This window comes from Caulobacter sp. 602-2, from assembly GCF_011043625.1.
In the GTDB taxonomy this organism is placed as follows: domain Bacteria; phylum Pseudomonadota; class Alphaproteobacteria; order Caulobacterales; family Caulobacteraceae; genus Caulobacter.
Map to the genome: position 1 here is coordinate 165,359 of NZ_JAAKGT010000006.1, position 115,343 is coordinate 280,701.

A 115,343-nucleotide genomic window follows, 5' to 3' on the forward strand; every position below is an offset into this window, starting at 1 on the left:
TGCCGCGAAGTCTCGGACCGACCGGCCGTGCGCCTTGGGAGCAGCGGCGGGGTCTTCGAAATGGAACGTCGCGAAATGATTGACCCCGATGCCCCCCATGGCCGCTTACCCGCCCAGCTTCTCGGCCGCCCAGGGCGCGAAATAGGTGATGATCCCCGCCGCGCCGGCCCGCTTGAAAGCGGCCAGGCTTTCGAGGATGGCGCGCTCTTCGTCGATCCAGCCGTTGGCCCCGGCGGCCTTGATCATCGCGTACTCGCCCGACACCTGGAAGGCGTAGGTGGGCATGCGGAACTCGTCGACCAGCCGGCGCAGGATGTCGAGGTACGGCAGGCCCGGCTTGACCATGACCATGTCGGCGCCCTCGGCGATGTCGAGCGCGACCTCGCGGATGGCTTCCTCGGTGTTGGCCGGATCCATCTGGTAGGTCTTCTTGTCGCCCTGGCCTGCGGACAGCTTGGCCGAGCCGATGGCGTCGCGATACGGGCCGTAGAAGGCCGAGGCGTACTTGGCGGCGTAGGACATGATCATCGTGTCCTGGAAGCCGTCGCCTTCGAGCGCGCCACGCAGACGGCCGATGCGGCCGTCCATCATGTCGGAAGGGGCCAGGATGTCGGCGCCGGCGGCGGCCTGCATCAGGCCCTGCTCGATCAGGCGCTCGATGGTGGCGTCGTTGAGGATCCTGCCGCCCTCGACCACGCCGTCATGGCCATGGTCGGTGAAGGGGTCCAGCGCCACGTCGCACATGATGCCGACCTCGGGGGCGGCGTCCTTCATGGCCTTCACGGCGCGCGGGATCACCCCGTCGGGATCGGCGGCGATCGAGCCGGTCGCGTCCTTCCGCGACGGATCGATGTGCGGGAAGATGGCGATGGCGGGAATGCCCAGGTCGCGGGCGCGGACGGCGGCCTTGGCGGCTTCCTTGACACTGAGGCGTTCGACGCCGGGCATCGAGGCGACGGGCACGGTTCCTTCGCCTTCATGCACCACCATCGACCAGATCAGGTCGGACGGCATGACCTGCGTCTCGCGGACGAGACGGCGGGTCCAGTCGGCCTGGCGCAGGCGGCGCAGGCGCGTGGCGGGGTAGGGGGCGAGGGGCGGAACGGTCATGCGAAGGGTTTCGCGCGCGCCGCCGGTCGAGGCAAGGCGTTAAGGCCCTTAAGGGGCTATTCGCCGGCCTTGCTGACGCGAACCTGCTGGACGCCGTCGACGCGGGTCCAGACCTGCGACTTGCAGAACAGGCCGCCCAGCACGCAGCCCTTGGCGCGCATGGTGCGCGCGTCGACGAACTCGGCGGTGCCCGAGAGGGTGACCTTCAGGGTCGGAACGAAAACCTTGCCCTTCATGTTTCCATTGCCGGTGGGCGCGAAGTCGCGCAGCACCTGCTGGCCCACCAGGGTGTCGTAGCCGCTCTTCTTGGCGTCGGCCTCGGCCTTGCGGCTGGCATAGACGACCCAACCGCACATGCTCGGACCGCAGTCGGTGATGTGCAGGCGGATGTTGTCCTTCGGGTTGCGCCACACGCCGAGATTCTCGGCGTGAGCCGGCGCAGACACGAACGTGAACAGGGCCGCGACCGCGGCCAGAGCGGTAATGAACTTGGACATGGGAACCGAGACGACGCCTCCGATGGGCGTGATCTGATACCGACGAGGTGTCGGATCAAGGGAGGTGCGACCTTTCGCACCCGATTTCGCTGCGGCGCCGCATGCAAATTCGCCAACTGAGATATGATTGACACACTTGGCTGCTCAGGGCAGGTCAGCGGTCAAGAAGGTGAGGGCGTACATGCCCCGCATGGGAGGAAATGGCGCATGGATTTCGCGCTGAACGACGATCAACGCGCCATTCAGGATATGGCTTCGGGCTTCGCGGCAGAACGGCTTGCCCCGCATTCGGCCGAGTGGGACGAGCGCAAGCACTTTCCTGTCGAGGTGCTGCGCGAGGCTGCGGGCCTGGGTTTCGCGGGCATCTACGTCAATGACGACGTCGGCGGCAGCGGGCTGTCGCGCCTCGACGCCTCGATCATCTTCGAGGCCCTCAGCTACGGCGACGTGCCGGTCGCGGCCTATCTCACCATCCACAACATGGCCTCGTGGATGATCGACCGCTTCGGCTCGGAGGCCTTGCGCCAGCGCTTCCTGCCGCGCCTGACCACCATGGAGCTGATCGCCAGCTACTGCCTGACCGAACCGGGGTCGGGCTCCGACGCGGCCGGCATGCGCACGACCGCGCGGCTGGAAGGCGACCACTACGTTCTGAACGGCGGCAAGGCCTTCATCTCGGGCGGCGGCGTGTCGGACGTCTACGTGGTCATGGCCCGCACCGGCGGCGAAGGTCCCAAGGGCGTCTCGGCCTTCGTGGTCGAGAAGGGGGCGCCGGGCCTCACCTTCGGGGCCAACGAGCGCAAGATGGGCTGGAACGCCCAGCCCACGGCGCAGGTCAATTTCGACGACTGCCGCGTGCCGGTCGAGAACCGCATCGGCGGAGAGGGCGAGGGCTTCCGCTTCGCCATGATGGGCCTGGACGGCGGGCGGCTGAACATCGCCTCCTGCTCGCTGGGCGGCGCGCAGTTCGCCCTCGACACCGCCAAGGCCTATCTGGAGACCCGCAACCAGTTCGGCCGGCCGCTGAAGGACTTCCAGGCGCTGCAGTTCAAGCTGGCCGACATGGCCACCGAACTGGAAGCCGCCCGCCTGATGGTGCGCCGCGCCGCCCATGCGCTCGACAACCGGGATCCGCAGGCCACCAAGCTGTGCGCCATGGCCAAGCGCTTCGCCACCGACGCCGGCTTTCAGGTGGCCAACGACGCCCTGCAGCTGCACGGCGGCTATGGCTATCTGCAGGATTACCCGCTGGAGCGCATCGTCCGCGACCTGCGCGTCCACCAGATCCTGGAAGGCACCAATGAGATCATGCGGGTGATCATCGCCCGCGAGATGTTCCGGCAGTAGGATCGTGATAATCTGACCAGACTGGTCAGATTGGAGCCCGTCATGCGCGAAGTCGGCGTCCTGGAAGCCAAGACCCACCTGTCGGCGCTGCTCGACGCCGTCGAGAAGGGGGGCGAGGCGGTGCTCATCACCCGCAACGGTCGTCCGGTGGCTAAGCTGTCGCCGGCAGAGGAAGCGACGATCATGCCGCGTCGCGCTTCGGCCGCTGAACTGGCGGAGCGCTTCAAGGCGTTGCGTGAACGGATCGCGGCTGCAAACCCTGACGCCGAGAATTTGACTTGGGAGCAATTGAAAGAAGACGCTCGACGGTGAGGCAGGTCGTTCTGGATGCTTCGGCGGCCTTGGCTTGGCTGTTGCCGACACAGGCTACGCCTGCTGCGCGAACTCTGTTGGCGGAAAGTAACGCCCTGATCTTCGAAGCCCCCAGCATTTTCGAATGGGAGGTGCGTAACGTGCTTCTGACGTTGGCGCGTCGCGGGGTCTTGGTTGACGACGAGTATGAAAAGGCGGTCGCGACTTACGAGGATCTATCGGTGCGCTTCAGCGAACCGGCCTTCGGTGTCGAGGGGCTCGCCATCCTAGCGCGGCACGCCAAGCTCAGCCTTTTCGACGCCGCCTACCTCGCCTTGGCGGCGGAGCACGACTGGCCGCTGGCCTCGCGTGACGACGCCCTGCTAAAGGCGGCCGCCGACGTTGGCATCGAGTGCTTCGACCTTAGAGCGACGACCCCATGATCTATCTCTGCCGCCACGGCCAGACGCAGTTCAACCGCGAAGGACGCTTCCAGGGGCAGACGGAGTCGGACCTGACCGCTCTTGGTCGCGCCCAGGCGCGGGCCATGGGTGAGCTGCTGGCCGACCTGATCGCGCGTGACCCCTCAGACGCCTGGCGGATCGTCGCCAGCCCGCTGCGTCGCGCGCGCCATACGGCCGAGGCCATCGCCGAGCGAACGGGGCTGTTGCTCACCTTTGACGACCGCCTGCTGGAGATCAGCGTCGGCGAGTGGTCGGGCCGCCTGCGCGAGGACATCCGTCGCGAGAACCCCGAGCTGTTCGCCAGCTACGAATGGGCCTTCCGCGCACCCGGCGGCGAGACCTTCGAGGGCGTCACCGCCCGTGTCGCCGGCTGGCTGGCCGAGCAGGCCTCGGAGGGCGAGCGCCGCCTGATCGTCGTCAGTCACGGCGTCGCCGGTCGCCTGCTGCGCGGCGCCTATGCCGGCCTGTCGCGCGCCGACACCCTGGCCCAGGAGGTTCCGCAGGACGCGGTCTACCGCCTGATGGCCGGCCAGATCGACCGCTTCGACTGCGCGCCGGTCGAAGACCCCGAATTCGCCTGAGACCCCAGATGACCGAAGCTCCCCAAAAGCAGGCCCCCGAAGTCCTCGTCAGCGTGAAGAAGAACGTCGGCCGGATCACCCTGAACCGGCCCAAGGCCCTGCACGCCCTGACGCTGTCCATGTGCGAGATCATGATCAAGACCCTGCTGGAATGGCAGGCCGATCCCGAGATCGACATGGTGATGATCGACCACTCGGGCGAGCGCGGCTTCTGCGCCGGCGGCGACATCAGGATGCTCGCCGAGAGCGGGGCTGACGACGGCGTCGAGGCGCGCAAGTTCTTCCACACCGAGTACCGGCTGAACCACCTGCTGTTCCACTACGACCGGCCGATCGTGGCGATCATGGACGGGGTGGTCATGGGCGGCGGCGTCGGCATCTCGATGCCGGCCCACTACCGGATCGCCACCGAGCGCACGACCTTCGCCATGCCCGAGACCGGCATCGGCCTGTTTCCGGACGTCGGCGGCGGCTGGTACCTGCCGCGCCTGCCGGGCAAGGCGGGGCTGTGGCTGGCCCTGACCGGCGCGCGGATCAAGGGCGCGGACTGCATGCGCCTGGGCATCGCCACCCATTTCGTGGAGTTCGGCGCGGTCGAGGGGCTGAAGAAGGCCATCCTGGCCGACCATCGCCGCATCGACGAGACGCTGCGCATGTATCGCGCCGACGCCGGCAAGGCGCCCCTGGTCGGCTACGAACAGGACCTCAACCGCCTGTTCGTCGGCGACAGCGTCGAGCAGATCTTCGAGTTCCTGGAGGTCGACTCCAGCGACTGGGGCAAGGCCCAGCTGGCGGTGCTGAAGACCAAGTCGCCCCAGACCCTCAAGGTCGCCTTCGAGCAGCTGAAGCGCGGCGAGGCCATGACCGACTTCGCCGACAACATGGCCATGGAGTACCGGATCGGCTCGCGCGTCGTGCGTCGCCACGACTTCATCGAAGGCGTGCGGGCGGTGATCGTCGACAAGGACAACGCTCCCCGCTGGGACCCGCCGAGCATCGAGGCGGTGGATGACGCCGATATCCAGGCGATCTTCGCACCTCTTCCGCCCGAGGAGGAGTGGACGCCTCTCGCGGAAGCCTGACAGCGTTCTGCCGTAGCGGCATTGAAGCTGTCGCTTGGCCTCGCTAGCTTGCCGCCAGCCAAAGAAGAAAGTCCGCCGGAAGGAAGACCATGCGTAAGCCGCTTCTCAGCCTCGTCGCCGCGCTCGCCGTGACTGCGTGCGCCACGACCCCGATGGGACCGGCCGCGCCGCCGCCTCCGCCGCCCGCCGACGCCCCGGTTTCGATCCCGGCCAACATCATCGCCGCCGTCGACAATCCGCTGCGCCCCGAGGTCGACAGCCGGCGCGACGCCGATCGCCTTCCGGCCCAGGTGCTGGCCTTCGCTGGCGTGCGCAACGGCGCCAAGGTCGCCGACCTGATTCCCGGCACCGGCTATTTCACCCGCATCCTGTCGAAGGCCGTCGGGCCGCGCGGCCACGTCTACGCTTACGTGCCCGACGAGCTGACCAAGCTGGCCAACCGCGAGCCGGCCGTGAACGCCATCGCCGCCGATCCGGCCTACAAGAACGTCTCGGTGATCCTGAACCTGCTGCCCAACTTCGGCGCGCCGGAGAAGCTGGACCTGGTGTTCACCGCCCAGAACTATCACGACATGCACACCCCGCTGATGGGCAAGCCCGACATGGCGGTGGTCAACCGCAAGGTCTTCCAGTCGCTGAAGCCGGGCGGCGTCTATCTGGTGCTCGACCACTCGGCCCAGCCGGGCTCGGGCCTGCGCGACGCCGAGAAGCTGCACCGCATCGACCCCGAGACCGTGAAGGCCGAGATCACCGCCGCCGGCTTCGTGTTCGAGGGCGAAAGCCGCGTGCTGCGCGACGCCGCCGACAAGCGCAACGTCTCGGTCTTCGACCCGTCGATCCGCGGCAAGACCGACCAGTTCATCTACAAGTTCCGCAAGCCCGCCGGGGCGCGGTAGCGGCGTTGCGTCGTTCGAGGCTCGGCTGCGCCTCGCACCTTAGGATGAGGGTGTCATTGCTCTGATTTCCTCATCCTGAGGCGCCCGCGCAGCGGGCCTCGAAGGACGCACGGCCTCGAAAACACAAATCACAAGGACCGCGCCCACGTAGGCGCGGTTCGCATTTAGGGAGCGTATCAATGACCAGGATCGCCTTCATCGGCCTGGGCAACATGGGCGGCGGCATGGCCGCCAACCAGGCCAGGGCCGGTCACGCCGTGGCGGCGTTCGACCTTTCGGCCAAGGCGCTGGAGAAGGCCGTTGGCGCGGGCTGCGTGGCCGCGACCTCCGTGGCCGAGGCGGTGAAGGACGCAGAGATCGTCATCACCATGCTGCCCGCCGGCCCGCACGTGCGGGCGGTCTATGGCGAGCAGGTGCTGGAGAACGCCCCGAAGTCGGCCCTGCTGATCGACTGCTCCACCATCGACGTCGACAGCGCCCGCGCGGTGGCGCAGCAGGCGAGGGCGGCGGGCTTCCGCTTCGCCGATGCGCCGGTCTCCGGCGGGATCATGGCCGCCGAGGCGGGCAGCCTGGCCTTCATGGTCGGCTGCGACGACGCCGACTTTCCCGCCGTCGAGGCTGCGCTGAAGCCGATGGCCCGGGCGATCATCCACGCCGGCGGCCATGGTGCGGGGCAGGCGGCCAAGATCTGCAACAACATGCTGCTGGGCGTGTCGATGCTGGGAACCTGCGAGGCCTTCGCCCTGGCCGAGAAGCTGGGCCTGGCCGCAGACCGCTTCTTCGAGATCGCCAGCCAGTCGTCGGGCCAGTGCTGGTCGGTCTCGACCTATTGCCCCGTGCCGGGCGTGGGGCCCAGCACGCCGGCCGACCGCGGCTATGAGGGCGGATTCGCCACGGCCATGATGCTCAAGGACCTGAAGCTGGCCCAGGAGGCGGCGGCGCGGGCAGGGGCGAGCACGCCGATGGGCGCCCAGGCCGAGGCGCTGTACGCGCTGTTCGACGTCAACGGCTTTGGCGGCAAGGATTTTTCGGCAGTCCTGCAACTGCTGCGCGGGCGCATTGCTGAGCTGGTTTGAACAAGGCAGGGTTGCGATCGGCCGTTATAGAACCAATCGATGCGACACCACGCCCAATTCCAATTTGTAGGTAGAGGCCCTTAGGTGGACACTGTGCCTGCGTGGTGCGAAAAGCCGTGCCAGAAGAAAAGGACTGCCGAGCTTCGGTTCGACGGGTAGAGACCAGCATGGACTACAAAGCCGCGTTCACCGCCGCTGTCTCCCAGATCCGCGACGAGGGTCGCTATCGGGTCTTCGCCGACCTGAAGCGCCATCGCGGCGCCTTCCCGCGCGCGACCTGGACCCGCGCCGACGGCGGCGAGAGCGAAGTCGTGGTCTGGTGCTCGAACGACTATCTCGGCCAGGGCCAGAACCCCGTCGTGCTGGACGCCATGCACCAGGCGATCGACGACCACGGCTCGGGCTCGGGCGGCACCCGCAACATCTCGGGCACCAACCACCATCACGTGGAGCTGGAAGCCGAGCTGGCCGACCTGCACGGCAAGCAGGCGGCGCTGCTGTTCACCTCGGGCTACGTCTCCAACGAAGCCACGCTCAGCGTCCTGCAGAAGATCCTGCCGGGCCTGATCATCTTCTCCGACGCCCAGAACCACGCCTCGATGATCGCCGGCATCCGCAACGGCGGCGGTCCGCGTCACATCTTCCGCCACAACGACCTGGCCCACCTGGAAGAGCTGCTGGCGGCCGCGCCGGCCGACGCGCCCAAGCTGGTGGCCTTCGAGAGCGTCTACTCGATGGACGGCGACATCGCCGACATCGGCGCCACCGCGGCGCTCGCCAAGCAGTACGGCGCCATGACCTATCTGGACGAAGTCCACGCGGTCGGCATGTACGGTCCGCGCGGCGGCGGCGTCGCCGAGCGCGACGGCGTGATGGACCAGATCGACATCATCGAGGGCACGCTGGGCAAGGCCTTCGGCGTCATGGGCGGCTACATCACCGGCGACGCCGAGGTGATCGACGCGGTGCGCCTGATGGCCTCGGGCTTCATCTTCACCACCTCGCTGCCGCCGGCCCTGACCGCCGGGGCGCTGGCCAGCGTGAAGTGGCTGAAGCAGCATCCGGAAGTGCGCGACGCCCACCAGGAGCGCGCCGCCACCCTGAAGAAGATGTTCCAGGACGCCGGCCTGCCGGTGATGGAGAACGACAGCCACATCGTGCCGGTGCTGGTCGGCGATCCGATCCACACCAAGCTGATCAGCGACATGCTGCTGGCCGACCACGGCGTCTACGTGCAGCCGATCAACTATCCGACCGTGCCGCGCGGCACCGAGCGCCTGCGCTTCACGCCCACGCCGTTCCACACCGACGACATGATGCGCAAGCTGGTCGGGGCGATGGAAAAGCTGTGGGCGCACTGCAACGTCGCCCGCATGGGCGGCCACGCGGCCTAAGCACCCGTTTTGGGTTTCGATCTGGGCTACCTGCGCGAGCTGGCCGAGGATGCGTCCGAGCATCCCGGCTGGTGGGGCGTGGCCGACTACTTCCGCCTTCGCCATCAGGGCCTGCGTCGCGAGGCGCTCGACGCGCTTGATGCGTTTATTGCCGGGGCTGTGAGCTGGCCGCTAGCCGAGCGGTCGGCTTTCGCCGCCTGGATCGGCGAGAAGCGGCTGGCCTATCGCGGTCAGCCCGAGGCGGTGCTGCCGGTTCCGCTGTTCCGCCTGCTGGTCCGCCCGGCCCTGGAGGAGTGGGCCGCGAGCAAGCCGACCGATCCCTGGCCGCTCGTCTGGCTGGCCCGCCTGTCGAGCGGCGGCTCGACCTGGCACGCGCCGCCCGCGCCGTTCCTGCGCCAGGCCCTGGCTCGCGATCCGCTGTGCGTTCCGGCCCGGGTGGACCTGGTTCGGGCCATCCTCGCCGACATCGCCTTCCACCAGCACGAACTGCCCGGCGCCTATCTGGGCGAGGCCGCCCAGGATCTTGCGGCGCTCGACGAGGCCGAAGACCTGCTGTCGGCGGCCGACGACGATGCGCGGTTCGACATCGGGCCGGAGATCGTCTGGGCGCGGGCCGAGGCAAAGGGCTGGCTGGAGCGGGAAGGGGCCGACTGAGCCTCTCCGCGTGGCGGTTTCCCGCCACGAGACCGCTGCGCCCGCGCCCGGCTTCAGGCTGGATGCGGCGTCCTGCGCTAGAAGAGAGTCGCCCCGTGAAGACCATCGTGATCACCGGCAGCAGCCGCGGCATCGGCTTCGGCCTGGCTGAAGCCTTCCTCGAGCGTGGCTGCCAGGTGGTGATCTCCGGCCGCAACCCTGCCGTCCTGGCCGAGGCCCTGGGCAAGCTGGAAGCCACCGGCGGGGCCGTCGCCGCCCAGGCCTGCGACGTCAGCAAGGTGGCCGACCTGGAGGCCCTCTGGGACGCCGCCGTCGAGCGGTTCGGCTCCGTCGACATCTGGATCAACAACGCCGGCTCGGTGTCGCCCCGCGTGCGCCTGGACAAGGTCGAGGAGGCCGAGATCGATGCGGTGGTCGCCACCAACCTGCTGGGCGTGATCAAGGCCACCAAGCTGGCCATGATCCGCATGCTGGCCCAGCCCGGCGGCGGGGCGATCTACAATTTCGAGGGCTTCGGCAGCGACGGCATGACCGCCTCGGGCCTGACGCTCTACGGCACCACCAAGCGGGCGGTGACCTACTTCACCAAGTCGATGGGCAAGGAACTGGACGGCACCAGCGTGCGGATCGGCACCATCAGCCCCGGCATCGTGGCCACCGACCTGCTGCAGTCGGAGATGCGCGACGCCTCGGACGCCGACCGCGCCAAGTCGATGAAGCTCTACAACATCCTCGGCGACCGCGTGGAGACCGTGGCGCCCTACATCGCCGACGGCGTGCTGAAGGGCGAGGCCACGGCCGCGCCGGTGCGTTGGCTGACCATGCCCAAGGCCATGGGCCGGTTCATGACCGCCGGCTTCAAAAAGCGCGACATCTTCTCGGAAGCGGCGAACTGATCGCAACTGTGGCGTTGCGCACAAGCATGTTCGCGTAATGGGTGTACGCTCCGGGCCGGTAATCACCATGCCCAGGGGCGCCCCATGACCTACAAGCTCGAGATCAAGACCGCGGACAGCGCCGACGCCGGCACCAGCGCCAAGGCGACGATAACCGTCGTCTGGAGCAGCGGCGACCGCACCGTGCTCCATGCCGATGGCGCGGCCGGCTATCTCGACAGCGGCGCGCTGGACGTCCTGACCTTCGATGCCGGGCCCTTCCAGAATCCGGGCGCGCCCGTCGCGATCGAGCTGTCGCACGACGACGCCGGCGCGGCGTCCGGCTGGTTCGTCTGCTACGTCCGGGTCTTCGCCCCCGGCGGCAAGTGGTGGCGGGCCGATTTCCAGCGCTGGCTGGCCACCGACGAGCGCGACGGCTCGCTGCACGCGTCGGCGCGCCTGCGCAATCACAGCCGCTGGATGGGCGACCTGCACGACCACTTCGGCACGATCAGCAGCCGCAACGAATTCGGCGAGGTGCCGCTTCACCAGCTGCCGATGGCCGGCACGCACGACTCCGGCACCTACGGCATGGGCAAGGGGGCGATGGCCCAGGACGCGACGATCCTGGAGCAGTTGGGACTGGGGGTCCGCTTCTTCGACCTGCGCCCGCGCGCCTATGGCGGCAAGTTCTACGTTCAGCACACCCTCGGGTCGGACAACGTGCTGGTGAACTACGGCCAGACGACGAAGTTCGCGGTCAATCCGGGCGACGGGTCGATCTTCAACGACATCCGGGACTTCCTGGCGCACAACCCGAATGAAGTGATCATCCTCAAATTCCAGACCTTCTCGCTGTTCGACGCGGAGGAGCACGACGATTTCCGCCAGCTGATCGCGGCCTACTTCCCGCTGATCCCGCAGGGGCCGGTCGAGAACCTGACCCTCAACAACATCCGCAACGGCGCCGGGCGGGTGATCGTGTTCTACGGCGACGACCTCGGCGCCGCGGCGCCCTACGACGCCAGCTGGTATGGTCTGTGGCCCTACCGCGTGGCCCAGGAGCAGCGCTCGGTGGGGTATGTGAGCCTGCTCGATCCCTGGTGGGAGGACGATATCGGCGCGAGCGGCGGCGACGACGACCAGGCCTCGTTCGCCAGGACCTGGCAGCCTTATCACGAGGCCAATCTGGTCGACTGGGCGTCGCGCTCCCCGGCGTTCTTCGTCACCCAGGCCCAGATGCAGGTGCTGCACGGCGAACTCGACGACCGCGGGCGCGACAACGCCTATCGCAACAACGGCCGCAACATCGCGATGTTCATGAACTGGGTGAAGATGGGTGTGCCCAGGCAGGTCGATCCGTCGGTGCTGTCGGGCGCGCCGGCGCCGGTCCTGCGGCCCAACATCATGACCCTCGATTTCGTCGAGTACGGCCATGAGACGCTGGGTTCGCTGACGGACGCCATAGTCGACTACTTCCTGTCGATCTCGCCGCCGATGTTCAGCCGCACCTACGACTACGATCGGTTCAACACCCCGTTCATTCAGCTGCCGGGGCAGCAGGGCGTTCCGGTCCTCGCCTGAGGACGGCGCGGCGGGCGACTAGGCCCGCCGCCGCACGCCCTTGCCCAGGCCGATCTGCTTGGCGAAGTCCGAGCGGCGCGCGGCATAGGCCGGGGCGACCATCGGATAGTCCGACGGCAGGCCCCATTTGCGGCGATAGTCCTCGGGGCTCATGTCGTAGTGCGAGCGCAGGTAGCGCTTGAGCATCTTCAGCTTCTTGCCGTCTTCCAGACAGACGATGTAGTCGTGCTGCACCGAGCGGGAGACGGGGACGGCGGGCTTCTGCTTCTCGACCGCCTTGGCCGGGGCCGGTTCGCCGTTCAGGCCAAGCAGGGCGCCGTGCACGGTGCGGATCAGGTCGGGGACCGCGGTCTGGGAAATCTTGTTCTGTCCGACATAGGCCGCGACGATGCTCGCGCTCAGCGCCAGCAGGTCGGTGTCGTCCGAAGCGTCCGACCCCGTTTCGCCGTGTGAAACCGCCATACGCATCCCGCCCGTTCTGTTCGTTTGCACTCAAAAACGCTCGGCGCGGCGGCAACACCCCGCCGAGGTTCGTGACCAACGCATGGTTACCGTCGCGGTTCCGTCATTGATCGCGCCGCGAAGGACGCTAAAGAGAGCGCCGTCGACTCCCGCTGTCGGGAGCGCGCCGCCCAAAGCCCAGCCGCCCGCCCCAAGGAGCTGCCGATGACGACCTCCACCGACCTGACCAAGTTCTTCGGCGCCGATCTCGCGACCGCCGACCGCGACATCTTCGATCGCATTGGTCGGGAGCTGGGTCGTCAGCAGAACCAGATCGAGCTGATCGCCTCGGAGAACATCGTCTCGAAGGCGGTGCTGGAGGCTCAGGGCTCGATCCTGACCAACAAGTACGCCGAGGGCTATCCGGGCAAGCGCTACTACGGCGGCTGCGAATGGGTCGACGAGATCGAGACCATCGCCATCGACCGCGCCAAGCAGCTGTTCGGCGCTGCCTTCGCCAACGTCCAGCCGCACTCGGGCTCGCAAGCCAATCAGTCGGTGTTCATGTCGCTGCTGCAGCCGGGCGACACCTTCATGGGCATGGACCTGGCCGCCGGCGGCCACCTGACCCATGGCTCGCCCGCCAACCAGTCGGGCAAGTGGTTCAAGCCGGTGTCCTACACCGTGCGCCAGCAGGACCAGCTGATCGACTACGACAACGTCGCCGAGGTGGCCCAGCGCGAGAAGCCCAAGCTGATCATCGCCGGCGGTTCGGCTTACAGCCGCGAGATCGACTTCGCCCGCTTCCGCGAGATCGCCGACAGCGTCGGCGCCTATCTGATGGTCGACATGGCCCACTTCGCGGGCCTGGTGGCCGGCGGCGTGTTCCCGAACCCGGTCCCGCACGCCCACGTCGTCACCACCACCACCCACAAGACCCTGCGCGGTCCGCGCGGCGGCATGGTGCTGACCAACGACGAAGCCATCATCAAGAAGGTCAACTCGGCCGTGTTCCCCGGCCTGCAGGGCGGCCCGCTCGAGCACGTCATCGCCGCCAAGGCCGTGGCCTTCGGTGAAGCCCTGCAGCCGGCCTTCAAGGAATACGCCGCGCAGATCATCGCCAACGCCAAGGCTCTGGCCGAAGCGCTGCAGAAGTCGGGCGTCAACATCGTCTCGGGCGGCACCGACAGCCACCTGATGCTGGTCGACCTGCGTCCCAAGGGCGTGACCGGCCGTGACGCCGAGCACAGCCTCGAGCGCGCCCACATGACCTGCAACAAGAACGGCGTGCCTTTCGACACCGCGCCGTTCACGATCACCTCGGGCATTCGCCTGGGCACGCCGGCCGGCACCACCCGCGGCTTCAAGGCCGCCGAGTTCACCCGCGTGGGCGAGCTGATCGGCGAGGTCGTCAACGGCCTGGCCGCCAACGGTCCGGAAGGCAACGCCGCGGTCGAGGCCAAGGTGCGCGAGGAAGTCCTGGCCTTGACGGCCCGGTTCCCGATCTACAACTAATGGCCTAAGGCCGCAGGGGAGGGCCCAAGATCATGCGCTGCCCATTCTGCGGCCACGCCGAAAGTCAGGTTAAGGACAGCCGCCCGTCGGAAGACGGCGCGGCCATCCGCCGTCGTCGCCTCTGCCCGGAGTGCGGCGGCCGGTTCACGACCTTCGAGCGCGTCCAGCTGCGCGAATTGATCATCGTCAAGCGCTCGGGACGTCGCTCGCCGTTCGACCGCGACAAGCTGATGCGCTCGATCTCGCTGGCCACTCGCAAGCGCCCGATCGAGGGCGAGCGGGTCGAGCGGATGGTCAACGGCATCGTCCGCCAGCTGGAAAGCCAGGGCGAGACCGAGCTTCAGTCGTCGGTCGTGGGCGAAATGGTGATGAAGGCTCTCAAGTCGCTCGATGACGTGGCCTATGTCCGCTACGCCTCGGTTTATCGCGATTTCCGGGAGACCAGTGATTTCGCGAAGTTTTTGGGCGAAGAAGGCTTGAGCGACGTCGCCGAAGACGAGCTATAGGCGCATTCTACGATTCGATTTTTCGGGTCGGCGTGTGACGGCCCATCGAGGCCTCCCGTCCGCCCAGGAGTTCAGAGGCATATGGTGGAAGACAAGATTCGTCTGCTGATCGTCGAGGGGCGCCGTTATTCGGGCCTTTCCGACGCTCTGCTGGCCGGCGCCGTGCAGGCGATCGAGGCGCAGGGCGCCGAGTACGAGGTCGTCACCGTCTCCGACGCCCTGCAGATCCCGGCCGCCATCGCCATCGCCGAGGAGGCCGGCAAGGGCCCGTCGGGCGTCCGCTTCGACGGCTATATCGCGCTGGGCGCGGTGATCCGCGGCGAGACCTACCACTTCGAGATCGTCAGCAACGAGACCGCTCGCGGCCTTCAGGACCTCGCGGTCGGAAAAAGGTTGGCCATTGGTTACGGCGTGTTGACGGTTGATGACGAGGATCAGGCCTGGAATCGCGCGCGCCTCTCCCAGGGCGACCGCGGTGGCCAAGCCGCTCGGGAATGCCTGGAGATCGTTGGATTGAAGCGTCAGCTGTCGGGACAAGCGCGATGAGCAAGCGCATCCAGCCCCGTTCCGTTTCGCGTCTGGCGGCTGTTCAGGCCCTCTACCAGATGGAAGTCTCCGGCGCCGGCGTCGACGCCGTCGTGCGCGAGTTTTCCGAGCACCGCTTCGATCGCGCCGTCGAGGACACCGAAGGCGCCCAGCTGGCCCAGGCCGACGAGACCTTCTTCGCCGATCTGGTGAAGGGCGTCGTGTCCAAGCAGGCGATCATCGACCCGGCCATCGTGCGCCGCCTGGCCTCGGGCTGGAAGCTTGAGCGCCTGGACGCCACGGCCCGCGCCGTGCTGCGCGCCGGCGCCTACGAGCTGATGAACCGCCCGGACGTTCCGACCGAGGTGGTGATCGACGAGTATGTCGAGATCGCCAAGTCGTTCTTCGAGGGGCCGGAAGCCGGCTTCATCAACGGCGCCCTGGACGCCATCGCGCGTGACGCCCGAGTCTGACGACGACTGGTTCGACGATCCCGCCCCGGCCGCCGCGCCGGCGGCGGAGGACGACGAATCGTGGTTCGACGACGTCCCTCCGGCGGCCGCGCCGTCGGGGCCGGACGAGTTCGAGCTGATCGCGACGCACCTTCGTCCGCTGACCAACGGCGATCCGGCCGCGCTCGACCTGCTGGACGACGCGGCGGTGCTGCCTTCGCGTCCGGGCTACGACCTGGTGATCACCAAGGACGCCATGGTCGCGGGCGTGCATTTCCTGGCCGGCGAGGATCTCGACATCGTCGCCCGCCGGCTGCTGCGCACCAATCTTTCCGACCTTGCCGCCAAGGGCGCCGAGCCCTACGGCTACTTCCTGGCTGTCGGCTGGCCCTCGGGCACGACGGTCGAGGATCGCGAGACCTTCGCTCGCGGCCTGGCCGAGGACGGCCAGACCTTCGGCGTCAATCTGCTTGGCGGCGACACCGTCACCACCTCGGGCGCGATGGTCGTTTCGGCGACCCTGCTGGGCTGGGTTCCGCAAGGCGCGGCCGTCCTGCGTCGCGGCGCCAAGGCGGGCGACCGGCTGATGGTCTCCGGCAGCATCGGCGACGGGTGGCTTGGCCTGCTGGCTCACTGGGGCGAGGTCGAGGATCCCGACGGCGGCCTGGTTCGCCGCTACCGCACGCCCGCGCCGCGCCTGGCGCTGCGTGAGGCCCTGCGCCAGTTCGCCCACGCCGCGGCCGACGTCTCCGACGGCCTGCTGGCCGACGCCGGCCACATCGCCAAGGCCAGCGGCCTGCAGGTCAAGGTCGACCTCGACCGCCTGCCGCTGTCGACCGGCGCGCGCAAGTGGCTGGAGGCCCAGCCCGAGCGTGGCGAGGCGCGCATGTCGCTGGCTTCGGGCGGCGACGACTACGAGGTCGTCTGCGCCGTTCCGGCCGCCGACGTCGCCGCCTTCCAGGCCGCCGCCTTCGCCGCCGGCCTGCCGGTGCGCGACATCGGCGAGTTCGTCGAGGGCGAAGGCGTTGCGGCCCTCTTCAAGGGCAAGGACATCACGCCTCAGCGGCTAGGCTGGCTGCACGGCTAAGGCCGAGCACAAGACTGAAGCGCTTTTTCTCCGTGCATCCCCGCTTTCGCGGGGAATGACGGACTTGGGAGTGGCTGGAAGACGGGCCTGCTGCGTCAGCGGCCGCCCAGCGCCGCCATGACGCCCGTCGCGCCCTGACGCTCGGCCAGGCTCAGGGCGGTGTTTCCAGACGCGTCCTTGAGGCCCGTCGCGGCGCCCTTGGCCACCAGCATCCGAACCTGGGCCTCGCGGCCGAACAGGCTGGCCATCATCAGCGCCGTCTGGCCCTGGGCGTTGCCCTGGTCGACCGGGCAGGGGGCCTTGTCCAGCAGCAGGCGCGCCATGGCGTCGTCGCCCTTGAAGGCCGCGCCCATCAGGGCGGTGTTGCCACGCGGGTCCATGGCGCAGGCGTCGGCGCCGCGGGCGATCAGCAGAGCCACCAGATCGGTCTTGCCGTTGTAGGCGGCCAGCGTCAGGGCGGTGTAGCCGCGGTCGTCGCGGGCGTCGACCGGCGCGCCGGCGTCGAGCAGGGCGGCGACGAGGTCGGCCCGGCCCTCGCGGGCGGCGGCGAAGAAGCTGGCGCGGGGATCGGGCGCGGAGGCGGGCGCGGCGCTCTGCAGGGCCAGCGCGAACAGGGTGATCAGCATGGGGGCTTTCTGGAACAAGAAAAACGCGGGCCCGCTGGAGCAGGCCCGCGCGAGAGAGGCGAGGAGGGCTAGTTGGCGGCCAGCTTGACGGCTTCGAGGGCCTTGGCCGCGCGGGCCTTCACGGCCGTCAGATCGACCTTGGTCGCCGCCGCCAGCCGGGTCCCGTACTCGGGATCGGCCGCATAGAAGTGGCTGACCATGATCTCCTTGATCTCGGGCACGGTGACGCCGTTGAGGTCGCCCGACAGGTTGCGGATCAGGGCCGCCTTCTGGTCTTCCGGCAGGCGTTTCCAGAACAGGCCCGCCTGGATGAACGGCTCTTGCTTTGAGATCGCCTTCTGCTGGATCGTGGCCGAGACCTCGTAGGGGCTCAGCTTGTAGGCGGCCGTATCGGCGTAGACGCCCGCGTCGGTGCGGCGCGAGGGCTGGTAGTTGACGTCGCCGACGCGCGGCACGGTGTTCATCGCCCCGTCCTGGGCGCCGTTGGCGACCGCGACCTTGGGCGCGTTGATCGCCAGCTGCTGGTAGTTCGGACCCAGGCGGTGACGCTGGGTGTCGGCGTAGCTGAAGAGGCGGCCCTGCAGCAGGCGGTCGGGCGAGGGCTCGATGCCCGGAACCATGACGCCCGGCGAGAAGGCGCTCATCTCGGTCGACTGGAAGAAGTTCTCCGGCATCTTGTTCAAGGTCATCGTGCCGACCTTGATCTCCGGCATGTCGTACCAGTCCTTGGTGGCGTCGAAGGGGTTGTAGCCCAGCTTGGCGATGTCTTCGGGCCGCAGGATCTTGACGTAGAGGTCCCACTTGGCCGCCTGGCCCTTGCCGATCGTCGCGTAGAGGTCGTCGGTCAGGTAGTTGAAGCCGGCCTTCTGGGCCTCGTCCGGGGTGTAGTTCCTGATCCCCTGCAAGCTCTTCCAGTGGAACTTGGCGAACACCACCTTGCCGTCCTCGTCGACCAGCTTCAGCGCGTGCACGCCGTTGCCGTCCATGGTCCGATAGCTCTGCGGCGTGCCCAGGTCCGTGAAGAGCTGGGTGATCATGTGGGTGCTTTCGGGGTGGTGGCTGAAGAAGTCGAACAGCCGCGTCGGGTCTTGCTTGTTGGTCACCGGCGAGGGCTTCAGCGAGTGCACCATGTCGGGGAACTTCATCGCGTCGCGGATGAAGAACACCGGCAGGTTGTTGCCCACCAGGTCCCAGTTGCCTTCGGTCGAATAGAACTTGGTGGCGAAGCCGTGCGGGTCGCGCAGGTACTCGGGCGAGCCCAGCGGGTGGATCACGGTCGAGAAGCGCACGAACACGGGGGTCTTCACGCCGGCCTTGAACAGGGCGGCCTTGGTGAACTTGTCGAGCTCGCCGTTGGAGACGAACTCGCCCTCCGCGCCCGTGCCGCGGGCGTGCACCACGCGTTCGGGAATGCGCTCGCGGTCGAAGCGGGCCAGCTTCTCGATGAGGTGGAAGTCCTCCAGCATCACCCCGCCCCATTCGCCGGCGGTCTTGGAGTTCTGGTTGTCGCCGACGGGGGCGCCGCTGTCCTGCGTCTGCCTGGGGGTCTGGGCGGCGGCCTGGCCGGCGGCGGCCAGGGCCAGGGCGGCGAGGATGGCGGTGGAAGCGCGGGACGTCATCGGGTCTCCTGATCAGCTCGTCTCTTGCGATGCGTCCTCTTCAGTAGGGAGCCGGCCGAGCCGACAGAAACGAATAGAATTGCGCCGCCTGATCGACTGCGCCGATCAGGCCGAAACCCGCGCCGGCGCTTCCTGAGCAGCGCCGGCCAGGCTCTGGCGGATATGCTGGGCCAGCAGGGCGAACTCCTCGGCCCTGGGGGTGTTGCGACGCCACGCCAGGGCGACCGTGCGGTGGGCCTTGGGCGTGTCGAGCGAGCGGGTGACGATCGGCGTTCCGGCCGCGACGTCGGCTTCGACCGCCATGGCTGGGATCAGGCTGACGCCCATCCCCGCGCCGACCAGTTGCACCAGGGTATGGACCGCCGCGCCGCGCCCGGGGCCGCGCTCGAGGTCGCGGCGCTCGCAAGCGCCCAGGACGTGGTCGCGCAGGCAGTGGCCGTCGTCCAGCAGCAGCAGGCGATCGGCCGGCAGGTCGCCGGGGGCGATCGCCGGCTGCGCGGCCAGCGGATCGTCGGCGTGCAGCGCCACCAGGATCTCGTCTTCGAACAGCGCCACGTGGTCGAGCCCGTCGCACGGAAAGGGCAGGGCCAGGACCAGGCAGTCGCGGGCCCCGCGCGCCAGCCCCTCGCACGCCCAGTGGCTCATCTCCTCGTGCAGCACCACCCGCAGGTCGGGACAGGCCGCCTTCAGCGCCGGCAGCAGGCGCGGCAGCAGGAAGGGGGCGATGGTGGGAATGACCGACAGCCGCAGCGTCCCGCTCAGCGGCGCTGCGGCGACGCGGGCCAGGTCGGTGATGTCGCGCGCCTGGCGCAGCATGTCCTTGGCCCTGGCCGCGGCGCGCACGCCCAGGGGCGTGAAGATCGTCACGCGCCGGGTGCGCTCGACCAGCCGGGCGCCGAGGATGGCCTCCAGCTCCTTCAGTCCGGCCGAGAGCGTGGACTGGGTCACGTGGCAGGCTTCGGCCGCGCGGCTGAAGTGCATGTGCTCGTGAAGGCTGACCAGGTACTGCAACTGCCGCAGGGTTGGCAGGATCATGCGCCGGTCCCGGGCGCGCGGGCGCGCGCCATACGACGCAGACGCCGAACGAGCGGCGCGGGGAAACGGGCGGGCGGCGGTCCGCCTTTGGAACGGGGTGTCATGAAGGGCTCCGAAGGCGCCCAAACTCGGGCAGTCCCGTCGGCAAGGCGAATTGATAGTTTTCATTTCCCAGATCGAGAGGCTCGATAAGCCGAGCCTGGCCCTGGGGGCTTTGCCCGGTAGCGAAACCTCAAGGCTTCTCGGTTAATGGCTCGGGCATGACCCGTTCCGCCTTGTCCCGCCGCGCCGTCCTGGCGTTCGCCGCGCCGCTGGCGCTGTGCGCCGCGCCCGCCTTCGCCTCCGGCAAGGAGAAGAAGAAGGAAGGCGGAGAGGGCGAGAAGGAAAAGGAAGATCCGGTGATCAAGCTGGGCTCGATGGCCCTGCCGATCGTCGCCGAGGGTCGGCTGATCAACTACATCTTCGTCGAGCTTTCGCTGACCCTGCCGCCGGCCGGGGACGTGACCGCCTTCGCCGGCAAGGAGCCGCTGCTGCGCGACGCCCTGGTGCGTGCGGCCCATAAGCAGCCGCTCAACAAGCCCGGCAGCTACGTGCTGCTCGACGAGGGCAAGGTGAAGGCCATCGTCATGCGCGAGGCGATCGCCCTGGTCGGCAAGGGCAAGGTCGCCGCGGTGACCGTCGGCAAGCAGACGCCGCGCAACTTCGTGCCGCCGCCGAAGCCCGCGCCCAAGGTGGCCGCCAAGCCGCCGCCGCCGCCCGTCGATTCGGCGCCGATCATTCCCTGAGGCTTCGCGAACGCCGTTCTCGCAAGCGGTTGCGCGCTAGGCTTGTGGATGTCAGTGTTTCCCCCTGGCGCCGATGTCGGGGCCAGATCAGGGAGCTTCGAGGGGGAATGAGGCCCTAAGGCCCGCCCGCCGCTCCTGGCCTGGGGCGCTCGTCGATCCTCCATGGCTGGGAACCGCGACCCCTCGTGATTTGAAACACGAAGGGGCACAACACCCATGAGTTCTTGGCTTTACGTAGCCATCGGCGCCGGGCTTCTGGCGGTGCTGTATGGCGCGGTTCAGACCGCCAGGCTTTTGAAGGCCTCGCCGGGCGATGCGAAGATGCAGGAGATCGCCGCGGCCATCCAGGAAGGCGCCCAGGCCTATCTGAACCGTCAGTACACCACCATCGCCATCGTCGGCGTCGTGGTCGTCGCGGTCCTGGCGTTCTTCTTCAAGGGCTGGGAGCAGCCCGTCGGCTTCGCGCTGGGCGCGATCCTGTCTGGCCTGGCGGGCTTCGCCGGCATGCTGATCTCGGTCCGCGCCAACGTCCGCACCGCCCAGGCCTCGTCCGAAGGGCTGGGCAAGGGCCTGTCGATGGCCTTCACCTCGGGCGCGGTCACCGGCATGCTGGTGGCGGGCTTCGCCCTGCTGGGCGTGGCCGGCTATTACGCCCTGCTGCTCGGCGCGGGCCATGAGAGCACCGATCGGGTGGTCATCGACTCGCTGGTGGCCCTGGGCTTCGGCGCGTCCTTGATCTCGATCTTCGCCCGTCTGGGCGGCGGCATCTTCACCAAGGGCGCCGACGTGGGCGGCGATCTCGTCGGCAAGGTCGAGGCGGGCATCCCCGAGGACGACCCCCGCAACGCCGCGACCATCGCCGACAACGTGGGCGACAACGTCGGCGACTGCGCCGGCATGGCCGCCGACCTGTTCGAGACCTACGCGGTGACCACGGTGGCCACCATGGTGCTGGCGGCGATCTTCTTCACCGGCACCGACGTCGTCGGCTCGATGATGCTGCTGCCGCTGGCCATCTGCGCCGTCTGCATCGCCACCTCGATCATCGGCGCGTTCTTCGTCCGCCTGGGCAAGAACAACAACATCATGGGCGCGCTCTATCAGGGCCTGATCGTCACCGGCGTGCTGTCGGTGCCGGCCGTCTGGTGGGTGATTCACCAGCTGGTGCCGGACGCCATCGAGCTCGACGGCCGCCTGTTCACCGCCAACAACCTGTTCTACTGCGGCCTGGCGGGCCTGGTGGTCACGGCGCTGATCGTGGTGATCACCGAGTACTACACCGGCACGGGCTTCCGGCCGGTGAAGTCGGTGGCCCAGGCCAGCGTGTCCGGCCACGGCACCAATGTCATCCAGGGGCTGGCCATGTCGCTGGAGTCCACGGCTCTGCCGGCGTTGACGATCATCGTCGGCATCGTGGTGACCTATAACCTGGCGGGCCTGTTCGGCATCGCCATCGCCACCACCACCATGCTGTCGCTGGCCGGCTTCATCGTCGCCCTGGACGCCTTCGGCCCCGTCACCGACAACGCCGGCGGCATCGCCGAGATGGCCGGCCTGCCGCCGGAAGTCCGCGTCACCACCGACGCCCTGGACGCGGTCGGCAACACCACCAAGGCCGTCACCAAGGGCTACGCCATCGGTTCGGCGGGCCTGGGGGCCCTGGTGCTGTTCGCGGCCTATACCGAGGACCTGAAGTTCTTCTCCGAGAACGCCGCGCCCGGCAGCTTCTTCGACGGCATGGGGGCGGTCAGCTTCGACCTGTCCAACCCCTATGTCGTGGTCGGCCTGCTGTTTGGCGGCCTGCTGCCGTTCCTGTTCGGGGGTCTTTCCATGACCGCCGTCGGCCGCGCGGCCGAGTCGGTGGTGGCCGAGGTCCGTCGCCAGTTCCGCGACAACCCCGGCATCATGACCTACGAGACCAAGCCCGAATACGGCAAGGCGGTCGACATCCTGACCAAGGCGGCCATCCGCGAGATGATCGTGCCGTCCCTGCTGCCGGTGGTGTCGCCGGTGGTGCTGTTCTTCGTCATCAACGCCATCGCCGGCAAGGTCGACGCCTTCGCCTGCCTGGGCGCCATGCTGATGGGGGTGATCGTCACCGGCCTGTTCGTCGCCATCTCGATGACCAGCGGCGGCGGCGCCTGGGACAACGCCAAGAAGGTGATCGAGGAAGGCTTCACCGACAAGGACGGCGTCCTGCACAAGAAGGGCGGCGACACCCACAAGGCCGCCGTCACCGGCGACACCGTCGGCGATCCCTACAAGGACACCTCGGGTCCCGCCGTGAACCCGATGATCAAGATCACCAACATCGTGGCCCTGCTGCTTCTGGCGGTGCTGGCCCACGGCTGATCCGGCCGTCTCGGCCCTGATCTCAAGCGCCTCGGGGCTCCGGCTCCGGGGCGCTTTCCTTTTCCGCCGCGCCGTACGCGCGCGCCAGCTCCCTGGCCTTGGCCAGGACCCTGTCGCCCGGGTCCAGCTCGACCAGCTGGCAGAAGCGCGCCAGGAGCGTGGAGGCCTCGGCTTCGCGACCGAGCGCGTCGAGGCACAGCCCCCAGGCCAGGTCCCTCTGTGTGTAGCCCGAGCGCGGCGGCGACCCGATGGGCGGCCCGCGTGTCTCGAAGATCGCCACGATCGCCTCGATCGAGGTGACGGGCGCGAGTTCCTCGGCGGCCAGCTTGCGGACCTTGCGGGCGATCCTGGCCGCGCGGCCCGGCCCGTCCCAGTCCCGGAAGGCGCACCAGTCGGGCAGGGGCGTGCCCGTGCTGGGCCGCGGCCCGAGATGCAGGTCCAGCCTGGCCTTCTGGGCCGAGCGTTTCCAGGAGAGCTTGGCGTCGCCCATGACCGGTACGAAGTCGATCGCGACGCCCCAGGCGGCCGAGCGGGTCGCGCCCTTGAAGGCCTTGACCTCGACCATCGGCCGGATGCCGCCCACGGAGGGAGCGACCCATCGCCAGTCGCTCACCCGCTCGAAGCTCGGATCGGGCGCGATCGCGGCCAGCGCTTCGAGCACCTTGGGATCCACGGTTCCGCCCCTGTGCGACCAGCGCTGGAGACGGCGCATTTCCAGCCAGCTGATCGGGGGCAGGGCGGGCAGGATCAGCAAGCGGCTCGCTCTTTCAGTAGACCTCTTCCGGATCGAAGTCGTAGGCGGCTTCCGACTCGCCGCCAAGCGCCGTCGGGGCGGGCTGGGCGCCGCGTCGCTCGTCGCCGACGAAGTCGTGATCGATGCGCCGGCGGCGGCAGGGGCCGAAATAGGCCTGGGTGCGGACGAAGTCGCGCGGGTTGTTGATGACCTCGTTGATGCGGTGCATCACCCCGCGCGCCGTCAGCGGCTTGGCCAGGAACTCGGTCACCCCGGCCATTCGGGCCTCGTCGAGCGTGCGGCGGGTGGCGTGGCCGGTCATCATGATGATCGGCGCGTACGGGTTCGGGCTGGCCTGCGAGTTGCGGATCCAGTGCACGAACGACAGGCCGTCCACCGGCTGCATCATCAGGTCGGTGAACACGATGTCGATCTCGCGTTCGGAAAACAGCTTCAGCCCCTCGACGCCGTCGCCGGCCTCGAGGATGCGCCGCACCCCCGCTGACTTCAGGATCGCGGCCAGGATGCCGCGCATGTTGGCGTTGTCGTCGACGATGAGCATCGTCAACGCACGCAGATCTACCGCGCTCACGACCTTCTCCCCCAGAGCAATCGACGCCAGGGTTGGGGCCCGAGCGTCGACCAGACGGAAAGGTTGTGACGGACGTGCTTGAGGAAACGTTGATACGGCGACAAAAAGCCGCAGGAAATCACACGCTTATAGTCAAGCTTCGGTAAGGTTGAAGTGTCGGTTAACCGACTTAGCGCCCAGCCTAGCGACGGTCGCCGGGACGGGTGCCGGGCACGCCTTCGTCGTCCTGGGGCAGCATGCCGCCGCGACCGACGGTGCCGAGCAGTTGCTCCAGCACGGTCATTTCGCGACCGCGGGTCGGGGTCTCGCGGCCGTTGTAGGCGATGACCTTGCCGTCCTTCAGGGTGAAGGTGTCGACCGAGGCGACCTTTTCGTCGGCGGCGTCGAACTTGATGGCCACCACGTCGCGCTTGATCACGCGGGGCTTGTAGAAGGCCACGCGGTCGGTGGTCTGCGAGATGTAGTACCAGGCGTTGTTGTCGAAGGTGGACACCGCCGACGGCGAGCCCAGCTTTTCACGGACGGTGGACTTGCTGTCCTCGCCGACCTTCATGTCGACCGGCTTGGCCTCGATGGCCTGGAAGCCGGAATAGCTCGTCAGCGGCGTGCAGCCTCCGGCGACGGCGGCGAGGCCGATGACGGCGGCGGCGAAAACGGCGGGGCGAGACATTGAGGCTCCGGAACCGGAAGAAGGCTGGACTTTGACCTATCGCTCGCGCGGGCTTAGTTCAATGGCCCGCGTGGATGCTCAGGCCATCTAGAGGCGGCTCGCGGCGAAATAGAGGCGTGGAATGTTTCTGGAACGGCTACTTAAGCCCAGGCCCGCGAAGCTGGCGGGGGAAAAACTCTATGCCTCGGCGGTCGCCCAGGCCCGATCCGCGCGATTCTACGCCGAACTGGGCGTTCGCGACTCGATGGAGGGGCGGTTCGAGCTCTTCACCCTGCACGTGGTGCTGGTGATCGAGCGCCTGAAAGGGCAGGGCGACGCGGCGCAGGAGACCTCGCAGTCGGTCTTCGATTCCTACGTGCGGGGCCTCGATGACGCCTTCCGCCAGATCGGGGTGTCCGACACGGCCGTCGGCAAGAAGATGAAGAAGCTGGCGGGCGCCTTCTACGGCCGCCTGAAGACCTATGACGAGGCGTTCGCGGCCTTGCCCGATTCCTCCGAACTCGACGCTGCGCTCGCCCGGACCATCTTCGAAGAGCGCGGCGAGGGTGACGTAGCGGCCGTTAGCGCCTATGTGCGGTCCGCGCGTGAAGCTCTGGCGGGCCAGTCGCTGGACGCGCTGCTTAATGGAGAGGTGCAATGGCCGAACGTCTGAGCGATCCCTGGCCCAGCACCGTCACCCTGGCTCGCGTCGACCGCGGCGGGGTGGACCTGAAGCTGGCCCCCGACGAAACCGTGCTGAAGGCCATCGCCAAGCAGCTGGGTCTCGTTTCGCTGCATGATCTCAAGGCCGACGTCTATCTGCGCTCGTGGATGGACGGGGCGGAGGTCTCGGGCGTGCTGCGCGCCCGCGTCGTGCAGACCTGCGGCGTCACCAGCGACGATTTCGAGACGCCGATCGACGCCCGCTTCAGCCTGCGGGTCCTGCCGGCCGATAGCGAGCACGCCCCGCAGGACGAGGGCGGCGAGCTGGGCCTGGATCCCGACGGCGACGATCCGCCCGACGTGCTGGAAGGCGAGACGATCGACGTCTCCGGCTACGTCATCGAACACCTGGCGCTGGAGCTGGACCCGTTCCCCCGCAAGCCGGGCGCCGTTTTCGTGCAACCGCCCGAGCCTGTTGAGCTTTCTCCGTTCGCGGCCCTGAAGGGGCTGAAAACGAAGGGCGACGAGGGCTGAGTTGGCCCATACGCCTTCCGGCGTGATATCACGCCGGGGAATCATCGGCCGCGTCGCGACCGTCTAAGGAGTCGATAGCGCCTCGTGCCCAAGCCAGTAGTCATCTCGATCGACGCCATGGGCGGAGATCACGGTCCGTCCGTGGTCGTGCCGGCGCTGGAGATCGCGGCCAAGAGCCTGCCCGACGTGCGCTTCCTGGTGCATGGCGACGAGGTCGCGCTGAACGCCGAGCTGGCGCGCGCGCCGGCCGCGCGGGCGGTGTGCACCGTCGTTCACACCGACAAGTCCATCGCCATGGACGAAAAGCCCGCCCAGGCCATGCGCCGGGGCAAGGGCTCCAGCCTGTGGAACGCCGTCGAGGCCATCCGCGCGGGCGAGGCCGCCGCCTGCGTCTCGGCCGGCAACACCGGCGCGCTGATGGCGATCTCCAAGCTGATCCTGCGCATGAGCGCCGACTTGGAGCGCCCCGCCATCGTCGCCTCGTGGCCGACCATGAAGGGGATCTCGGCGGTGCTCGACGTCGGCGCCAATGTCGAGAGCGACGCCGACCAGCTGGTCGAGTTCGCGATCATGGGCGCGGCCTTCCACCACGCGGTGCACGGCTCGACCCGCCCGACCGTCGGCCTTCTGAACGTCGGCTCCGAAGAGCAGAAGGGCCATGAGGAAGTGCGCGAGGCGCACCGCATCCTGCAGGACAGCCCGCACTTCGACTTCGACTACCGCGGGTTCGTCGAGGGCACGGACATCGCCTACGGCACCGTGGACGTCGTGGTCACCGACGGCTTCACCGGCAATGTCGCGCTGAAGACGGCCGAGGGCCTGGCCCGGTTCTTCGGCAATGAGATCAAGCAGACCCTGACGGCCGGCCCGCTGGCCATGCTGGGCGCGCTGATCGCCTCGGGCTCGCTGAAGAAGATGAAGCAGCGCCTGGATCCGGGCCGGGTGAACGGCGGGCCGCTGCTCGGCCTCAACGGCATCGTGGTCAAGAGCCATGGCGGCGCTGACGCCAACGGCTTCGCCTCGGCCGTGCGCGTGGCGGTGGACCTGGCTCGCAGCGACTTCACCGCCGAGATCGATCGTAATCTGAAGCGTCTGACCGCGGAAAAAGACCAAGCGGCCAAGGACGACGGCGCCGAGGGCGCCGAAACCCAGGGAGCCGCCGAGTGAGCGTAGTCCGCAGCGTGGTGACCGGCGTCGGGGCCTACCTGCCGCCGCAGATCGTCACCAACGAAGACCTGTCGAAGATCGTCGACACGTCCGATGAGTGGATCATCGAGCGCACCGGCATCCGTCAGCGCCACAAGGCCGCCGACGACCAGGCCGTGTCCGATCTCGCCGTCGAGGCCGCCAAGCAGGCGCTGGAACGCGCCGGCAAGACCGCCGCCGACGTCGACCTGATCATCGTGGCCACCACTACGCCCGACCTGACCTTCCCGGCCACGGCCGCCATTGTGCAGCGCAAGCTGGGCGCGGGCGTGGGCATTGCGTTCGACGTCCAGGCCGTGTGCTCGGGCTTCGTCTACGCCCTATCGGTGGCCGACGGCTTCATCGCCCGCGGCAACGCCAAGTGCGCGCTGGTGATCGGCGCCGAGGCCATGACCCGGCTGATGGACTGGACCGACCGCGGCACCTGCGTGCTGTTCGGCGACGGCGCCGGCGCGGTCGTGCTGGAGCCGGGCGAAGGCGAGGGGACCACGGCTGATCGCGGCATGCTGGGCTTCGCCCTGCGCGCGGACGGGACCAAGCAGGACCTGCTCTATGTCGACGGCGGACCGTCGACCACCGGCACGGTCGGCAAGCTGCGGATGCTGGGCAACCAGGTCTTCAAGCATGCGGTGATCAACATTTCCGAGGCCATCCACGCCGCCGCCGAGAAGGCGGGCGTGACCGTGCCGGAAGTCGACTGGTTCATTCCGCACCAGGCCAACCAGCGCATCCTGCAGGGCGTGGCCAATCGCTGCGGCATCGACGAGGAAAAGGTGATCTCGACGGTGGCGCTGCACGCCAACACCTCGGCCGCCTCGATTCCCCTGGCCTTCGCCCACGGGGTCGCGGACGGCCGGATCAAGCCGGGCGACCTGCTGCTGCTGGAAGCCATGGGTGGCGGCCTGACCTGGGGCGCCTGCGTCCTGCGCCTTTGATGGTCACGGACCAAGCTTGACCTTGGGTTGGCGCACGGCCTGCTTCAGCATATGAAGTATCCGGCTTGACCCTTTGACTTCATGCGGTATTCGCGGCATGCAGTCTCAAGTTGACGAGGTCTTGTCGCGCGAGATCGGGGCTTCGTGCGCCCGTTTTCGCAAGGATCGGACCGATTGGCGCGGACTGTGCTGAGTCCGCGCGTGAAGCGTATAGGGGGCGTTATGAAGGGTTCGACTTTGACCCGGGCTGACCTCTGCGAGGCTGTCCACGAGGAAGTAGGCCTGACTCGTCAGGACTGCGCCGGTCTCGTCGAGCGCACCCTGGATCTCGTGGCCGAGGCGCTCGAGAAGGGTGAGACGGTCAAGCTTTCCGGGTTTGGCGTCTTCCAGGTCCGCGAGAAGCGGGCCCGCATGGGGCGCAATCCCAAGACGGGCGAGCCGGCCGAGATCGAGCCGCGCCGCGTCATCGGCTTTAGGGCTTCCCAGGTCATGAAGGCGCGCATCGACAGCGCCCTGGACGACTAAGGGGGCCGTGCGGTGGCGAAGGGGCCGAACGCCTTCCGCACGATATCAGAGGCCGCCGAGGAACTCGGCGTTCCCCAGCACGTCCTGCGTTTCTGGGAGACGAAGTTCTCGTTCATCCGCCCGATGAAACGGGCCGGCGGGCGGCGCTTCTATCGCCCGCAGGACATCGCCGTGCTGAACGGCGTGCGCGCGCTGCTGCACGCCGAGGGCTACACCATCAAGGGCGTCCAGAAGCTGCACCGCGAGCAGGGCGTGGCCCACGTCATAGCCGCGGGCCTTGGCCAGAACGGCGCCGCCTTCCTCGAATCGCCGATCGTCGACGCGTTCGGCGATTCGGCCGAGTTTGCCTCGCCCACGCCCGAGCAGCGTCGTCGCCTGACCGAGGCGCTGGATGACCTCACCAGCATCAAGGCCCGTCTGGACGGGCTTTTGACCCGTTCCTGAGGACTGTGGAAAACCACTAGATTTCCGATTGCCGAGGCGAAGAGCGGCGCCTATAAGGGCGCTCCTTCCGCGTCGGAGCGTGGCGCAGCCTGGTAGCGCACTTGACTGGGGGTCAAGGGGTCGCAGGTTCGAATCCTGTCGCTCCGACCATTCTCTCCCTGGAGAGAACATCGCGGAAGAAACGGAAAGGCCGCCCCTCGGGGCGGCCTTTTTCGTTTCCGGATCGGCGCTGGCCCCGAGCTAGCGTTGCCCGACGTCCAGCGGTTTGTCGGCCTTGCCCATCCAGGTGATCAGCGGGATGACCGGCAGGATCCAGCCCATGCCCAGCGCCACGAAATAGATCAGGTGCACGGCGCGGTTCAGGGGCAGGTGGTCGTACAGGCTGGTGAAGGCCCAGATCCAGCCGAGCAGAATCGCGATCACGCCGATCGAGCCGATCAGCTTGCGCAGGCGCGCCGGAATGAGGGGAGCGCTCACGCGGATCTCCGGAAGAGGCCGAGCACGGCCAGGAACAGGGTGGCGCCGACCGCCGAGACGGCCAGGCTGCCGAGGAAGCCGGGAATGGCCAGGTGCAGGCGCTGGGCGATGAAGGCTCCGATGAACGAGCCGATCACGCCGATCAGCAGCTTGATGAACAGGCTGTGGCGACGGGCCAGGGCCAGATCCGCGATCCAGCCGGCCAGGATGCCGATCACAACGGCGCTGAACACGCCCACGCCGCTCATTGCACTTCCCCCTGGAACACCGCGCCCCCGCAGCGGCGCACCATGCCATGACGAACCGCCCGCGTCATGGTTCCCTTAAGGCCTCGCTGGGCATGGACAGCGGCGCCTTGCCGGGAGTAGGGGGCGGGAGTAGGGGTCTAGCCGCCCCATTTAGGCCCAGAACAGGCGTTTTTTCGGCTTCATGACTTCCTTCCTGCGTTCCGACCGTTCCGGCCCCGTCGCCATCTGGCTGTTCGTCGTGGCGGTGCTGGTCTTCGCCATGGTCGTCGTCGGCGGCGCGACGCGCCTGACCGACTCGGGACTGTCGATCACCCAGTGGAAGCCGATCATGGGCGCGCTGCCGCCGATGTCGGAAGAAGCCTGGCGAGCCAATTTCGAGCTCTACAAGCAGATCCCCCAGTACCACCTGGTGAACCCCGACATGACGCTGGAGGCCTACAAGGGCATCTTCTGGTGGGAGTGGGCGCACCGGCTGCTGGGCCGGGTGGTCGGCATCGCCTTCGCCGTTCCCTTCGCTTTCTTCCTGGCGCGCCGAATGCTGCCGCGCCGCCTGATCTGGCGCTGCGGGGCGATGCTGGCGCTTGGCGGCCTGCAGGGTCTGGTCGGCTGGTGGATGGTGTCGAGCGGCCTGTCCGAGCGCGTCTCGGTCGCGCCCGAGCGGCTGATGGTCCACCTGGGCCTGGCGCTGGCGCTGTTCGTGCTGCTGATCTGGACGGCGCTGGACGCATGGAACGGCGCGCCGCGTGTCGAGGAGCGCAGCGACTGGCGCGGCTGGGCGCTGGCCTTCCTGGGCGCGGTGTTTTTCCAGAGCCTGCTGGGCGCGCTGGTGGCCGGCAACGACGCGGGCCTGGTCTACAACGACTGGCCGCTGATGAACGGCGCGCTGCTGCCCGACCAGTACGCCGGCCACGGCCTGTGGGGCACGCTGGCCCACAGCCAGGGCGCGGTGCAGTTGCATCACCGGCTTATGGCCTACGCCGTGTTCGCCGCCGCGATCGTCATCGCCGCCGGCGCGGCCCGCGCCCGCCGCCTGCCGCACGAGGCCAAGATCACCGCCTACGTGCTGCTGGGGGTGGTGACGGTGCAGGCCGGGCTCGGGGTCTGGACCCTGATGGCCGCCGTGCCGCTGAGCCTGGGCGTGCTGCACCAGGCCGGCGCGGCCGTGCTGCTGGCCGCCGCCACCGCCTTCGCCTGGCGCGTTCGCCGGCCGTAGCGGGCGGTTTCCGCGGCCCCGCCCGAAGAACTGTCACGAAACTCCAGCAGAGCACGCGCGACGTCCCTGCTGGAGACCCTGTCGTGATCCGTGCTTCCTCGTTCCTGGCCGGCGTCTGCGCCCTGGCCCTTCTGCCCGCCTTCGCCCACGCCGCCGATGCCTCGCCGGCCCAGGCGGCCGACCCCTACTACAAGGCCGGCCAGACGGCGCTGGCCAAGGCCATGGCCGTCAAGCCCAACACCGGGCGAGCCAAGAACGTCATCCTGTTCCTCGGCGACGGCATGGGCATCTCCACCGCCGTGGCCGGCCGCATCTGGCAGGGCCAGCAGAAGGGCGTGGATGGCGAATCCAACGCGCTGTCGTTCGAGAAGCTGCCGTTCACCGCGCTCTCCAAGACCTACAGCCACGACACCCAGGTCACCGACAGCGCCGCCGGCATCACCGCCATCACCACCGGCGTGAAGACGCGCAACAAGGTCATCGGCCTGACGGGCGAGGCCAAGCCCGAGAGCTGCGCCAGCGAGGCCTCGACGCGCGTGACGACCATCGCCGAGATCGCCAAGGCTCACGGCCTGTCGGCCGGCGCGGTCACCAACACCCGCATCACCCACGCCACGCCCGCCGGGACCTACGCCCACACCGCCTATCGCGACTGGGAAGGCGACGCCGACATGCCGGCCGGGGCTCTTTCCGGCGGCTGCAAGGACATCGCCCGCCAGCTGGTCGAGGCTCCTGCCGGCGTGCGCCTCGACGTCGCCCTGGGCGGAGGCCGCTCGCGCTTCCTGCCCGAGGCCAAGGGCGGCAAGCGCGCCGACGGCCGCGACCTGACCGCCGAGTGGGCCAAGGCTAAGGGCGCGGCCTACGTCTCGACCGCCGACCAGCTGAAGGCGGTCGACCCTGGCAAGACCGGTCCGCTGCTGGGCCTCTTCGCCGGCGAGCACCTGCCCTACGAGGTCGAGCGCGCGCAGAGCGGGCAGGGCGTGCCGACCCTGGCGCAGATGGCGACCAAGGCCGTCGACGTGCTGTCGCAGAACCCCAAGGGCTACTTCCTGCTGGTCGAGGGCGGCAAGATCGACATGGGCAGCCACCTCAACAACGCCAGGCGCACCCTGACCGAGACGGCGGCCTTCTCCGACGCCATCCAGGCCGTGCTCGACAAGGTCGACCTGAAGGACACCCTGGTCATCGTCACCGCCGACCACAGCCATGGCCTGGTGATCTCGGGCTACGCCGCCCGCAACGCCCCGATCCTGGGCCTGGCGGGCAACGAAGGCGAACCCGTCGTGGCCGGCGACGGCAAGGCCTACACCGTGCTGAGCTTCGCCACCGGCCCAGGCGGGGTCGAGGGAAACAACCTGCGCGCCGACCCGGCCAAGGAAGACCTCGACGAGGTCGACTACCACCAGCAGGCCGTCGCGCACCTTCCCAGCGCCGCCCACGCGGGCGAGGACGTCGGCGTCTATGCCGACGGTCCGGGCGCCTACCTCGTCAGGGGCGTCGTCGAGGAGAGCTATCTCTTCCAGGTGATGAACCACGCCTTCGGCTTCGAGGCCGGCAAGTAGCCGCGCATCCCAAGCCGGGAAAGGGGCGGGCGGTCTTCGGGCGTCCGCCCTTGTCCCTGATCGTGAAGGGTGGGGAGACTTGATGTGGTATTTAGATACCGCATCGTTCAAACCCTTGTCCTGCAAGGGTTTCCGAACTTTCCTGCGCGCGCATTGTTGACAGTCGGCGAACCCTTGGGTATCAGCCGCCCCTCACGCGGAAGGAACTGGTTCTCCGGCTCCCGACGCACAGGAATTACGGATCAATCCCATGCAAAAGACCACGGCTTCCCTGAAGCCCGCCGAGGTCGAGAAGAAGTGGATCGTGGTCGACGCCAAGGACGCCGTTGTCGGTCGTCTGGCGACGTTCATCGCCATGCGTCTTCGCGGCAAGCACCGTCCCGACTACACCCCGCACGTTGACTGCGGCGACTTCGTCGTCGTCATCAACGCCGACAAGGTGAAGTTCACCGGCAAGAAGCTGGACGACAAGGTTTACTACCGCCACACCGGTCACCCGGGCGGCATCAAGGAAACCACCCCGCGCAAGGTCCTGGGCGGTCAGTTCCCGGAACGCGTCCTGAACAAGGCCGTCGAGCGCATGCTGCCGAAGGAAAGCCCGCTGGCCCGCAAGCAGATGACGCACCTGCTGGTCTACGCCGGCGCCGAGCACCCGCACCAAGCGCAAAGCCCGGAAGTCATCGACTTCGCCGCGCGCAACGTCAAGAACACCCGGAGCCTCTAAGCCATGTCCGAAGCTCAAGGTTTTGACGCGCTGGCCAGCCTGTCCAGCAACCCGCAAGCGGCCGCTCCGGCCGAGCCGAAGATCGACGCCCAAGGCCGCGCCTACGCGACCGGCAAGCGCAAGAACGCCATCGCGCGCGTTTGGATCAAGCCGGGCACCGGCAAGGTCACCGTCAACGGCCGCGACCAGGAAGTCTACTTCGCTCGTCCGGTCCTGCGCATGATGATCGCTCAGCCGCTGCAAGTGACCGAGCGCCTCGGCCAGTTCGACGTCGACGTCACCGTCGAAGGTTCGGGCCTGTCGGGTCAAGCCGGCGCCATCCGTCACGGCCTGTCCAAGGCCCTGACCTACTACGAACCGGCCCTGCGCCCGGTCCTGAAGCCGCACGGCTTCCTGACCCGCGACAGCCGCGTCGTCGAGCGTAAGAAGTACGGCAAGGCCAAGGCCCGCCGCAGCTTCCAGTTCTCGAAGCGCTAAGCGCGTCGTCGCACGCGTTTTGGAAGAGGGCGCTTCGGTTATCCGAAGCGCCCTTTTTCTTGTGACTTCCGATCGGGCCGGACAGCGCCCGAACGCATGCGCCGGTCACATGGCGCTGCAAGACTGGGTCCCGGCCGAGCGCGGTTCGGGCCAGGAGTTGGCACTATGGCGAACACCCCCAAGGTCTTCATCGACGGCGAAGTCGGCACCACCGGCCTGCAGATCCGCGAGCGCCTGATCGGCCGCACCGATCTGCAGCTGATCTCGATCGATCCTGACAAGCGCAAGGACCCGGTCGCCCGCGCCGAGATGCTGAACGCCGCCGACGCGGTGATCCTGTGCCTGCCCGACGATGCGGCCAAGGAGGCTGTCGGGCTGATCGAGAACCCGCTGGTCAAGGTGATCGACGCCTCGACGGCCTATCGCACCAACGCCGACTGGACCTACGGCTTCCCCGAGCTCGACAAGGAACAGCGCAAGAAGATCGCGGCTTCGAAGCGGATTTCGAACCCGGGCTGCTACGCCACCGGCGCCATCGCCCTGACCCGTCCGCTGGTCTCGGCCGGCCTGCTGTCGTCCGACCTGCCGGTCTCGTTCAACGCCGTGTCGGGCTACACCGGCGGCGGCAAGGCGATGATCGCCGAGTTCGAAGACGAGAGCTCGCCGAACTACACCAAGGTCGCCTACCGCATCTACGGCCTGTCGCTGACCCACAAGCACGTGCCCGAGATCCAGAAGCACGGCGGCCTGCTGTCGCGTCCGATCTTCACGCCCGCCGTGGGTCGCTACGCGCAAGGCATGCTGGTCGAATTGCCGCTGCACCTTGGCCTGCTCGAAGGCTCGTGCTCGCTGGGCGACATCCACGCCGCGCTCGCCGCCCACTACAAGGGCGAGAGCTTCGTCGAGGTCGCCTCGCTGGACGAGGCCAAGAGCCTGACCACCCTCGATCCCGAGGGCCTGAACGGCACCAATCGCCTGAAGCTCTTCGTGTTCGGCTCCGACACCAGCGGCCAGGCGCGCCTGGTGGCCCTGCTCGACAACCTGGGCAAGGGCGCCTCGGGCGCGGCGGTGCAGAACCTCAATCTGGCGCTCGGCCTGGACGAGAAGGCGGGGCTGTAAAGAGTTTCCCTCTCCCTATGGGGGAGGGGACTGGAATACCCTCATGCCCGCCAGCGGTAGTGCCCGACCGGCTTGTGCAGCTTGAAGATCCACAGCGCTTCTTCGCGCGCGCCGGCGCCGATGTTGTGCACCACGCGCACCTTCTCGGGGCCCTGCACCACGACGCCGATGTGCGGGCGGCCGTTGCCGAACAGTCGCCAGCTCAGGACGTCGCCGGGCTGGGGATCGGAGAAGCCGTCGCCGGAACGGGCGTTCTGGCTGGCGCGCAGGCGCGCGCCCTGGCGCTCCAGATAGGTTTCCAGGTTCAGTACGCGCCGGTGGTCGATGTTGGCGTCGGCGCTCTTCTGGCCCCACGCCCGTTTGGCGGGATAGGCGGAAAAGGCGCGGACCATGTCGGCGTGCACGCGTTCCTGCAGGTCGACGTTCCAGGCGTCGCGGGCGGCCCGCACCAGCACGTCGGAGCATACCCCGGTGGTGCGCAGCACGTCGCCGCGGGGATAGCTGATCGCCCGATAGCTGGGATCATAGTCCAGGGTGACGCCGATCTGGGTTCGCGCCGCCTGGGCCAGTTTCAGGCCGTCGCCGCGCGCGGCCGCGCCCAGCCAGGGGGCGGCGGCCAGCAGGCTCAGCGCTGTGCGACGGGAGAAATCTTGCATGTCGCCAAGCTCCGCCGTGATCGGGGCGAGTTTTGGGCGAACATTGATCTTCGCGGTGTCAAATTTCGTCCAGAAGGCGAGCGCCCGGACCCTGGGCGGCCAGCGCGTCATCCGGATTGCGCAGCGGGCAGGCCGTCAACGACAGGCAGCCGCAGCCGATGCAGCCGTCGAGCTGGTCGCGCAGCTGGGTGAGGCGGCGGATGCGCGCGTCCAGATCGTCGCGCCAGGCCGCCGACAGGTCGCGCCAGTTCTCCTGGCTGGGCGCGCGGTCGTCGGGGAGGGCGGCCAGGGCCTGCTTGATCTCGTTCAGCGGCATGCCGGTGCGCTGGGCCACCTTGATCACCGCCACCCGGCGCAGCATGCCGCGCGGATAGCGCCGCTGGTTGCCCTCGGTGCGCAGGCTGCGGATCAGGCCCTTGGCCTCGTAGAAGTGCAGGGCCGACACCGCCACGCCGGCGCGCTTGGCCAGTTCGCCGACGCTGAGGGTCTGGAACGCGGACGGGCAGGTGTCGGGCATCGGCGCTTGACCTCAAGTTTGCTTGAGGTTTTACAGGAGGGGCTCCGCAACCGGCAACGCCCTTCTGAGGAGCGCCTCTCCATGACCTTCGCCGCCGCCACGACCGCCGTCGCAGCCGCCGCCATCGCCGCGCCGCTGGCGCTACGGCCCGCGCATCCCGAGCCGGTGGTCAACATCAGCGTCATCCGGCCCAAGGAGGGGCAGTACGAAGCCTTTCTTGAACTGCAGCTGGCCCAGCACCGGCGGTTGCGCGGCCAGGTGAAGGGGCTGCGCGGCGCGCGGCTGTTTCGGTCCGCCGAGGGACTGGTGCTGATCTCGGTGTTCGACACTCAGCAGGACGCCGATGCTTTCCGCGAGGACCCGCGCTTCACCGACCACATGGCGCAGGTGCGGCCCCTGATCGAAAAATCCGAGGCTGGCGTGTTCGCCGAGGCCTATGCGGTGGGCAGCATCTAATCCTTCTCCCCATGCGGGAGAAGGTGGCGGCGAAGCCGACGGATGAGGGGTTTCTCAGGCCTGAGACGCCTACCGCATCCACGCAGCTTTGAGGTCTGAGAGACCCCTCACCCGGCCTCCTTTGGAGGCCACCCTCTCCCGCAAGGGGAGAGGGATTTGACTCCCTAGGCCGCCGCCTCGGCGTTCGAGCGCACGCGCACGAAGCTGCCTGGGGCGTCTTCGAAGGCTTTCAGCGGGCCCTTGGCCGGATCGCGGGCTGGGACCAGCTTGCCGGACCTGGCCTTCAGCCACTCCGCCCAATGAGGCCACCACGAGCCGGGATGTTCGACGGCGCCCGACAGCCAGCCCTCGACCGAGCCGGGCAGGTGCTCGTTGGTCCAGTGCTGGTACTTCTTGGCGTCGGGATGGTTGATCACGCCGGCGATGTGGCCCGAGCCCGCCATGGTGAAGGTCACCGGTCCGCCGAACGCCCGCGCACCGCGATAGACGCTGCGATAGGGGGCGATGTGGTCGTCCTTGGACGACTGCACGTAGATCGGCGTCTTCACCTTCGACAGGTCCAGCTGCTCGCCGCCCAGGCTCAGGCGGCCATGGGTGAGGTTGTTGTCCTTGTAGAAGTTGCGCAGGTAGAACAGGTGCAGCGATTTGGGCATCCGCGTCTGGTCGGCGTTCCAGAACAGCAGATCGAACGGGCGCGGCTCCTTGCCCATCAGGTAGTTGTTGATGAAGAACGACCAGATCAGGTCGTTGCCGCGCAGCGCGTTGAAGGTGTCGGCCATCGACTGGCTGGGCAGGAAGCCGCCCTGCTGGTCCATCCGCGCCTCGATTTCCTTCAGCCAGGCCTCGTCGGTGAAGAGCAGCAGGTCGCCGGCCTCGGCGAAGTCCTGCTGGGCGGCGAAGAAGGTGGCCGAGTTGATCCGCTTGTCGCCCCTGGCGGCCATGTGGGCCAGGGCGCAGGACAGCAGCGTGCCGCCGATGCAGTAGCCGACGGTGTTGACCTTATCGACGCCGCACTGGGTCATCACCTGCTGGCTGGCGTCGTAGACGCCCTCCAGCATGTAGTCCTCGAAGGTCTTGGCCGCGAGCCGGGTGTCGGGATTGACCCACGAGGCGACGAACACCGTGAAGCCCTGGCCGGTCAGCCAGCGGATCATCGAGTTCTCGGGGCGCAGGTCCAGGATGTAGAACTTGTTGATCCAGGGCGGGAAGATCAGCAGCGGGATCTCGTGCTGCTGCTCCGTGGTCGGATCGAACTGCAGCAGCTGCAGGATGTCGTTCTGGTAGACCACCTTGCCCGGCGCGGTGGCGACGTTCTCGCCGACCTTGAACTTGGCCAGGTCGGTCTGGCTGATGGCCAACTGTCCGCCGCCGCGCTCCAGGTCGGCGGCGAAGTTCTCCATGCCGCGCTTGAGGCTCTCGCCGTTGGTCTGCATCACCTCGCGCAGGGCCGCAGGGTTGGAGATCAGGAAGTTCGACGGCGAGAAGGCGTCGGTCAGCATCTTGGTGAAGAACTCGACCCGGCGCTTGGACTGCGGGTCGACGTTCTCGGCCTGGGCGACCAGGCCGTTCAGCCAGTTGGACGTCAGCAGGTAGGACTGCTTCATCATGTCGAACACCGGATTGGTCACCCAGTCCGGATCGGAGAAGCGCTTGTCGCCATGGGCGGGGCTGACGACCGGTTTGGTCTCCTCGCCGACGGCGCGACGGGCGGCCGACTGCCAAAGCTCCATGTAGCCGTTGAAGAGGTCGGCCTGGGCGCGCAGCAGCCGGTCGGGTTGAGCCGCCAGGCTGCCGATCACCTCGTTGAGGGCCGGCGCGACGTGGAACGGGTCGGGCGACAGGGCCGCGGGCCGGTCGGCCTGGCGCAGGGCGGCCTCGGCGATCGCGCCCTGGGCGGTGACCGCCGCGCGGGCCAGGTTGGCCGACAAAGCCTCCATCATCCGCCGCTGCTCCTCGGTCAGCAACGAGGCGAAGTCGGGCCCGCCGGCGGCCTGGGGCGATTCGGGTTGGGGATCGGGTTGCGGGGGCGGAGGAGGGGGCTTTGGCGTCGCGGCGGCCGTCTTGCGCGGTGCGGAAGGCTTGCGGGGCTTCGCCGCCGTCTTGACGCCCTTGCCCGCGTCCTTGCCGTCGCCCTTGGCCATGCGCGTTCCTTCCGCCTGAATGTCGCTTATCGACCGCCGATTCTCGTTCGGCGCCTTCCGCTCGCCGCGATCATCGCATAAGACCTGAGACAAGATGAACGGCCAAACCGGTAAAATCGTACGTTTCGGCGCCTCGCTCTCGGTCCTCGCGGCCGTGCTGTCGGCCTGCGCCTCGTCGCCGTTCACGCCGCCGCCGGTCGACGCCACCTCGCCGGTGGCCGCCGCCGCCGAAGCGGCCGGCAAGGAGCGGGGCAAGATCCCGAGCCTGGCCGCCATTCCGACCGTTCCGACGGATATTCCCAAGCCGGGCGAGTACAAGGCCCAGGTCCAGGCCGAGCAGGCCGCGGCCGCTCAACTCCGTCGCGACACCGCGCCGGGGACCTTCGCCCTGTCGGACACCGAGGGTTTCGCCGCTCGCGCCCAGCGCGCCGGCCGCGTTCCGCCGTCGGAAATCCCGACCGTAGCCGATCGCGCCGAGACCGAAGCCTTCGCCAAGGCTGCTCGCGGCCGAGCTACCCCGCCTCCGTCCAAGCCCCAATAGGGCGACGGAGGCATAATTTTCCTTGAACTGGCTTGGCTAGGCCCCGCTTGGGGTCTATCCATGCCCGACTTTTCGCTCCTGCAGCGCCAGAGGGCGCACGAGCCATCATGACCGCCGACTTTCACCGTATCCGCCGCCTGCCGCCCTACGTCTTCGAAGAGGTCAACCGCATCAAGGCACGCCTGCGCGGCCAGGGCGTCGACATCATCGACTTCGGCATGGGCAACCCGGACATGCCGACGCCCAAGCACATCGTCGACAAGCTGATCGAGACCTCGCGCGATCCGCGCGCCGGCCGCTATTCGGCCTCGAAGGGCATCCCGGGCCTGCGCAAGGCCATGGCCGGCTACTACGAGCGCCGCTTCGGCGTGAAGCTGAACCCCGACACCGAGGTGATCTCGACCCTCGGCTCGAAGGAAGGCTTCGCCAACCTCGCCCAGGCCCTGACGGCTCCCGGCGACGTCATCATCTGTCCGAACCCGGCCTATCCGATCCACGCCTTCGGCTTCATCATGGCCGGCGGCGTCATCCGCCACGTGCCGGCGCTGAGCCCCGAGCAGTACCTCAGCAACATCAGCCGCGCGGTGAAGCACTCGGTGCCGCCGCCGTCCGTGCTGATCCTGTCCTATCCGTCGAACCCGACGGCCCAGACGGTCGATCTCGACTTCTACAAGGACGCCGTCGCGCTGGCCAAGAAGCACGATCTGCTGGTGATCAGCGACGTGGCCTACGGCGAAATCTACTTCGAGGATAACCCGCCGCCGTCGATCCTGCAGGTCGAAGGCGCCAAGGACATCGCCGTCGAGGTCAACTCGCTGTCGAAGACCTACGCCATGGCCGGCTGGCGCGTGGGCATGGTGGTCGGCAACGCCCGCATCTGCGCGGCGCTGGCCCGCGTGAAGTCGTATCTCGACTACGGCGCCTATACGCCGGTGCAGGTGGCCGCGGCCGCCGCGCTGAACGGTCCGCAGGACTGCGTCGAGGAGATCCGCGGCATCTACAAGGGCCGCCGCGACACCCTGGTCTCGTCGATGAAGCGCGCCGGCTGGGACATCCCCAACCCGCCCGCCTCGATGTTCGCCTGGGCGAAGATCCCGCCGCAGTTCGAGGCGGCCGGCTCGATGCTGTTCTCGCGCCTGCTGATCGAGGAGGCCGGCGTCGCCGTCGCTCCGGGCATCGGCTTTGGCGAGTACGGCGAGGGCTATGTCCGCATCGGCCTGGTCGAGAACGAGCACCGCATCAAGCAGGCCGCGCGCAACGTGAAGAAGTTCATCGCCAACGCCGACCAGATCCTGGCCAAGGCTCACAACAGCCTCGAGCAGGCCTGACCCGTTTGCGAAATCCTCGCCCCTGACAGGGTCGGGGTGAGAATTTCCACTTCATATGCCCGCAATAGCCCTCATCCTGAGCCTGTCGAAGGACGAGGGCGGCCCCGCCAAAGGGCCGCACCGACCACGAGGAACCGCACCATGACTCAGAAAACCTGGCGCGTCGGCGTCGCCGGCCTCGGCACCGTCGGTGGCGGCCTGCTGCAGTTCCTCAACGCTCGCCCCGATTTCGCCCCGGCCGGCGATCGCGCCGAGGTGGTCGCGGTGTCCGCTCGTTCGAAGTCGCGTCCGCGCACGGTCGACATCTCGGGCCTGGAATGGTTCGACGACCCGGTCGCCCTGGCCAGCTCGCCCAATGTCGACCTGTTCGTGGAGCTGGTCGGCGGCAGCGACGGTCCGGCCAAGGCCGCGGTCGAGGCGGCGCTGAAGCTGGGCAAGCCGGTGGTCACCGCCAACAAGGCCCTGATCGCCGAGCACGGCGCCGAACTGGCCGCCCTGGCCGAGGCCAACAACGTGCCGCTGCTGTTCGAAGCGGCGGTGATGGGCGGCACGCCGGCGGTGAAGATGCTGCGCGAGGCCATGGTCGGCGACGACGTCGTCTCGGTGGCCGGCATCCTCAACGGCACCTGCAACTACATCCTCTCGGAGATGGAAAAGACCGGCCGCGACTTCGCCGACGTGCTGCGCGAGGCCCAGGCCCTGGGCTATGCCGAGGCCGATCCGACCATGGACGTCGGCGGTTTCGACGCCGGCCACAAGATCACCATCCTGGCCGCCCTGGCGTTCGGTTGCGCCCCCAACTACGAGGCCGCCGAGATCGAGGGCATCAGCGAGGTCGAGCTGCTCGACATCAAGCTGGCCAAGGACCTCGGCTACCGCATCAAGCTGATCGCCGGCACCTCCAAGACCGACGACGGCGTGGCCGTGAAGGTCCATCCGACCCTGATCCCGCTGGCGCATCCGCTGGCCCAGGCCGGCGGCGCCCTGAACGCGCTCTTCATCGAGGGCACGCGTATCGGCCGCATCTTCATCCAGGGACCGGGCGCGGGCGCCGGGCCGACGGCCGCCGCCGTCGCCGCCGACATCGCCGACGTCATGACCAAGGCGGTGCGTCCGGTGTTCCAGGCTCCGGCCGGGGCGCTGGCGCCGTTCGTGGCGGTGGATCCGACCAAGTCGGTGGGCAAGGCCTATCTGCGGATCATGGTCCGCGACGTGCCCGGGGCCATCGCCGCGATCTCCGAAACCCTGGCCGAATGCGGCGTCTCGATCGACGCCTTCCTGCAGAAGCCCGTGGAAGGGGCGGGGGGCGTGCCGATCGTGCTCGTCACCCATGCGACTCCCGAATCCAAGCTGCTCGACGCGATTAGCCGCATCGAAAAGCTGCAGGCCGTGCTAGAGCGTCCCCGTCTTCTGCGCGTCGCGCGCAACTAGAGATCGCGAGCAACAAGCGGTCCAGGTGTGGAAGACATTGGGAAATTAGCCTCGCCACGGGCTGGGAGACACTGATGAGTTCTAACACCCTGGACCGTTCTCTGGTCCTGGATGCGGTCCGCGTGACCGAAGCGGCCGCCATCGCGTCATGGACCATGGTCGGCCGGGGTGACGAGATGGCCGCCGACCAGGCCGCCGTCGACGCCATGCGCAACGCGCTGAACGAGCTTTCCATCGACGGCGAGATCGTCATCGGCGAGGGCGAGCGCGACGAGGCGCCGATGCTCTACATCGGCGAGAAGGTGGGCCGTGGCGGCCCCACCGTCGACATCGCGCTCGATCCGCTGGAAGGCACGACCCTGACGGCCAAGGCCATGCCCAACGCGCTGGCCGTGATGGCCTGGGCGCCCAAGGGCACGCTGCTGAACGCGCCAGACACCTACATGGACAAGATCGCCTGTGGTCCGGGCTATCCGGCCGGCGTGATCGATCTGGACAAGTCGCCCGCCGACAACGTCAAGGCCCTGGCCGCGGCCAAGGGCGTCGAGCCCTCGCAGATCACCGTCTGCGTGCTGGACCGCCCGCGTCACGCCGAGATCATCGCCTCGGTCCGTTCGGTCGGCGCGCGCGTCAACCTGATCACCGACGGCGACGTGGCCGGCGTCATCAACACCGCCGATCCTGCCACCGGCATCGACCTTTATCTCGGCTCCGGCGGGGCGCCCGAGGGCGTCCTGGCCTGCGCGGCGCTGAAGTGCGTCGGCGGCCAGTTCCAGGGGCGGCTGATCTTCCGCAACGCCGACGAGCGCGCCCGCGCCGCGCGCTGGGGCGTCACCGAGTTCGACAAGAAGTACGACCTGCACGAGATCGTGCGGTCCGACGCCATCTTCGCCGCCACCGGCGTCACCTCCGGCGCGCTGCTGGACGGCGTGGGCTTCAAGGACGGCTTCGTCCACACCCACAGCCTGGTGATGAATTCCTCGACCGGCGCCGTGCGCGAAGTGCGCATGAAGCGTCGCGCCTAGGCTTTGTCGGGCCGGCGGTCCCCGTCGGCCCGTTCGCACTCGTAATATTGTCGTACTAGTCTGCGAGTCGCTCGCGCCGCGGCGACTGATCGCCGCCTCGTACAGTCTAAGGCTCTTCTCCATGACCGCCCTGATCGATCTCGCCAGCCACCTCGCCGGCGATCCCTCCAGCCCCGCGGTCAAGACCGTCGTCACCGAGATCGCCGCCGCCTGCGCTCGCATCAGCCGCGTGGTGGCCGGCGGGGCCATTCTGGGCAATCTCGGCGCGGCCGGGATCACCAACGTCCAGGACGAAGAGCAGAAGAAGCTCGACATCCTGACCAACGACCTGCTGAGCGACGCCTTGAAGGCCTGCGACCCGGTCGCCGGCATCGCCTCGGAAGAGCTCGAGCATGTCGAGACCACCGGCCGCCAGGGCGGCTACCTGGTCACCTTCGATCCGCTCGACGGCTCCAGCAACATCGACGTCAACGTCTCGGTGGGCACGATCTTCTCGATCCTGCCGGCGCCGGAAGGCCGCGAGCCCGAAGAGGTCGACTTCCTGCAGCCGGGCCGCCACCAGGTGGGCGCGGGCTATGCCGTCTATGGCCCCCAGACCATGCTGGTCCTGACCCTGACCTCGGGCGTGGTGGGCTTCACCCTGTCGGCCGACGACAAGTGGCTTCTGACCCACGCCTCGTCGACCATCCCCGCCGACACCGCCGAGTTCGCCATCAACATGTCGAACCAGCGCCACTGGGCGCCGCCGATCCGTCGCTATGTCGACGGCTGCCTGGCCGGCAAGGAAGGCCCGCGGGGCAAGAACTTCAACATGCGCTGGGTGGCCTCGATGGTCGCCGACGTGCATCGCATCCTGATGCGCGGCGGCGTCTTCATGTACCCCTGGGACGCTCGCGAGCCGGGCAAGCCGGGCAAGCTGCGCCTGATGTACGAGGCCAACCCGATGGCCCTGATCGTCGAGCGCGCGGGCGGCAAGGCCACCGATGGCGTCACGCCCATCCTCGATCTCGCGCCCAGCAAGCTGCACCAGCGCGTGCCGGTGGTGCTTGGCTCGGCCAACGAAGTGGAGCAGGTCGCCAGGGAAACGGCCGCCGGTTGACGGCTTGCGCGCCCTTCGAGGGAAGGGCGCGCCCGTCAGCGGGCGAGGGCCGCCTTCGAGCGCAGGGCGGCCGCGGTCGCCAGGATCGAACTGATCAGCACCAGCTCGCCGGCGTTGCCGAGCCAGAACACGCCGCTGGCGGCGCTGCCGAACATCGCCAGGGCGCCCAGGCACAGCCAGGGCACGCCGGCTCGCCGCCACAGCAGGCCGCCGACGCCGATCAGCACCAGCACCGTCACGATCGACGGGATGGGCGGGCTGGCGGCCGCGTGGGCGTAGCGCAGCGTGCCGCCGTACTCCTTGAGCACCAGGTCGAGGTTGAAGATCTCGGTATAGGCGCCGAGCGCCACGAGCAGCGCGGTCAGGACCCACACCCAGGCGCGCAGGCGCAGTCTGGCGATCCAGAAGACGATCGGGATCAGCAGCGGCGTCAGCAGGCCGTGGGCGACATAGCGCGGCACCGACAGGCCCACGAGCAGGTCGCCCGGCCCGACCAGGGCTCCGGCGGCGACAATGGCGTTGTCCCAGCACAGCGCCAGGATGATCACCGTCAGGGGCCACAGGCGCAGGAAGCCTGCATACACGCTGGCGGCCAGCATGCCCGCCGCCATCAGCCAGAACACGAGGGTGATCACGAGGGGGCTCCGTCCGATTCGCTGTCTCTATTCATGGGCGAGGTTAGAGCGGTCATGATCGCCGGCGTCTGCGGCGAGCGAAGTCGTCGCCACACGATCAGGCGCCTTTCAGGAGAGCTCGCCAGGCGCGCTTGACCTGGGTCATGTCCGCTTTCGCCGCAGCGGCCTGTCATGGATCGAATCCCGCAAAGGCGATAGGGTCGCCCCATGCCCCAAGACGCTGATTTCAGGCTGGTTTAGCCATGGCCGCCGACGGTCACGCCAATCCCGCCGCCACCGAGGCCTTTCTGGGCGTCGAGCGCTCCCTGTCCGGTCGCGCCTGGCGCGAGCGTCCCGCCGACGCCGCCGTGGCGCGCGACATCGCCCGCCTGCACGGCCTTTCCGAGCCCCTGGCCCGCGCCCTGGCCGCGCGGGGCGTCGGCCTCGACGGCGCGCGCGACTATCTGCAGCCGACCCTGAAGTCGCTGTTCCCTGACCCGTCCAGCTTCACCGACATGGACCGGGCCGCCGAGATCCTGATCGACGCCCTGGAGCAGGGGCGGCCGACCATGGTGTTCGCCGACTACGACGTCGACGGCGCCACCAGCGCGGCCCAGCTGGTGCGCTGGTTCCGGCACATGGGCGTCGAACTGCCGATCTACATCCCCGACCGGCTGAAAGAGGGCTACGGGCCCAGTCCCGCCGCCTTCAAGACCATCCGCGAGACGGGGGCGGAACTGGTCGTCACCCTCGACTGCGGGGCGGCGGCCTACGACGCCATCGCCAGCGCCGCCACGATCGGCCTGGAGGTCGTGGTCATCGACCATCACCTGATGCGCGAGGACCCGCCGGCCGCGGCCGCCGTCGTCAATCCCAACCGCCCCGGCTGCCAGAGCGGGCAGGGCGTGCTGGCCGCCGCCGGCGTGACCTTCATCCTCCTGGTGGCCCTCAACCGCGAGGCCCGCAGGCGCGGCCTATTCAGCGAGGCGCGGCCCGAACCTGATCTTCGCCAATGGCTGGACCTGACGGCGCTGGGCGAAGTCTGCGACGTCACCCAGCTGGTGGGCTTCAACCGCTCGCTGACGGCCACGGGCCTGCGGGTGATGTCCAACTGGGCCAATCCCGGCCTGAAGGCCCTGCTGGAGGTCGCCAAGGGGCAGGGGGCGGCCAGCGTGTTCCATGCCGGCTTCATCCTGGGCCCGCGAATCAACGCCGGCGGGCGCATCGGCCGCTCCGATCTCGGAGCCCGTCTCCTGTCGACGGACGACCCCATCGAGGCCAGGGCCCTGGCCGAGGAGCTCGACCTCCTCAACACCGAGCGCAAGGCCGTCGAGGCCGCCGTGGTCGACGAGGCCGTGGCGATTCTCGAGCGCAGCAGCAACTTCAATCCGGATGCGCCGGTCATCGTCGTCGCCGGCGACGACTGGCACCCGGGCGTCGTCGGCATCGTCGCCAGCCGCCTGCGCGAGCGCTATCGCAAGCCGACCCTGGTGATCGGCATCGATCGCGCGGCGGGGGTAGCCAAGGGGTCGGGTCGCTCCCAGCCGGGGGTGAATCTCGGTCGCGCCGTGCAGGCCGCGTTCGAGGCCGGCATCCTGATGGCGGGCGGCGGTCACGCCATGGCCGCGGGCCTGACCGTGCGCCCCGATTCGATTCCGGAGCTGCGCGCCTTCCTGGAGGAGGCCCTGGCCGGCGAGATGGAGGCCGTGGGAGCCGAGTCGGTCGAGATCGACGCCCTGGTGCAGCCGCGCGCGGCCAATCGAGGCCTCTGGAGCGAGTTCCAGCAGATGGCGCCGTTCGGTCCTGGCAATGTCGAGCCGACCTTCGCCCTGGCCGGCGTGCGGCCCGAGCGGGTGATGGCCCTGCGCGGCGGCCACGTGCGAGTCGACCTCGTCGGACCCAGCGGAGATCGCATCAAGGCCGTCTCCTGGCGCTCGGCCGAGACCGATCTTGGCCGCAGGCTGCTGGCGGGCGGCGGTGCGCTGCACGTCGTGGGCCGCCTGAAACCCGATGATTACATGGGCCGGGAAGGGGTCCAGCTTGAGATCGAAGACGCCGCCGACCCGCGCATGTGGACGGATTAAAAAAATCGCATCTGACCGCTTGCGCTCTCCGGGGAGCCTTTGTATATCCCCGGCTCCTCGCGGCGACGCGGTCCCTTCGTCTATCGGTTAGGACGCCAGATTTTCAATCTGGAGAGAGGGGTTCGACTCCCCTAGGGACTGCCAGTCGCGAGGCGTCTACTTTTGAACTACTGCGGATTACCTTGCTTCTTCGAAGCTTAGTGGTCCCTTCGTCTATCGGTTAGGACGCCAGATTTTCAATCTGGAGAGAGGGGTTCGACTCCCCTAGGGACTGCCAACCGCAGAGTTCAGAGTTTTCCATACGACATAGAAGGCGCGACTAAACGTCGCGCCTTTCGTATTGCGCGCTCACCGCATCATTTGGCCATTGACGGCCCTCCCTTACCGAGAACACTGTTATTCTTGTGGTGCTCGCTCCTTTGGGCTGTTTGGGCGAGCCAGAGGGGCGGAATGTCTGGTTACGACTTGGATGCATCGGGCGCGCACGAAGACCTCGTGCGCATCAGCGGCCGTGTGAAATGGTTCGACGTCGGAAAGGGCTACGGCTTCATCGTTCCCGACGACCCGGGCCAGACCGGCCTGAAGGACGTCCTGCTCCACGTCACCTCCCTGCGCAATTGCGGCCGCGAGTCGGCGCTCGAGGGCTCGGCGATCGTCTGCGACGTGGTCAAGCGGCCCAAGGGCTGGCAGGTCAGCGAGGTCGTCGACCTCGACGAGACCTCGGCCCCGTCGCCCCTGGAGCGCCCGCGTCGCACCTTCGACGAGTCGGCGCCCCGGCGTGACGGTCCGCGCGCTTTCGGCGGCGCGGCGCGCCAGTCCCTGACTCCTGCCGGTCCGCCCGAGCGGGCCAAGGTCAAGTGGTTCAACCGCACCAAGGGCTACGGCTTCGTCGTCCGCGACGAGGCGCCGGGCGACATCTTCGTGCACATCGAAACCCTGCGCCGCGGCGGGCTGGAGGATCTCCAGCCGGGCGACGACGTCATGGTCCGTTTCGCCCAGGGGCCCAAGGGGCTGGTCGTGGCCGAGATCACCGCCGCCTGAGGCGGCTTTTCCGGTCGGCGAGGGGCGGGTAGGGTCCTGGCCGGTTCTCCATGTCCTGGCGAGGCGTTCTTGGCCCTTCTCGACGATCCGCGGCGGCGCGACGCTCTGAGGCTGCTGGCAGGCGTGGTTCCGGTCCTGGCGGGCGCGGGCGAGGCCTTCGCCGCCGGCCCGCGTCTCGAGCCGCTGGAGATCGTCACCGGCCGAGGCGTGGCCCGTTTCCAGGTCGAGATCGCCGCCACCGAGGCCGAGCAGCGCAAGGGGCTGATGTTCCGCAAGTCGCTGGCCCCGGACCGCGGCATGCTGTTCGTCTACAAGAAGCCGCAGCGCGCGGCGTTCTGGATGAAGAACACGCTCATCGCGCTCGACATCCTCTATGTCGGGCCGGACGGGCGCATCCTGTCGATGGTCCGCAATGCTCGCCCGCTGGACGAGATGCCGCTGCCGTCGGGCGGCCCCGTGCTCGGCGTTCTCGAGATCGCCGGAGGCCGGGCGGGGCAGCTTGGCGTGCTTCCCGGCGATCGCGTGCGGCACCGGATCTTCCCCAAGGGCTGAGCCACGTCGAAAATCCCGCCCGCGCAGGCTTGCGTTTCGCCCCCAAAGCCGAGTAGGAGCAAGCCCTTGCTGGTGTCCGGAGCGTAGCGCAGCCTGGTAGCGCATCTGTTTTGGGAGCAGAGGGTCGCAGGTTCAAATCCTGCCGCTCCGACCACCGGCAGATCCGTTTGGAGAGGCTCATGCTCGCCCGCATCTATCGTCCCGCCAAGAACGCCATGCAGTCGGGCAAGGCCAAGACCAAGGATTGGGTGCTGGAGTTCGAACCGGCCTCGGCCCGCAAGCCTGACCCGCTGATGGGCTGGACTCAGTCCAGCGACATGAACGGCCAGGTCCGTCTCACCTTCGAAACCCGCGACGAGGCCATCGCCTACGCCCAGCGGCACGAGATCTCGTTCCAGCTGTTCGAGCCGAAGGTTCCCAAGCGCATCATCAAGGCCTACGCCGACAACTTCGCGACCAACCGCAAGCAGCCCTGGACCCACTGAGGGTCTCCCGGGCTAAGCGCGGCCAGCGCGCGCCCTTAGCTCAGTTGGATAGAGCATTCGCCTTCTAAGCGAACGGTCGCAGGTTCGAATCCTGCAGGGCGCGCCAAGGTCTTTCGAAGGATAAAACTCTTTCAAATTCAAATGCTTAATGGTTTTCGGGGGCGGCGCTTCGACCTGCATTTGCTCGAAAAATCTGGCTAAGTGGTTGTTCTGGAGGGACTAATTCGGGTTCGAATCCTGCAAGGTGAAATATCGTCTGAGTTGTATTTCTGGGCGTGCCGCCGCTTAGCGCCAGCCAGACGACTTGTCATTTTGAGACGCGGGCTTCGAGCCGTTGGATAGCGATCACGGGGCGTGGACGCCGTTGCCGGCCTAGCTTTCACTGCCGCGCCAGCCCCAAGTTATGTCTCTTGCTTGCGCCGTCGCTTCAAGGGTTCGAGCTTGATGACGAAGGCGTAGGCGTCGCCGTCAGTCCAATAGGTCTCATCAGGACCGAGTAACGCCTTGCGCCAAGCGTGATCCTCGTGGGTTCGTCGCCACCGGCACAGCGCGGAAAGGCTTTTGAAGCCCATGCTGGATGCGAGTGCGGTGAGTGTCATGCTTGGTGAGGAGTACCATTCGCACAGCATTCTTAGTCGAACGCAGATCAGGATCTCCGAATAGGTCGATCCTTCATTTGCAAGGTTCCGGTTCAGCGTGCGCCGATTCATTGAGAGCCGTTCGGCGACCTTGCTCTCGGTGCAGGCGCCTGAAGATAGGAGCTCGGTGATCAGCGCGTTTGCCTTGGCGCTGAGGTCGGCCTGAGTGTGGCCGAGCGGAATTTTTCGAGCCGAACGATCCATGGCGTTGGCCTGCCCGATGTCTCAAGAGATCAGGTTTAACGCCCCAAATCGTCAAGTGTGACGGCGGGGCAGTGCGGATCGCAGCCGTCGTCCTGTCCGAAGCGATTGTAGAGGGCAGTCGAGTCTACGAAGGTGCGCTGCTGAACGTCTGGAGCAAGTCGGCCCGCGACCCGTAGATCTTGATCTCGAGCGGAGAGATCACTTCTACCCGCTGGGTGACGGCCCGGATGAGGCTGCGACGGAAGGCGCTGTTGTCGCTCCGGAACATGGCCCTGGCTGCTTCTGAGAAGGTCCGGACAAGCTCTGGCGTCAGGTTGGGCGTGATTTGGTCGATCGCAGCGGCGGCGCGCTGCGCGTCGCCCTCGGCCCTGTCGCGGAGCGATCTCAGTTCGGCGATGCGTCGCGTAAGAGACTTGTCGGTCGGGTCGGCGACGCCTTGCTCGATGGAAAGGTAAAGACGTTGCAGGCGCTGGTTGACCTCGGTCACTCGCTTTCGCAGGTCGGCGAGTTGGCGATGACGACGCTTGTTCCAATCGGTCCGACGTTCGACGATCGTTTCCAGCATGGTCATCAACCTCGCCGGGTTGAGCAGGCGATTTTCCAGGTGGTCGATGACCGAGGCGTCCAGCAGGTCCATGCGCACGCTCATGCCGCCGCAACCAAGGGCGCCTTGCCGGGCCTTGGTGCTGCAAGCGTAGTAGCGATAGGCGCCGCCCTTGCCCGTGCGCAGGGTCATGGCGCGACCGCACGACCCGCAAACGCAGATCCCGCCCAGCAGCACGGGGCTATTCACGAAGCGTGGCGCCATGACCCGTGGATTGCGCCGGGACATGGCTTGCTGGACCGCATCGAACACGTCCCGATCGATGAGCGCCGGCACGGGCATGATCACCTGCTCGTCCTGGTTCTTTGGCTCCTGGCTGGCGTAGTGGCGCCGATTGAAGCGGTGTTCGCCGACATAGGTGGTCTGGGTCAGGACGTAGTGGACGGAGCCGTTTCCCCAGCGCCCGCCGCCCCGCGTGCCGATGCCCTGATCGTTGAGGTAGGTTGCGATGGCCTTGACCCCCATCGGTCCGCTACCGTCGGCGCCGTGGAGCGCAAGGCGGTACATCAGCCGCACCGTCTCCGCGCCGATGGGATCGATTTCCAGTTTGCGCTTGGTCTTCAGCCCGCGCTGCTCGGCGTCGACCACGCGATAACCGATCGGCGGCAGAGCGCCGTTCCAGAAGCCCTGGCGAGCGTTTTCCTTCATGGCCCGCAGGGTGTGCTTGGCGTTTTCCTTGGACTGGTACTCGTCGAAGAGGTTCATCATCTGGCGCGCCATGAGCCCCATGGGATCGTCGCCGACTTCCTGGGTGATCGAGATGATGCGCACGCCGTTCTTGGCCAGCTTCCGGGCGTAAAACTCGAACTGAAACTGGTCACGGAAGAAGCGTGAGAACGAGTGAACGAGGATGACCTGAAACGGCGGCGGCCTCGTCAACGCTGCGTCGATCATCTTCTGGAAGGCCGGACGACGGTCGTCTGTGGCCGTATTGCCAGGCTCAACGAACTCCTCGGCCACTGGCCAAGTCTTGGCCTCGCTATAGGCGCTGAGCTGACGACGCTGGTCGGGAATGGAGAGGTCGCTATCGGCCTGGCGGCCAGTGGAAACCCGCAGATAGAGCGCAGCGCTTGTCGGAGCGAGCGAGAAGGGGGTCTTGAGCTGAGCCATCTCTTGTTCCTCGAGTCAGGGGAGGGGAGAGGGGCGAACGGTTCCCGGCGCCTCGGCCAGATGGGCCTCCGCGATCGATTTCCTGCTCGTGTCACGTAGCCAACTGCGAAGCGCCCACTATGGACGCGCGCAATTGCACATCGATGCAAGACCGCCGATCATCCAGGCGTAGAAAGAGAAACAAGCGGCGGCAATCGGCGGGATTGAGGTTCGTGGTTTCCGCCAGCAGCGGCGGTGCGCCCGCCTAACGCCCGCACCTGACTCAACGCCGAAGTCGGGAAGGTCCGCTTCCTGGAGGTCGGGACGAGGCGAGCAACGCGTCCCCAGTTGCGGGCAATATTGCTCATCGCTGAACTTGGGAGGGTCTTCGCACTCTGCTTTGGCCTGCATCTCTTCAAGCTGGTGGACCTTAGCGAGCCTGCTCCCGCTTTTCTCTTCATCGCCTCCGAGGAAGAAGTGTCAGAGGGATTTCTCCTGGACGAGGCCGCGGCCTTTTACCGGCGCCTTCACGAAACCGGTGCCTTCTATCCCGCGCTCGAGACGACTCTGGCCAAGCGAATGACGGTCATGAACTGCCAAAAACTCTTTCTCGAAGCGCTGGCCCATTACGTGCGGACGCAATGCCAGGGCGAGGCGCGAAGGGCGCGTCTGGAGCGGATGGTGACCAGGCTCATTGCCGAATGGGGCTTCGAAAATCCGGCCGCGCACGATCTAGGCCGCGCGCGCCGTCAAGTGCGCGTCGCACTTGAGCCAGGGGACAAGCTGATAGCCCATTTCGCGCCGAGGTTTCTGGTCGGTCGCCCTGCATCCTTTTCCTACCGCGAAGTGCAGTTGCTGGTGCGAGAGCGATATCCGCGCCGTTAGGGCGCCTTGGCCTGTCTGGGCGGCCGTTAGCAAGCGCGCCGAGGGCCTGTACTTTGACGCACGACCACCGATAGCGGGATCTGCGTGGTGTCGGACGGCGCCGGTCGGCCGCCTTCGAGATGGAGAAGCAGCCGCTGGGCGGCCCGCTCGGCAATTGTCCGCATCGGGCGATTGATCGTCGTCAGCGGCGGGGTGACGACCTGGGCGATGCTGCTGTCGTCGAACCCGGCGACCGAAAGGTCGTCCGGCACCACGATCCCGAGGCCATGGGCCACACGAAGGACCCCCGCAGCCATGAAGTCGTTGGCCGCGAAAATCGCGGTGGGTCGGTTGGCGGTGTCCAATATCTCGGTGGCGCAGCGAAGTCCGGACTCGAAGCTGTAGTCGCCGGCCGTGATGCTGAACGGCTTCAGGCCCGCTTCGTCCAGGGCGTCGAGGAAGCCGAGGCGTCGCTGCTGAGCCGAGTTGAAAGCTGGCCGGCCAGAGACGAAGGCGATGTCTTCATGGCCCTGTTCGATCAGGCTGCGCGTCAGATCGCGTGCGGCTTCGCGCTCCATCGGAAGCAGCATGTCGGCACCGGCAATGGGGACGCTGGCGATCGCGATCAGAGGCGTCCCCGTCTGCGCGATCGCGTCATGAAGTTCGGCCAATTCCGAGACCGGCGGCAGGACAATCACGCCGTCGACACGCGAGCGCTGGACAAAGCCGCGAACGTCATCGAGCAGATCACTCGATCCATACCGGCAGGGGTGGACGACAAGCTCGATGCCTTGCGCGCCCAGCATGGCGGTCAGGCCACGCTGCACAGGGTCGAGAACGAGGGCGTTGGGGTCGTCGTGGATCAAGCCGACGAGATTGGAGCGGCCCGTGGCAAGCGCGCGGGCGCGAGCGCTTGGCTTATAGCCCAAGGCGTCGATCACCTCCTGGACCATGGCGCGGGTCCGGGCGTTCACCGCCGCCGATCCATTCAGGACACGCGAGACAGTCCGTTCCGAGACGCCACAGCGTTCGGCGACATCGGCGATGGAGGCGTCAGTGGGCAGAATTCTGGTCATCAAGCGTACATGGCAAACCTTCAAACGCTTTAGCCAATCGTGAGCGTGTGTCGAGTGCTTCAGCCCCTAGCCTATCTTCCGAAGGAGGCGCGCGTCCTCTCTCCAGGCAAGAGAGCCGCGCGGTGACGGCCCGCCTGCTACCGTCTGACTCACCTGCGCCTGGCAACCAGAAGGTCCAGCGGAATAGCGTCTGCGATCGCTCTATAGCCCGCGGGGGACGGGTGAAGATGGTCGCCGCTGTCGTACTCGGCCCGAAGCGTGGCGGGGCGATCTTGATCTCTCACAACGGCGTCCAGATCGATGACGGCGTCGAACACGCCGGACGTGCGGATCCAGTCATTGACGGCTTGGCGATCGGCGTCTGCGTCAGCGTCCGAGCGATAGGCCTTGGCGCCGCCGAAAGGCAGGATCGTCGCGCCGACGACCCGCACTCCGCGAGCGTGCGCCCGTTCGACCACTTGCCGATAGCCGCTCTTTAATCCCTCCACCACGACCTGGCGCGTATCGGGGGTTACAGGCCCCTCGCGGGACACGAACCCGATATCGTTGACCCCGATGAGGACGATAAGCGTCTGGACGCCGGGGAGGGAAAGGGCGTCGCGGTCCAGCCTGGCCAGACCGCTCGGACTCAGCCCGTCCTTCAACAGCCGGTTGCCGCCGATGCCGGCGTTGATGATCGCCCAGTGACGTCGCTTCGGGTCCGCCTGCAGCCGTTCCGCCAAAAGGTCAGGCCAACGCTGATAGCTGTTGTCGCGCGTTCCGCTCCCGTCGGTGATGGAGTCGCCGAACGCCGCGATGACGACGGCTTTCGGGTTTTCGACTTCTACGGCAGACAGCTGAAGCCATTGCAGAATCGTCGCCGCAGCGGGGAGGTCAGCGGCGCTCGGATCGGCCCCGGCGGCGAGGTAGGTCGTCGTGCGCGCGGCCCTATGGATCGTCGCACCGGGCGGTGCGACCGGAAACTGCAGGGTCACGGCCAAACGCGCCAAAGGCGCCACCGGCATGTCCACGGGGTCCGAAAGGTAGACCGCGCCCGGTGGGATGATGACCCAGTCGCGACCATCGAACGTAACCTTGCGGACGGAGCTCGGATCGATCGCGGCCGATTTCGGCTTGCTGGATAGCGCCAGGCGCGCGGCGTCGATCTGGAGCGGCCCTGACCCAAAGGCATTGGAAAGCCGCAGTCGGACGCGTTTGCCGCCGCCGGTCAATCGCACAACCTGGCGAACCGTCGTCGGTCCCTGGGCAAAGGGCGGCGGATGGGCTGCATCGGCGGTCATCAGCCCGGTCGACCAGGCGCTGACCCAGCCTGAACCAGCCTCGCTGGCCTCTGCCGGCGCGAGGGACGAGGCCAGCAGGCCCAATGCCGCCAGAAGCGCCGCCTGCAGCACGCGGGACCGACCGCGCGTGAACGAAAGTGCGAAGGTGTCCCGCATGGATCAGAGGCTCGCCACGATGTCGCCGTTGACCTTCACGTTGGCGAGCTTGAGCCCTTCGGTGAATGCGATCACGCTCGGCGCCGTGACGCCCTCGAAGCGACAGTCGCGAAGCTCGATGTCGGTCACTGGCGCGTCGGGCAGCCCCTGGCTGTCGATCACCCGAAAGGCGCGCTTGGCGGTCAGCCGTTCGATCCTGACATGGCGCAGGATGGGCTTGAACTTTCCGCGGGCGCCTTCCTCGTAATTGAAGTCGCAGGTGATGACCGCGTGACTCACCTGCCCGACCTTGATGTCTCGGTAGTAGAAGTGCTCGAGCAAGCCGCCACGCGCGGCGTTGTTCTTGAAGCGGATGGCGTACATCAGATCGGGACTGTCGAGCTCGCAGTTTTCGGCGAAGACGTGGTGGACCCCGCCGGCGATCACCGAGCCGATGACGAGGCCGCCGTGACCTCGCCTCATCGTGCAGTTTCGGATCAGGATATTCTGCGATGGCGTGGCCAGGCGTCTCCCGTCGGCGTCCCGCCCCGAGTCGATGGCGATGCAATCGTCGCCGGTGTCGAAGACGCAGTCTTCGATCACCATCAGGTCGCAGCTTTCAGGGTCACAGCCGTCGTTGTTGGGGCCGTGGCTCATGACGTCGACACCGCGGACGATGACGTTCCGACACAGGACAGGGTGGATGTTCCAGAATGGAGATCGGCGGATCTGGACGCCTTCGATCAGCACGTTCTCGCAGTCGTAGGGCTGAATGGTCGGCGGCCGTAGGTAGTGGCCCTCGCCCATCACCCGCTGTTCGACCGGGACACCGTCCTCGGCCATTTTGAACAGCGCCGCCCGAGAAGGCTTTTGATCAGGCATGCCCGGGCGCCAGCCGTAGTCTTCCTTGCCGCCCCAGCGTCCTTTCCACGACCACCAGTGCTCGGGACTGGCTTGGCCGTCGATCGTCCCTTCGCCGGTGATGGCGATGTTGCGTTCCTTGTAGGCGTAGATCAGCGGCGAATAGTTCATCGCCTCCGTCCCCTCCCACCGCGTGAAGACGATCGGATAGTCGGTCGGCTCCGTGCTGAAGAGCAGGGTGGCGCCTTCGGTAACATGCAGATTGACGTTGGACTTCAGCCGGATCGCACCGGTGAGATAGCGCCCCGCCGGCACGACCACGCGGCCGCCGCCTGCCTTCGCGCACGCCTCGATCGCCGCGGCGAAGGCGCTGGTGTTCAGGAACAGGCCATCGCCTTTGGCGCCGAACTGGGTGACGGGAAAATCGCGCTTGGGGAAGGCCGGCGCCCGAACCGTCTTGGCGATCCATCGCGCTCGCGCCCAGGGGTCCAGACGTTCCGCCGCGAGGACGGATGAGGGCAGCAGCCCTGTCAGGGCGGCCGCGGCGACCTGGGTTAGCAGGGCGCGTCGTGAGGTTTGACCGGTCATCATGATCATCCCTGACCTAAGCGCGCTTCAGTGCGCGCGCCTGAGCATCCCGGGGACGTCAAGCTTGTAGGCCTTCTTGGGCAGGTTAAAGGTGAGGTCGACGATCAGCTCCTGGGCCTCGACCAGGTCCATGCGATGCTCGACCACCATGCGGCCCAAGAAGGCGCTGTCGACGCGGCGGGCGACGTCGTGGCGGGCGGGGATCGACAGGAAGGCGCGGGTGTCGTCGTTGAAGCCGACGGTGTTGTAGAAGCCGGCGGTCTCGGTGACCTGCTCGCGGAAGCGCATCATGCCTTCCGGGCTGTCGTGGAACCACCAGGACGGACCCAGCTTCAGCACCGGATAGTGGCCGGCCAGCGGGGCCAGTTCGCGGCTGTAGGTCGTCTCGTCCAGGGTGAAAAGGATGATCGACAGGCGCGGGTCGTTGCCCAGGCGGGTCAGCAGCGGCTTCAGCGCATCCACATACTCGGTGCGCATCGGGATGTCGGCGCCCTTGTCGCGACCGTGGCTCTGCAGCAGACCGACATTGTGATTGCGGTGCGAGCCGGGGTGGATCTGCATAACCAGGCCGTCCTCGAGGCTCATCTTGGCCATCTCGGTCAGCATCTGGGCGCGGAAGAGCTCAGCCGACTGAGGGGTTACATCCCCCATCAGAAGGCGGTCGAAGAGCGCTTCAGCTTCGACGTCCGAAAGGTCGGCGGTGGCTGCGGTGGGATGGCCGTGGTCGGAGGAAGTGGCGCCGGCCTCGATGAAGGCCTGGCGGCGCAGTCGATGGCCCTCGAGATAACCCTTCCAGCTGTAGACGTCCTGACCTGACACCTCGGCGAACCGCTCCAGGGCGCGAGGACAGCGCTCGTCTTCGAAGTCGATGACCGCGTCGGGGCGATAGGCGGTGATGACGTGGCCGCCCCAGCCGCTTTCGCGGATCGCCTTGTGGTGCTTCAGAGGATCATGCGGCCCCTCGGTGGTGGCCAGGGTCTCGATGTTGAAGCGGTCGAACAGGGCGCGCGGGCGGAAGGCGTCGGTCGCCAGGGCCTCGTTGATGCCGTCGAAATAGGCGTCGGCGTTGTCCTCGCCGAGGAACTCGGTGAAGCCGAACACCTTAGAGAACACGTGGTTCAGCCAGATCCACGACGGCGTGCCGCGGAAGAGGTGGAAGTTCTCGGCGAACAGCTTCCAGGCCGCCCGCGGATCGGTGGCCGGGACGCCCGTCTTGCGGGGAACCTTCAGGTCGTCCAGCGCCACGCCCTGACTGTAGAGCATCCGGTAGATGTAGTGGTCGGGCGCCAGCAAAAGGTCGGTCGCGTCGCGGAACGGCTCGTTGGTCGCGAACCAGGCCGGATCGGTGTGGCCGTGCGGGCTGATGATCGGCAGGCCCGCGACGGTCGCATAGAGCTCGCGCGCGACGCTGCGCACGGAGGGATCGGCGGGAAAGAGTCTGTCGTCGTCCAGCTTGAGAGGGCGGGTCATGGTGTGGGGCCTATCGGTTCGTCTGGGCAAGATCGGAGAAGGCGCCAGGCGATCGGCTGCGCGGGCCGAGGCTCTGGCGAGAAGGTCAAATCAAGCATCCGGGCCGTAGCGGGGGATGTAGCGCATCGACCTTTTGGCCGGCGCTGCCGCCTCGGCCTCGCTGAGTAGGCGATCGAGCACCTCGGCCATCGCCGCCTGAGCGCGGGCGGGGTCGTGGTTTCTGATCGCGTCGGCGATCAGTCGCTCGGCCGCCTGGTCTCGGGCTTCCAGGTGTGGCTGAGCGTCCTCTACGGGCGCGAGCTCGAGCGTTGCGGCGACGATGGATCGGATCTGCTGGAAGAAGCGATTTCCGCTCGCATCCAAAATAGCGGCATGGAAAGCGAACTCGGCGTCGCGAACTTCCTCTCTGCCCGAAGCGCCTTCAAGGGTGGCCAAGGCCGCCTCAATCGCGCCGCGCTGGACCGGCAAGGCCGATGCTGCAGCCATGGCCGCAGCGGCCGGCTCGACGCTTCTGCGAACCTGCATGAGCTCAATCCTGAGCCGACAGGCGCCCTTGGCCTTCAGCAGCCAGCCAAGAATTTCCTGGTCGAACAGGGGCCATTGGTCCTGGGTGGCGACAACCGCCCGTCGGCCGCCGGCGCGCGGCAGGATCAGGCGCCGGGCCGCCAGGATCTTCACGGCGTCCCTGGCCGTGGCGCGTGAAACGCCATAGCGCTGGGTGATCTCCTGTTCGCTCGGAAAGACCTCGATATCGTATCGACCCGTCACGATCGACCGGCCGAGATCCTCCGCCGTCGTCTGAGGCTGGCTGTCGACCCGCACCACGCGTTGGGCGGGAGAGGCGATCGGCGATGGGAGGCGAGGATCGTGGCTCATCTCTTGGCTCGACAGCAAGGGCTTGTCCTACGCAGCGCCAGCCAGCAGGCCGGCGTGCAGGTCGAGATCGGCATAGGCTTTCTGAAGGGCGTCGAAGAACCTGTCGTCGGCCGCCAGCTGTGCCGGGAACACCGCCTCCACCGCCAGGAAGGCGGCCACGTCGCCCTTCGCCTCTCCCGGCAGAGCCTGGACCACGGCCAGCAGGCGGTCGGCCAGCGGATCGGTGACGGCGACGCCCTCGGCGGCGCGGGCTTTCAGGAACTGGAACCAGGCGGCGATCGGTACGGCCAGGCGCTCGACGCTGCGGCCGGCCTCCAGGGCGTCCTTCACCGTGCCGAGGATGCGGAAGGGCAGCTTCTGCGAGCCGTCCCAGGCGATCTGGCTCAGCAGGTGGCGGATCTCGGGGTTGCGGAAGCGGTCGAGGATGGCCTCGGCGTAGGCGGGCAGGTCCAGGCCGCGCGGCGCGGTCAGGGTCGGGATGATGTCCTGGACCATCAGGTCGCGGGCCAGGGCTTCCAACGCCGGATCGCCCACCGCCTGGAACACGGTCTCGTGGCCCTTGAGCAGGCCGGCATAGGCCAGGGTGGAGTGCACGCCGTTAAGCAGGCGCAGCTTGGCCCGCTCGAAGCCGCGCACGTCGTCGGTCAGGGTCACGCCCACCGAGGCGAGGTCCGGAGCGCCGTCGCCCAGCACGTCCTCGACCACCCACTGGGTGAAGGCCTCGCGCTGGATCGGCCAGGCGTCGGCCAGGCCCGTGGCGGCCTGGACGCGGGCGCGCAGGGCGTCGTCGGTGGCCGGGGTGATGCTGTCGACCATGGTGCGCGGGAAGGCGGCCTTGGCCTCGATCCAGGCGGCCAGGGCAGGATCCACGGCCTGGGCGAAGGCGATCACGGCCGCCTTCAGCCGCCAGCCGTTGTCGGCGAGGTTGTCGCAGGCCACGACCGCGTAGGGCGCAAGGCCCGCGGCGAAGCGGCGGCGCAGGCCCTCGACGATGTAGCCGACGGCGCTGACCGGCTGGCCGGGCGAGGCCAGGTCGTGGACGATGTCGGGGTGGGCCGTATCGAGCTTGCCCTCGCCGGTCAGGGTGTAGCCCTTCTCGGTGACGGTCAGGGTGACGAGGCGGGTCTGCGGCGCGGCCAGGCGGGCGAAGACGGCGTGCGGGTCTTCCGGCGCGACCAGCACTTCGAGGATCGAGCCGATGACCCGGAAGCTGGTCTCGCGGTCGAGCTGGGCCAGGGTGTAGAGGCCGTCCTGGGGGCCAAGGGCGTCGCGCACGCCAGGGCTCTTCAGCGACACGGCGCAGATCCCCCAGCGTGGGTCGCTCTCGAGCAGGCGATCGAAATAGAATGCCTGGTGGGCGCGGTGGAAGGCGCCGGGGCCGAAGTGGACGACGCCGATCTCGACCTTGTCGCGGTCGTAGGCAGGCAGTTGCACCCTCGGCGAGGCGCCGAAGACGCTGCCGCTCGAAAGACGGTCCAGCGAAGGGGTCAAAGGGTCACTCCCGATTTCCAGATGGCGATCTCGCGCTCGCCGTTGCGCTCGGCCTTGGTCTCCTGGCCCGAGGCGGTGGCGACCACCAGATCGAGAAGGGAGCCCGCGGCCTGGTCCATGGTCTGGCCGTCCAGCACCACCCCGGCGTCGAAGTCGATCCACGACGGCTTGCGGGCCGCCAGGGCGCTGTTGGACGCGATCTTCAGCGTCGGGGCGGGAAAGCCCAGAGGGGTGCCGCGGCCGGTGGTGAACAGGATCACCGTGGCGCCGGCGGCTGTCAGGGCGGTGGACGACACCGCGTCGTTGCCGGGCGCCTCGAGCAGGGTCAGGCCGTGCAGGCCGACCCGCTCGCCATAGCGCAGCACCTCGACCAGCGGCGCGCGGCCGCCCTTCTGCACCGCGCCCAGGGATTTCTCCTCCAGGGTGGTGATGCCGCCGGCGATGTTGCCGGGCGAGGGGTTCTCGTAGATGGGCTGGCTGTTGTCGATGAAGTAGCGCTTGAAGTCGTCGATCACCGCCACGGCCTCGTCGAAGATCTCGCGACTTGCAGCCCTTTGCAGCAGCACGTTCTCGGCTCCGAACACCTCGGGGATCTCGGTCAGCACCGGCGTGCCGCCGGCGGCGGCCACCTTGTCGGCGATGCGGCCGACCAGCGGGTTGGCGGTGACGCCGGAGAAGCCGTCCGAGCCGCCGCACTTCAGGCCCACCACTAGTTCGGAGATCGGGGCGGGCTCGCGGCGGTCCTGTTCGGCGATGGCGACCAGTTCCTCGACGGCCTCCAGGCCCTGCTCATATTCGTCCTCGACGAACTGGGTGGTGAATGAGCGCAGCCGTTCGGGATCGAGGTCGGGCGCGCTTTCCAGGAGCGCCTTCAGCTGGTTGTTCTCGCAGCCCAAACCCAGGATCAGCACGCCGCCGGCGTTGGGATGGGCGGCCAGGCCCGCGATCAGCTGGCGGGTGTGGGAAAGATCGTCGCCCAACTGCGAGCAGCCGAACGGGTGGGGGAAGGCGAACACGCCATCGACGCGGCCGGCGAAGCGGGCGTTGGCCTTTTCGGCGATGCGGCGGGCGGTGTTGGCCACGCAGCCGACGGTGCACAGCACCCAGATCTCGTTGCGGGTGCCGACCCGGCCATTCTTGCGGCGATAGCCGAGGAAGCTGCGCTCGCCGACCACCTCGGTGTTGTCCGTGGCGGCCGGGGCGTAGGCGTAGCCCTCGACGCCTTCCAGCCGGGTCTCGACGTTATGGACGTGCACGTGGTCGCCGACGGCTATGTCGCTGGTGGCCCGGCCGATCGGCCAGCCGTATTTCAGCACGTCCTGGCCTTTCGCGGCGGCGCGGACGGCGATCTTGTGACCCTTGGGGATCTCGCTCCGCACCAGGATCGATTGGCCGTGCAGATCAACGGTTTCCCCGGCGCTGAGGGGCCGCAGGGCGGTGGCGACGTGGTCGCGCGGGTCGACGCCGTGGATGGCGCCGTCGATCTCCGAGCTCTGGTCGTCCGTAGAAAGGGGCACTGGGCCTTCATCCCCTATGAGCTGCGCCTCGATCTGAGCGCGCGGAAAAGATCAAGGCAGGCAAGGCTGCCGAAGTTGTCGAAGGCTCGAAAAAGAAGGGGCCGCGCCCGCAGGAGCGCGGCCCCAGGAGGGGAGCCTAGAAACGGTAGTTGACGCCGAAGGTGAAGTTGCGGCCCACACGGGTCTCGAACAGCGTGTCCTTGCGGACGCTGTCGACGTACAGGCGGTTTTGCTCGTCGGTGAGGTTCTGGACCTCGAGGATCAGCTTCACGCGATCGCTGATCTCATACGAGGCCGAAGCATCGACAAAGAGCGTCGGCGCATTGCCTTGCAGGTCGCTGCCTGCCGAGGCCGGGATGCCTCGGATGTAGCTGCCGCGATAGTTGGCGGTGACCCGGGCCCCGAAACGGTTGTCTTCGTAATAGAAGGTGCCGGAGGCGGTGTTCTTGGAAAGGCCGACCAGGTCCGCGGTGGTGGTCACCGTCGGCACGCCGTTGACGCTGGCCAGAATGTAGTCGATCTCCGAGGTCACGTAGGTGTAGTTGGCCAGGACGCCGAAGTTGCTCCACTTGCCGGGCAGGAAGAACAGCGGCACCTGGGCGTTGAGCTCGAGCCCCTTGAGCGGGCCGCCCTTGGTGTTGAAGGGCGTGGAGACCGTGAACAGCTCGTCGGCGCTGGTGTTGCTGCCCGCCAGCAACTCCACGGGCAGCCCCAGCTGATTGAACGGCGTCTGGGTGCTGACGCGCTGGATGTAGGTGTCGATGTCCTTGTAGAAGAACGCGGCCGACAGCAGGGCGCCCGAGTGGAAGTACCATTCCACGCTGGCATCGAAGGTCTTGGCGCGGATCGGGTCGAGATAGGGGTTGTTGACGGTCCCGGTGCGGGTCACAGGGTTGACGCCGCTGCTGGGCGTCAGCGAGCCGAGGTCGGGGCGAGCCATGACCTTGGACGCAGCGAACCGGAACAGCAGGTCAGGCGTGGCTTCAACGACAAGGTTGGCCGACGGCAACCAGTCTTCATACGAACGATCCACCGAGCCGCGCTGGCCGGTGACCCCCGTCGGCGAGGCGGCCGAGGTGACCGCCACATTGGCCGCAGTGTACTGGTCGGTGTGCACGTAGCGAACGCCCGCATCGCCACGCACGCCAAGACCCAGCACGTCGTCGAATTTGAACTCGGCCATCGCGTAGCCAGCCAGGACCTCCTCCCGGATAACTGCGTCCGGGCTGCCGCATTCGGCGTGACAGGTCCTGACCTCGTCCAGATTGTAGGCGTCGATGAGCTTGGCCCAGTCGAGGCTTGCCCAGCTCGATGGCGCGCCGCGTCCCCACAGCTTGTCGACGCCAGAAATCTGCTTGGTCAGGCTGGCGAGGGTCACCCCGGCCGGCAGCGCTTTGACCACGGCGTCGGCGGTGTAGATCCGGGTGTCGAACGATTTCTGCTCGGCGCTGCGATACTGGCCTCCGAAACGGAAGGTGAGGGCGTCGTCGAACGCCCAGTCCAGGTTCAGTTCGCTCTTGATCCCCTGGGTCTGGGAACTGGCGGGCTTGCTCTGGAAGCTGAAGCCGCCGAGCACGGTGCCGTCGGCGAGCGCCGGAGCATAGGCGTAGTTGGCGGGGTTCGACACGTCGAAGCCGAAGCCGAGGATCGGCGTGCTGCCGCCGTCGCGGTAGTCGATCGAGAAGTTGTCGGTGTCGATCGCGTCCATGAAATACTGGAAGCGCATCTTGTCGACGAACTTGCTGTCGTTGACCCCGAAGACGCCCGAGATCTTCAGCCTGTCGCTGATCTCGCGCTTGAAGTTGAGGTTGGCCTGCTTGAACGTCGTCGAGAATTCCGAATGCAGGCCTTCGGAGCGGACGTCGACGCCGTCGAACAGGCCGTAGATCACCGACCCGTTCGAAGACAGCTGGACGTCCTTCACGGACGTCATCGGCTGACCGTTGTTGGAGGCCGAGCGGGCGAACGACACCGCCTCAATGTAGTTGTCGTCACGAACCACGTTGAACTTGCTGTAGATCAGGTCCAGCGAGATGTCGGTGCGATCGTCGGGCTTGAACTGGAGCGTGAAGCTGCCGCCCACTCGCTTCTGCTCCTGCTCGGAGTTGCTGTAGCGCGGCAGGCGGGGGAAGAACGCGCCGCTGCCGGCGGTCGTCGACAGGTCGGCCCGCCGAGCGTTGTAGATGGTCTGGTAGGCGGCAAGGCTGCTGGTGCGAGGGTTGCCGGTGCTGCAGTTGGCCGCGTCCGCGCCCTTGGCCGCGTTGTTGGCCGGGTTCTGCGGGGTGAAGCCGATCGGCGAACAGAAGCCGCCGTTGGTGTTGGCCGACAGGATGTCGACAGCCGAGTAGCCGACTTCGCGCAGGTGGCGCTTCTGATAGCTCAACGAGCCGAGCACGCCCCATCGACCGTCGTCGAAAGTCTTGGAGACCAGCGCCGAAAGGCGCGGGTCGGCGTCCTTGGCCAGCTCGTTGGAGACGCCACGGGCCGTCGCCGTGAACACGAAGTCCCCGCGCTGGTCGAGAGGGCGCGGCGCGGAGAGATCGACCGTGGCGCCCAGGGAGCCTTCCTCGACATCAGCGGAAGTGGTCTTGCGCACCGTCAGCGCCGAGAAGATCTCGGTCGGAAAGACGTTGAAGTCGAACGAGCGGCCGGAGTTTGCCGCGCCGTAGATGTCCGAGGCGCCGGTCTGGGCGGCGGCCTCCATGCCGTTGACGCGAACTCGCGTGAATGCGGCGCCAAGGCCGCGCACGCTGATGTTGCGGCCTTCGCCGCCGTCGCCGCGCGATAGCGCCACGCCCGGCACACGCTGCATGGACTCCGCCAGGTTGGCGTCGGGAAACTTGCCGATGTCCTCGGCCACGATGCTGTCGATGGCGGCGGCTTCCGTCCGCTTTTCGACCAGCGCCTTGTTCAGGGAGGCTCGAAAGCCGGTGACGACGACTTCGGTCACCTCGGTCGAGGCGTCGACCGGCTCAGCGCCCGGTTGGGGCGCAGGCGAAGCAGTCTGGGCGCTGGCCATGGAGGTCAGACCACAGGCGATGGTCAGGGCGAGAATGGAGACGGATCCGATCCGGGTGGACCGTCGCGTGTGAGCTTGTCTGATCATTTTCTCTGGTTTCCTCCCGACGTCATCGACCGCCCGGCAGCGGCCGTCGTCTCGTTGTTTTTCGAACCAATATCTTTTCTGCCAGCGGTGGCAATGAGCAAAATTGCCGATGTTGCGATTTCGCTACGGTCTCGGCGTCATGTTTCGAGAACTGCGTTATGTCCCTATTGCCAGCGGTGGCAGTCCGAGATATGGCCGACGGAAGAGGTCAAACCACAAGCCATTCGTTTTGTGCGTTCGAGGCAAAACGTACCCCTGGCTGTTTGCTGGAAAACTTGACCCGACGGCGTCCGTTTGGCGCCGCGCGATGGAGGAAGCAGGCGTTGGTTGACGGGGCTAAGCGTTTCTGGATGGCCACCGCGGCCTGGTTGGTCTGCGCTGGCGCGGCATTGGCGCAGCCGCCGCGGACCGAGACTTTGCTTCTGTCTGGGCCTGGGCCTGAAGCGCCGACCAACTGGAGCTTCGTGATCGACGGCGGCGCGCGAGCCGGCGAACAGGCCAAGATCCCCGTGCCGTCCAACTGGCAGCTGGAGGGCTTTGGCCACTACCAGTATGGCTATGACCGGGGGCCGCGCGCCGCCGACACCGGCGTCTACCGCACCGAGTTCGTCCCCCCGGCGGGGTGGAAAGATTCCCGAGTCCGCATCGTCTTCGACGGGGTGATGACCGACACGCGCGTGTCGGTGAACGGCGCGTCTGCGGGGCCCTTGCATCAGGGCGGCTTCAATCGCTTCAGCTACGACATCACAGACCTGATCAAGCTCGGCGAGCGCAACACGCTCGAGGTGACGGTGAATGAGGCGTCGGCCGCCAAGGACACCGACATCGCCGAACGGCACGGCGACTACTGGGTGTTCGGCGGCATCTATCGCCCGGTCTGGCTGGAGGCTGCGCCCAAGCAGTCGATCGGCCAGGTCTCGATCGACGCTAAAGCCGACGGAACCCTGGCGGCCGACGTCACGCTCGGCGCGCCCAGGACCGTGACGCGGGTCACCGGGCAGGTGCGCACGGCCAGCGGTGAGGCCGTGGGCGAGGCGTTCTCAACGGCTATTCCCGACGGCGGCGCCGGCAAGATCAGACTGACCGGCCTCGTCGCCTCTCCGGCGCTGTGGAGCGCCGAAACCCCCAACCTCTACAGGCTCGACGTTACGCTCTACGAGGGCGACAAGGCGGTTCACGCGGTCACCAAGCGGTTCGGCTTTCGGACCTTCGAGATCCGCGAGGGTGACGGGCTCTATCTCAATGGCCAACGGATTCTGCTCAAGGGGGTGAACCGCCACAGCTTCCGGCCCGATACCGGTCGGGCGATCAGCCGCGAGGCCGCCTATGAAGATGCGCGCACCATCCGCGCGCTCAACATGAATGCGGTGCGGCTGTCGCACTACGCCGCCGAGGAGGCCTTTCTCGAAGCTGCGGACGAGCTCGGGCTCTATGTCATCGACGAATTGAGCGGCTGGCAACACGCGCACGACACCGAGGTGGGGCGCAAGCTCGTGCGCGAGCTCGTCGAGCGGGACGTCAACCACCCCAGCATCATCCTCTGGACCAACGGCAACGAGGGCGGCTGGAACCGGGCGCTGGACGTCGATTTCGCGCTCTACGACCCGCAGAACCGTCCGGTTCTGCATCCCTGGGAACTGTTCGGTGGCGTCGACACCAAGCACTATCCTCGCTACCCCGACTTGCTGCGCCGTCTATCGGGCAAGGCGTTGGTGATGCCGACCGAGTTCCTGCACGGGCTCTATGACGGTGGCGGCGGATCGGGTCTCGACGACTACTGGCGGGCGATCAAGGGCTCCCCCAAGGGCGCGGGCGGATTCCTGTGGAATCTCGCAGACGAGGGCGTCGTGCGTCGCGACCAGGGCGGGCGGATCGACACCTACGCCGCCTATGGACCAGATGGCCTGGTGGGGCCGCGGCACGAGAAGGAGCCGAGCTACTTCACCGTCAAGGAGGTGTGGTCGCCGATCCAGATTGATCCGCCAAGCCTCGACGGCGAGTTTGATGGTCGTCTGACCGTTCGCAACGACTACGACTTCACCGACGCTGCGCGGGTCAAGTTCAGCTGGAGCTGGGTCAAGCTCGCTGGCCCGGACGGTCGCGCGCGCGATCAGGTGCTGGATCAGGGTGTCGTCGAGGGCGTCTCGATCGCGCCTCATGGACAAGGCGCTCTGCAGCTTCCCACTTCGCGCGCGGCGCGTGAGGCCGATGTGCTCCGGGTCCGCGCGACGCTCGGCGAGCAGGACCTGTGGACGTGGTCCTGGCCGACCGCCCGGGTGGTCGCGCCCACCACTGGAAAAGCTCTCTGCGCAAAGCCCCGCATCGAACGCCTGCCCCAGGAGGTCAGCCTCTCCTGCGGCTCAGCGCGCGCGACCTTCGACGCGCGCACGGGGCTGCTCAAGGCCTTGGTGAGCCCGGACGGCGCGAGCTTGGTTGGCGATGGTCCCAGGCTCGTCGTCGCCCGACCCAAGGCGAGCGGCGCTCAGCCACGGTGGGCGGCGGTCAAGGACCTGGGCGATGGGCGCTACCGGCCCGCGCGGCCTGGCGAGGCCAATCTCATCGAGGTCGATCTTGGCCGTCAGGAGGCCGATGGTTGGGCGGCCTTCAAGCTTGAGGTCTCGGCGGACGAGAAGATCTGGAAGACGGTCTACGACGGTGCGCGGGTCTTCCCGCGCGATGGTCTCACCTTTTCATTTCCGGCCCAATCGGTCGCGGCGGTTCGCATCAGCAACCTGGCCGGCGTTCGAGACAAGCCGAAGGTGGCGTCGGTCAGGATCGCCTACGAGGCCGAGCGGTTCGCTGCGCCCGACGCGGCGCAGGTCGCCGTCTCGACGGGGGAGGAGCGGGATCCGAACTCGAAATTGCCGCAGGCCGTCTTCGATGCGCCGGGCGCAGGCGGGCTGGAGCGGGCGCGCTGGACCTTGAGGTCCGATGGCGTTCTGGCCTTGGATTACGCCTACGCCCTGACCGGCGATTTCCTCTACCACGGCGTCGGGCTGGCCTCGCCGTTGCAGGATGTGTCCAAGGTTACCGCGCGCCTCCGCGGTCCCTCGCCTGTCTGGAAGAACCGGCAACGGGGAACCGGGGTCGGCGTCTACCCGATCGCGGCAGGCGAAGACGCAAGTCTGCCGACGCCGCAGCGCGCGGGCTATTTTGCCGACCCGCGCTGGGTTTCGTTGAGTGCGGCGGGCGCTGGTCTGACGATATATTCCGAAGGCGCGCCCTATCTGCAGTTGGGCGCTCGCCTGGGCGACTTTCCGACCACGAGCGTCGATTTCCCCGCCACCGATCTTGGCTTCATGCAGGCGATCCCGGCCATGGGCGCAAAGGGGCAGGCGGCCGACCTGACCGGTCCGGCCGGCGCGCCGGCCAAGGCCGCGGGCCAGTTCGCCGGGCGGCTGGTGTTTGTCGGAGGACGGCGATGAGCGCGGTGAAGGTCATGTCGGATATGGCTGTCTCGCGCCGGACCCTGTTGGCCGTGGTCCTCGCTGGCGCGCCGACGCTGGCACATTCGTCCAATTCGGTAGACGTGGACGCGCGCAGTCGTGCGATCGTCGCCCGGATCCAGCGGCCGCGAATTCCCAAGCGTGACTTTCCCGTCCGTCTGAGCGATGGCGCGCCGGGCGCCGATCACTCCGCGGATCTGGCCAGGGCCTTGGCTGCTTGCGAGGCGGCGGGCGGTGGTCGCGTGGTCCTGCCTCAGGGGGTGTGCCGCACGGGTCCGATCCGCCTGGCCTCGAGAACCGAGCTGCACGTGCCGGCCGGCGCCAAGCTTCAGTTCATTCCTGAGCCCGAACGTTATTTGCCCCCCGTCCTCACGCGCTGGGAGGGCGTCGAGCTGATGGGCTACCAGCCGCTGATCTACGCCTACGGAGCCGAGGATATCGCCGTCACCGGGGGCGGCGTGATCGACGGCGGCGCGGACGACAAGCACTGGTGGCCGTGGAAGGGGTCCTGGTCTGGGCGCTACAAGGATCTGCCGATCGCCGAGACCCAAAAAGGCGACCGCGCTCGGCTTTTCGAGATGGCCGAACAAGGCGTCGCGCCGGAGGCGAGGGTGTTTGGCGCGGGCAGCCGGCTTCGGCCCTCCTTCTTCCAGCCCTATCGCAGCCGGCGGGTCCTTGTCGAAGGTGTGACCTTCAACAGCGCTCCGTTCTGGCAATTGCATCCCGTGGAGTGCACGGACGTCACGATCCGCGGCGTCACTTGCGCCAGTCACGGCCCCAACAACGACGGCATTGATCCGGAGGCCTGCCGTGACGTGCTGATCGAGCATTGCGTCCTCGACACCGGGGATGACTGCATCGCCCTAAAATCGGGCCGTAACGCGGATGGGCGTCGCCTGGGGGTCTCGTGCGAGAACGTCGTTATTCGAAAGTGCCGCATGAAGGACGGGCATGCCGGCGTGGCGATCGGCAGTGAGCTCTCGGGCGGCATCCGCAACGTCTTCGTGAGCGACTGCCAGATGGACAGTCCTGATCTGACCCGCGCCCTGGTGATCAAGACCAACAGCTATCGAGGCGGGGTGGTGCGCGATATCCACCTCGATCGTCTCTCGGTAGGCGTCATCGACAAGGCCTTCATCCAGGTGTGGATGCACTACGAAGAGGGCGATGGCGGGCCGTTCACGCCGGTCATCGAGTCGGTCTCGGTGTCCAACTGCCGGGTCGAGCGGACCGAGCGCGTGCTGGTCGTTCGCGGGCTTCCGCGCAGCCCCATTCGAGGCTTGGCGCTCAGGAACATCGTCGTGAAGTCCGAGGAGGCGCGCTCGGTGGTGGTCGATGCGGCGGATGTTGTCGTCGACGGTGTGGTTGTCGAGGGGCGAGCGTGGAGCGGTTCGGACCTGGTCGGCTTCGCCAGTCTTGATGGGGTGACTTGCGACAAATGGGCGGTCTGTCGCTAAAGCGGTCGCCAAATTGGTAAGGCCAAATTGAAGTTTGGTAAGTGGCGGTAAAGTCACAAATATGGCGAAAATAGCCGATTGTTGCGTTGCTGTTGCAGTGAGTCGCTGGTAAAATCTGTCTGACCAATTGAGAGTATTGGTCCGGCCGTTGAGCCGGGGAGGGAACTCATGTCGAAGGCTTCAGGCGCGCGGCCTCTTCGCCGCGTGATCGCGGGCGCACGCGCGTTCGCACCCACCGGCTAGCGCCGGTGACGCCCCGCGTGGGCGCGAGAGATCCAGACAAAAACGAGGGAGGAATACATGGAGCGCCTCAGCGCGCGCGGCCGTGCGGCCGCTGCTGTCTCAATCATAGCGCTCAGCGCGGCCCTGGCCGCTGCGAGTGGAGCGCAAGCTCAGTCCAAAGCCGAAGTCGCGCCCGCCCAGCCGTCCTCACGCGAGGAGCCGACCCAGGTCGAAGCCATCGTCGTCGGCGCGCGCGCCTCGCAGCAGTCGTCCATCCAGCGCAAGAAGCGCAGCGCCACGGCTCAGGACTCGATCGTCGCCGACGACGTCGGCTCGTTCCCCGACAGCAACGTCAACGAGGCGATGTCGCGCGTGGCTGGGGTGGCGATCGAGCGTAACGGCTTCGGCGAAGGCGAGGGCGTGTCGATCCGCGGCAATGGACCGGACCTGACGCGGATCGAACTCGACGGCATGGGCGTGGCCGCTTCGGGCTACGCTATCGCGGTCGGCAACAGCGATGGTGGTCGCGGCGCCGACCTGCGCGAATTCCCTGCCGAAATGATCAAGAGCCTGGACGTCATCAAGGGCCAGACGGCCGATATGACGCCCGGCGGCCTTGGGGCGACTGTGCAGATCCAGACGCGTACCGGTCTCGATTTCAAGAAGCCCTACCTGCAGATCCGCGGCGCTGCCGCCGGCAATTCGTTGTCGCGCAAAGCCTCTCCGGAGCTTGGCTTGGTGGCCTCCCGCAAGTTCTTCGACAATCGCCTGGGGGTGATCGCCAACGTCAGCTACAGCAAGCGGCTGAACGACAGCCACTCGCTCAACAGCGGCGGGTCGAGCAACGCCCAGGGCTATCTGCGCTTCGCTGACTTCGACAACTCGCCAGAAAAGACCTTCACCTACAATCCCGCCGCGGCCAACGGCGTCGGCGCTGATCAGCCGATCAATTCCTGGGCCCTGGCCAATGGGTCGGGATCGTGGAACGCGCCGACCCCAATCGATGTCTACACCAAGTCCGCGGCCGCCCAGACCAAGGCCGAGTGCCTCAGCGCCTTTCCGCTGCTGACCTCGTCGCAGCTGTCTTCGATCGCCGGCGGCAGCAATGGGGCCAATCGCCAGGCCGCCCAGGCCGCCCAGATCAATGCGCAGATCAGCTGCCTCAACCAGTGGAACGACTATGCCCCCAACCTGGTGCGCGACCAGAACTGGTCACAGTACGAAGATCGCATCTCGTGGGATCTTCGCTTCGACTATAGGGTCAACGACGACCTGACCATCTTCGCCAAGTACCAGGTGGCCAACCGCAATCAGGTCGAGAACAACCGCCAGCGCACCCGCGGCGGGGTCGATGTGATCACGGGGGCCTCGTCGGGTTACACCGCAACCTCGCTGGTGACCAACACCGCCTACGCCCCTGGCACGCCCAACATTCTCTCGGCCCTCAGCAACGGCGGATACTACATCTACAACACCGGCCAGCCGGCCGGGGTCTCGACGATCGACACAACGCCGGGCTCGGGCGTGTCGAACAACGCCTTTCCGATCTATGGCGTGGCGGCCAACATCGTGCCGGGTTCGGTCGTCGTCGACGGCAACCATCACCTGACGTCGTTCGACATCACCAACGCCGCGGTCGGCATCGATCACATTCAGAACGAGCAGATCTGGGACACCAACTACTTCACCTACGGCGCCGATTACGATCACGGTCCATTGAAGATGGAGCTGCGCGGCGGTCGCAGCAACGCGACCTACTCGCGCTACGACATCCGTCTGTCGCGTAGCTACACCTACGGCAACGCCACCATGCGCGTCCTCGACAACGGTGTTTGGACGATCGACACCCCGTCGAGCTACGACGAAACCAACATGGCCAACTTCGTGCAGATGTTGGCCCCGACAGCCAACGGCCAGCCTTCGTACAGCAGCCTTCGGCGCTTGACCTGGAATCCGCGCCAGGTCGAGAGCTCGGAAGACCAGCTGAAGTTCGACATCACCTACAAACCCGACATCCCGTTCTTCACCCGCTTCAAGGTGGGCGTGCTCTACCGCGGCGCCGACGCCAACTCCTGGGGCGGCGGCGGCTACTCGCCCTCGGCAGGTGTCTATGTGCCGACCCTGACGCTGCGCAGTGATGTCCGAGCCTGCGAGAACGTCGCCACGACGACGGCCGCCAACGCCTGCGTCTACGGCTACGTGCCCAACCCGACGACCGGCACCGGCTTCCTGTACGGCGTCGAGACCGTCACCCGCGAACAGCTGGTCAGCATTTTCCAGAACTCCCTTGAGGAACTCGAAGGCCCATTCATGCAGGGCTATGATGGGACCTCGGGGCTGGAGCTATGGGACAGCATCGACGTCAAAAAGGCGTTCTCGCAGCTGGCTAGCGCCGCCAACTACAATTTCGACTGCCTGAAGGAATGCACGGGCAGCGATGGCAAGGTCTACAAACAGCCCTATAACCAAACCGAAGAGACCCACAAATCCTGGTACTGGATGGCTGAGTTCAGCCAACAGCTGCCGTTCGGCATGGAGCTGCAAGGCAACCTCGGCAGCCGGATGTTCAAGACCGAAGTGGCCGGCTCGGGCTATGTGAAGCTCAACTACACCGTCAAGACCGCCGCCTATGATCCGCTCAATCCGAGCGCGGCGGCCGGCATCACCACCACCTCGGTGACCAAGCCTGTGACCATCAACAAGAGCTACACGGGCTGGCTGCCGTCCTACAACGCCGCGCTCTGGCCTCTGCCCGACAAGGTGGCGCTGCGCTATTCGTGGGCCAAGACCGTCGCGCCGCCGCCGATGAACCGCCTGTGGCCGGGCGGCGAATGCACCTACGACGAGCGCAAGCTCGACGGAACCGACACCGACGGCTCCTATCAGGACATGACCTGCGGCACGTTCGGCAACGCCGACCTGAAGCCGTATCAGGCCACCAAGAACAACACCTCGATCGAGTGGTATCCCAACAAGGACACCTCGATCAGCCTGGCCTACTTCCGACAGAAGGTTCGCGTCGGCGCGCCGATCTCGGTGCCGGTCAAGAACCTCAAGGTGTTCGAAGGCAGCGACGAGACCGTTCCGGGCACCGACAAGAGGCTGTCCGATTACGAGTTCGGCCTGACTACCTACGCCAACGGCCCGGGCTATGTGCAGTCCGGCTGGGAGTTCTCGGCCCGCACGGCCTTCACCTTCCTGCCCTGGCGTCTGAACAAGACCGGCATGGACTTCAACGTCTCGACCACGAAGTCCAGCGACTCTGTCGCCTACATGGACCCGCTGACGGCGGACGGGCTGTCGCCGACCAATCAGGCCAAGTACTTCCTCAACGCCGTGCTCTGGTACGATGATGGGAAGACCAAAGCCCGCCTGGCCTTCCAGGCCCGGGACCGGACCCTGACCTGCATCTCGCCCTGCGGCAACACCAGCGAGTCGCCCGTCAGCAACGCGCCCAACACCAACCGCAACAACTACGTCCGCTTCCCCTACAATCCGAGCGAACCCTACTATTCGGAAAAATACGAGTATCTGGACGCCAAGATCTCGCGGAAGCTCAATCGCAACCTCGAGGTCTATCTGGAAGCCCGCAATATCCTGAACGCCGCCAAGCTGCGCGTCGGGTCGGACGATCGCGGCTTCGAATCCAGCCCCAATCCGTGGACCGTGCAGTACGGCGGTTCGCGGATGTCCGTGGGCTTTACCTACAAGAACTGATCTGGCGGGCGGCTCCACGGAGCCGCCCAAACTGCATCTGACCGCGTCTGCGCATGGCGGCAAAGGAGAACCATGTCCTCTACCGGCTTGGCGCGGCGTCGCCGATCGAGCCTGATGGCTCGCCCCCTCCTGATCACTGCTCTGCTCCTCGGTCCGCAGGCCGCCTTCGCCCAGGCCGCAGCCGCGGGCGAGGCCGCAGTGGAGAGCGCAGAGCCAGCGCGCGCCAAGCCATCCAAGATTGTACTGGTTGGCGACAGCACGACGGCGGTGTCCAGCGGTTGGGGGCCGAGCTTCTGCGGCCGCCGCGTTATGGCGCAGATCTCGTGCCTTAACCTGGCCCGCGGAGGGCGGAGCACCAGCAGCTATCGCAAGGAGGGCTACTGGCAGCTGGCGCTCAACGAACTGGCGACCCAAGGCTATGGCCGCGCCTATGTCTTGATCCAGTTCGGTCATAACGACCAACCGGGCAAGCCGGGGCGATCCACGGACCTTGCGACGGAGTTTCCCGCCAATCTTCGGCGCTATGTCGAAGAGGCTCGAGCGATCGGCGCGGCGCCCGTCCTGGTGACGCCTTTGACCCGAAGGCAGTTCGTAGGCGGTCGGCTGGACAACAGCCTGGAACCTTGGGCGCAGGCGATCCGCGACGTCGCGCGCGAAACGGGCGCGCCGCTGATCGACCTCAACCGGGCGAGCGCCGAGGCGGTGGCCAAGCTCGGGCCGGTGGAATCCATGCGCTTTGCTCAGCGCGCGCCGTCGGAGGCAGCCGTCGCCGTCGCACGGTCGGGCGACACGATCGCCAGCGAGCCGCCGCCCAAGGCGACGGTCGCATCGCCCGGGCGTCCGGCCGATGGTCCGCAGGGGCGGGTCAGCATCGTCTACGACCACACTCACCTGGGCCCCGAGGGCGCCGACTACTTCTCCGCGATGGTGTCGGATCTCCTGGCGCGCGCAGTCCCTGAACTGCGCCGATCGCTGCTGCCATGACCGGTCGTATGAGCGCCGGATCGGCCATCCGCGGCCCGCTCCACACCCTCAAACCTCGTGACGGCGATGGCACGATGGTGTGCGGCTGAGCTGACTCGCGTGCTGGTCAAGCTGTTGGTGTGGGCGCGCTGGAGCGGCGCCCTAGGAATGGAGGGCGTTCAGAAATCGATCGCTCAAGGCGTTGCATTTCGGCGCGCACCGACGGATCGGCGCGGTGGAGGCTGACCGCCACGGCGCCTATCAATTCGAGGTCCGGATTTGCCAGACGTCGCTGCTGGTCGGTGAGCCGTTGCAGGTAACGCGTGTCGGCCTTGGCGGGGTAGTCGGCGATAGCTTGATCGACTTCAATCGCCATAGCCGAAAGCCTGGCTACGATACTGGTCGCTCGGGCGGCCCGAAGAGCAGTCGAAAGATCAAGCATGGCCGCTGGGTAACAAATTGTCCTTACGGTCTCATTTTCAAAGATGACCTAGCTGTGGGTGAAGCTGCAATCTGCATGCTTCTGCTTCCGCCGAGCTGCCGGAAGTCGATCGGTGCTAGCGAGGATGGGGTTCTCTCCGCCTAGTCTCGGTTGGATGGGCATCGCGGAAGGGGCTTGGGCCTAGGCTTCGCTCGCCGGATCAGAAGCTGCGGAGCGGTGCCAGATCGGTTCGGCCGTCGCGGCATAGTACGACTGAACGGCGTCCCAGGCCTCTTCGGCCGACGATACGAAACGGATCAGGTTCAGGTCGCGCCTGTCGATCATGCCGCGTTCGACCAGCGTCTCCCAGCCCACGGCGTTTCGCCAGAAGTTGGCGTCAAAGAGGACGATCGGAATGATCGGGATCCGGCCGGTCTGGATCAGCGTCAGGACCTCAAACAGCTCGTCGAGCGTGCCAAAGCCGCCGGGGAAAACCGCGATCGCCCTCGCTCGAAGGACGAAGTGGAGCTTGCGGAGCGGAAAGTTCTCGAACTGGAAGGTCAGCTCCGGCGTGACGAACGGATTGGGACCATCCTCCCAGGGGACTGCGACGCCTAGGCCGATCGAGGCGCTGCCGACGTCGGCGGCGCCCCGGTTGGCCGCTTCCATGATCGATGGTCCAGCGCCCGAGCAGACGACGAACTGGCGTCGCCCGTCCTCGTCCGGCGGCGATGCGCTGGCAAGGCGTGCTAGCGCCCGGGCCTCTTCGTACGGGGAGCGCCGATCCTTCACGATCAAAAGGCTATCGATCGGCGGGGTTCTCGCCGAGCCGAAGATCACGAACGTCGAGGCGACCCTGGCGTTGTCGAGCAGGATTTCCGGCGCCAGCAGTTCGCGCTGGAACAGAGCGTCTCGCTCGTCCGAGATCGAGCGTTCTTCCGGCGTGGTCAACATGGTGCGGCTCTCAGGAAAATGCCCCCGGCGCGACTGCGCCGAGGGCTTGGTCGATGGCGCGGCGCTCCGATCCCGCTCTAGGTGCGGGATCGAATACGACGCCAGGCAGCTGGCGGAGTGGATCAGAACCGCGCCTTGGTTGAGATGAAGACGTCGCGGCCGCGGACGTCGTAGGCGCTCGGATAGGTGTTGCCCTGATCTTGGTTTGACCCAAGGACCGGCGCCGGCTCGTCGAGCAGGTTGTTGATCCCGGCGGTAATCCGAACCTGGTTGGCGAAGGCGTAGGACACCGAGAGATCATACAGATTGTAGGCGTCGATCTTCTCCACGGCGTAGGTCGTCGAGGGATCGCCGTCCTTGACCGCGCCGAGATGACGCCAGCGAAGGCTCGTCGTCAGCGGGCCGTCCTGCCAGGCGAGGGTCGAAACCCACTTTTGCTTGGCCTGCAGCGTGCCCGTCGACGAGCTGAACTTGCCGGCCAGGTCGATGAGCGAGGAGGACGCGCCGCCAGTCCGCAGCTCGTTCTTGTCGGTATAGGCTCCCGTCACCGACACCTGCAGAAGGCTGCGATCGGAGAACGCTCCGAACGCAAGCGGTCGGCTGTAGTCGGCCCGCAGGTCCCAGCCGGATGTCTTCTGAGAGGCGAGATTGCTGTTGGGCGTGGCGGCGATCTGGCTCTGCAGGATCATGTCCGAGACATCGATCGAGAAGTGGCTGAGCGATGTGCTTAGGCCCGGCGCGGCGCTGGGCGTGAACACCGCGCCCAGGATGAGACTCTTGGAGGTCTCGGCCTTCAAATAAGCGTTGCCGTTGAACCCGTACAGCTCCCCGAGGCTGGGCGCTCTGGTGCCGCGCTCGTAGCGTGCGACAAAGCCAATCTGCTGATTGGGGGCCCAGAATCCGCCGAGGTCATAGGTGTAGGTCGAACCCACGGCGTCGAGCGAATAGTCCGAGTAGCGCAGGCCGCCGTCTACCTGCAGCAGGTCGATGAACGGACGACCCGCGGCGATCGGGACCTCGAGCTGACCGAACACCTCGCGGACGTCGTAATGACCGTTGGCGGCGGTCGCAGCCGAGAAGCCGACGACATCGCCAGTCAGCAGAAGCGCGTCAGGCGTGTAGCGACCCGAGTTGCGACGATACTCGCCGCCGACGGTGACCGTGGCGTCCTTGGCGCCCAGGCCTAGGTTGAAGAGCTCGCCCTGGGTCGAGGCGTGCGCCACCGACAGGTCCGACTGCTCGTTGTTCTGCAGCACAACCGCGATGGAGCGAACCATCTCCGGAGTCAGGCTGCCGGGCCCGTAGATGTTGATCGTCGCCAGCTCCACCGCCTTGGTGAAGGCGGTCAGAGAAACCCCGCCTTGCTGGGTGTTGGCGTCGCGGGTCGAGGCATAGCTGAAATAGGCGTCATAGCTCCAACGTGGCGCCAGCTGGCCCTTCACGCCAAGCACGGCGCGCACCGCGCGGCGGTCGTACTCGCTCGTCCGTGCGCCGACCTCGCTGAGGCGGCGATAGATATCGAGGATCGCGACACCCGCGCCCGGCAGATAATAGTTGGTCGTGTAGGTCGTGTCGGGACGAACGCCGGTGGCGACGAAGGCGGCGCGAATGAGTTCTTCGTTCGCGTCGATGGCGGCGATGGCGGCGTTATCAGCCGCCGTGAAGAACTTGGCGTTAGCCGCGGTGTTGATGCGGAAGCGGCCGGTGATCTCCGTAGGTGCGAGCTGGGTGGTGACGGTGTTGCCCGAATAGGCCAGTTCGGCATAGGCGGTGATCTGCGGATTGACCTCGTATTCGCCGAAGGCGCCGATCGACCACCGGGTCTGGGGCGTCTGCAGGTAGATGTCGGGCGCGGCGTTGTAGCCGTCATCGACGGAGTAGTTTCGCGAGGTCGCGCCGGGAGCCGAGAATGTGGCGCCGAGGCTGCTGCCGAAGGTGGTGCCGGCGGCGCGGTTGACGACGACCGTCGGCACGCCGCGCGCGCCCGGAACGGTGATCGTCGGAGCGATGACGAAGCGACCGCCCGGTGTGCTCGTGGAGATCACCGGCGTCAGCTTGCCGCCTTGGTCGGCCAGCGGCACGCTCGAGACGGCGCGCTCGCCCTGCGAGATCGCACTGCGATCGAGGTACTCGCCGTAGGCCGTCAGATGGCCCTTACCGCCAGCGAAGTCGGTCCCGAGGGCCAGGTGTGCGGCGAAGCGTTCGCCATCGCCGCGTCCGGTCAAGCCGTAGTCAGCGCCGACCTCCAGGCCGTCGACCTTGCGCAGGCGGAAGTCGATCGCGCCCGCCAGGCCGTCCGTCCCCGCTTCGACGCCGCCGGCGCTCGATACGCCCTCGATGAGGAAGGTCGGGATGGTGTTCAGGTCCACGGTTTGAGACAGACCGCTTGGGATGTAGCGGCGACCATTGACCAGGACGAGGGTGCGGTTAGCGCCGAGGCCGCGCAGGTTGGCGGTGGCGGTCCCGTCACCGTCGCTGTTGGAGAAGGCGGTCTTGTCGCCGACGAACTGCGGCAGCGCGTTGAGCGCCTCCTCGGCGTTCAACGTCCCCCATCGCGGCAGGCCTTCACCAGACAGCAGGCGAGATGCATCGTCCTTTGCAGCCGAGCTGAGGATGCCGGAGACATTCTGGGCCTCGGCAGGGGGCGTCGCCGCGGTCGGCTTTGGCACCAGCTGCAACACGACGGTGGTCTGTTGGGTCGCGGCCAGGTCGGTGCCCGCCAGCATGCGCGCCAGCGCTTCCTCCGGCGTGAAGTCGCCCTTCACCGGGTTGACCGTGATCCGCCGCGCGCCCGCGGGCGGCTCGATGTACGGCTGGCCCGTCTGCAGGGCGAAGAGCCTCATCGCGCTCACCGCATCGACGGCGGGGATGTCGAAAGCGCGCTGTTGCGCCGCCGCCGGAAAGGCGCAGGTCATCAGGGCCAGAGCGGCGACGCCGCTGGCCAGTGTAAGCTTCCGCATGATGGTGTTGCCCATTAACGCCGGCTTTGCCGGCCCCATCGGGTTGGAGGCGTGGTGATCGGTTTCCCGCCATCCGTTCATTAAAAAATTTATTACCCGCAGCAGTCGCGGTGCATGTTGGCGCCGCAGCGGAGCAGCATGTCGCCGCGTTTCACCGCAAGATATGCGCGGCCGCCCCAGGAGGAGACCGACGCGACGCCGTCGCATGCCCTCCGTGCTGATGAAATGGTGGAGGTGGGGCGTGGAACGGTGGGCGCGCGTCGGGCATCGGAGATGCGGTCCGTGCGCCCGGTCGATGCGTCACGCGCCCAGGGGATCGGGAGGGCGCGTGACGCATGCCCGGCCCTGAACGCGGGCGCCTCCACGCCACATCACGTTCCGCCAAGCTTGGTGAGCCGGTTGGCGGTTCAGGCCGGCCAGACTGCCGACTGCGAAACGACCCGATCGCCTTCGTCGCGGTTGTCGGTGACGACGACGCGGAAGCTCGAGCCGCCAGGCGCGACACGAACCACGAGGTGGCCGTCGCGCGAGGCCATTTTGTCAGTGAGCCACTTGTGAGCCAGCTCGTTGGCCGGCGACAGGCCGGTCGCGAAAACCTCGCGCGGACCAGGATAGAGACGCTGGCTGAGGATCCGCTCCAGAACGTCGCTGCTGGGGTGAGCCACATGCCAGCTGGGGATGATCCAGGCGCGTGGCTTCAGGGCGCGCACGACGTCGGGTCCTGTCGCGTCGAACATCCCATGATGGGCCGCGACCGCGACATCGACCTGACCGGCGACCTGCGCCGCCGGCGTCTCCACGTCACGCCAGGGGAGGGCGCCGTCAAAACTATGGCTGGTCAGGTCGCCGGCCGCGAAATAGCTGAAGGCGCCGTAGCGCAGCCGCAGCGCCGTCGACAGGGCGTTCTCGTCGGGCACGTCGCCGGCCGGCAGGCTTTCGATCGGCGGGAACAGCCGCCGCGTGGTCTCGCCCTGTCCGGTCCAGACCTCGCCATTGGCCGCCAGGTTGCGGATCTCCGCGCCGGCGAGCACCAGTTGGTCGGCGACACCGACGCGGAAGCGTTGGACCTTGCCGCCCGCGCGGATGCGATCGCGGACGAAGGCGACATAGTTGGTGGCGAACGGCGCCGACCAGGGCTTGGGAAAGGCGTAGTCGGGGAAGTCCCGATCGACGAGAAGATCGATCGGCAGCTGCGCGGCGACGTCCGTCACGCCGGTGAGCTTGTAGGCGCCGTTGGGCGACAGCGGCGTGTCCGGTCCGACGTCGCCGATATGGTCAGGGTGTAGGTGGGTGACCAGGAGGGCGCCCAGCGCCTTTCGCCCGGTGGCCGCCAGATGGCGCCGCGCGTAGCGCCCGATCCATTCGCCGGGCCGGCGCTCGGGGCCGGGGCGGATGTCCAGGCTGGCGGGGGGCGGCGTCGCCGTCGCCCCCGCATCGATCATCAGGCTGGATCCGTCCGGCCCGATGATCAGCGTCGAGTCGCCCTTGCCCGTGGCGATGTGGTGGATGTCGAGGCCGCCGCGCCGCCAGGGACGCAGCGGCTGACCGACCACGTCGTCGGAGGACGGCGGCGCGGCCGCGCCCAGCGCCGCGGCGCCGAGCAACAGACCGCGCCGGGTCAGCGGGCTCATCAGAAGCGCGCCGACAGCATGACGCCCACGGTGCGCGGCTCGCCCAGGTATTCGGCCAGCACGCCCTGGGTGGAAGGCGTCAGCACGAAGTCCACGTCGCCGAGGTTCTTGGCCCAGACCGTCGCCGTCCAGCGACCGTTGGCGCTCTCGTAGCCCAGCGACAGGTTAGTCAGGGCGTAGGACTCGATGTGCAGGTTCGCGTCCTTGGTCGCGCCCGTGTAGTAGCCGTCGGTATAGGCCCAGCTGAGCGCGCCGGTCAGGTAGCCGGCGTTGCTGAGCGGGAAATGGACGTCGGCCGCCAGCGAGCCCTTGTTGCGCGGCGACGAGCCCAGCGGATTACCGGTGTTCACCGCGCCGCCCGGGATGACGAAGTTGTCGTAGACCGTGTCGAGCAGGCCGTAGTTGGCCGACAGGTTCAGCCAGGTGATCGGACGCCAGGTCGCCTCGATTTCCGCCCCCTCGACCGTCGCCTGGCCGGCGTTGGTGATGGTCAGGATCCGGGTGACGTTGTTGAAGAACAGCTCCTGCTTGTCCTTGTAGTCCATGTGGAAGACCGACGCGTTGACCCGCAGCGTGTCGTTCAGCCACTGGGACTTCACGCCCAGCTCGTAGTTGGTGACGGTCTCGGGATCGAACGGCTTGGTGAGCGCCGAGATCACAGCCGCGTCGGTGTTGAAGCCGCCGGCGGTGTAGCCGCGGGTGATGCTGCCGTAGACCTTGAGGTCTTCCTTGGGCGACCAGGTCAGAACCGCGCGGGGCGTGACCTCGCTCCAGTCGGCTTTCAGGTCGCGACCGGTGAAGCTGCCCGTGGCCGGGTTGACCGCGTCGGTGCGAACGAGCGAAGCCGTCTTTTTATCCTGCGTGTAGCGCGCGCCGAGAACCAGATCGAAGGCCGCCGGCAGGTGAAGAGTGCCGTCGACGAAGACCGCGTAGCTCTTGGTTTTCACCGCTTGGTCGGTGAGGATATTGCTGGAGACGTTGCCCGTGACGGCCGCGAGGGTGCGGTTGCGCAGCTGACGCTTGGCATCCTCGTCGGCGTAGTAGACCCCGGCCACCAGGTCGCCGCGCGACCACTTGGGGCTGGCCCAGCGAACCTCCTGCGAGAACAGCCCGACTTCGTCGACGTCCCGGCTGACCGACTGGGAATTGGTTCCGGTCAGGAAGCGATAGCTGACGCCGGTGCCCGAATAGTCCTCGCCCGACTGCGACTTGCGATAGCCGGTGATGGCGGTGACCTGACCGACCGGCGCGTCCCAGTAGACGCGGCCCGAGGCGCCCCACTGGTTGCGCGCGAAGCCCTGCAGATAGCCAAGCTCCGAGGTGCGGCGATCGCCATCGGACCCGGCCCCCTTCGACGAGAGCGTGCGGCCGCCGTTGCTATCGTCGGAATAGTCGGCGCCGAGCAGCACCTCGACCGTGTCGCTGGCCTTCAGCCGGGCCTGGCCACGCACGCTCTTGCTGTTGAGATCGTCCTGTTCGCGGCCGGTCAGGCGGTCCTTGCCGTACCCGCTGTGATCCTTGAACGAGCCTGCCAGGCGAAAAGCCAGGCGCTCGCCCGCCGCAAGATCGACGCGACCGTCGATCTGCCGCAGATCGTAATTGCCGGCCCCGACGCGAACCGAACCGGAGGTGTCGCCGAACGCGGGCTTGCCGGTGTCGAGCACGATCGCGCCGCCGGTGACGTTACGACCGAAGAGGGTGCCTTGCGGGCCCTTCAGAACCTGGACCGAGTTGAGGCCGTAGAGCTCGAAGGTCGCGGCGCTGTTGCGGGGGATGAAGAGGTCATCGAGCACGACCGCAACCGGCTTGTTGGCGCCGATCTGCGAGAAGGTGTTGGTCGCGCCGCGAATGGCGATCGTCGGGCTGCTCTGGTTGAAGGACGAGACCAGCAGGCCTGGCGTCAGGCGCGAAACGTCGCGCAGGCTCTCGACGCGATAGGTGTCCAGCGTGCGGCCCGAGAAGGCGGTCAGCGAGATCGGAACGCCCTGGGCGCTTTCCTCGCGCTTCTGGGCGGTGACGATGATGGTGTCCAACGCCGCCGGTTCGGCCGCCACGGCTTCAGCCGCCGCCGGCGTAGTCGCGCCGGTCGCCGGCGTGGGCGCGCGGCGCAGGACGATGACCCCATTGCTGTCCGAAGCGATTTCCAGCCCGGTGCCGGCGATCAGCTTGCGCAGCGCCGCCCGGGCGTCCATCGAGCCCTTCAGGGCCTGCGTGCGAATACCGCCCAGGCCGTCGGCCGGCGCCACGACCTGCAGGCCCGCCTGACGCGCGAAGGCCGAAATGGCGGGCGCGGCGTCCTGCGCCGGAAGGTCGAAGTTGCGTTGCTGCGCGGCGGCCGGCATGGCCACGGCGAGGATCGCCAGAGCGGCTGCGCCGCTGGCCAGGGTCTGCTTGAGCATCATGGTGTCGCCCCGAAGTTCGCCGGTCCCATGCCGGCCTCAACGGGGTGGAGCCTCGGTGACGAAACTCCCGCCATGTCCTCCCCGAAAAAAGTTCCGTCGGTCGGCGTCAGCCGCGCGAGAGGCGCACCCCGTCTGCCTGCTCGACGGCCCGGAGGCCCAGACTCAAGGCCGCGGCCTTGGCGAACCCGTCCGGGTCGCTGGCCGAGAACAGACCTGTCATCTTGAGCCTGGCCACAGCCGGGTCGTCAATGAAGATGCGGCGATCCGAATAGCGCGCGAATTCGTCGGCCGCCTGGCCTAAGGTCAGGCCGGCGAGATCGATCTGGCCCTGTCGCCAAGCGAGGGCGCGGTCGACGGCGGCCGCCCCAACCTGTGTGGGTTGAAGGGCGCCGGCGTCGCCGACATCGACGGCGTGCTCGGCCGCCAGTCGTACCGGCTTGCCTTGCGAGCCGCGCCATACCTCGACCACGCCTTCGCGAACGACGACCCCGACCTGACCGTCATCGCGGTTGCGAACCGTGAAGCTCGTCCCGACCGCGCGCACGCGCACTTGGCCGGCGACGACGACGAACGGACGCGCCGCGTCCTTGGCGACATCAAAGAGAGCTTCGCCGCGCAGCAGATCCACGCGTCGCATCTTGCTGTCGAAGACCGTGCGTATGGTGGTTTCGGTGTTGAGCGTCACCGCCGAACCATCCGAAAGCGGAGCGCGGCGAATGTCGCCCTTGGCGGTCTTGAGGCGGCCGCGCAGATTGAGCGCGCCGTAGCCCAGGAGGCCGATCACCGATGCGGTTGCCAGAACGCCGCCGCTGGCCAGGAGGCGCCGGCGCTCGTTCGCCTTGGCGGCCGGATGTGTCTTGGGAGCGAAATTCGATCCCAGGCCCTGTGCGCGATCGAGATGGACGCTGACCGCTAGCGCCTTGGCGTAGGCCCCGGCCCGGCGAGGATCCACGGCGGCCCAAGCCTCGAGCGCGGCCTGATCTTCGGCCGACAGCGGCCCGCGATCGACGCGCGCGGCCCAGGCGGCCGCGGCGGCGTCAATTTCGGCGCTGGTCTCTTTGGTCGTGGTCAACTTTACGCAGATCCTGGTCGTGTTGATCCCTAGATGCATGGGTGCGCGATTTTCCGCCACGTCCCATTGCATTCATCAACACGCCAATGCCCTTTCCGACGTGTTTCTCGACCGTGTTCTCCGACACGCCCATGCGCAAGGCGACCTCGCGTTGAGACAGGCCATGGACCTTGCGCAGGGTGAATGCCTCGCGGCATTTCACCGGCAGCCCGGCGATCAAGGCCGCGATGCGGCCCAGCTCCTGGCGGTCAGCCGCGATGATCTCGGGGGAGGGATCGGGGCAGGGCGGTTCTAGGGCTTCGGCCTCGGCCAAGGCTTCGAAGGCGACGATGCGACTACGACGCAGCGTGCGCAGCACGACCGATTTGGCCACCTCGAACATGTAGGTGTGCGGCGTCTGAATGTGATCGACCCGCTCGAGCGCGGCCAGGATCGCATAGGTCTCCTGGACAATGTCGTCGATCTCCAGGCCGGCCAGGTTGCGGCGTGAGAGCCAGGCGCGCAGACGCGGCTCATGCGGCAGCGCGTTGCGCGCCAGCCAGATCGCTCGCTCATGAGTCGCCAAGGTCATGCGGGCAGCCTGCTAGCAGCGGTTTGTGACAGCCAGACGTAAGCGCAGGAAAAGCATCGTTCGCTGAGGTGGATGTCTCAACGCACTCTTATCGGGCTCTCATCCGCTTGGCTGCATGCTTTCAGCGCAAGGCGCAGGACAAGTATAGGGCGTATATTGGCCGTGCCTCGATGCAGGGTGGCGGCCGTTCTGATCGGTGAACTGTCCTTGTCGCCTCCGCAAGGCGTTCGATGTGTAGGCAGGCCTCTCCTAGGAAAATCGCCCTGGCCGTGATGGTCCTTTCACCACCAGCGCCTGACGGTGGAGGGGCGAGACCGCAAGCGCGGATGTGATCGCCGCAAGCAAGTCCACGGCGACGACCGGCTTGCGCACGACCCCGTCGAAGTCGCCGTCCCTCTGTCCGTCGGCATCGGCGCCGGTTGTTTCCGCCTCAGCGGTGAAGGCCAGGATCGGCGTCGACTGATTGAGCCCGCAGCTTTGGCGGATGGCGGCCGCGGCGTCTCGGCCGCTGATCCGAGGCATGCGCAGATCCATCAGGATCACGTCGAAGGGCGACTTGGCGGCCGCAGCTATGGCGGCGTGCCCGTCTTCGGCGTCGACGACGCCAGCGCCGAAATGCTTGAGCAGCGCGCGGGCCAGGCCCCGATTGGCTGGATTGTCGTCGACGACGAGTATCCTTACGCCATCAAGTCGGAAGTCCTCCTCGTCGCGCTCGATCTGAGCGTCGTGATCGACGGCGCGGGCCGGCAGGCGAACTGTGAAGCAGCTCCCCGCTCCAACCTGGCTTTCGACCTGGATGTCGCCGCCCATGGCTTCTGCGAGCCCTCGGCAGATCGCCAAGCCCAGGCCGGCGCCGCCGTGACGGCGTCGGGTCGAGCCGTCGACCTGCGAGAACCGCTGGAAGAGTTTGTCGATCGCCTCGGGTGCAAGGCCCTCGCCGGTGTCGCGCACCGCGAGCACCAGTCGGCCCGGGCCCTGTTCGTAGGTGATCTTCACCTCTACCGCGCCGGTCGGCGTGAACTTGATGGCGTTGCCGAGCAGATTGACCAGGATCTGGCGCACGCGATCGGGGTCGACGGCGATGGACCTTCGTCATTGTCGGCGTAGCGGCCTATCTTGTGACGATCCGAGCGCTCGCCATGGCCCTGAGGAGCTATGCGGTTCCAGGCCAAAATCGACTGCGCCGATTGATGTGGTTGGCCTACATGGCAGCTGGCCTCGTCGCCGTGGCGACGGGTTGCCGAGATCCAGACGGTATGCGCGCAGTGCTGCATCAGGCCGCGCCCCAGGGCCTGATCCTCCCGCTCGGCATTCTGCTGCTCAAAAGCGAAGGCCCGGCAGTCGCGGCCGATCCAATACGCTTCAGCATCGGTTGGTTGGTGGTCGCCAGTCTAACATTGGCCGGCTCGGTGCTGTGGCTGGGACCCGGCTTGATCTAGCCGCCTCTTCTCTATGGCCAGAGCCACGGCTAGGGTCTCAGATGGATGCGCTAGAGAGACCAAACGCCGACCGCTGTCATCAGCGCTGGCTCATGAGCGTCCAAGATCCGGAGCGATCCCAAGGTCGGCTCCTGGCGCAACCTGCTCATTTCCCGGCTGGTTGAGGCAAGGTTGCTCAGGCGCTTTTGACCGTCCGTGTCGAAGCGCTGCCCATAATTCGAGACAAGACCCGTCGGGCGTTGGTAGCGCAGTCGATGTCGTCGGGCTTGGCTTCGATCAGATCGATCAAGGCAATCAATTGCGCCTTGCTCTCGGCCAAGCGCGCTTCCAGCGCCTCGATGTCGGCCACCCGCCCACGCAGCGCGCTCATCAGCGCGTCGTGTTCCCAGTTCGTCAGGTCGGGCGGCAGAAGACGGCGGATTTCGTCCAGGCTGAAGCCCGCCTTCTGGGCCGAAGCGATCACCTCCAGAACCATGACCGCTTCGGCCGGATAGGCGCGGTAGCCGTTCGCTCGCCGCTCCACGGTGGTGAGGAGACCCTCGCGCTCATAGAACCGGATGCGCGACTGGGTGAGGCCCGTGCGCTTGGCCAGCTCGCCGATGTTCATGCCGATAGCTCCGAAAACGCCTTGACCTTAAACTTAACTCAAAGGTTAGAGGTGCCGCCACGCTTTTTCGTGGAGCCTTAGCGATGTCGCTCTTTTCCCCGCTCTCTCTGCCTAACGGCGCCGTCATTCCAAACCGCATCGCCAAGGCGGCCATGGAAGAGAACATGGCCGATGCCGATCACCTGCCGTCCGCGGATCTGATCACGCTCTACAAGGCCTGGGCCGACGGGCAGGCCGGATTGATTATCACCGGCAACGTGATGGTCGACGCCCGCGCCATGACCGGACCGGCCGGCGTCGTTCTTGAGAGCGAGCGTGACCTGGACAAGTTCAGGGCCTGGGCGACGGCCGCCCGCTCGGGCGGCGGCCAGGTTTGGATGCAGATCAATCATCCTGGCCGCCAGATGCCGGCGGCCTTGGGTCAGGAGACGATCGCCCCCTCGGCGATCTCCTTGGACCTTGGCGCGCAGTCCAAGGTTTTCCCGATGCCGCGCGAAATGTCGGCCGCCGACATCGCCGAGGTCGAGCGCCGGTTCGTGGCCACCGCCGTCCTGGCCGAGCGCGCCGGCTTCACCGGCGTGGAGATCCACGCCGCCCACGGCTACCTTCTCAGCCAGTTCCTCTCGCCGCTGGCCAATCATCGCAAGGACGACTGGGGCGGCAGCCTGGAGAACCGTGCGCGCCTGCTGCTGGATATAGTCCGAGGCGTGCGCGCGGCGGTCTCGCCGGGGTTCGCGGTAGCGGTCAAGCTCAACTCCGCCGACTTCCAACGGGGCGGTTTTTCGCCCGAGGACGCCCGCGACGTGGTCACCATGCTGAGCGGGCAGGGCGTCGATCTCGTCGAGCTTTCTGGCGGCAGCTACGAGGCTCCGGCCATGATGGGCTCAGCGCGCGACGAGCGCACCTTGGCGCGCGAGGCCTATTTCCTGGAGTTCGCCCGCGAGATCGGCAAGGTTGCGACCATGCCGTTGATGGTGACCGGCGGCATCAAGCGGCGCGAGGTCGCCCAAAAGGTGGTCGAGAGCGGTGTGGCCATGGCCGGCATCGCCACAGCGCTCGCCATTGAGCCAAACCTTCCGATCCGCTGGCGGGAAGGCAAGGCCGATGCGCCGTCCCTCAAGCCCATAACCTGGAAGAACAAGCCCATCGCCTCGTCGGCGCACATGGCCGCCGTCCGCTTTCAGCTGGTGCGCCTGAGCCGGCGGCGACGGACCGCGCCCAATATCTCGCCGGTGTGGGCTTTGATCACCTCGCAGATCCAGGCTCGTCGCAGCGCTCGCCAGTATCGTCACTGGATTACGCGCCGTCCTCAAGCGGCCTGAGCGCAACGCTCCTACCGTCGGCGGTCGGACCAGACCGCTTCGAGCACCTCATCAAAAGGTTTCTGGCATGATTGACCAATGGGTGGACGTCGAGTTTGGCGGGCAGACCGTCAAGGTTCCCAAGGGCGGGTATTACGATCGCTTTCGCTCCAATTCCGACCTGGACCTGGTGGCGCGCGATCCGGCGGCCGGCAACATCGATTTCTTCCGCCGGATTCCCAAGCAGAAGGTCCCCTCGCGGGTGGGGCCGATCTGGGCGCCCAACTTCTACTATCGCAGCAGCTCGGTGCAGCTTTTGATGACCGCGCCGATCGAAAGGTTGGCGGCGGCCTTGCCCGCGCCGCTGGAGCCGCTTCGTCCGCTCCCAGGCAAGGGCCTGGTGGCTCTGACCTTCTTCTCCTACGCCGTTTGCGACAACGATCCCTACGATGAGGTGTCGATCGCGGTGGTGGTGCGCCGTCCCGGCGCCAAGGGATCGCATGTCGGGCAGTTGATGGGCGACATCCGCAGGCGCAACTTCTGCGCCCATGTTCTGGCACTTCCGGTCACCACCGATATTGCTCGGGTGCGTGGCGTCCAAGGCTACCAGCTGCCCAAGTGGCTGACCCCGATCACCGTCGATATCGGCGCTGAGGTGACAGCTAGCATCGCCGCCGCCGACGGCTCGCCGGACTTGGTGCTGCGCGCGCCTGCGCCGGTGTTCCATGACGTACCGTCCCAATCGCGCCTGGGCTCAAACACCATGTTTCACCAGGTCGACGGCCAGTGGAGCCAGACCCTCGTCCAGTCCAACACGCTGTCTTACGCCCAAGAGCTCTTCCCCAAGGGCGTGACGCTATCGCGGCATGGCGGCCCGATGAGCGATCTCCTGAGCGGCTTGGGGGCTTCGCGCATGCTGCGGCTGGATGTGGTCAGAGACGCGCAACTGGTGCTCAACACGCCCACGCGCCTTGAGCGCTTTGCATAGGACGCTCTCGAGCGATCGTATCGCTCAGAGCCGCCAAGTCGATGTCCAGTTCCTGGAGATGCGCCAGCGTCGGCTATTGGCGCGCAACAGACGCTCGGCAGTAGTGCTCATGTGACTCTCTCCTTCATTCGCGGGCCACGCTTGAGCCCTTTGTCGATCCGATGGAGCTTAGGGAGTACAATAGCGTATTCGTAAGTATCGTCTTCGTCCGACAGCGGGCGCCAGCGGTCTTCTGAAGAATAAAATCTATTTAAATTCAAGCGCTTTGCAGGTGGCGCTGCAGCCTGCATTTGGTGGGGCTCGCCTGGCTTTCACTGCGGTGAGGGTGGCAGTTTATGTCTCCTGCTTCCGCCGTCAGCGGTTCAAGTTTGATGATGAAGGCATGGGCGTCGCCGTCGGTTCAGGAGGGCGGCGACGATACCGGCGCGCGGCATCCATAGGCGCCGGCTCTTTCCAGCCTGACGCCGGATCGGCGTCGACTTGAGCCTGTCTCCCAATAGAGCTGTGTCAGCATCCCATATCGATAGCTGGAGTGACCCTTGCCCTGTCAGGGGCGATTGCCGGGAGCGGTCTGGCTGGGCGGGCTTGGTGAGAGTCTGGCGTCAGTCGACATTTGATCGCGATATTGATCTCAGCCGGAAGCGCGCTGGAAAATCATCGCTACCCGCTGGATACCTCCGGGCCAAGGTTGCATCGGTAGTCGATAAAGATCGCGCGGCTTCTCAATTTGGGAAGTTGCTGCGTGGGCTTGTGTCCATTTGAGAGGTATTTGATCCATGTAAATGTCGCGAAATCTATGTGCGATCATTTGCACAAAGGTGGATGGTATCGTGCGTGGATGATTCTGAAACAAATTAACTAGTTTGAAACGCGCAAATACCTATCACGCGCTCAGTGTAGTAGGTGGGGCGTTTAGTATGAGTGCTGGTGTATCGTGGGGCGCGAAGCGCGCCCTGGTCGTCGCGACGAGCTCGTTTCTGGCTCTGACCTGGTCCGCGGCAAGTTTCGCGCAGACCGCGCCCAGCCGGACCCTTCCTCAAACCATCGCACCGACCGTGCAGGAGGCCCAAGGCGAGATCGCCCTGCCGGCCACCCGGTTGACGGCGGCCCCGGCCGGCGCCGAGGCGCTGTCTGTGCGGATCGAGCGCGTGGTGGTCGAAAGCGTCGCGCCTGACCGCGCCGACGCCGTCGCCGCGCTGACCCGGACCGTCGAAGGCCAAACGGTCACTGTCGCCGCGCTCTACGAGATCGCCGCCAAGATTGAGGCGCTGTACGCCCAGGACGGGCGCATCCTGACCCGCGCCACCCTGCCGCCGCAGTCGCTGAAGGATGGGGCGGTCGTGCGGATCGTCGTCGTCGAGGGCTTCATCGAGAGCATCGACGACAGCCGCGTGCCGGCCAAGGTGCGCGGACCGATCCGCGACCGGCTGGTCAAGCTGATCAACCGGCCGGGGCTGAGCCTGCCGCAGATCGAGCGCCAGGTGCTGCTGGCCGCGCGCGTTCCCGGCGTCAATCTGCGCACGACCCTGGTTCCCGGCGAGCTCGTCGGCGGGGCGCGACTGGTGCTGCAGGTCGAGCACGACGCCGTCGCCGGCGGCCTGGGCGCCGACAACAGCCTGTCGAGCGCCTATGACGACTGGAACCTCGAGGCGCGGCTGACGGCCAACTCGGTGTTCGGGGCGGGCGAGCAGTTCTATGCCTTCGGGGCCTCGGCCACCGACCTAGCCCTGACGGGCGGGCATCCCCATCGCCGCATCGTCGGCCTTGGCCTGATCGCGCCGCTGGGCTTCGACGGGGCGACGGCCCAGCTCGAGTACCTGCACGCCGACACCAATCCGATCGCGCCGCGCGGCGTGCTGCCGGTGCAGGGCCAGTTCGACCGCATCGTGGCCAAGCTGTCCTATCCGCTGATCCTTGGCCGGCGCGAGATGCTGTCGGTGTCGGGCGGGTTCGAATGGACCAACGAAAGCCAGGCCGCCCGCGGCTTCGGCGTCGATCTGAGCAAGGACGCCCTGCGCAGCTTCACGCTCGGCCTCGAAGGCGGCAAGGCGATCGGCGCGGCCACCACCGTCTCGTCGCGCATCGACTTCAACCAGGGCATTTCGGGCTTTGGCGCGCGAACCCCGGCCGACGCCCGGATCTCCGGCACGCCGCTGTCGCGTCAGGGCTCCAAGCCCGACTTCACCAAGCTTTCGGCCACCGCCAGCGTCGACCGGGCCCTCGGCGGTCCGTTCTCCGCGCGGCTGGTGCTGCGCGGCCAGACCGGCTTCGGCGGCGCTCTGCCCAGCGCCATGCAGTTCTCGCTGGATGGCGGGGAGGGCGTCTCCGGCTTCGACGCCGGCTCGATCAATGTCGACAGCGGCCTGACTGGCCGCGCCGAGCTGGCCGCCCTGGCCCCGATCGGCGGGCGCGTCGTGGCGCGTCCCTACCTGTTCGCGGCAGCCGGCAGGGGCTGGCTGGAAAAGCCGACCGTGGTCGAGAAGCCGCGGCCCGACGGCTGGTCGGTGGGGGGCGGCGCCCGCACGACGCTGGCGCAGCGCGTCAATCTCAGCGCCGAGCTGGCGCACGCCAACAGCAACCTGTTCGCCAAAAACCAGACGCGCCTCACGGCCAGCGTCAACGTCGCGTTCTGAGGGGAAGCCAGACCATGCTTATCGCCAACAAGCTTCACCTGATCGCCACCACCAGCCTGACCCTGACCCTGGCCGCGATGGCCAGCCAGGCGGCGGCGCGGGACGCCCTGCCCACCGGCGGCTCGGTGGTCGCCGGCTCGGCAACCATCGGCGGCCAGTCGGGCGGCGCCCAGACCATCACCCAGACCAGCCAGAAGGCGGTGATCGACTGGGCCAGCTTCAACGTCGGCCAGGGCAATAGCCTGACCTTCGTGACGCCCAACGCCGACGGCGCGACCCTCAACCGGGTGACCGGCACGACCGGCTCGACCATCGCCGGCCAGATCACCGCCAACGGCAGCGTCTATCTGATCAATCCCAACGGCATCCAGATCACCCAGACCGGCGTGATCAACGCCGGCCGCGGCTTCGTGGCCTCGACGCTGGACATCTCCAACGACGAGTTCATGGCCGGCGCCGGCCGCTTCACCGGTACGGGCGGTACGATCGACCACCGGGGCTCGATCACCGTGGGCGCCGGCGGTGTCGTCGGCCTGCTGGGCGGCAGCGTCTCCAGCACCGGCCTGATCATGGCCCCGGCGGGCAAGGTGGTGATCGGGGCGGTCACCCACGCCACGCTCGACCTCAACGGCGGCGGCTTCCTGCAGGTGGCCTTGCCCGAGCAGTCGGCCCTGGCGGCGGACGGCTCCAGCGCGCTGGTCTCGGCCCAGTCGGGCTATGAGGCGACCCGCAACACCGTCAATCTGGACGGCCTGAGCAGCGCCAGCGTGACCGGCCGCAACGGCGACATCGTGCTGGGCGGCAAGATCAGCGTCGATTCCGACGCCGGCGACGCGGGCTCGATCATGGTGATGGGCAATAACACCCGCGCCAACGGCGAGCTGTCGGCCCGCGCCACGGGCGCCGCCGGCAAGGGCGGCTTCATCGAGACCTCGGGCAACTATGTCGACTTCACCGGCCTGCGCGTCGACACCCGCGCGGCGAACGGCGCGACGGGGACCTGGCTGGTCGACCCGACCGACCTGACGATCGACGCGGCCGCGGCCGCGACCATCCAGAACGCCCTCAACTTCAGCAACGTCTGGCTGGAAACCTACCTCAGCGGCGGGCTGTCCGGACCGGGCGTGGCCAGTGAGGGCGCGGGCGACATCATCATCAATTCGGCGATCAGCTGGGGCGCCAACACCCTGACGCTGAACGCGGCCAACAGCATCAAGGTCAACGCCGTGCTGACCGCCTCGGGCAGCGCGGGCCTGGCCCTGAACTACGGCGACACCAAGGGCTCGATCGCCGCCACGCCGCTCGCCGGCGCCGGCCTCGACTTCGGCCTGAACAGCAGCGGTTTCGGCGGCCGGATCGACTTCACGGGCGGCGGCAACAGCTTCGCCGTCAACGGTCAAGCCTACACCATCATCACCGCCCTGGGCGCTGCCGGCTCGACCACGGGCACGGACCTGCAGGGGATCAACGGCGCCCTGGGCGGCTACTACGCCCTGGGGGCCAATATCGACGCCAGCGCCACCAGCGGCTGGAACAGCGGCCTGGGCTTCGACCCGCTGGGCGCCACCAACGCCGCCGGCGGCGGCCAGGGCTTCACCGGACGCTTCCTGGGCCTTGGCCACACCGTCAGCAACCTGACCATCAACCGCACGTCGTCCGCCTATGGCGGCCTGTTCGGCTATGCCGCCGCCGGCGCCTCGATCGGCAATGTCGGCCTCGTCAACGCCAGCGTTTTGGTCAATGGCGACAGCGCCATCAGCGGATTCGGCGTCGGCGGCACGGCGGGCGCCCTGGTCGGGGTTTCCTACGGCGCGATCACCCAGAGCTATTCCACGGGCTCGATATCCGCCAACGGCGGGCGCACTCCCGGTCCCTCCAGCGGCGGCGCGGGCGGCGTGGCCGGCGGGCTGGTCGGCAAGTCCTACGGTACGATCACGGGAAGCCATTCCTCCGCCACGGTCTCGGCCAACGGCCGCGACGGCAGCAGCCTGGGCGGTGCGGGCGGCAAGGCGGGGGGCCTCGCTGGCCAGTCCTACGGCGTGATCTCGGATAGCTACGCCACGGGGGGCGTCGCGGCCAACGGCGGCGCCGGCACCGACGTTACAGTCGGTACTGCTGGCGCGGGCGGCGTGGCCGGCGGCCTAGTCGCCGAAAGCAGCGGCGTGATCACGGGGAGCCATGCGACGGGCGTGGTCTCGGCCAACGGCGGCAGCGCCCGCACCTCCGGGGGCGGCGGCAAGGCGGGGGGGCTCGTCGGGCTGTCCAACAGCACGATCATGGCGAGCTACGCCACGGGCGTGGTCTCGGCCAACGGCGGCGGCGGCAGCGGCGGCGGCGGCACGGGCGGCACGGGCGGCACGGCTGGCGGCCTGGTCGCCGAGAGCGACGGCGCGATCACGAGGAGCTATTCCACGGGGGCGGTTTCGGCCAACGGCGGCGCCGGTAGCGCGGCGGGTGGAGGGAGCGGTGGTACGGGCGGCTCCGGCGGGACCGCGGGCGGGCTCGTTGGTAAGAGCCGCAGCACGATCAGCCTGAGCTACGCCACTGGCGCGGCGTCCGCCAACGGCGGCGGCGGCGGCGCGGGCTCAACGCTTTCCAATGGCGGCAGGGGCGGCAGCGGCGGCGTGGCGGGGGGGCTCGTCGGCGACGCCAGCGGCGCGATCGCCCAAAGCTATGCGACGGGCGCGGCGTCAGCCAACGGCGGCGGCGGCGGCAGCAATCCTTACGGCGGGATTGGCGGCGCCGGCGGCGCCGGCGGCGCGGGCGGCAAGGCCGGGGGCCTGGCCGGCCTGGCCAGCGCCGACATCGCGCAAAGCTACGCAACGGGCCGAGTGTCCGCCGCCGGCGGCGGCGGCGGTAGTTCCATGTTGGTCGGCCCGCCGCCCGTCACGGTGTACGGCGCGAGCGGCGCCGCGGGCACGGCCGGCGGCCTGATCGCCGTGGCCTCGGCCGGAACGATCGAGGCGTCGTACTGGGATCGCTACGCCAGCGGTCAGGCTTCGGGCTTGGGCTCCAACACCGGCGCGACCGTGACCAGCCTGGCCTCGGTCACCTCCGACGCAGCGCAGTGGAACGCGGCCGACTACATCTACAACGCCTCGGCCTGGTCGATGCTGGCTACGGGCGCGACCAGCGACATCGACCTGACCGGTGGTCAGGCCCTGACCTGGCGGATGTACGAGGGCTTCACCACCCCGATGCTGAAGGCCTTCCTGAAGCCGGGAACCGTGGCGGTCAGCGTCGGCGACGCCACCGCCGTCTATAACGGCGTCCCGCAGCTGGTCAGCGCGACGGTCACGGCGCCGAACGGCGTCGACACCAGCCTGATCCTGGGCGGCGGCCGCGGCCGCGATGTGGGCTCGTACACCACCGGGGCCTATTCGACCCAGCAGGGCTATGACCTGATGGTCACCGGGACGGGCACGCTGACCATCACGCCCAAGGCGCTGACCATCAGCGGCGGAACCAGCACGCTGACCTATTCCGGCACGGCCTTCGGCAACGGCTTTGTCCCCACGGGCCTGGTCGGTGGCGACACGATCACCAGCGTCAGCGGCGGCGCGACCGGCGCCAACGTCGGGACCTATCTGGACAACCTGTCGGGCGCGACCGGCAGCGGCCTGTCGAACTACAACATCACCTATGTGAACGGCAGCCTGACGATCACCCCCAGGGCCCTGACCATCACCGGCACCAACGTGAGCGGCGTCTACACCGGCTCGCAAAAGAACCACGCCGTGGTGGTCAACGGCCTGGTCGGTCGCGATACGGTGACCTCGGTCGAGGGCATCGCCACGGCCACCAATGTCGGGACCTATCGCGACAACCTGTCGGGCGCGACCGGCAGCGGCCTGTCGAACTACAACATCACCTACGTCAACGGCAGCCTGGCCATCACGCCCAAGGCCCTGACCGTGACCGGCAACACCGGCTCGTCGATCTACACCGGCGGCGCTCAGACCAACGGCTTCACCACCAATGGTCTGGTCGGTTCCGACACCGTGACCTCGGTTACGGGCCTGGGCGGCGGGACGAATGTCGGCAGCTATGCCGACAGCCTGTCGGCCGCCACCGGCAGCGGCCTGTCGAACTACGCCATCACCTACGTCAACGGCGGCCTGACGATCACGCCCAAGGCCCTGACCATCATTGGCGGACTTACCCCATCCACCTATACCGGGGCGGCGCAGACCAACAGCTTCAGCACGGTCGGCCTCGTGGGCTCGGACACCGTGACCTCGGTTCTGGGTCTGGGCGGTGGAACCAGTGTCGGCAACTATGCCGACAACCTGTCGGGCGCGACCGGCAACGGTCTGTCGAACTACAACATCACCTACATCAGCGGCGCTTTGGCGATCATACCCAAGGCCCTGACCATCACCGGCGACAGCGCCTCCAACACCTACAGCGGCGGCCTCCAGATCAACGGCTTCACCGCCACCGGGCTGGTCGGCTCGGACATGGTGGCCTCGGTCGAGGGCCTGGGGCGCGGGACCAATGTCGGGATCTATGTCGACAGCCTGTCGGGCGCGATCGGCCTCGGCCTGTCGAACTACACGATCACCTATGTCAACGGCGGTCTGGCCATCACGCCCAAGGCCGTGACGGTGACCTATACGGCCAATGCCGCCAGCAGCACCTACGGCCAGACGCCGATCGGCCTGAGCGGCGGCTACCTCGCCAGCGGCCTGATCGGCGGCGACACGCTGTCGGGCACGGCAAGCTGGACGACTGCGGCGACCACCACCTCGGGCGTCGGCGGCTACGCCATCACCGGTTCGGGCCTCGGTGTCGGCTCCAACTACACGCTGGTCGCCAGCCAGGCGGCCGGCAACGCCACCGCCCTGACCATCACGCCCCGCGCGCTGACGGTGACCGGCAACGCCGGGTCGCTGGTCTACAACGGCGCGGCCCAGGTCAACGGCTTCACCACCAGCGGCCTGATCAACGGCGACACCGTCACCTCGGTCGCGGGGCTGGGCGGCGGGACCAACGCCGGGACCTACGCCGACAGCCTGTCGGGCGCGACGGGCAGCGGTCTTGCGAACTACGCCATCTCCTACGTCAACGGCGGGCTGGTCATCACGCCCAAGGCGCTGACCATCACGGGCGGCGCCGGCTCGTCGATCTACAATGGCGCGGCCCAGACCAACGGCTTTACGGTCAACGGCCTGGTCGGCTCCGATGTCGTCACCTCGGTGGCGGGTCTGGCCAGCGGAACCAATGCCGGGACCTACGTCGACGCCCTGTCGGCCGCGACCGGCAGCGGCCTGTCGAACTACGCCATCTCCTATGTCAACGGCGGTCTGGTCATCACGCCCAAGGCGCTGACCATCACCGGCGGGAACGGCTCGGTGGTCTACAACGGCGCGGCCCAGATCAACGGCTTCACGACCAACGGCCTGGTCGGTTCGGACGTTGTCACCTCGGTGGCGGGCCTGGCCAGCGGAACCAATGCCGGGACCTATGCCGACAGCCTGTCGGCCGCGACTGGCAGCGGCCTGTCGAACTACGCCATCACCTACGTCAACGGCGGTCTGATGATCACGCCGAAGGCGCTGACCATCACCGGCGGCAACGGCTCGGTGATCTACAACGGCGGTCTGCAGAGCAACGGCTTCACGACCAACGGCCTGGTCGGCTCCGACGTCGTCACCTCGGTGGCGGGTCTGGCCAGCGGGACCAATGCCGGGACCTATGCCGACGCCCTGTCGGCCGCGACCGGCAACGGCCTGTCGAACTACGCCATCACCTACGTCAACGGCGGCCTGGGCATCACGCCCAAGGCGCTGACCATCACCGGCGGGAACGGCTCGGTGATCTACAACGGCGACCTGCAGAGCAACGGCTTCACGACCAACGGCCTGGTTGGTTCGGACGTGGTCGCCTCGGTGGCGGGCCTGGCCGGCGGGACCAATGCCGGGACCTATGCCGACGTACTGTCTGGCGCTGTCGGCAGCGGCCTGTCGAACTACGCCATCACCTATGTCAACGGCGGCCTGGTCATCACGCCGAAGGCGCTGGTTATCACCGGCGGGACGACCTCGGGCGTCTACAATGGCGCGGCCCAGATGAACGGCTTCACCACCAACGGCCTGGTTGGTTCGGACGTGGTCGCCTCGGTGGCGGGCCTGGCCGGCGGGACCAACGTCGGGACCTATGCCGACGTTCTGTCGGGCGCGACCGGCAGCGGCCTGTCGAACTACGCCATCACCTACGTCAACGGCGGCCTCGCCATCACGCCCAAGGCGCTGACCGTGACCGGCAACACCGGCTCGGTGGTCTACAATGGCGGCTTGCAGACCAACGGCTTCACGGCCAACGGCCTGGTTGGTTCGGACGTCGTCACCTCGGTGGCGGGCCTGGCCGGCGGGACCAATGTCGGGACCTATGTCGACGTCCTGTCTGGCGCTGTCGGCAACGGGCTGTCGAACTACGCCATCACCTATGTCAACGGCGGCCTGGCCATCACGCCCAAGGCGCTGACCGTGACCTACACGGCCAACGGCGTCGGCAGCGTCTATGGCGACACCCCCAGCGGCCTCTCCGGCGGCTACGTGGTCGACGGCCTGGTCGGCGCCGACACCCTGTGGGGCAGCGCCGCCTGGACCACCACGGCGACGGCGACCTCGGGCGTCGGGACCTACGCCGTCACCGGTTCGGGCCTGAGCGCGAGCAGCAACTACGTGCTGACCAGCGTGCAGGCGGCGGGCAACGCCTCGGCGCTGACCATCACGCCGCGGACCATCATCGTGACCGCGGACGCCCTCAGCCGCATCTATGGCGCGACCAACCCGGCGCTGACCTGGACGGTCGGCGGGCGCGGCCTGGTCAACGGCGACACGCTTTCCGGCGCGCTGGCCACCACGGCCGACACCGGTTCGCTGGTCGGCGACTATGCGATCACCCGCGGCAGCCTCGCCTCGAGCCCGAACTATGCGGTGACCTTCGTCGACGCGGTGCTCTCGGTCACGCCGGCGCCGTCGTCCAACCCGCCTTCGCGCGTCGTCGACACTGGCGACGTCGGCGGCGGCTCATCCGTGCCCGGCGCGGTGTCGGGCGGGCGTGACCTGACGCCGTCGCCGATCGCGGTGTCGTTCTCCGAAGCGGCGGAGGTTGTCGGCGACGGCGCCGCCTCTGGCGAGACCGGCGCTGGCGGTGGCGGCTGCCGGGGGGAGAGCGGCAAGGCGGTAGCCAACTGCGCCGCTCAGTCCGGCTCCTGATGCGGGGGCGCTGTCCCTAGGCCCTCGACGGCCGCACCCGGCGGGCTTCCCGCCAGGTGCGGCCGTTTCTCGTCATGGACAGTCCGAGCCTGTCTTGGGGGGGGGCGATCCCGCCTGCGGAGGTGCACTCCATCGGCCGCCGGTTGACAGCGCCTTCGCCCCCTAGCACGAGCCCATCGCTTCGGCCGATCGACCTTCAAGCGCCGCGGTCCGCCGCCACTGCGAGGGCGTCGAGCCGGTCAGGCCGCCGAACGTGCGGGTGAAATGCGCCTGGTCGGTGAAGCCGCAGGCCAGAGCGATCTGGCACAGGCTCGTGGCGCCGATCACCATCATCGATTGGGCCAGCTCGATCCGGCGAAGGGCCACGAACCGCGAGAAGGTCACGCCGAAGGACTGGCGAAAGCGGCGCGAGAAGTAGCTCGGGCTGAGCTTGGCGCGTTGCGCGGCGGTGCGTATCGACAGCCGGCCGCCCAGGTCGCTGTCGACGTAGTCGCGAACCCGCCTTGCCTGCCAGGGCAGAAGCCCTTCCCACCGGGGCGGCTCGACCGGCGTCGCCGGGTGTTCGACGGGGGTAGGCGCATGGCGGACGATCTCCGCGCCCAGGCCTTTGGTGATTTCGATCTGCGCCATGCGCCGTCTCCGTGGATCAAGTTTTCGCCAGTGACCTTAGGCGCAGGGGCGGCGTGGCAGGAGTAAAGCGCAGTAAAGGCCAGTGAACCGTGGGTTCTTTCGGTCATGGCGTCTGAGCAGGACCTATCCTGACCGCTGAAAAGGTCCGAATTCTTGCTGGCCGCCGGCGCGTGAGCCGCCGCGCCCACGCCAACAACCGATCCATTCAAGCCTTCGGGCCCTGGAAAGCCAAAGTCGGCGCTGTCCGTTGGCGGCTCGATGTCCTGCGTCGCCGGCGTTCTTCTTCGCCGTGCGCCGCCCTGGTCCGGGTCCGCCATCCAGATGGAACGTCTTCATGAAGCCCTACCTTCTCTCTCTCGGCGCCGGGCTGCTGGTGGGCGTGATCTACGCCTTGCTGAGCGTGCGCTCGCCGGCGCCGCCGGCCATCGCGCTGATCGGTTTGATGGGCATTCTGCTCGGCGAGCAGGCCGTGCCGATCATCAAGCGGCTCGCCGCTGGCGCTCCGGTCATGGCCTTCATCAGGTCCGGCGTACGCGTGCGAGGCAATCGGGATGGACGGCGCCGACAGGCCCTCATGCCGTGCGTGCGCCCGGTGACCGCGGCCAGCGGTAGCAGGGGGGCGCCTCCACCGCCTTCGGCCTGGCGGGGACCGCGGTCGCCGCCTCGCTGCTGAACGGACGGCCCAAGCCTGGGGTCATGCTGGATCCCGCGACCGGGGCCTGAAGGTGATGGCCAATCGTCGCGCTCGGAATTGATGTGGCCCAGAGGCTGGCGTTCTGCCTCGGCCCGCGTTAGCAGACTGCCCCATGATCCGCCTCGACAACATCTCCAAGCAGAACGGCCACCAACTCCTGTTCATCGAAGCCTCGATGGGCATCCAGAAGGGCGAAAAGGTCGGGCTCGTCGGCCCCAACGGCGCCGGCAAGACGACGCTGTTCCGCATGATCACCGGCCAGGAACAGCCCGACGACGGGCTGGTCGCGATCGATTCCGGCATGACGATCGGCTACTTCAGCCAGGATGTCGGCGAAATGTCGGGCCAGAGCGCGGTCGCCGCGGTGATGGACGGCGTCGGCCCGGTCAGCGCGCTGGCCGCCGAAATGGCTACGCTCGAGGCGGCCATGGTCGATCCGGACCAGGCCGACCAGCTGGACGCCGTCATCGAACGCTACGGCGAGGTGATGGAGCGCTTCCAGGAACTGGACGGTTATGCGCTGGAGGCGCGGGCGCGCGAGGTGCTGGCCGGTCTCAGCTTCAGCCAGGAGCGCATGGACGGCGACGTCGGCCTGCTGTCCGGCGGCTGGAAGATGCGCGTGGCGCTGGCTCGCATCCTGCTGATGCGGCCCGACGGCATGCTGCTCGACGAACCGTCCAACCACCTGGACCTGGAAAGCCTGATCTGGCTTGAGGCCTTCCTCAAGAATTACGACGGCGCGCTGCTGATGACCTCGCACGACCGCGCGTTCATGAACCGCATCATCGGCAAGGTGATCGAGATCGACGCCGGTTCGCTGATCACCTATTCGGGCGATCTGGACTTCTACGATCAGCAGCGGGCGCTCGGCGAGGCGCAGCGCCAAGCGCAGTACGAGCGCCAGCAGGCCATGCTGGCCAAGGAAATCAAGTTCATCGAGAAGTTCAAGGCGCGCGCCTCGCACGCCGCCCAGGTGCAGAGCCGGGTCAAGAAGCTCGACAAGATCGAACGCGTCGAGGCGCCGCGCCGCCGCCAGACGGTGCAGTTCGAGTTCCAGAGCCCGCCGCGTTCGGGCGAGGACGTGATCAACCTGCGCAACATCCACAAGGGCTACGGCGACAAGCCGATCTATGAGGGCCTGGATTTCCTGGTGCGCCGCAAGGAGCGCTGGTGCGTGCTGGGCGCCAACGGCGCCGGCAAGTCGACGCTGCTGAAGCTGGTGGCCGGCGACGCCAAGCCCGACCAGGGCGCGGTCCACATCGGCGCCAGCGTCAAGATGGGCTACTTCGCCCAGCACTCCATGGACCTGCTGGACGGCGAAGAGACGATCTTCGAGTCGCTGGAGCGCTCGTTCCCGCAGGCCGGGCAGGGGGCGCTGCGCACCCTGGCGGGCTGCTTCGGCTTCTCCGGCGACGACGTCGAAAAGCCCTGTCGCGTGCTGTCCGGCGGCGAGAAGGCGCGCCTGGTCATGGCCAAGATGCTGTTCGACCCGCCGAACCTGCTGGTCCTCGACGAGCCGACCAACCACCTCGACATGGCGACCAAGGAAATGCTGGTCGCGGCCCTGGCGGACTTCGAGGGCACCATGCTCTTCGTCTCGCACGATCGCCACTTCCTGGCGGCCCTGTCGAACCGGGTGCTGGAGCTGACGCCTGAAGGCGTCCATCAGTACGGCGGCGGCTACACCGAATATGTCAGCCGCACGGGCCAGGAAGCGCCGGGGCTGCACCCGGGCGGCTAGCGGCCGGCGCCTTAGGAGCGGCCTGGGACCGGCATAAGGCCGGCTCAGGACCGCTTGGCGCCGATCTCGTCGAGATAATTGTAGATCGTGAACTTGGTGACGCCCAGGCGGGCGGCGACCCGTTCGACCGAGCCGCGGATCACGAACAGGCCACGCTCGTGCATGGTGGCGACGGCCGCCTTCTTCTCGGCCTTCGACAGGCGGTCGACCGGCACGCCCGCGGCGTCCAGCGCCGACGCGATGATCTCTTCGATCAGGTCCTCGATGTTGGTTTCCGACCTCGGCGCGGGAAGCGGGGGCAGGACCATGGGGATCAGGGCGGCCTGGACGTCGCGCTGTATGCGCTCGATCGCGCCCATGTCGACGTTCAGGCACAGCGCAGCGGCGGGAACGCCTTCTTCATCGAACAGCACCACCGACGACGAGCGCAGCGCGCGCCCGTCAGCGGTCCGGGAGGTGTAGTTCGAGACGACGCGCACCTCGTTGGGATGGGCGGCGGCCTTGCTGGCGACGAGGGTGTCGAAGGCCTTGTCCTCGGCCGGCCCCGCGATGATCGCCGAGCCGACCCCGCGCCCGCTGACGTGTCCGTTGACGATCTCGATGATCGAGGACTCGGGCTGGCGCAGGTTGTGGACCACGACCTCGGTGTGCTGGTTCACGGCGCATTCCAGCGCCTTGGCGACGCCTTGAAGCACGCCCAGCAGGGCCTTTTCGTCTTGCACGGAGGTCGGGTCTTTCATGCGAAGCTGCGAACCGGGAACGAGGCGACTGATTTCAACAGAGCGTTGATATTCCGGCCTCAGCGCCCGTGCAACATGATCGGCGCCCCGCACGCACGGGCGCCGCGGCGCCTGCCTTTTGCGCAGCAGTGACCTGAAAAGCATGCGCAATTCGTCGCGCCTCAACGCTGTGTCGATGAATTCAACAAAATGTTGAAGCTGTCTTCGTTCTGTTGCAAGGCTATTGGCGAACATGGGTCTTGGGGCGGGCGTCGGCGCCGTGCTCCGCATCTTGGGGGTCTGCGATGCGCAACGGTTTGAAGGCTTTTCTGCTGGCGGGAACGGGCGGTGCGTGCCTGCTGGCCGGTTCCCTGGCGTACGCTCAAGAAGCGGCCGACGACACGACGATCGGCGAGATCGTGGTGACCGCGCAGAAGAAGTCCGAGCGCCTGCTGGACGTTCCGGTCTCGGTGGCGGCGGTCACGGGCGACAATCTGGCCCGGCAGAACCTGGTGCAGATCCGCGACTTCTATAACCGGGTTCCCGGCGTCTCGCTGAGCGGCGGCGGCACCGAGCAGCGCGCCAACGGCGTGGCCATCCGCGGCGTCACCACCGGCGGCGGCACCGCCGCGACCGTGGCCTTCGCCCTGGACGACGTGCCGCTGACCTCGGGCGCGGCCTCGGCCCAGTCGCCTCTGATCGACATCGATCCGTCCGACCTGCAGCGGGTCGAGATCCTGCGCGGCCCGCAGGGCACGCTCTATGGCGCTTCCAGCCTCGGCGGCCTGGTGAAGTACGTGACGGTCAGCCCGAACACCGAGCGGTTCAGCGGCCGGATCGAGGCCGGCGCCAACACCGCGTCCGGCGGTGGTGAAGGCTGGTCGCTGCGTGGTTCGGTCAATCTGCCGATCGTCAGCGAGAAGCTGGCCCTGCGGGTCAGCGGCTTCACCCGCCATGATCCGCCCTATCTCGATAACATCAACGCCAAGGCCGCGGGCGAGGACATCAACGACAACCGCGTCGAGGGCGGCCGCGCCGCGCTGCTGTTCAAGCCGATCGACGCCCTGAGCATCGACCTGTCGGTGCTGCGCCAGGAGGCCAAGTTCGTCGGCAGCCCGCAGATCCGCATCTGCCCGTCGTGCGGCACGGGCGCCTTCACCGGCGGCGTCGACTTCACACCGTACTTCGGCGACATGACGCTGAACATCGCGCCGACCAGGCGCGACGTCGACGTGACCCTCTATCAAGGCCGGGCCACGTACGATCTCGGCTTCGCCGACCTGACCTCGGTCAGCGCCTACAACCGCATCAAGTCGGCCTCCGACCTCGACCAGACCAACACCTTCGGTTTCCTGCTGTCTGCCTTCTCGGCGCCGACCGGATCCAGCGTCTCGCTGGTCAACGCCGACCAGACCAAGAAATTCAGCCAGGAAATCCGCTTGGCTTCGAAGTCGGACGGTCCGCTCGAATGGCTGGTCGGTGGCTTCTACACCCACGAGAAAATCTCGGTCGACCAGACGCTGGTCGTGCGCCCGACGACGGGCTCGGACACGACCGCCTACGCCTCGGTGGGGCCGGCCAAGTTCGAGGAGAAGGCGGCGTTCGCCGACCTCACCTACCACTTTACGCCGGCTTTCGACGTGCAGGCCGGCGTGCGCTACTCGTCGAACGACCAGAGCAGCGCCTCGACCACGACCATCGCTCCGCAAGCCGTGCGCTTCTTCGGTCCGAGCTCGTCGGAGCCCCGGGCCAAGTCGTCGGACGACGCGGTCACCTGGCTGCTGACGCCGAGCTACAAGATCTCGCCCGACGCCATGGCCTATCTGCGCATCGCCACCGGCTATCGCCCGGGCGGTCCCAACGGCGCGGGCGTGACGGGCGTTCCGCTGTCGTTCCAGTCCGACAGCGTGGTCAGCTACGAAGCCGGCCTGAAGGGCGTGATCAGGGCCGCGCGCTTCACCTACGAGGCCGCGCTGTTCCGGGTCGACTGGGACGACATCCAGCTCCTGACCACCGACGTGGCCACGCAGTTCACCTATTACACCAACGGCTCGACCGCCCGCAGCCAGGGCCTGGAACTGTCGGGCCGCTGGGCGCCGATCGGCGGTCTGTCGTTCGACGGGGCGCTGACCCTGCTGGACGCCAAGCTGTCGGACGACCTGAAGTCGCCCGCGGGCGCTTCGCCGATCTATGGCGACAAGGGCGACCGCCTGCCGGGGTCGGCCAAGGTCTCGGCCAGCCTGTCGGGCGATTACGACTGGTCGATCGGCCATGGCTTCTCGGCGACGGTCGGCGCCAGCCTGGCCTATGTCGGCGAGCGCTATGGCGACTTCGCCAACATCCTGCCGACGGCGACGGGCAACACCGCCTACGGCTCGCGGATCAAGCTGCCGTCCTACACGACGGTCGACGTGCGGGCCGGTCTCTACGACGCCGATTGGCGGTTCACCGCCTACATCAAGAACCTGGGCGACGAGCGCGGCGTCGTGGAAGCGACCACCCGCGGCGGCACGAGCTCGCCGCAGGCCATCTTCCTGCAGCCGCGCACGGCGGGCGTTTCGCTGAGCCGCAGCTTCTAGGCATGCGGTTCTTCGACGAAGCCGCCGTCCTGCAACGCCTCGATGTCGATGGTTGTCGGGCGGCGGTGCGCGAGGCGATGGTGGCGCTGTCCGGCGGGCAGACCCGGCAGCTGCCCCGCTCGATCATTCCGATCGGGGCGGGGCGGCTGTTCGGACAGATGCCCGGCGCGCTGATCGCCGGCGGCTATTTCGGCGCCAAGCTGATCAGCGTGTTCGCCGAGCCCGATCGTCCGGGGCGCAGCGCCCACCAGGGTGTGGTGGTGCTGTTCGACGCCGAGAGCGGACAGGCCGTCTGCGTCGCCGACGCCGGCGCCATCACCCAGATCCGCACCGCGGCCGGCACGGCGGCGGCGACCGACGCCCTCGCGCTCGCGGACGCCGATCGCCTGACCCTCATGGGGCACGGTCATCAGGCCAGCGCCCATATCGAGGCCCTGGCGCGGGTGCGCCCGCTGCGGGAAGTGCGCGTTTGGGGGCGATCTTTCGAACGCGCCCAGGTCTTCTGCGAACAGATGTCGGAGGCGACGGGGCTTGCCGTGGTCGCCGTCGAGGACGCTCGCGAAGCCGTCGCCGACGCCCATATCGTCTGCACCGTGACCGGCGCCGTTGAGCCGGTTCTGATGGCCGAATGGCTGACGCCGGGAACCCACGTGAACCTGGTCGGCGCCAGCGTCGCCTCCGCCGCCGAGGCCGAGGCCGCCGTGGTGTCGGTCGGCCGCTACTTCGTCGAAAGCCGGGAGTCGGCGCACAATGGCGCGGGCGAGTTCCTGCGCGCCATCGCCGCCGGCCTGGTGGACGGCGACTGCATCGCCGCCGAGATCGGCGAGGTGTTCGCCGATCCGAAGGCGGGGCGTCGGTCGGCGTCCGAGATTACCGTGTACAAGTCGATCGGCCACGCCGTGCAGGATCTGGCGGCGGCGGCCTATCTCTACGAGCAGGTGCGATGACCCTGAGAACCCGTCTGCTGGCCGGTCTGGCCGCCGTCCTCCTGCTGGCGCCGGCGGGACCCAGCCTTGCCCGCTCTATGCCATCGCTCGACCTGCGCCTGACGCCGAGCCGGATGGACGAGGCCGGGGGCAGGGGCGGCCTGGGCGTGGAGATGCGGTTCTCCGAACTGTCGGTCCAGGCCGGCGCGCCGTTGCTGACCCTGCCGCTGGTCATCGCCAACACCGCCACGGTCGCCGAAACCCTGACCGGGCTGAAGGCCTTCGACGCGGACGGCGAGATCCCCCTGACGATCAAGGACGACCCCGCCACGGGGATGGTCTGGTCGCGCCACTGGCTGGCCGGTCGGGCGACCCGTGGTCCGGTCGTGGTCCGCTACGTCGCGCCGGTCGACAACACTCCGCCCACCCGAGGCTCTGGCCCGCCCTACGCCTTGCGCACCGAAGGCGGCGGGGTTTCGGGCGTCGGCAACACCTTCGTCCTGCTGCCCGAGGACCAGGTCGTGCGCCGCATCCGCCTCAGCTGGGACCTGGGCGCCTTGCCAGAGGGCTCGACGGCGACCTCCAGCTTCGGTGAGGGCGACGTCGCCTTGCCGGACGGTCCCGCCGGCCAGCTGGCCTCGACCGTGTTCATGGCCGGACCGATGAAGCGCGAGCCGGCGGTCGTGTCCGAGACCGGTTTTTCGGCCGCCTGGATGGGGGCGCCGCCGTTTGATCCCGCGCCGCTGATGGCCTGGACCAACCGCCTGCACGGCTGGATGAGCGGCTTCTTCCAGGACAAGGCGGTTCCGCCGTACCGCGTCTTCCTGCGCTACAATCCGATCAACGCCGGCGGCGGCACGGCCCTGACCCGCTCGTTCCTGACCACCTATGGCGCCGACACCAAGGGCGACAGCCTCAAGGGCACGCTGTCGCACGAGATGGTCCATACCTGGACCGACTCCGACGCCGGCCAGTGGTACGGTGAGGGGATCGCCGTCCACTATCAGGGCCTGCTGCCGTTCCGGGCCGGACTGCTGTCGGCCGACGAGTTCCTGGAAGACCTCAACGAGACCGCGCGGCGCTACTACGCCAATCCGCTGAACGGCACGCCTGACGGCGAGATCGCGCCGCGCTTCTGGGAGGACAGCCGCATCCGGGTGCTGCCCTATGACCGGGGCGGGCTGTATTTCGCAGTGCTGGACGGCAAGATCCGTCGCGCCAGCGGCGGCAAGCGCTCGGTCGACGACCTGGTGCTGGAGATGAACCGCCGCTTCGCCGCCGGTCAGAAGGCCGATGATGCGGTCTGGATCGTGCTGGTGACCGGCGAACTGGGCGAGGACGGCCGCAAGCTGCACGAGGCCATGCTGGCGGGCGGCCTGATGTTGCCGCAGCCCGACGACTTCGGACCCTGCTTCACCCGCACGACGGCCAAGGTGCGTCGGTTCGAACTGGGCTTCGAGCCGAAGTCGCTGGTCGGGACGACAAAGACGATCCGTGGCTTGATCCCGGGTTCGGAGGCGGCGAAGGCCGGGCTGCGTGACGGCGACGTCGTCACCTACGCGGTGGCGCTGGACGGCGTGCAGGGCGATCCGGCCGCGACCCTGACCCTGAAGGTCACTCGCGACGGCAAGACCTTCCCGCTGACCTACCTGCCACGCGGCGAGCAGGCGGAGGTCTATCAATGGGCCCGCAAGCCCGGGACCGAGGGGATGAAATGCGTCTACTGATCACCGCGCTGCTGGCCGCCTCGCTCGCCGGACCGGCCGCCGCTCAGACGCCGGCCACCGTCAAGGACGGCTTCTCGCTGGCCGTGACCGGCGACCTGATCGGGCCCGAACATCCGATCACCGGCCTGGGCGATCCCGGCACGCTGCGGATCCAGAAGCTGCTGTCGGGCGCCGACGCGGCCTTCGGCAACCAGGAAGGCGCGGTCTTCGACTTCGACAAGTTCCCCGGCTGGCCGGCGGCCCAGAACGGCGGCGGCACGCCGATCAACGACGCGGCGGTGGCGTTCGACCTCAAGGCCTTGGGCTTCAAGGTCATGTCCATGGCCAACAACCATGCCACCGACTTCGGCGTCGAGGGCATGGCTTTGACGGAGCGCGCGCTCGACGCGGCCGGCGTCGTCCATGCCGGCACGGGCGACAGCCTGACGGCCGCTCGCGCGCCGGCCTACGCCAAGACGGCGCGCGGAACCGTGGCCCTGGTGTCGTTCGCCGGCACCTATACCGACATCTCGCTGGCCGCCGATCCCAATCCGGCCCGAGGCTTTCGCGCCCGGCCCGGCCTGGCCCCGCTGCGTGCGCGTGAACTGCAGCGCGTGACGCCCGAGCAGATGCGGACCCTGCGCGAGATCGCCGCCCGCTCGGCGACGCCCGACGCGACCAAGAACCCGGAAGTGTTCAGCGCCGCCAAGACCGGCGAGGAACTGACCATCGGCCGCACGACCTTCCGTGTCGATGAGCGCCCGGGTCTCAGCTACGACCTCGATGCGGGCGATCGGGGCGCGGCCCTGGCCAGCGTCAGGGAGGCGCGGGGCAAGGCCGATCTGGTGGTGTTCTCGATCCACGCCCACGAGACGGCCTCGTCGGATCCGGAGGACATCCGGCCGGCCGACTACATGCGGCCGTTGTTCCACGAACTGATCGACGCCGGCGCCGACGCAGTGGTGCGTCACGGCCCGCACGCTCTGCTGGGCGTCGAGATCTATAAGGGGCGGCCGATCTTCTACGGCATGGGCAGCCTGATGTTCCAGGTCGGCGACAAGAACCGCCAGTTCCGGGGCTTCACCCTGCCGGCCGAGTGGTACGACGGCGCGGTGGCGGTCAGCGAGTATCGCAACGGCCGCGTCGCGGTGATCCGCATCCATCCCTTCGTGCAGAACCTGCAGGACGACCGCCTGCTGGGCACGCCCAAGTCGCCGTCGCATGAGGACGCCCAGCGGATCCTCAAGCGCATCCAGGCCGCGTCCGTGCAGTTCGGCACGCTCATCGCCATCGAGGGCGACGTCGGCGTCATCCGCGTGGCGGCGGAGCGCTGAGGTGAGGCTGGCGCGGCGGGAGGCCCTTGCCGGGCTGGGCGCGCTGGCCCTGGCCCCGAAGGCCCTGGCGCGCGAGGCGTCGGTCCCCGATCTGGCCCTGTACCAGGCGATCCGCGACGAAGGTCTCAACCGCGGCCAGGCCATGACCTACGCCGCCAGCCTGGTCGACGAGGTCGGCGCACGGCTGATGGGATCGCCCAACATGCGCCGCGCTCATGATTGGGCGCTGGCGCGGATGCGGGCGCTGGGCCTCAGCGATCCGCGGCTCGAGCCGATCGGTCCGTTCGGCCTTTCCTGGCGGCAGACCCTGGCCTGGATCCGGATGACCGCCCCCGACAAGGCCCAGTTCGTCGCGGCGGCCAGCCCCTGGTCGGTGGCGACGCGTGGCGCGATCGCCGGCCAGGCGGTCGCCGTGCGCCTGGACAGCGACGAGGATCTCCGGCGCGCCAAGGGAACGCTGTCCGGCCGGGTCGTGCTGCTAGGGTCGCCCAAGTCCACCGCTGGCGAAGGTCCGGCGGTCGCCCGCTACAGCGACGAGGCCGTGCTGAAGGGCGACGCCGCCGAGGCCGTCCGCGCCTACTACCGCACCGTCGCCGAAAGACGGGAGCGCCAGGGACGCGAAGAGCTGTTCAAGGCCCGCCGCAACGCCTTCCTGGCGGCCGAGGGCGTGCTGGCCGTTGTGATCGACGGCGGCGGCGCCGAGCCGGGCGCCATGGTCGTCGACGGTTCGGAGCTCGGCGGTCGTCCCTGGCTGTCGGCCGAGCGGCCCGCCTTTCCGGCGATCTATGTCGATGGCGCGGCCTATGCCCGCTGCTGGCGCCTGGCCCAGGTCGGGGTGCCGCCGCGGCTGGAACTGGAGATCGCCACCGAGGAGGGCGCTCCCGACGAGCCGGGCTACAACGCCGTGGCCGAGTTGCCGGGGCGGGATCCGGCCCTGAAGACGCAGGTGGTCCTGGCCGGCGCGCACCTCGACAGCTGGGCGGCGGGCGTGGGCGCGGCCGACAACGGCGCGGGCGTGGCCGCGACCCTGGAGGCGGTTCGCATCCTGCGCGCTGTCGGGGCCAGGCCCCGCCGCACCATCCGCGTCGTGCTCTACGGCGGCGAGGAGCAGGGGCTCTATGGCTCCGAAGCCTATGCGAAGCAGCGCCTGGGCTGGATCCCGCGCTCGACCGCGCCCGAGCAGGCGGCCCTGCCGGTCGAGGGGCGACGGGCCAAGGTCGGTCCGTTGCGCAAGGGGCCGGAGTACGAGGACTTCGCCGTCGCCTTCAACCTGGACGGCGGCTCGGGCCGGATCCGGGGCGTCTTCACCGGCGGCGACCCGGCGCTGGCCGAGCTCTATCGCGCCTGGATCGCGCCCTTGAAGGACCTGGGCGTGCTGGCGGTCTATGACGGTCCGCACTGGCCGGCCGACCAGTCGACCTTCACCGAGATCGGCCTTCGGGGGATCTCGTTCCTGCAGGATCCGCTCGACTACGACAGCCGGGCGCACCACACGGGCCTCGACACCCTGGAGCGGCTGTCGCCCGCCGACCTGGCGCAGGCCGCGACGGTGCTGGCGATCTTCCTGATCAACAGCGCCGACGCCTGAACCCACGCGATTATCGCTCGACATGAGGGGGCGGGACGATTGAAGCGTATAGGGTGATGTCGAGGGCTTGGGAAACGAACATGAGCGAAGAGCTCGACCATCTGATGGAAGCGATGCGGCGCCGGCCGTCGGCGCGGCTGGACGGCCTGGAAGGGCGCGTCTGGGCGCGGATCGACGCCCTGCGTCAGCCGTCGGGGATGCTGCTGACGCCGCTGCGCGCCGCATCGGTGGTGGCCGCCCTCGGGATCGGCATGATCGGCGGCAGCCTCGCCACGACCTCGACCACGAGCAAGCCGGTGGAGATCGCGGCCTTCTCGGTCGACGCCCACCTGGCGCCGTCGACCCTGCTGGACGGCCGCTAGATGGCGATTTCGCGCGGCGCCGTATTGACCGTGGTGCTGGCCTTGGCGGCCGGTATCGGCGGCGGGTGGCTCGGCTCGGGACATCTGCTCCCGAAGCGCGAGGCGCCGTCGCTCCACGATGTCGTCCACAAGGAACTGAAGCTGACCAGCGAGCAGGACCGCCGCATCGAGGCGCTGGAGCAGGACTTCGCCGTGCGCCGTCGCGCGCGGGAAGCCGAGCTCCGGGCCGCCAACGCGCAACTGGCCGCGGCCATCCAGGCGCGCCACGAGTACACGCCCGAGGTCGCCGCGGCGGTCGAGCGCTTCCACGTCGCGATGGGAACCCTGCAGAAGGAGACCGTCGAGCACGTGCTGGCCATGCGCAAGGAACTGACCCCGGCGCAGGCGGCCAAGTTCGATCGTCGCGTCAGCGAAGCGCTCACGCCCGAGACCCCGTGACCCGGTCATCCGGTGACGACGAGGACGGCGCGCTGGCCCGCAGGGCGGCGCAAGGCGATGATCTCGCCTTCAGCCTGCTCATGCGCCGCCACAAGGGCCGCCTCCACGCCTTCGCCCGTCGGCACCTGGGCGACGCCGACGCCGCCCTCGACGTCGTTCAGGAAAGCTTCGTCGCCGCCTGGAAGGCGCTGGATCGATACGATCCCTCGCGTCCTTTCTCGACCTGGCTTTCCGCCATCGCCCTGAACAAGTGCCGTGATCGTGGACGTCGCCTGAAGGTGCGGCGGCTGATCCTGGGCGAGCGCTCGATCGACGCGCCGGGAACGCCGGACTACGCCGATCCGGCCGAAGGTCCCGAAACCCAGACCCTGCGCTCGGAACAGCTGGCGCGTCTGGAGCGCGCGATCGCGCGGCTTCCCGACCAGCTCAAGGAGCCGCTGATCCTGACCGGCCTTGAGGGGCTGTCGCAACAGGAGGCGGCCGATCTGCTCAAGATCAGCGTCAAGGCTGTGGAGACGCGTGTCTACCGGGCGCGCCGGCGGCTCACGGAGTGGCTCGCCGAGGCCTGAAACAATTTGTCGGGAGATTGAGGGAAGGGCGGATCAGGCGCGTAGCATGGGGCGAGACCGCGTCGCAGCCCCGAGGGGCTGGCCCGGCGCGCCCTACGAAGGACTGACATGCGTATCACCCGCGGAGCCCTGGACCGCCGCCGCTTTCTGCAATCCCTGGCGATACTCGGCGGCGGCGCGGCGCTGGCCGAACTGCTGCCCGCCTGGGCGCGTCCCGCCGCGGCGGCCGAACGCTCGCCCGCGGCCCTGACGGGCGAGGACATCCGGCTGACGATCGGCCACACGCCCGTTTCGGTGGATGGCCGCACCAGCCATGCGGTGACTATCAACGGAACCGTCCCGGGGCCCCTGATCCGGCTCAAGGAAGGCCAGACCGTCCGCCTGCACGTCAGCAACGGCCTGGACGAGGAGACCTCGATCCACTGGCACGGACTGCTGGTGCCGTTCGAGATGGACGGGGTGCCGGGGGTCAGCTTTCCGGGCATCAAGCCGGGCGAGACCTTCGTCTACGAGTTCAAGGTCCGGCAGTCGGGCACCTACTGGTATCACAGCCACTCGGGGCTGCAGGAGCAGATCGGGCACTATGGCCCGATGATCATCGACCCGGCCGGCGAGGATCCCGTCGCGTTCGATCGCGAACACGTCGTCGTGCTGTCCGACCACAGCCGCATCCACCCACACCAGATCTTCCGCCGCCTCAAACAGCAGAGCGGCGCCTTCAACTTCCAGCGCCAGACCATCGCCGGCCTGCTGAAGGGCGAGGACCAGACCCTGGCCGAGCGCCTGGAATGGGGCCGGATGCTGATGGATCCGACCGACATTTCCGATGTCACCGGAGCGGCCTACACCTTCCTGATCAACGGCCGGGGTCCCCAGGACAACTGGACGGGCCTGTTCACGCCCGGCGAGCGGGTGCGGTTGCGGTTCATCAACGCCGGCGCCCAGTCGGTGTTCAACGTCCGCATTCCCGGGCTGAAGCTGACCGTGGTGGCCGCCGACGGCCAGCATGTGCGGCCCGTCGAGGTCGACGAGTTCCAGATCGGCAACGCCGAGACCTATGACGTCATAGTCCAGCCAGTCGAGGACAAGGCCTTCACCATCGTTTCGGAGTCGGTCGACCGCTCGGGCCTGGGCCGCGCCACGCTGGCTCCGCGGCTGGGAATGAGCGCCGAGGTCCCGCCGGTGCGCAAGCGGCCCCTGGCCAACATGCGCGACATGGGCATGGACATGAGCGGCATGGATCACGGCGGCATGGACATGTCGGGCATGGATCACGCAGCCATGGGCCATGCCATGCCCGCCGCCAAGCCTGCTCCCGGCATGGCCCCGCCGCGCGCCCGGGGCGGCGACGTGATGGCCAAGGGCGACATGGGCGGCATGGACATGTCCATGCGCAATCCCGACAACGCCCCGCAGGTCCCGCTTGGTCCGGGCGTGCAGATGCTCTCGCCCATGGCGGTGGACCGCACCGCCGAGCCCGGTCAGGGGCTGGAGAGCGTGGGCCACCGGGTGCTGGTCTATCGCGACCTCGTGGCGCTGGAGGCCAATCCCGACCAGCGCGCGCCGGAACGGTCGATGGAGATCCACCTGACCGGCAACATGGAACGCTTCATGTGGGGCTTCGACGGACGCAAGTTCAGCGACAGGCCGCCGCCCTATGCGTTCCGGCACGGCGAGCGCGTGCGGGTCGTGCTGGTCAACGACACCATGATGGCCCACCCGATCCACCTGCACGGCCACTTCTTCGAACTGGCCTTCGGTCCCGCTGGGCACATGCCCCGCAAGCACACGGTGATCGTGCTGCCGGGCGGCCGGGTCGCCTTCGACTTCACGGCCGAGGCCGGCGACTGGGCCTTCCACTGCCACATGCTCTACCACATGCACGCGGGGATGTTTCAGGTCTTCAGCGTGCGGGACGGCCAAGGGGAGGGCGCGCGATGAAGGCCTCCCTGATCGCCCTGCTGCCCGTGTTGTGGGCCGGCCCCGCCCTGGCCCAGCACGACCATCACGCGCCGGCGGCAACGTCGGCCGATCCGCACGCCGGTCATGACATGGGCGCGCCGGCCCAAGCGCCGGCGGCCGTCCAGGCCGCGCCCGATCCCCATGCCGGCCACGACATGGGGGCGATGACGGCCGAACCGTCGATGGAGCCGCCGTCGCTTCCCGATCGCGAGACCGCCGCCCCGCCGGCCCCGACCGATCACCTGGCCGACCGGATCTTCGATCCCGCCGCGATGGAGCAGGCGCGCGCGTTGCTGCGCCAGGAGCACGGCGGGGCCCAGGCCTCGCAGGTGATGCTCAACCTCTTCGAATATCAGGCCCGCTCGGGCGCCGACGGCTATCACTGGGCCGGCGAGGCCTGGTTCGGCGGCGACATCGACCGGCTGGTCATCAAGTCGGAAGGCGAGGGCGACCGTCACGGCGTCGAGAGCGGCGAGGTGCAGGCGCTCTATTCGCGGGCCATGGGCCTCTACACCGACCTGCAGGTCGGCGTCCGCCAGGACCTGGAGCCCAAGTCGCGCACCTACGCCACCGTCGGGTTCGAGACCCTGCTGCCTTACTGGATCGAGGCCGAGGGCGTGGTGTTCGTGTCCAACAAGGGCGACGTGCTGGCCCGGGCCGAGGGCGCGATCGACTGGCGGCTGACCCAGCGCCTGATCCTGCAGCCGCGCGCCGAACTCAACTTCGCCGCCCAGGACGTGCGCGAAACCGGAACAGGGTCTGGCCTGTCCGACGCCGAGTTCGGCCTTCGGCTTCGCTACGAGGTGCGGCGCGAGTTCGCTCCCTATGTCGGCGTCACCTGGGGGCGGCGGTTCGGCCGCACCGCCGACTACGCCCGGGCCGACGGGGAAGGGGCCTCCGACACCAGCGTGGTGTTCGGTCTCCGGGCCTGGTTCTAGCGCCCCACAGTCATTGGTTCACGGAGTAAGCTCATGAAAGTTCTCGCCATCGCGGGTGGCTTTGTCGCCCTGGCTCTTCTCGCCCAGCCGGCCGCGGCTCAGGACGACCACGCCGGTCATGCGGGCCATGCCGCCCCCGCCGCCGCCTCGGCGATCGAGGCTGTCGGCGTGGTGCGTGCGATCGACGCCAAGGCCGGCAAGGTCACCCTGGCGCACGACGCCATCCCCGCCCGCAAGTGGCCGCCGATGACCATGGCCTTCAAGGTCGCCGACCCGGCCCTGCTCAAGGATCTCGCGGTGGGGACCAAGGTCCGTTTCAAGCTGGACGGACAGATGATCGTCGGCTTGACCGCGCTCTAGAGGCGCGACCGCCCGCAGCGGGTCTCTCCCTCGCCCGCCGCCGGCGTGGCGAGGGCGACGCCCGACTGTAACAGTCATTTCACACGAATCCCGCGGGGCAGCGGCTAGAAGGCGCATCGGTTGACG

At 67.7% G+C, this 115,343-nt stretch carries 98 protein-coding genes, 5 tRNA genes and 1 pseudogene (1 of these 104 cut by a window edge); 67 read left to right on the forward strand and 37 right to left on the reverse strand.

Features of this window, described 5'->3' with window-relative positions; translation table 11 throughout:
- The 3 genes in view from G5B46_RS14450 to G5B46_RS14460 are tightly spaced (at most 56 nt apart) and all read right to left on the reverse strand, a layout consistent with a single transcriptional unit that may run on beyond the window.
- Positions 1-99, reverse strand: partial view of a hypothetical protein gene (locus tag G5B46_RS14450; RefSeq protein ID WP_165259677.1) — the 5' end (the start) only. Its footprint begins 324 nt before the window's first position; the window shows 99 of its 423 coding nt (coding positions 1-99); the start codon lies at positions 97-99; its stop codon lies off the left edge, out of view.
- 6 nt (positions 100-105) lie between these two features.
- Positions 106-1,110 carry a porphobilinogen synthase gene (hemB, locus tag G5B46_RS14455; protein WP_165259679.1) on the reverse strand — a complete coding sequence of 335 codons (1,005 nt, stop codon included), beginning with the start codon at positions 1,108-1,110 and terminating at the stop codon, positions 106-108.
- A 56-nt stretch (positions 1,111-1,166) separates the two neighbouring features.
- Positions 1,167-1,607: a DUF2147 domain-containing protein gene (locus G5B46_RS14460; protein ID WP_165259681.1), complete on the reverse strand. Its 441-nt coding sequence runs from the start codon at positions 1,605-1,607 to the stop codon at positions 1,167-1,169.
- Positions 1,608-1,814: 207 nt separating this feature from the next.
- Here G5B46_RS14460 and G5B46_RS14465 point away from each other — a divergent pair, with 207 nt between their 5' ends.
- The 11 genes and pseudogenes from G5B46_RS14465 to G5B46_RS14515 all read left to right on the forward strand — a co-directional run bounded on the left by G5B46_RS14465 (position 1,815) and on the right by G5B46_RS14515 (position 11,851).
- Positions 1,815-2,954: an isobutyryl-CoA dehydrogenase gene (locus G5B46_RS14465; protein ID WP_165259683.1), complete on the forward strand. Its 1,140-nt coding sequence runs from the start codon at positions 1,815-1,817 to the stop codon at positions 2,952-2,954.
- Positions 2,955-2,996: 42 nt separating this feature from the next.
- Entirely contained in the window at positions 2,997-3,266 is a 270-nt protein-coding gene (locus G5B46_RS14470) for a type II toxin-antitoxin system Phd/YefM family antitoxin (protein WP_165259685.1), read from the forward strand.
- On the forward strand, positions 3,263-3,688 hold the full coding sequence (locus G5B46_RS14475; RefSeq protein WP_165259687.1) for a type II toxin-antitoxin system VapC family toxin: 426 nt from the start codon (positions 3,263-3,265) through the stop codon (positions 3,686-3,688). The genes G5B46_RS14470 and G5B46_RS14475 overlap by 4 nt, the downstream gene beginning before the upstream one ends.
- Positions 3,685-4,290, forward strand: coding sequence for a histidine phosphatase family protein (locus G5B46_RS14480; RefSeq protein ID WP_165259689.1), 606 nt, complete (start codon positions 3,685-3,687; stop codon positions 4,288-4,290). The genes G5B46_RS14475 and G5B46_RS14480 overlap by 4 nt, the downstream gene beginning before the upstream one ends.
- 8 nt (positions 4,291-4,298) lie before the next feature.
- A complete protein-coding gene (locus G5B46_RS14485) occupies positions 4,299-5,372 on the forward strand; it encodes an enoyl-CoA hydratase/isomerase family protein (protein WP_165259691.1) in 1,074 nt (357 codons plus the stop codon).
- A gap of 89 nt (positions 5,373-5,461) precedes the next feature.
- A complete protein-coding gene (locus tag G5B46_RS14490) occupies positions 5,462-6,268 on the forward strand; it encodes a class I SAM-dependent methyltransferase (protein WP_165259693.1) in 807 nt (268 codons plus the stop codon).
- Positions 6,269-6,429: 161 nt separating this feature from the next.
- Positions 6,430-7,344: pseudogene (gene mmsB / locus G5B46_RS14495) on the forward strand (3-hydroxyisobutyrate dehydrogenase); the annotation flags it as partial.
- Between the two features lie 167 nt (positions 7,345-7,511).
- On the forward strand, positions 7,512-8,738 hold the full coding sequence (gene hemA / locus G5B46_RS14500) for a 5-aminolevulinate synthase (RefSeq protein WP_165259697.1): 1,227 nt from the start codon (positions 7,512-7,514) through the stop codon (positions 8,736-8,738).
- 9 nt (positions 8,739-8,747) lie between these two features.
- Entirely contained in the window at positions 8,748-9,392 is a 645-nt protein-coding gene (locus G5B46_RS14505) for a hypothetical protein (RefSeq protein ID WP_165259699.1), read from the forward strand.
- A gap of 95 nt (positions 9,393-9,487) precedes the next feature.
- Positions 9,488-10,288: an SDR family oxidoreductase gene (locus G5B46_RS14510; protein ID WP_165259701.1), complete on the forward strand. Its 801-nt coding sequence runs from the start codon at positions 9,488-9,490 to the stop codon at positions 10,286-10,288.
- A gap of 84 nt (positions 10,289-10,372) precedes the next feature.
- Positions 10,373-11,851: a PLAT/LH2 domain-containing protein gene (locus G5B46_RS14515; RefSeq protein WP_165259703.1), complete on the forward strand. Its 1,479-nt coding sequence runs from the start codon at positions 10,373-10,375 to the stop codon at positions 11,849-11,851.
- 18 nt (positions 11,852-11,869) lie between these two features.
- Here the strand turns inward: G5B46_RS14515 and G5B46_RS14520 are convergent, their stop codons facing one another.
- Positions 11,870-12,313 carry a MucR family transcriptional regulator gene (locus G5B46_RS14520; protein ID WP_165259705.1) on the reverse strand — a complete coding sequence of 148 codons (444 nt, stop codon included), beginning with the start codon at positions 12,311-12,313 and terminating at the stop codon, positions 11,870-11,872.
- A 204-nt stretch (positions 12,314-12,517) separates the two neighbouring features.
- Here G5B46_RS14520 and glyA point away from each other — a divergent pair, with 204 nt between their 5' ends.
- From glyA to thiL, 5 genes are all read left to right on the forward strand, one after another.
- Entirely contained in the window at positions 12,518-13,807 is a 1,290-nt protein-coding gene (gene glyA, locus G5B46_RS14525; protein WP_165259707.1) for a serine hydroxymethyltransferase, read from the forward strand.
- A gap of 32 nt (positions 13,808-13,839) precedes the next feature.
- A complete protein-coding gene (gene nrdR, locus G5B46_RS14530; protein ID WP_101714276.1) occupies positions 13,840-14,313 on the forward strand; it encodes a transcriptional regulator NrdR in 474 nt (157 codons plus the stop codon).
- Between the two features lie 81 nt (positions 14,314-14,394).
- Entirely contained in the window at positions 14,395-14,859 is a 465-nt protein-coding gene (locus tag G5B46_RS14535; protein ID WP_165259709.1) for a 6,7-dimethyl-8-ribityllumazine synthase, read from the forward strand.
- Positions 14,856-15,311 (forward strand): transcription antitermination factor NusB, encoded by a 456-nt coding sequence (gene nusB / locus G5B46_RS14540; protein ID WP_101714274.1) that lies wholly within the window; start codon positions 14,856-14,858, stop codon positions 15,309-15,311. The genes G5B46_RS14535 and nusB overlap by 4 nt, the downstream gene beginning before the upstream one ends.
- The gene (gene thiL, locus G5B46_RS14545) at positions 15,220-16,377 is read left to right on the forward strand and encodes a thiamine-phosphate kinase (protein ID WP_165259711.1); all 1,158 of its coding nucleotides are present in this window, start codon (positions 15,220-15,222) and stop codon (positions 16,375-16,377) included. The genes nusB and thiL overlap by 92 nt, the downstream gene beginning before the upstream one ends.
- Positions 16,378-16,472: 95 nt before the next feature.
- On the opposite strand, the gene G5B46_RS14550 is transcribed toward thiL, so the two are convergent.
- The 3 genes from G5B46_RS14550 to G5B46_RS14560 form a co-directional block, all read right to left on the reverse strand.
- Positions 16,473-17,003, reverse strand: coding sequence for an ankyrin repeat domain-containing protein (locus tag G5B46_RS14550; RefSeq protein WP_165259713.1), 531 nt, complete (start codon positions 17,001-17,003; stop codon positions 16,473-16,475).
- A 68-nt stretch (positions 17,004-17,071) separates the two neighbouring features.
- Positions 17,072-18,622, reverse strand: coding sequence for a catalase (locus G5B46_RS14555; protein ID WP_165259715.1), 1,551 nt, complete (start codon positions 18,620-18,622; stop codon positions 17,072-17,074).
- 105 nt (positions 18,623-18,727) lie between these two features.
- Positions 18,728-19,657, reverse strand: a complete 930-nt coding sequence (locus G5B46_RS14560; RefSeq protein ID WP_165259717.1) for a hydrogen peroxide-inducible genes activator — start codon at positions 19,655-19,657, stop codon at positions 18,728-18,730.
- A 260-nt stretch (positions 19,658-19,917) separates the two neighbouring features.
- On the opposite strand from G5B46_RS14560, the gene G5B46_RS14565 reads away from it, so the two are divergent.
- Both G5B46_RS14565 and G5B46_RS14570 read left to right on the forward strand, forming a co-directional pair.
- Positions 19,918-20,442: a hypothetical protein gene (locus G5B46_RS14565; RefSeq protein ID WP_165259719.1), complete on the forward strand. Its 525-nt coding sequence runs from the start codon at positions 19,918-19,920 to the stop codon at positions 20,440-20,442.
- Positions 20,443-20,658: 216 nt separating this feature from the next.
- On the forward strand, positions 20,659-22,794 hold the full coding sequence (locus G5B46_RS14570; RefSeq protein WP_165259721.1) for a sodium-translocating pyrophosphatase: 2,136 nt from the start codon (positions 20,659-20,661) through the stop codon (positions 22,792-22,794).
- A 22-nt stretch (positions 22,795-22,816) separates the two neighbouring features.
- Here the strand turns inward: G5B46_RS14570 and G5B46_RS14575 are convergent, their stop codons facing one another.
- From G5B46_RS14575 to G5B46_RS14585, 3 genes are all read right to left on the reverse strand, one after another.
- Entirely contained in the window at positions 22,817-23,548 is a 732-nt protein-coding gene (locus G5B46_RS14575) for a hypothetical protein (RefSeq protein WP_165259723.1), read from the reverse strand.
- A gap of 13 nt (positions 23,549-23,561) precedes the next feature.
- Positions 23,562-24,119, reverse strand: coding sequence for a response regulator (locus G5B46_RS14580; protein WP_165259725.1), 558 nt, complete (start codon positions 24,117-24,119; stop codon positions 23,562-23,564).
- Between the two features lie 181 nt (positions 24,120-24,300).
- A complete protein-coding gene (locus tag G5B46_RS14585) occupies positions 24,301-24,789 on the reverse strand; it encodes an outer membrane protein assembly factor BamE (RefSeq protein ID WP_165259727.1) in 489 nt (162 codons plus the stop codon).
- A gap of 121 nt (positions 24,790-24,910) precedes the next feature.
- On the opposite strand from G5B46_RS14585, the gene G5B46_RS14590 reads away from it, so the two are divergent.
- The 7 genes from G5B46_RS14590 to G5B46_RS14620 all read left to right on the forward strand — a co-directional run bounded on the left by G5B46_RS14590 (position 24,911) and on the right by G5B46_RS14620 (position 29,225).
- Entirely contained in the window at positions 24,911-25,441 is a 531-nt protein-coding gene (locus G5B46_RS14590; protein WP_165259729.1) for a ubiquinol-cytochrome C chaperone family protein, read from the forward strand.
- The gene (locus G5B46_RS14595) at positions 25,426-25,965 is read left to right on the forward strand and encodes a DUF177 domain-containing protein (RefSeq protein ID WP_165259731.1); all 540 of its coding nucleotides are present in this window, start codon (positions 25,426-25,428) and stop codon (positions 25,963-25,965) included. The genes G5B46_RS14590 and G5B46_RS14595 overlap by 16 nt, the downstream gene beginning before the upstream one ends.
- An 84-nt stretch (positions 25,966-26,049) precedes the next feature.
- Complete coding sequence (gene plsX, locus G5B46_RS14600; RefSeq protein ID WP_165259733.1) at positions 26,050-27,132, forward strand: phosphate acyltransferase PlsX; 1,083 nt, start codon at positions 26,050-26,052, stop codon at positions 27,130-27,132.
- Entirely contained in the window at positions 27,129-28,106 is a 978-nt protein-coding gene (locus G5B46_RS14605; protein WP_165259735.1) for a beta-ketoacyl-ACP synthase III, read from the forward strand. The genes plsX and G5B46_RS14605 overlap by 4 nt, the downstream gene beginning before the upstream one ends.
- 222 nt (positions 28,107-28,328) lie before the next feature.
- Positions 28,329-28,631, forward strand: a complete 303-nt coding sequence (locus G5B46_RS14610; protein WP_058346906.1) for an integration host factor subunit alpha — start codon at positions 28,329-28,331, stop codon at positions 28,629-28,631.
- Positions 28,632-28,643: 12 nt separating this feature from the next.
- A complete protein-coding gene (locus G5B46_RS14615) occupies positions 28,644-29,075 on the forward strand; it encodes a MerR family transcriptional regulator (RefSeq protein WP_165259737.1) in 432 nt (143 codons plus the stop codon).
- Positions 29,076-29,148: 73 nt separating this feature from the next.
- Positions 29,149-29,225 (forward strand) — tRNA-Pro (locus G5B46_RS14620).
- Between the two features lie 90 nt (positions 29,226-29,315).
- Here G5B46_RS14620 and G5B46_RS14625 read toward each other — a convergent pair.
- Positions 29,316-29,552 (reverse strand): DUF2842 domain-containing protein, encoded by a 237-nt coding sequence (locus tag G5B46_RS14625; RefSeq protein WP_109455235.1) that lies wholly within the window; start codon positions 29,550-29,552, stop codon positions 29,316-29,318.
- Positions 29,549-29,800 (reverse strand): GlsB/YeaQ/YmgE family stress response membrane protein, encoded by a 252-nt coding sequence (locus G5B46_RS14630; RefSeq protein ID WP_058346908.1) that lies wholly within the window; start codon positions 29,798-29,800, stop codon positions 29,549-29,551. Before G5B46_RS14630 ends, G5B46_RS14625 begins: the two co-directional genes overlap by 4 nt.
- A 181-nt stretch (positions 29,801-29,981) precedes the next feature.
- On the opposite strand from G5B46_RS14630, the gene G5B46_RS14635 reads away from it, so the two are divergent.
- The 5 genes from G5B46_RS14635 (at position 29,982) to argC (ending at position 34,895) form a co-directional block, all read left to right on the forward strand.
- Positions 29,982-31,013, forward strand: a complete 1,032-nt coding sequence (locus G5B46_RS14635) for a COX15/CtaA family protein (RefSeq protein WP_165259739.1) — start codon at positions 29,982-29,984, stop codon at positions 31,011-31,013.
- A gap of 83 nt (positions 31,014-31,096) precedes the next feature.
- Entirely contained in the window at positions 31,097-32,575 is a 1,479-nt protein-coding gene (locus G5B46_RS14640) for an alkaline phosphatase (RefSeq protein WP_346764932.1), read from the forward strand.
- A 250-nt stretch (positions 32,576-32,825) separates the two neighbouring features.
- Positions 32,826-33,299: a 50S ribosomal protein L13 gene (rplM, locus tag G5B46_RS14645; protein ID WP_165259741.1), complete on the forward strand. Its 474-nt coding sequence runs from the start codon at positions 32,826-32,828 to the stop codon at positions 33,297-33,299.
- 3 nt (positions 33,300-33,302) lie between these two features.
- Positions 33,303-33,776 carry a 30S ribosomal protein S9 gene (gene rpsI / locus G5B46_RS14650; RefSeq protein WP_165259743.1) on the forward strand — a complete coding sequence of 158 codons (474 nt, stop codon included), beginning with the start codon at positions 33,303-33,305 and terminating at the stop codon, positions 33,774-33,776.
- A gap of 165 nt (positions 33,777-33,941) precedes the next feature.
- The gene (argC, locus tag G5B46_RS14655) at positions 33,942-34,895 is read left to right on the forward strand and encodes an N-acetyl-gamma-glutamyl-phosphate reductase (RefSeq protein ID WP_165259745.1); all 954 of its coding nucleotides are present in this window, start codon (positions 33,942-33,944) and stop codon (positions 34,893-34,895) included.
- 41 nt (positions 34,896-34,936) lie between these two features.
- On the opposite strand, the gene G5B46_RS14660 is transcribed toward argC, so the two are convergent.
- Positions 34,937-35,551, reverse strand: a complete 615-nt coding sequence (locus tag G5B46_RS14660) for a DUF1287 domain-containing protein (protein ID WP_165259747.1) — start codon at positions 35,549-35,551, stop codon at positions 34,937-34,939.
- 58 nt (positions 35,552-35,609) lie between these two features.
- Complete coding sequence (gene soxR, locus G5B46_RS14665) at positions 35,610-36,068, reverse strand: redox-sensitive transcriptional activator SoxR (RefSeq protein WP_165259749.1); 459 nt, start codon at positions 36,066-36,068, stop codon at positions 35,610-35,612.
- 81 nt (positions 36,069-36,149) lie between these two features.
- On the opposite strand from soxR, the gene G5B46_RS14670 reads away from it, so the two are divergent.
- A complete protein-coding gene (locus G5B46_RS14670; RefSeq protein WP_165259751.1) occupies positions 36,150-36,524 on the forward strand; it encodes an antibiotic biosynthesis monooxygenase in 375 nt (124 codons plus the stop codon).
- Positions 36,525-36,688: 164 nt separating this feature from the next.
- Here G5B46_RS14670 and phaC read toward each other — a convergent pair whose 3' ends face one another.
- Positions 36,689-38,464: a class I poly(R)-hydroxyalkanoic acid synthase gene (phaC, locus tag G5B46_RS14675; RefSeq protein ID WP_240903509.1), complete on the reverse strand. Its 1,776-nt coding sequence runs from the start codon at positions 38,462-38,464 to the stop codon at positions 36,689-36,691.
- 295 nt (positions 38,465-38,759) lie between these two features.
- Here phaC and G5B46_RS14680 point away from each other — a divergent pair, with 295 nt between their 5' ends.
- The 5 genes from G5B46_RS14680 (at position 38,760) to G5B46_RS14700 (ending at position 44,089) form a co-directional block, all read left to right on the forward strand.
- Complete coding sequence (locus G5B46_RS14680) at positions 38,760-39,206, forward strand: hypothetical protein (protein ID WP_165259754.1); 447 nt, start codon at positions 38,760-38,762, stop codon at positions 39,204-39,206.
- Positions 39,207-39,313: 107 nt separating this feature from the next.
- Positions 39,314-40,534: an LL-diaminopimelate aminotransferase gene (locus G5B46_RS14685; RefSeq protein WP_058346918.1), complete on the forward strand. Its 1,221-nt coding sequence runs from the start codon at positions 39,314-39,316 to the stop codon at positions 40,532-40,534.
- A gap of 141 nt (positions 40,535-40,675) precedes the next feature.
- Entirely contained in the window at positions 40,676-41,965 is a 1,290-nt protein-coding gene (locus G5B46_RS14690) for a homoserine dehydrogenase (protein WP_165259756.1), read from the forward strand.
- 74 nt (positions 41,966-42,039) lie between these two features.
- A complete protein-coding gene (gene glpX / locus G5B46_RS14695) occupies positions 42,040-42,990 on the forward strand; it encodes a class II fructose-bisphosphatase (RefSeq protein WP_165259758.1) in 951 nt (316 codons plus the stop codon).
- A gap of 121 nt (positions 42,991-43,111) precedes the next feature.
- Positions 43,112-44,089, forward strand: coding sequence for a class 1 fructose-bisphosphatase (locus G5B46_RS14700; protein ID WP_165259760.1), 978 nt, complete (start codon positions 43,112-43,114; stop codon positions 44,087-44,089).
- 35 nt (positions 44,090-44,124) lie between these two features.
- Here the strand turns inward: G5B46_RS14700 and G5B46_RS14705 are convergent, their stop codons facing one another.
- Positions 44,125-44,724, reverse strand: coding sequence for a hypothetical protein (locus G5B46_RS14705; RefSeq protein WP_165259762.1), 600 nt, complete (start codon positions 44,722-44,724; stop codon positions 44,125-44,127).
- 242 nt (positions 44,725-44,966) lie between these two features.
- On the opposite strand from G5B46_RS14705, the gene recJ reads away from it, so the two are divergent.
- The 8 genes from recJ (at position 44,967) to G5B46_RS14745 (ending at position 48,971) form a co-directional block, all read left to right on the forward strand.
- Positions 44,967-46,787 (forward strand): single-stranded-DNA-specific exonuclease RecJ, encoded by a 1,821-nt coding sequence (recJ, locus tag G5B46_RS14710; RefSeq protein WP_165259764.1) that lies wholly within the window; start codon positions 44,967-44,969, stop codon positions 46,785-46,787.
- Positions 46,788-46,856: 69 nt separating this feature from the next.
- Positions 46,857-46,931: transfer RNA gene (locus tag G5B46_RS14715), tRNA-Glu, on the forward strand.
- 58 nt (positions 46,932-46,989) lie between these two features.
- Positions 46,990-47,064 (forward strand) — tRNA-Glu (locus G5B46_RS14720).
- 173 nt (positions 47,065-47,237) lie between these two features.
- The gene (cspD, locus tag G5B46_RS14725; protein ID WP_165259766.1) at positions 47,238-47,828 is read left to right on the forward strand and encodes a stationary phase survival cold shock domain protein CspD; all 591 of its coding nucleotides are present in this window, start codon (positions 47,238-47,240) and stop codon (positions 47,826-47,828) included.
- 69 nt (positions 47,829-47,897) lie between these two features.
- A complete protein-coding gene (locus G5B46_RS14730; RefSeq protein WP_346764933.1) occupies positions 47,898-48,380 on the forward strand; it encodes a DUF192 domain-containing protein in 483 nt (160 codons plus the stop codon).
- Between the two features lie 77 nt (positions 48,381-48,457).
- A tRNA-Pro gene (locus G5B46_RS14735) sits at positions 48,458-48,534 on the forward strand.
- 25 nt (positions 48,535-48,559) lie between these two features.
- Entirely contained in the window at positions 48,560-48,865 is a 306-nt protein-coding gene (locus tag G5B46_RS14740) for an ETC complex I subunit (protein WP_058346925.1), read from the forward strand.
- A 29-nt stretch (positions 48,866-48,894) separates the two neighbouring features.
- A tRNA-Arg gene (locus G5B46_RS14745) sits at positions 48,895-48,971 on the forward strand.
- A gap of 295 nt (positions 48,972-49,266) precedes the next feature.
- Here G5B46_RS14745 and G5B46_RS14750 read toward each other — a convergent pair.
- Together G5B46_RS14750 and G5B46_RS14755 are read right to left on the reverse strand one after the other, a co-directional pair.
- Entirely contained in the window at positions 49,267-49,707 is a 441-nt protein-coding gene (locus G5B46_RS14750) for a helix-turn-helix domain-containing protein (protein WP_165259768.1), read from the reverse strand.
- A 124-nt stretch (positions 49,708-49,831) separates the two neighbouring features.
- Positions 49,832-51,421, reverse strand: a complete 1,590-nt coding sequence (locus G5B46_RS14755) for a recombinase family protein (RefSeq protein WP_165259770.1) — start codon at positions 51,419-51,421, stop codon at positions 49,832-49,834.
- Positions 51,422-51,760: 339 nt separating this feature from the next.
- Between G5B46_RS14755 and G5B46_RS14760 the strand changes: the two genes are divergently transcribed.
- Complete coding sequence (locus tag G5B46_RS14760) at positions 51,761-52,285, forward strand: hypothetical protein (protein ID WP_165259772.1); 525 nt, start codon at positions 51,761-51,763, stop codon at positions 52,283-52,285.
- Positions 52,286-52,311: 26 nt separating this feature from the next.
- On the opposite strand, the gene G5B46_RS14765 is transcribed toward G5B46_RS14760, so the two are convergent.
- From G5B46_RS14765 to G5B46_RS14800, 8 genes are all read right to left on the reverse strand, one after another.
- Positions 52,312-53,340 (reverse strand): LacI family DNA-binding transcriptional regulator, encoded by a 1,029-nt coding sequence (locus G5B46_RS14765; RefSeq protein ID WP_165259774.1) that lies wholly within the window; start codon positions 53,338-53,340, stop codon positions 52,312-52,314.
- Between the two features lie 149 nt (positions 53,341-53,489).
- Complete coding sequence (locus G5B46_RS14770) at positions 53,490-54,776, reverse strand: SGNH/GDSL hydrolase family protein (protein ID WP_165259776.1); 1,287 nt, start codon at positions 54,774-54,776, stop codon at positions 53,490-53,492.
- A 3-nt stretch (positions 54,777-54,779) separates the two neighbouring features.
- The gene (locus G5B46_RS14775) at positions 54,780-56,204 is read right to left on the reverse strand and encodes a glycoside hydrolase family 28 protein (protein WP_165259779.1); all 1,425 of its coding nucleotides are present in this window, start codon (positions 56,202-56,204) and stop codon (positions 54,780-54,782) included.
- A gap of 27 nt (positions 56,205-56,231) precedes the next feature.
- Entirely contained in the window at positions 56,232-57,674 is a 1,443-nt protein-coding gene (gene uxaC, locus G5B46_RS14780; protein ID WP_165259781.1) for a glucuronate isomerase, read from the reverse strand.
- Positions 57,675-57,764: 90 nt separating this feature from the next.
- The gene (locus G5B46_RS14785; RefSeq protein WP_165259783.1) at positions 57,765-58,568 is read right to left on the reverse strand and encodes an FCD domain-containing protein; all 804 of its coding nucleotides are present in this window, start codon (positions 58,566-58,568) and stop codon (positions 57,765-57,767) included.
- A 9-nt stretch (positions 58,569-58,577) separates the two neighbouring features.
- Positions 58,578-60,056, reverse strand: coding sequence for a mannitol dehydrogenase family protein (locus tag G5B46_RS14790; protein WP_165259897.1), 1,479 nt, complete (start codon positions 60,054-60,056; stop codon positions 58,578-58,580).
- On the reverse strand, positions 60,038-61,558 hold the full coding sequence (locus tag G5B46_RS14795) for an altronate dehydratase family protein (RefSeq protein ID WP_165259785.1): 1,521 nt from the start codon (positions 61,556-61,558) through the stop codon (positions 60,038-60,040). Before G5B46_RS14795 ends, G5B46_RS14790 begins: the two co-directional genes overlap by 19 nt.
- 136 nt (positions 61,559-61,694) lie before the next feature.
- A complete protein-coding gene (locus G5B46_RS14800; RefSeq protein WP_165259787.1) occupies positions 61,695-64,664 on the reverse strand; it encodes a TonB-dependent receptor in 2,970 nt (989 codons plus the stop codon).
- A 350-nt stretch (positions 64,665-65,014) separates the two neighbouring features.
- On the opposite strand from G5B46_RS14800, the gene G5B46_RS14805 reads away from it, so the two are divergent.
- From G5B46_RS14805 to G5B46_RS14820, 4 genes are all read left to right on the forward strand, one after another.
- Positions 65,015-68,089 carry a glycoside hydrolase family 2 TIM barrel-domain containing protein gene (locus G5B46_RS14805; RefSeq protein WP_165259789.1) on the forward strand — a complete coding sequence of 1,025 codons (3,075 nt, stop codon included), beginning with the start codon at positions 65,015-65,017 and terminating at the stop codon, positions 68,087-68,089.
- A complete protein-coding gene (locus tag G5B46_RS14810; RefSeq protein WP_165259791.1) occupies positions 68,086-69,567 on the forward strand; it encodes a glycoside hydrolase family 28 protein in 1,482 nt (493 codons plus the stop codon). The genes G5B46_RS14805 and G5B46_RS14810 overlap by 4 nt, the downstream gene beginning before the upstream one ends.
- A 300-nt stretch (positions 69,568-69,867) precedes the next feature.
- Positions 69,868-73,506, forward strand: coding sequence for a TonB-dependent receptor (locus G5B46_RS14815; RefSeq protein WP_165259793.1), 3,639 nt, complete (start codon positions 69,868-69,870; stop codon positions 73,504-73,506).
- Positions 73,507-73,578: 72 nt separating this feature from the next.
- A complete protein-coding gene (locus G5B46_RS14820; RefSeq protein ID WP_240903494.1) occupies positions 73,579-74,490 on the forward strand; it encodes a rhamnogalacturonan acetylesterase in 912 nt (303 codons plus the stop codon).
- Between the two features lie 106 nt (positions 74,491-74,596).
- Here G5B46_RS14820 and G5B46_RS14825 read toward each other — a convergent pair whose 3' ends face one another.
- From G5B46_RS14825 to G5B46_RS24860, 8 genes are all read right to left on the reverse strand, one after another.
- On the reverse strand, positions 74,597-74,845 hold the full coding sequence (locus G5B46_RS14825) for a hypothetical protein (protein ID WP_165259795.1): 249 nt from the start codon (positions 74,843-74,845) through the stop codon (positions 74,597-74,599).
- 246 nt (positions 74,846-75,091) lie between these two features.
- The gene (locus G5B46_RS14830) at positions 75,092-75,844 is read right to left on the reverse strand and encodes an LOG family protein (protein WP_165259797.1); all 753 of its coding nucleotides are present in this window, start codon (positions 75,842-75,844) and stop codon (positions 75,092-75,094) included.
- Positions 75,845-75,966: 122 nt separating this feature from the next.
- Complete coding sequence (locus G5B46_RS14835; RefSeq protein WP_165259799.1) at positions 75,967-78,819, reverse strand: TonB-dependent receptor; 2,853 nt, start codon at positions 78,817-78,819, stop codon at positions 75,967-75,969.
- A gap of 392 nt (positions 78,820-79,211) precedes the next feature.
- A complete protein-coding gene (locus tag G5B46_RS14840) occupies positions 79,212-80,435 on the reverse strand; it encodes an MBL fold metallo-hydrolase (RefSeq protein ID WP_240903495.1) in 1,224 nt (407 codons plus the stop codon).
- On the reverse strand, positions 80,435-82,837 hold the full coding sequence (locus G5B46_RS14845; RefSeq protein WP_240903496.1) for a TonB-dependent receptor: 2,403 nt from the start codon (positions 82,835-82,837) through the stop codon (positions 80,435-80,437). Before G5B46_RS14845 ends, G5B46_RS14840 begins: the two co-directional genes overlap by 1 nt.
- A 106-nt stretch (positions 82,838-82,943) precedes the next feature.
- Positions 82,944-83,909 carry a FecR domain-containing protein gene (locus tag G5B46_RS14850; protein WP_165259801.1) on the reverse strand — a complete coding sequence of 322 codons (966 nt, stop codon included), beginning with the start codon at positions 83,907-83,909 and terminating at the stop codon, positions 82,944-82,946.
- The gene (locus tag G5B46_RS14855) at positions 83,875-84,480 is read right to left on the reverse strand and encodes an RNA polymerase sigma factor (protein ID WP_165259803.1); all 606 of its coding nucleotides are present in this window, start codon (positions 84,478-84,480) and stop codon (positions 83,875-83,877) included. The genes G5B46_RS14850 and G5B46_RS14855 overlap by 35 nt, the downstream gene beginning before the upstream one ends.
- Positions 84,481-84,729: 249 nt before the next feature.
- The gene (locus tag G5B46_RS24860; RefSeq protein WP_165259805.1) at positions 84,730-85,542 is read right to left on the reverse strand and encodes an ATP-binding protein; all 813 of its coding nucleotides are present in this window, start codon (positions 85,540-85,542) and stop codon (positions 84,730-84,732) included.
- Between the two features lie 194 nt (positions 85,543-85,736).
- Between G5B46_RS24860 and G5B46_RS14865 the strand changes: the two genes are divergently transcribed.
- Positions 85,737-85,919 (forward strand): hypothetical protein, encoded by a 183-nt coding sequence (locus G5B46_RS14865; RefSeq protein ID WP_165259807.1) that lies wholly within the window; start codon positions 85,737-85,739, stop codon positions 85,917-85,919.
- Positions 85,920-86,094: 175 nt separating this feature from the next.
- On the opposite strand, the gene G5B46_RS14870 is transcribed toward G5B46_RS14865, so the two are convergent.
- Entirely contained in the window at positions 86,095-86,526 is a 432-nt protein-coding gene (locus G5B46_RS14870) for a MerR family transcriptional regulator (protein ID WP_165259809.1), read from the reverse strand.
- Positions 86,527-86,609: 83 nt separating this feature from the next.
- Here G5B46_RS14870 and G5B46_RS14875 point away from each other — a divergent pair, with 83 nt between their 5' ends.
- The 4 genes from G5B46_RS14875 to G5B46_RS24730 all read left to right on the forward strand — a co-directional run bounded on the left by G5B46_RS14875 (position 86,610) and on the right by G5B46_RS24730 (position 98,671).
- The gene (locus G5B46_RS14875; protein WP_165259811.1) at positions 86,610-87,848 is read left to right on the forward strand and encodes an NADH:flavin oxidoreductase/NADH oxidase family protein; all 1,239 of its coding nucleotides are present in this window, start codon (positions 86,610-86,612) and stop codon (positions 87,846-87,848) included.
- A 67-nt stretch (positions 87,849-87,915) separates the two neighbouring features.
- The gene (locus tag G5B46_RS14880; RefSeq protein ID WP_165259813.1) at positions 87,916-88,815 is read left to right on the forward strand and encodes an acetoacetate decarboxylase family protein; all 900 of its coding nucleotides are present in this window, start codon (positions 87,916-87,918) and stop codon (positions 88,813-88,815) included.
- A 1,055-nt stretch (positions 88,816-89,870) separates the two neighbouring features.
- Positions 89,871-91,448 carry a ShlB/FhaC/HecB family hemolysin secretion/activation protein gene (locus tag G5B46_RS14885; protein WP_165259815.1) on the forward strand — a complete coding sequence of 526 codons (1,578 nt, stop codon included), beginning with the start codon at positions 89,871-89,873 and terminating at the stop codon, positions 91,446-91,448.
- A 14-nt stretch (positions 91,449-91,462) separates the two neighbouring features.
- Positions 91,463-98,671, forward strand: a complete 7,209-nt coding sequence (locus G5B46_RS24730; RefSeq protein ID WP_165259817.1) for an MBG domain-containing protein — start codon at positions 91,463-91,465, stop codon at positions 98,669-98,671.
- Between the two features lie 162 nt (positions 98,672-98,833).
- On the opposite strand, the gene G5B46_RS14895 is transcribed toward G5B46_RS24730, so the two are convergent.
- Positions 98,834-99,301 (reverse strand): AraC family transcriptional regulator, encoded by a 468-nt coding sequence (locus tag G5B46_RS14895; protein WP_165259819.1) that lies wholly within the window; start codon positions 99,299-99,301, stop codon positions 98,834-98,836.
- Between the two features lie 334 nt (positions 99,302-99,635).
- Between G5B46_RS14895 and G5B46_RS14900 the strand changes: the two genes are divergently transcribed.
- Both G5B46_RS14900 and G5B46_RS14905 read left to right on the forward strand, forming a co-directional pair.
- The gene (locus G5B46_RS14900) at positions 99,636-99,974 is read left to right on the forward strand and encodes a DUF1427 family protein (protein ID WP_165259821.1); all 339 of its coding nucleotides are present in this window, start codon (positions 99,636-99,638) and stop codon (positions 99,972-99,974) included.
- Between the two features lie 133 nt (positions 99,975-100,107).
- Positions 100,108-101,736 carry an ABC-F family ATP-binding cassette domain-containing protein gene (locus G5B46_RS14905; RefSeq protein WP_165259823.1) on the forward strand — a complete coding sequence of 543 codons (1,629 nt, stop codon included), beginning with the start codon at positions 100,108-100,110 and terminating at the stop codon, positions 101,734-101,736.
- 44 nt (positions 101,737-101,780) lie between these two features.
- On the opposite strand, the gene G5B46_RS14910 is transcribed toward G5B46_RS14905, so the two are convergent.
- Positions 101,781-102,458, reverse strand: coding sequence for a PAS domain-containing protein (locus G5B46_RS14910; protein ID WP_165259825.1), 678 nt, complete (start codon positions 102,456-102,458; stop codon positions 101,781-101,783).
- Positions 102,459-102,760: 302 nt separating this feature from the next.
- Between G5B46_RS14910 and G5B46_RS14915 the strand changes: the two genes are divergently transcribed.
- The 11 genes from G5B46_RS14915 (at position 102,761) to G5B46_RS14965 (ending at position 115,217) form a co-directional block, all read left to right on the forward strand.
- Positions 102,761-105,034 carry a TonB-dependent receptor gene (locus tag G5B46_RS14915; protein ID WP_165259827.1) on the forward strand — a complete coding sequence of 758 codons (2,274 nt, stop codon included), beginning with the start codon at positions 102,761-102,763 and terminating at the stop codon, positions 105,032-105,034.
- Positions 105,035-105,036: 2 nt separating this feature from the next.
- Complete coding sequence (locus G5B46_RS14920; protein WP_165259830.1) at positions 105,037-105,981, forward strand: ornithine cyclodeaminase family protein; 945 nt, start codon at positions 105,037-105,039, stop codon at positions 105,979-105,981.
- Positions 105,978-107,687 carry a peptidase M61 gene (locus G5B46_RS14925; RefSeq protein ID WP_165259832.1) on the forward strand — a complete coding sequence of 570 codons (1,710 nt, stop codon included), beginning with the start codon at positions 105,978-105,980 and terminating at the stop codon, positions 107,685-107,687. The genes G5B46_RS14920 and G5B46_RS14925 overlap by 4 nt, the downstream gene beginning before the upstream one ends.
- Entirely contained in the window at positions 107,675-109,000 is a 1,326-nt protein-coding gene (locus G5B46_RS14930) for a CapA family protein (RefSeq protein WP_165259834.1), read from the forward strand. Before G5B46_RS14925 ends, G5B46_RS14930 begins: the two co-directional genes overlap by 13 nt.
- Before the next feature lies 1 nt (position 109,001).
- Positions 109,002-110,588, forward strand: a complete 1,587-nt coding sequence (locus G5B46_RS14935; protein ID WP_165259836.1) for a M20/M25/M40 family metallo-hydrolase — start codon at positions 109,002-109,004, stop codon at positions 110,586-110,588.
- 80 nt (positions 110,589-110,668) lie between these two features.
- Entirely contained in the window at positions 110,669-110,950 is a 282-nt protein-coding gene (locus G5B46_RS14940; RefSeq protein ID WP_165259838.1) for a hypothetical protein, read from the forward strand.
- The gene (locus G5B46_RS14945; RefSeq protein ID WP_165259840.1) at positions 110,951-111,388 is read left to right on the forward strand and encodes a periplasmic heavy metal sensor; all 438 of its coding nucleotides are present in this window, start codon (positions 110,951-110,953) and stop codon (positions 111,386-111,388) included.
- On the forward strand, positions 111,385-111,957 hold the full coding sequence (locus G5B46_RS14950; RefSeq protein WP_346764934.1) for an RNA polymerase sigma factor: 573 nt from the start codon (positions 111,385-111,387) through the stop codon (positions 111,955-111,957). Before G5B46_RS14945 ends, G5B46_RS14950 begins: the two co-directional genes overlap by 4 nt.
- Positions 111,958-112,065: 108 nt before the next feature.
- Complete coding sequence (locus G5B46_RS14955) at positions 112,066-113,898, forward strand: copper resistance system multicopper oxidase (RefSeq protein WP_165259842.1); 1,833 nt, start codon at positions 112,066-112,068, stop codon at positions 113,896-113,898.
- On the forward strand, positions 113,895-114,857 hold the full coding sequence (locus G5B46_RS14960) for a copper resistance protein B (protein WP_165259844.1): 963 nt from the start codon (positions 113,895-113,897) through the stop codon (positions 114,855-114,857). The genes G5B46_RS14955 and G5B46_RS14960 overlap by 4 nt, the downstream gene beginning before the upstream one ends.
- A gap of 33 nt (positions 114,858-114,890) precedes the next feature.
- Positions 114,891-115,217 (forward strand): copper-binding protein, encoded by a 327-nt coding sequence (locus G5B46_RS14965; RefSeq protein ID WP_165259846.1) that lies wholly within the window; start codon positions 114,891-114,893, stop codon positions 115,215-115,217.
- The last annotated feature ends 126 nt before the right edge of the window (positions 115,218-115,343 follow it).

Bases quoted from the DNA above. Each gene is read 5' to 3' on its own strand.
- G5B46_RS14490 (WP_165259693.1), top strand. From the start codon at position 5,462: ATGCGTAAGCCGCTTCTCAGCCTCGTCGCCGCGCTCGCCGTGACTGCG.
- phaC (WP_240903509.1), bottom strand. From the start codon at position 38,464: ATGATGGAGGCTTTGTCGGCCAACCTGGCCCGCGCGGCGGTCACCGCC.
- G5B46_RS14555 (WP_165259715.1), bottom strand. From the start codon at position 18,622: ATGACGTCCCGCGCTTCCACCGCCATCCTCGCCGCCCTGGCCCTGGCC.
- glpX (WP_165259758.1), top strand. From the start codon at position 42,040: ATGAGTTCTAACACCCTGGACCGTTCTCTGGTCCTGGATGCGGTCCGC.
- G5B46_RS14920 (WP_165259830.1), top strand. From the start codon at position 105,037: ATGCGGTTCTTCGACGAAGCCGCCGTCCTGCAACGCCTCGATGTCGAT.
- G5B46_RS14685 (WP_058346918.1), top strand. From the start codon at position 39,314: ATGACCGCCGACTTTCACCGTATCCGCCGCCTGCCGCCCTACGTCTTC.
- G5B46_RS14480 (WP_165259689.1), top strand. From the start codon at position 3,685: ATGATCTATCTCTGCCGCCACGGCCAGACGCAGTTCAACCGCGAAGGA.
- uxaC (WP_165259781.1), bottom strand. From the start codon at position 57,674: ATGACCCGCCCTCTCAAGCTGGACGACGACAGACTCTTTCCCGCCGAT.
- rplM (WP_165259741.1), top strand. From the start codon at position 32,826: ATGCAAAAGACCACGGCTTCCCTGAAGCCCGCCGAGGTCGAGAAGAAG.
- G5B46_RS14810 (WP_165259791.1), top strand. From the start codon at position 68,086: ATGAGCGCGGTGAAGGTCATGTCGGATATGGCTGTCTCGCGCCGGACC.
- G5B46_RS14845 (WP_240903496.1), bottom strand. From the start codon at position 82,837: ATGATGCTCAAGCAGACCCTGGCCAGCGGCGCAGCCGCTCTGGCGATC.
- G5B46_RS14630 (WP_058346908.1), bottom strand. From the start codon at position 29,800: ATGAGCGGCGTGGGCGTGTTCAGCGCCGTTGTGATCGGCATCCTGGCC.
- G5B46_RS14775 (WP_165259779.1), bottom strand. From the start codon at position 56,204: ATGACCGGTCAAACCTCACGACGCGCCCTGCTAACCCAGGTCGCCGCG.
- soxR (WP_165259749.1), bottom strand. From the start codon at position 36,068: ATGCCCGACACCTGCCCGTCCGCGTTCCAGACCCTCAGCGTCGGCGAA.
- recJ (WP_165259764.1), top strand. From the start codon at position 44,967: ATGGCCGCCGACGGTCACGCCAATCCCGCCGCCACCGAGGCCTTTCTG.
- G5B46_RS14740 (WP_058346925.1), top strand. From the start codon at position 48,560: ATGCTCGCCCGCATCTATCGTCCCGCCAAGAACGCCATGCAGTCGGGC.
- argC (WP_165259745.1), top strand. From the start codon at position 33,942: ATGGCGAACACCCCCAAGGTCTTCATCGACGGCGAAGTCGGCACCACC.
- G5B46_RS14915 (WP_165259827.1), top strand. From the start codon at position 102,761: ATGCGCAACGGTTTGAAGGCTTTTCTGCTGGCGGGAACGGGCGGTGCG.
- G5B46_RS14900 (WP_165259821.1), top strand. From the start codon at position 99,636: ATGAAGCCCTACCTTCTCTCTCTCGGCGCCGGGCTGCTGGTGGGCGTG.
- G5B46_RS14875 (WP_165259811.1), top strand. From the start codon at position 86,610: ATGTCGCTCTTTTCCCCGCTCTCTCTGCCTAACGGCGCCGTCATTCCA.
- G5B46_RS14680 (WP_165259754.1), top strand. From the start codon at position 38,760: ATGAACGGCCAAACCGGTAAAATCGTACGTTTCGGCGCCTCGCTCTCG.
- G5B46_RS14925 (WP_165259832.1), top strand. From the start codon at position 105,978: ATGACCCTGAGAACCCGTCTGCTGGCCGGTCTGGCCGCCGTCCTCCTG.
- G5B46_RS14750 (WP_165259768.1), bottom strand. From the start codon at position 49,707: ATGGATCGTTCGGCTCGAAAAATTCCGCTCGGCCACACTCAGGCCGAC.
- G5B46_RS14765 (WP_165259774.1), bottom strand. From the start codon at position 53,340: ATGACCAGAATTCTGCCCACTGACGCCTCCATCGCCGATGTCGCCGAA.
- G5B46_RS14660 (WP_165259747.1), bottom strand. From the start codon at position 35,551: ATGCAAGATTTCTCCCGTCGCACAGCGCTGAGCCTGCTGGCCGCCGCC.
- G5B46_RS14825 (WP_165259795.1), bottom strand. From the start codon at position 74,845: ATGGCGATTGAAGTCGATCAAGCTATCGCCGACTACCCCGCCAAGGCC.
- G5B46_RS14880 (WP_165259813.1), top strand. From the start codon at position 87,916: ATGATTGACCAATGGGTGGACGTCGAGTTTGGCGGGCAGACCGTCAAG.
- G5B46_RS14855 (WP_165259803.1), bottom strand. From the start codon at position 84,480: ATGACCTTGGCGACTCATGAGCGAGCGATCTGGCTGGCGCGCAACGCG.
- G5B46_RS14590 (WP_165259729.1), top strand. From the start codon at position 24,911: ATGTTTCTGGAACGGCTACTTAAGCCCAGGCCCGCGAAGCTGGCGGGG.
- G5B46_RS14805 (WP_165259789.1), top strand. From the start codon at position 65,015: ATGGCCACCGCGGCCTGGTTGGTCTGCGCTGGCGCGGCATTGGCGCAG.
- G5B46_RS14595 (WP_165259731.1), top strand. From the start codon at position 25,426: ATGGCCGAACGTCTGAGCGATCCCTGGCCCAGCACCGTCACCCTGGCT.
- G5B46_RS14840 (WP_240903495.1), bottom strand. From the start codon at position 80,435: ATGAGCCCGCTGACCCGGCGCGGTCTGTTGCTCGGCGCCGCGGCGCTG.
- G5B46_RS14570 (WP_165259721.1), top strand. From the start codon at position 20,659: ATGAGTTCTTGGCTTTACGTAGCCATCGGCGCCGGGCTTCTGGCGGTG.
- G5B46_RS14635 (WP_165259739.1), top strand. From the start codon at position 29,982: ATGACTTCCTTCCTGCGTTCCGACCGTTCCGGCCCCGTCGCCATCTGG.
- G5B46_RS14550 (WP_165259713.1), bottom strand. From the start codon at position 17,003: ATGCTGATCACCCTGTTCGCGCTGGCCCTGCAGAGCGCCGCGCCCGCC.
- G5B46_RS14965 (WP_165259846.1), top strand. From the start codon at position 114,891: ATGAAAGTTCTCGCCATCGCGGGTGGCTTTGTCGCCCTGGCTCTTCTC.
- G5B46_RS14930 (WP_165259834.1), top strand. From the start codon at position 107,675: ATGCGTCTACTGATCACCGCGCTGCTGGCCGCCTCGCTCGCCGGACCG.
- G5B46_RS14865 (WP_165259807.1), top strand. From the start codon at position 85,737: ATGCGCGCAGTGCTGCATCAGGCCGCGCCCCAGGGCCTGATCCTCCCG.
- G5B46_RS14515 (WP_165259703.1), top strand. From the start codon at position 10,373: ATGACCTACAAGCTCGAGATCAAGACCGCGGACAGCGCCGACGCCGGC.
- G5B46_RS14835 (WP_165259799.1), bottom strand. From the start codon at position 78,819: ATGGGCAACACCATCATGCGGAAGCTTACACTGGCCAGCGGCGTCGCC.
- nrdR (WP_101714276.1), top strand. From the start codon at position 13,840: ATGCGCTGCCCATTCTGCGGCCACGCCGAAAGTCAGGTTAAGGACAGC.
- G5B46_RS14945 (WP_165259840.1), top strand. From the start codon at position 110,951: ATGGCGATTTCGCGCGGCGCCGTATTGACCGTGGTGCTGGCCTTGGCG.
- G5B46_RS14700 (WP_165259760.1), top strand. From the start codon at position 43,112: ATGACCGCCCTGATCGATCTCGCCAGCCACCTCGCCGGCGATCCCTCC.
- hemA (WP_165259697.1), top strand. From the start codon at position 7,512: ATGGACTACAAAGCCGCGTTCACCGCCGCTGTCTCCCAGATCCGCGAC.
- G5B46_RS14895 (WP_165259819.1), bottom strand. From the start codon at position 99,301: ATGGCGCAGATCGAAATCACCAAAGGCCTGGGCGCGGAGATCGTCCGC.
- G5B46_RS14690 (WP_165259756.1), top strand. From the start codon at position 40,676: ATGACTCAGAAAACCTGGCGCGTCGGCGTCGCCGGCCTCGGCACCGTC.
- G5B46_RS14585 (WP_165259727.1), bottom strand. From the start codon at position 24,789: ATGTCTCGCCCCGCCGTTTTCGCCGCCGCCGTCATCGGCCTCGCCGCC.
- G5B46_RS14565 (WP_165259719.1), top strand. From the start codon at position 19,918: ATGACCCGTTCCGCCTTGTCCCGCCGCGCCGTCCTGGCGTTCGCCGCG.
- G5B46_RS14535 (WP_165259709.1), top strand. From the start codon at position 14,395: ATGGTGGAAGACAAGATTCGTCTGCTGATCGTCGAGGGGCGCCGTTAT.
- G5B46_RS14820 (WP_240903494.1), top strand. From the start codon at position 73,579: ATGTCCTCTACCGGCTTGGCGCGGCGTCGCCGATCGAGCCTGATGGCT.
- rpsI (WP_165259743.1), top strand. From the start codon at position 33,303: ATGTCCGAAGCTCAAGGTTTTGACGCGCTGGCCAGCCTGTCCAGCAAC.
- G5B46_RS14815 (WP_165259793.1), top strand. From the start codon at position 69,868: ATGGAGCGCCTCAGCGCGCGCGGCCGTGCGGCCGCTGCTGTCTCAATC.
- G5B46_RS24730 (WP_165259817.1), top strand. From the start codon at position 91,463: ATGCTTATCGCCAACAAGCTTCACCTGATCGCCACCACCAGCCTGACC.
- G5B46_RS14955 (WP_165259842.1), top strand. From the start codon at position 112,066: ATGCGTATCACCCGCGGAGCCCTGGACCGCCGCCGCTTTCTGCAATCC.
- G5B46_RS14460 (WP_165259681.1), bottom strand. From the start codon at position 1,607: ATGTCCAAGTTCATTACCGCTCTGGCCGCGGTCGCGGCCCTGTTCACG.
- G5B46_RS14905 (WP_165259823.1), top strand. From the start codon at position 100,108: ATGATCCGCCTCGACAACATCTCCAAGCAGAACGGCCACCAACTCCTG.
- glyA (WP_165259707.1), top strand. From the start codon at position 12,518: ATGACGACCTCCACCGACCTGACCAAGTTCTTCGGCGCCGATCTCGCG.
- G5B46_RS14755 (WP_165259770.1), bottom strand. From the start codon at position 51,421: ATGGCTCAGCTCAAGACCCCCTTCTCGCTCGCTCCGACAAGCGCTGCG.
- thiL (WP_165259711.1), top strand. From the start codon at position 15,220: ATGTCGAGATCGCCAAGTCGTTCTTCGAGGGGCCGGAAGCCGGCTTCA.
- G5B46_RS14960 (WP_165259844.1), top strand. From the start codon at position 113,895: ATGAAGGCCTCCCTGATCGCCCTGCTGCCCGTGTTGTGGGCCGGCCCC.
- G5B46_RS14465 (WP_165259683.1), top strand. From the start codon at position 1,815: ATGGATTTCGCGCTGAACGACGATCAACGCGCCATTCAGGATATGGCT.
- hemB (WP_165259679.1), bottom strand. From the start codon at position 1,110: ATGACCGTTCCGCCCCTCGCCCCCTACCCCGCCACGCGCCTGCGCCGC.
- G5B46_RS14830 (WP_165259797.1), bottom strand. From the start codon at position 75,844: ATGTTGACCACGCCGGAAGAACGCTCGATCTCGGACGAGCGAGACGCT.
- G5B46_RS14560 (WP_165259717.1), bottom strand. From the start codon at position 19,657: ATGATCCTGCCAACCCTGCGGCAGTTGCAGTACCTGGTCAGCCTTCAC.
- nusB (WP_101714274.1), top strand. From the start codon at position 14,856: ATGAGCAAGCGCATCCAGCCCCGTTCCGTTTCGCGTCTGGCGGCTGTT.
- G5B46_RS14770 (WP_165259776.1), bottom strand. From the start codon at position 54,776: ATGCGGGACACCTTCGCACTTTCGTTCACGCGCGGTCGGTCCCGCGTG.
- G5B46_RS14610 (WP_058346906.1), top strand. From the start codon at position 28,329: ATGAAGGGTTCGACTTTGACCCGGGCTGACCTCTGCGAGGCTGTCCAC.
- G5B46_RS14670 (WP_165259751.1), top strand. From the start codon at position 36,150: ATGACCTTCGCCGCCGCCACGACCGCCGTCGCAGCCGCCGCCATCGCC.
- G5B46_RS14940 (WP_165259838.1), top strand. From the start codon at position 110,669: ATGAGCGAAGAGCTCGACCATCTGATGGAAGCGATGCGGCGCCGGCCG.
- G5B46_RS14520 (WP_165259705.1), bottom strand. From the start codon at position 12,313: ATGGCGGTTTCACACGGCGAAACGGGGTCGGACGCTTCGGACGACACC.
- G5B46_RS14800 (WP_165259787.1), bottom strand. From the start codon at position 64,664: ATGATCAGACAAGCTCACACGCGACGGTCCACCCGGATCGGATCCGTC.
- G5B46_RS14470 (WP_165259685.1), top strand. From the start codon at position 2,997: ATGCGCGAAGTCGGCGTCCTGGAAGCCAAGACCCACCTGTCGGCGCTG.
- cspD (WP_165259766.1), top strand. From the start codon at position 47,238: ATGTCTGGTTACGACTTGGATGCATCGGGCGCGCACGAAGACCTCGTG.
- G5B46_RS14870 (WP_165259809.1), bottom strand. From the start codon at position 86,526: ATGAACATCGGCGAGCTGGCCAAGCGCACGGGCCTCACCCAGTCGCGC.
- G5B46_RS14485 (WP_165259691.1), top strand. From the start codon at position 4,299: ATGACCGAAGCTCCCCAAAAGCAGGCCCCCGAAGTCCTCGTCAGCGTG.